Origin of the sequence: Pseudonocardia alni (genome assembly GCF_002813375.1) — a bacterium.
Classification (GTDB): Bacteria; Actinomycetota; Actinomycetes; order Mycobacteriales; family Pseudonocardiaceae; genus Pseudonocardia; species Pseudonocardia alni.
Genome location: NZ_PHUJ01000003.1, coordinates 3,708,080 through 3,821,866, shown reverse-complemented (window position 1 = coordinate 3,821,866; position 113,787 = coordinate 3,708,080). Strand labels below are relative to the sequence as shown.

Below are 113,787 nucleotides of genomic sequence, written 5' to 3'. Positions count from 1 at the left end.
GCTCGAGCGGTTTGCCGTCCTTGAACCCGCGCGACCAGGGCGGGCCGACCGGACCCGCGCTCACGTCGGGCGTGACCCGTGGGACCGCCGGCAGCTCGTCGGTGGGATCGGCCGCGCCGACCGCATCGGTGATGTCGGGCGCCGACGACGACGGCCCGACGTCCGGGGCGGTGTCCTCAGCGGCGGGGGGCCGCGGGCGCTCCTGCTGCGGACGGACCGCGGCGACGGGCGTGGTCGCGGAGACCGTGTCGTCGGGACCGTCGTCCACCGCGGCGTCGGACCCGACGACCTCACGGTCCGCGGCCGGCTCCTCGTCGACCACGGGCTCCGGGGCATCGTCGACCGGAAGCGTCGGAGAAGCCGGGGGCGCAGACGGGTCGGGCGCGGGCCTGCCGGACCCGTCGTCGAGGCCGCGGGCGCGGCGGTCGACGAGATCGGCGACGGTGCGCGGACGGTCCCCTTCGGACGACGCGACGTCGTCCTCCCGGCCCCGCCCCCACCGCAGGAACCCGGCGATCCCGACGGCCACCAGCACCACCACCACAACCAGCCCGAGCAGGGCCCACGTCGACATCTGGAAGTCCTCCTGCCGGAGCTGCGCGAACCGTCGACCACGACAGGGTGCGGTCCGGGAGGAGGTGCCCGTCGCCGGGCCCCGCTGCCCGGCCGGCCACAGTGACCCGGTCGGCGCATCCGGCGACGCACCGTAGCACCGTGGACCCCCTGACCGGGGGCGATCGGAGGCGTCCCGCGTGTCGGTCGCGGCGGTTGCCCGTATCACCCCGGGCGGCCGGGCCGGGCGGCCGCTCATCCGCCAGGATCGACCCATGACCAGCGACCCGGTGACCCCCGAGCTCGCCGAGATCGCCGACGCGTACGGCGTCGCGACCTCGTACCTCGACGGCAGCAGGACCGAGCAGCCGATCGACGCGGAGGTGGTCCGCACCGTCCTCGGGTTGCTGGAGGTCGACGTCGCCTCCCCCGAGGCGCAACGTGTGTCGCTCGCCGGGGCCCGCGAGCGCGCCGGCGCCGGGGCGCTGCCGCCGACGATCGGACTGCGCAGCGACCGTTCCCGCGCCGTGCCGGGCCGCGGTCGCCTCACCGCCGTCGACGGTGCGCGTGGCGACGAGGGATGGGCCTGCGACGTCGACGGCGAGCTCCCCGCCGGCCTGGAGCCGGGCCGCTACGCGTGCGAGACGACGGCCGGGCGTGCCCACGTCGTCGTCGCGCCGCCCACGCTGCCCGACCCGCCGCGGACGTGGGGCTGGATGCTGCAGCTCTACGCCCTGCACTCGCGCGACTCGTGGGGCATCGGCGACCTGGGCGACCTGACCACGCTGATCCGCGGCGGGCACGGCGCGGGCGCGGTGCTGCTCAACCCACTGCACGCGATCACCCCGGTGCCGCCGGTGCAGCCGTCGCCGTACACACCGTCGTCGCGCCGCTACGCCACCCCGCTGAGCCTGCGGGTCACCGACCTCCCGGCCTACGCCGCCGCGGACGCGGCCACCCGCGCCGAGGTCGACGCCCTGCGCCCGGAGACGACCGGTGACCGGATCGCGCACGACCGGGTCTGGGCGGCGAAGCGGTCCGCGCTGGAGGCGCTGTGGCGCAGCGCCGGGTACCCCGACGGCGCCCCGGATACCGACCTTCGCGACTTCGCGACCTACTGCGCGCTGGCCGAGCGCTACGGCGGCCGCTGGTCGCTGTGGCCCGACGACCTGCGCCGTCCCGACGCCCCCGGCGTCGCCGCCGCCCGTGCCGAACTGGCGCCGCGCGTCGCGTTCCACGCCTGGGTGCAGCGCCAGGCCGAGGCGCAGCTGGCCGGGGTCCGGGCCGCGGCGAAGGACGCGGGGATGCCGGTCGGTGTCATCCACGACCTCGCCGTGGGCTGCGACCCCGAGGGCGCCGACGCGTGGATGCTGCAGGACGTGCTCGCGCTCGGCGCGACGGTCGGTGCCCCGCCGGACGCGTTCAACCAGCGCGGCCAGACGTGGGGCCTGCCGCCGTGGCGCCCGGACCGCCTCGCCGACACCGGCTACGCCGCGTTCGGCGACATGGCCCGCGCACTGCTCGCGCACGCCGACGGCCTGCGGATCGACCACGTCATGGGGCTGTGGCGGCTGTGGTGGGTGCCGTCGGGGCAGACGGCCGACCGCGGCACCTACGTCCACTACGACGCCGACGCGATGCTCGCGGTGCTGCTGCTGGAGGCCCACCGCGCGGGCGCGCTGGTCGTCGGCGAGGACCTGGGCACGGTGATCCCGCGGATCCGCGAGGACATGGCCGAGCGGAACCTGCTGGGCTCGACGGTGCTGTGGTTCTCCCGCGACCCCGATCCGGTGACCGGCGGCGACGACGGCCCGCTCCGCCCGCCGCGTCGCTGGCCCGAGCGGTCGGTCGCGACGATCTCCACCCACGACCTGCCGACCGCGCCCGGGTTCCTGGCCGGTGAGCAGGTGCGGGTGCGCGCCGAGCTGGGGCTCCTCGACGACCCGACGACCGAGGAGGCCAGGGCCGGAGCCGAACGGGACGAGCTGCTGGCGTTGCTGACCTCGGAGGGGCTGCTCGACTCCCCGGACGAGACCGACGAGGACACGATCGTCGTCGCGTTGCACGCGCTGCTGGCGTCGGCACCGTCGCGGCTGGTCCTGGCCTCCCTCTACGACGTGCTGGGCGAGACGCGGCAGCCGAACCTGCCCGGCACCGTCGACGAGTACCCGAACTGGCGGATCCCGCTGCCGGTGTCGCTGGAGGACGCGCTCGCCGACGACCGGGTCCGCCGCGTCGCCGAGGTGCTGCGCGCCCGGACCGGCGACGACGGCTGACCCGCGGCCCTGGCAGGATGCCGCCCCGATGAGTGCCGAGAACAGCTCCGCGGGCATGGACCCGACCGCCGTCGACCTCGTGCGGGCCGACGGCACCGCCGGTGCGTTGTGGCAGGCCTGGACCACCGGCGAACGGATGGCCGCACTGCCGGAGCTGCTACGTCCGCGCAGCCTGGCCGAGGGGTTCACCGCGCAGAGCAGGTTGTCGGAGCGGGCCGGGCCGTCCTACGGCTGGAAGCTCGCGGCGACCGCGCCCGCCGGGCAGGCCCACATCGGGGTGGACACCCCGCTGCCGGGGGCGCTGTTCGAGCGGTTCCGGCACTCCCCCGGTGACGTGGTGCCCTCCGACGACCTGCACATGGCCGTCGCCGAGGCGGAGTTCGCGTTCGTGATGGGCGCGCCGGTGGGTGCCGACGCGACCCGTGAGGAGCTGCGTGCCGCGGTCGCGGCCGTGCACGGGGCGGTGGAGCTGCCCGAGTCGCGGTTCACCGACTTCGTCGCGGCGGGGGCGCCGTCGCTGATGGCCGACGCCGCGTGCGCCGGCCGGTTCGTGCTGGGCCCGGAGCTCCCCGGCGCCCTCGATCTCGACCTCGCCGCGACCCCGACCGCCCTGCGGGTCGACGACGAGCAGGCGGCCGGATCCGGCGCGGCCGTCCTCGGGGACCCGTGGGTCGCGCTGGCGTGGCTCGCCGACGTCCTGCCCGGCTACGGCCTGCGGCTCGAGGCGGGCGCGGTCGTCACCACCGGGACGACGACCGTCCCGATGCCCGTGCACCGCGGCGCCCGGGTGCGGGCGAGCTTCGGCGACGACCTCGGCGCGGTGGAGTTCACGCTCGCCCCGTGAGCACGGCGGGGGTCAGCGCACGACGTTGAGTGCCCCGGCCGCGCAGCGGACGCGGATCGCGGTGCCGCCGGCGACCTCGTCGACCTCGCCGTCGATCTGCACCGGCATCGGCCCGCACGCGGTGAACCGGAAGTCCGAGGTCGCGGGCTGACGGCCGAGCCCGGAGAACGCCGCCCGGGCCGCCACCCACAGCTGCTTCCACTTCGGACGGTGCTCCAGCAGCACGACCTCGAACCGGCCGTCGTCGGGACGGCTCGTGGCCGACAGCTCGGCGACCTTGGCCATCTCACCGATGTTGGCGAAGACCAGGTTGTCGATCCGGCGCCGGTCGCCGCGGGAGAACTCCACCTCGAACGGGGTGAACGCCCAGAACGCCCGCACCGTGGTGATCACCTCGCGGATGCTGCCCTTGCCGCCCTTCTCGATCTGCAGCGCGACGACGGGGGTGAGCCCGAACCCGATGTAGGAGTGCGCGTAGCGCGGCGGGTCGTCGTCGCGGTGCATCTCGAGCAGGTCCATCGGCTCGGGGCGGCCGTCGAGGATCGCCTCGACCAGCGGACGGCGTGCGGTGACGCGGTCGTGGTCGTTGGCGTTCCCGGCGGCGAGGACGGCGGCCGAGGCGTCGGTGCCCGGGACGTCCATGATCCCGTTGACGACCTCGTTGTAGCCGCCGTCGCCGGACGCCGACACGATGAGCGGGCGCCCGCCGGCGGACGCGGCCTCGCGGGCGATGACGCGGGCGTGCCCGGCGTACTCGGTGGGCACCAGCCGCACGGCCAGCTCGGGCCGGGCGGAGCCGAGCTCGTCGCGCAGCTGTTCGGCGAGCACGTCGGCGTCCCCCGTACTACCCGGGTTGAAGACCACCAGCACGGAGTCGATCGGCTCAGCCACGCGCACACCGTAGACGCCTGCGGTCCCGCCATCGTTGCGGCACGGTGGGAATCATGGATCTGCAACTGAACGGGCGCCGGGCGATCGTCACCGGTGGGAGCCGCGGCATCGGGCTGGCGACCGCGCAGGCCCTCGCGGGCGAGGGCGTCCGGGTGGCGTTGTTCGCGCGCGACGCCGGCGCCCTGGAGGCCGCGGCGGCCGGACTGCGCGCCGCGGGTGCGCCGGAGGTGCTGGCCGTCGCCGTCGACACCACCGACGACGACGCGGTCCGCCGTGGTGTCGCCGCCGTCGCCGACCGGTTCGGTGGGGTGGACGTGCTCGTGAACGCCGCTGCGCGGCCGGCGAGCGCGGGCCCGCCGACCGACCTGGCCTCGATCACCGACGACGCGGTGCGGGTCGAGCTGGAGACGAAGGTCCTCGGCTACCTGCGGTGCGCGCGGGCGGTCGCGCCGCTGATGCGGGCGCAGGGGTGGGGGCGCATCGTGAACGTCAGCGGCCTGAACGCGCGGAAGTCGTCGTCGCTGGTGGGGTCGGTGCGCAACGTGGCGGTGGCCTCGATGACGGCGGCGCTCGCGCAGGAGCTGGGTCCGCACGGCATCAACGTGACGGTCGTGCACCCCGGTGTCACCGAGACCGAGCGGACGACCGACGCCGTCGCCGCGCGGGCGGAGTCGGCCGGGATCACCGGCGCCGAGGCCCGCGCGGAGCTGGACGCGACGACGACGATCGGCCGCATCACGACCGCCGCGGAGGTCGCCGACGTCATCACGTTCCTGTGCTCGCCCCGTTCGGTCGCGATCACCGGCGACGCCGTCGCCGCGGGCGGGGGAACACCGGGCGTCGTGCACTACTGAGACCCGGACTGCCGTCCCGGATGGCACGATGGTCCGATGGAGGGGACCCGCGTGGACCGGTGGCTGTGGTCGGTGCGCCTGGCCAAGACCCGTGCCGACGCCGCGACGGCGTGCCGGGGCGGGCACGTGCGGATCAACGACCGGCCCGCGAAGCCGGCGGCGACGGTGCAGGTCGGCGACCGGGTGCGGGTGCGGGTGTACGACCGGAACCGGATCGTCGAGATCACCCGGGTGATCGAGAAGCGGGTCGGCGCTCCGATCGCGCAGGAGTGCTACATCGACCACACCCCGCCGGAGCCGAGCACCGCGGGGCAACCGTTGTTCGCCCACCGCGACCGCGGCGCCGGCCGGCCGACGAAGCGCGACCGCCGCATGCTCGACCAGCTGGGGCTGTCCCGCCGCACCTCCTAGGCCGGTGTGAGGATGGGGGCATGTACGACGCCCTCATGCGCCACGTGCTCCGGCACGTCCCGTCCGAACCCGCGCACCGGATGGGGTTCGGTGTGGTCCGCACGCTCGGGACCGCACCTGTCGTGGGTGAGCGGGTCGCGGAGCGGTTCGCCCCGTCGGACCCCGTGTTGCGCACCCGGGCGCTGGGTCTGGAGTTCGCGGGCCCGCTCGGTCTCGCCGCCGGTTTCGACAAGGACGCCGAGGGTGTGCTCGCGCTCGGCAGGCTCGGGTTCGGCGCGGTCGAGATCGGCACGGTGACCGGTCGGGCGCAGCCCGGCAACGCGCGGCCCCGCCTGTTCCGGCTCGTCGACGACGCCGCGCTGGTCAACCGGATGGGCTTCAACAACTCCGGGGCCGGGACCGTCGGGCCCCGTCTCGCCGCGCTGCGCGCCCGCTCCGGGCCGGGGATGCCGGTGCTCGGGGTCAACATCGGCAAGAGCAAGGCGGTACCCGCCGAGGACGCCGCGTCGGACTACCGTGCGAGCGCCGCCGCGCTGGGCGCCTACGCCGACTACGTCGTGGTCAACGTCAGCTCTCCGAACACCCCCGGTCTGCGGGACCTGCAGCAGGTCGACGTGCTGGAGCCGCTGCTCGTCGCGGTGCGTGAGGAGCTGGACCGGGTGTCCGGGGACCGTCGTGTCCCGCTCCTGGTGAAGATCACGGTCGACCTGGCGCCGGAGGATCTCGACGCCGTCGCCGACCTGGCCCGCCGGATGCGGCTCGACGGGGTCGTCGCCACGAACACGACCGTCTCCCGCGACGGTCTGCGCACCGCGCCCGACGTCGTCACCGCCACCGGTGCGGGTGGGCTGTCCGGGCGTCCGCTGACCGAGCGGGCCCGTGCCGTCGTGCGGCAGCTGCGTACCCGCCTCGACGACGACCAGGTCGTCGTCTCCGTCGGCGGGATCGCCGACGCCGAGGAGGCCTACCGCCGTATCCGTTCCGGCGCGGCGCTGGTGCAGGCCTACACCGGTTTCGTCTACGGCGGTCTGCTCTGGCCCGCCCGGGTCCACCGCGAGCTCGCGGCGCTGCTGCGCGCCGACGGCTTCTCGTGTGTCGACGACGCCGTGGGCGCCGACCTCTGACGCCTGCGGCGGCCGGTGTTCCCGCCGGCCGCCCTCCTCGCACCCCACGTCGCACACGTTTCTGCGACCTCGCAGCCCCTGCAGAGGGTGCGAGGTCACAGGAAGGCGTGTGAGGTGCGCCGACCCCACCGGCAGGACGGGACCGGATGCGACTCCCCCCAGAGAGCTCCACGCCCCGACCACCGGCCCCGAGGGACCCGCGCCAGGGACCACGAACGGACACACTCATGCCCGGCCCGGGCCGGCATCACGCATCGGACCGAAAAAAGTCCGGAAATGAGAAATGCCCCGGACTCGACAGTCCGGGGCACATCCCATGAAGTTGAATGTCGGCGACGACCTACTCTCCCACACCCTGGCGAGTGCAGTACCATCGGCGCTGGAAGGCTTAGCTACCGGGTTCGGAATGGGACCGGGCGTTTCCCTACCGCAATGACCACCGACAACACTATCCAACTATCACCCCACCCCCCAGAAAACCCCGAGAGGCGGGGGTCGAGCACACAAACCGACCCCACGATTCCCCGGATCACCGGGAACATGGACGGTTGTGGACTCAGGGTCACACAGTGGATGCGAACAACTCGTTGTGGCAAGCCCTCGGCCTATTAGTACCGGTCAACTCCACCCCTCACAGGGCTTCCATCTCCGGCCTATCAACCCAGTCATCTACTGGGAGCCTTACCCACTCGAAGGTGGTGGGAGACCTCATCTTGGAACAGGCTTCCCGCTTAGATGCCTTCAGCGGTTATCCCTCCCGAACATAGCCAACCAGCCGTGCCCCTGGCGGGACAACTGGCACACCAGAGGTTCGTCCGTCCCGGTCCTCTCGTACTAGGGACAGCCTTCCTCAAGTCTCCAACGCGCGCGGCGGATAGGGACCGAACTGTCTCACGACGTTCTAAACCCAGCTCGCGTACCGCTTTAATGGGCGAACAGCCCAACCCTTGGGACCTACTCCAGCCCCAGGATGCGACGAGCCGACATCGAGGTGCCAAACCATGCCGTCGATATGGACTCTTGGGCAAGATCAGCCTGTTATCCCCGAGGTACCTTTTATCCGTTGAGCGACACCCCTTCCACAAGGTGGTGCCGGATCACTAGTCCCGACTTTCGTCCCTGCTCGACCCGTCAGTCTCACAGTCAAGCTCCCTTGTGCACTTACACTCAACACCTGATTGCCAACCAGGCTGAGGGAACCTTTGGGCGCCTCCGTTACTCTTTGGGAGGCAACCGCCCCAGTTAAACTACCCACCAGGCACTGTCCCTGAACCAGATCATGGCCCGAGGTTGAGACACCCAATTCGACCAGAGTGGTATTTCAACAACGACTCCACCACCACTGGCGTGATAGCTTCACAGTCTCCCACCTATCCTACACAAGCCGAACCAAGCATCAATACCAAGCTATAGTAAAGGTCCCGGGGTCTTTCCGTCCTGCCGCGCGTAACGAGCATCTTTACTCGTAGTGCAATTTCGCCGAGTCTGTGGTCGAGACAGCGCCCAAGTCGTTACGCCATTCGTGCAGGTCGGAACTTACCCGACAAGGAATTTCGCTACCTTAGGATGGTTATAGTTACCACCGCCGTTTACTGGCGCTTAAATTCTCCGCTTCGCCCCGAAGAGCTAACAGGTCCTCTTAACGTTCCAGCACCGGGCAGGCGTCAGTCCGTATACATCGTCTTGCGACTTCGCACGGACCTGTGTTTTTAGTAAACAGTCGCTTGGGCCTGGTCTCTGCGACCGGCCGTCCCTAGCCCGCAAGGAGCCTCAAGACAACCGGCCCTCCTTCTCCCGAAGTTACGGAGGTATTTTGCCGAATTCCTTAACCACAGTTCGCTCGATCGCCTCGGTATTCTCTACCTGACCACCTGTGTCGGTTTGGGGTACGGGCCGCAACAGCACTCGCTAGAGGCTTTTCTCGACAGCATGGGATCACTCTCTTCGCCTCAATCGGCTACGCATCACCTCTCACCCTTTAATGAGCCCCGGATTTACCTAGGACTCGGGCTACAGGCTTACACCACGACAACCACCGCGTGGCGGAGCTACCCTCCTGCGTCACCCCATCACTTGCCTACTACCAGATCGGATCCCACGCTCCCCCACAAACAACACTCCCGAAGGAGCGAAGGTGGGTTCGGATGGTTAGCATCACCAGCCTCGGCATGGACGCACTATCACGAGCACGGGAATATCAACCCGTTGTCCATCGACTACGCCTGACGGCCTCGCCTTAGGTCCCGGCTCACCCTGGGCGGAACAACCTGGCCCAGGAACCCTTGGTCATCCGGCGGCAGAGATTCTCACTCTGCATTCGCTACTCATGCCTGCATTCTCACTCCCACACCCTCCACCCGTAAATCACTCCCGGGCTTCACCAGATGCAGGACGCTCCCCTACCCAACAACACCAAAGTGTCATTGCCACGGCTTCGGCGGTGCGCTTGAGCCCCGCTACATTGTCGGCGCAGGACCACTTGACCAGTGAGCTATTACGCACTCTTTCAAGGGTGGCTGCTTCTAAGCCAACCTCCTGGTTGTCCGGGCGATCCCACATCCTTTCCCACTTAGCGCACGCTTAGGGGCCTTAGCCGGTGATCTGGGCTGTTTCCCTCTCGACCACGAAGCTTATCCCCCGCAGTCTCACTGCCGCGCTCTCACTCACCGGCATTCGGAGTTTGGCTGACTTCGGTAAGCTTGTCGGCCCCCTAGGCCATCCAGTGCTCTACCTCCGGTGAGAAACACACGACGCTGCACCTAAATGCATTTCGGGGAGAACCAGCTATCACGAAGTTTGATTGGCCTTTCACCCCTACCCACAGCTCATCCCCCAGGTTTTCAACCCTGGTGGGTTCGGGCCTCCACGACGTCTTACCGACGCTTCACCCTGGCCATGGGTAGATCACTCCGCTTCGGGTCTACACCCCGCGACTCAGACGCCCTATTCGGACTCGCTTTCGCTACGGCTACCCCACACAGGTTAACCTCGCCACGAAGCATAACTCGCAGGCTCATTCTTCAAAAGGCACGCCATCACCCCGAAAGGCTCTGACGGCTTGTAAGCACACGGTTTCAGGTACTATTTCACTCCCCTCCCGGGGTACTTTTCACCTTTCCCTCACGGTACTTGTCCGCTATCGGTCATCAGGTAGTATTTAGGCTTGACGGGTGGTCCCGCCAGATTCACAGCGAATTTCACGGGCTCGCTGCTACTCGAGAACACGCCCACAACAGAACCCAGTGTTTTCGCGTACGGGGCTATCACCCACTACGGCCGACCATCCCAGAGTCGTTCCGCTAACACAGGCACTTGCTGTCCCATCCTCGGCAGAAGATGAACGACACGTCTCACAACCCCGCACCCGCAACGCCTGCCGGCTTGACACGGACACGGTTTAGCCTCTTCCGCTTTCGCTCGCCACTACTCACGGAATCACTATTGTTTTCTCTTCCTGTGGGTACTGAGATGTTTCACTTCCCCACGTTCCCTCCACGCACCCTATGAATTCAGGTACGGGTAACGCCCCATGACGGGCGCTGGGTTTCCCCATTCGGACACCCTCGGATCACAGCTCGGTTGACAGCTCCCCGAGGCCTATCGCGGCCTCCCACGTCCTTCATCGGCTCCTGATGCCCAGGCATCCACCATGTGCTCTTAACAACTTGACCACAACAAGATGCTCGCATCCACTATGCAACACTCAACCCACAACCACACCAGACCAAGAAGAAACCACCACACCCGGAACCAACCGGGGCGTTAGGACAACCCTCAACCTGAGCGGCCAAAGAAAACAACCCACAGGGCGTCTTCTCAGGACCCAACAGTGTGCCAAGCCAAACGGTTCGACGTGCTGCGTTCCACCCAACGCACCCGACCCACGAACGGGGCCGCAAATGCGATTCAATGAAGGAACCACAGACTCAGAATGAGCAGAACTCACAGAGCATTGTGGCGCCCCATCACATGATGGGACTCCTTAGAAAGGAGGTGATCCAGCCGCACCTTCCGGTACGGCTACCTTGTTACGACTTCGTCCCAATCGCCAGTCCCACCTTCGACAGCTCCCTCCACAAGGGTTGGGCCGCCGGCTTCGGGTGTTACCAACTTTCGTGACGTGACGGGCGGTGTGTACAAGGCCCGGGAACGTATTCACCGCAGCGTTGCTGATCTGCGATTACTAGCGACTCCAACTTCACGGGGTCGAGTTGCAGACCCCGATCCGAACTGAGACTCACTTTAAGGGATTCGCTCCACCTCACGGTCTCGCAGCCCTCTGTATGAGCCATTGTAGCATGTGTGAAGCCCTGGACATAAGGGGCATGATGACTTGACGTCATCCCCACCTTCCTCCGAGTTGACCCCGGCAGTCTCCCATGAGTCCCCACCATTACGTGCTGGCAACATGGAACAAGGGTTGCGCTCGTTGCGGGACTTAACCCAACATCTCACGACACGAGCTGACGACAGCCATGCACCACCTGCACACCAACCACAAGGGAAGCCCTATCTCTAGGGATGTCTGGTGCATGTCAAACCCAGGTAAGGTTCTTCGCGTTGCATCGAATTAATCCACATGCTCCGCCGCTTGTGCGGGCCCCCGTCAATTCCTTTGAGTTTTAGCCTTGCGGCCGTACTCCCCAGGCGGGGCGCTTAATGCGTTAGCTGCGGCACAGAAACCGTGGAATGGTCCCCACACCTAGCGCCCAACGTTTACGGCGTGGACTACCAGGGTATCTAATCCTGTTCGCTCCCCACGCTTTCGCTCCTCAGCGTCAGTATCGGCCCAGAGACCCGCCTTCGCCACCGGTGTTCCTCCTGATATCTGCGCATTTCACCGCTACACCAGGAATTCCAGTCTCCCCTGCCGAACTCAAGTGATGCCCGTATCGACCGCACGCTCAGAGTTAAGCCCCAAGTTTTCACGGCCGACGCGACACACCGCCTACGAGCTCTTTACGCCCAATAATTCCGGACAACGCTCGCACCCTACGTGTTACCGCGGCTGCTGGCACGTAGTTGGCCGGTGCTTCTTCTCCAGGTACCGTCAATTGCTCTTCGTCCCTGGCGAAAGAGGTTTACAACCCGAAGGCCGTCATCCCCCACGCGGCGTCGCTGCGTCAGGCTTCCGCCCATTGCGCAATATTCCCCACTGCTGCCTCCCGTAGGAGTCTGGGCCGTGTCTCAGTCCCAGTGTGGCCGGTCGCCCTCTCAGGCCGGCTACCCGTCACCGCCTTGGTAGGCCATCACCCCACCAACAAGCTGATAGGCCGCGGGCCCATCCCCCACCGAAAAAATCTTTCCACCACCAACCATGCGATCAGTGGTCCTATCCGGTATTAGACCCAGTTTCCCGGGCTTATCCCAGAGTGGAGGGCAGGTCACCCACGTGTTACTCACCCGTTCGCCGCTCGTGTACCCCCGAAAGGGCCTTACCGCTCGACTTGCATGTGTTAAGCACGCCGCCAGCGTTCGTCCTGAGCCAGGATCAAACTCTCCAACAAAACCCTGACTTGCAACAAACAACTGGCCACAACACCCGACGGGATCGAATGCTGCAACCAAACAAACAACTTGGCACAAAACGCCAAACCGAATCAAAATAGCTCGACACACTGTTGAGTTCTCAAAAGACACCCGCACCGCACTCACCCAACCCCCTGAAAAGGAAGCGGGATCCTGAAGACGGATCGCCTTGACCCACCAAGACAACCACACCGAGAAACTCGGTGAACCACCGGGGGTCGCTGTCCGCGGGGCCTGTTGACCGGGCCTCTCAAGGCCCGTTCTATCCGGCTCACTCGCTGACAGGAAGAAAGTTACGGCACGGTGTCCGGGGCCGTCAAACCGGGGGGTCACCCGGGCGACCACCGGGCGTCGTCGCAGGTCACTACGGTGGGCGGAGGCGAACTCCAGGTTACCGACACCCTCTCACCGGGCGATACCGGCGATCACTGATCTGTGTGACGCCGACCACGGTCTCTTCGCGATGGGTTGTCCACGTGGTCTTCTCGGTGGTCGGGCCACCATCCGTTCAGGTCTCGAATCGGCCCGTGACCTGCGCCGTCAGGGTGCGGTCGGGGTGCGCCGTCGAGTGGTCGTCCGGTACCGCCGTGGTCCGGTTCCGGCCGTCGGCCGGAACCCCGCCCCGCACGACGGCCCGTGGTGACGGTGCAGGTGCCCCGCTTCCGGCCCACCGTCGGATCCGGCCCGTCCTCCGCCGTCGCGATGCAGGACGTCCACAGCGGAGCACCGGGGACGGCCTGGGCGATCGCCGGAGCGGTCCTCCCGCGGGCGAACCCGGAGCGGCCTCGACCCCTGCGATCCCGGGCCGCGCGGGGCTCGGCCGCGTCGCTCCGGCCCCCACCGTCCCGGGTGGGTGGGGCTCCGTCCCGCCGTTCCGGCTCCCGGAGCCCCACCACGGACGGCGGGTGTTCCCCCGGATCGGCGCTCGACGGGCCGGGCCACTCACCGATTTCTTGTCACGAAGACACGGCGACGACCCGTCTGACCTGCGGGGACGACCGATGGTGGTGTCCGGGCCCGCGTCGTCACCGCATCAGGGGGGTATCCGTGCCCGTTCCGGCGCGTTGGTCCGTCGAGTGCTCCTCGTCGGATCCTGCAGCGCGTCGGGGGCGAATGCGCGACGCGATCCGACGAGGAGCACTCCCTTCTCCCCTCCCCCACGCGCGAGGACACCGGTCGGTGTCGCCGCGCGTACGGGCTCACGGAGCGGCGGGAGCGGCGGACGACCCCGGGGCCGCGGGAGCAGCAGGGGCCGCAGGAGCGGCCGGGGCAGCGGCGCCGCCCTGGCGCGGAGCCGTGACACCCGGACCCGTCGCACCCGGGGCGGCCGGGGCGGCCGGGGCGGCGCCCGGAGCGGGCGGCGTCGGGGCCCCGGCAGGCGGCGCGGGCGGAGTCGCGCCGTCACGACCCGGCCCACCGGCCGGACCGCACGCACCAGGGCCACCGGGGCCACCGGGACCGGCACCGTCGGGGCCGCGGCCCGGGCCACCGGTCTCACCACCGGGGCCACCGGAGCCGTCGGGCCCGCCGGGTCCACCGGGGCCGCGGCCGTCGGCGGCGACCGCCGTGTGGGCGGGGCCGCCGCCCGGCCCGGCGAACGCGGTCCCGACGACCAGGCCGCTCGCGGTGGCCCCGACGACCAGGCCGATCACGCCGGCCGCGACCGCGGGCAGCGCGGACCGGCGTCGTAGGGCGGCGAACCGGCGTCGTCGCGGAGGGTCACCCGGGTCGGAGGCGGCGGCCACGGTCCCCCCGCCGTGCACACCGTCCCGGACGTGCGGGGTCGGGGTGTGGGCTGTAGGGGTCTCGCCGGCGGGGACCGGGGGCTGCCGGTCGGTGGGGCGGTCGTCGTCGCCGCGGGGGGTGCGGTTCTCGTCGTTCATGGTTCTCCTCGGACGGTGCCGTGCCCGGAAGAGGGCAGCGGCGGGTCGCGGACCGCCGGACGGCGGACCGCTGGGGGTCGGGTGGGATCAGCCGGCGGGAGGCCGCGCGGCGTCGACGACGTCGCGGGCGGCGGACGTCGTCGCGGGCAGCAGCTCCGACACCGAGTCGACGATCCGGCTGCCGCCCAGGGACTGCGCGAGTGTCGTCACGGGGGCGAGCGCCTCGGCGCTCACGACCGCGGGGACCACCCACGAGACCAGCCAGATCACCAGCAGTGCGGTCACGGCACCGGTGACGGCGCCGACGACGCGGTCCAGCAGGGACAGCTTGCCGCGGGCGAGCACCCGGCTGACCAGTCCGCCGAGGAACCCGCCGACCAGCGAGCCCAGCAGCAGACCGGTGATCACCCCGACCAGGCCCCACAACCAGGCCGAGTCGGGGGTGTCGCCGTAGCGGGCCAGGTTCGAGCCCCAGGCCGCGCCGAGGCCGGCACCGACCACGAGGCCGAGCAGGCTCCCGGCCCGGGCCACGCCGCCGAGGCGGCGGAACCCGCCGATCGCGGCGGCCACCACGATGATCAGGACGATCACGTCGAGCAGGGTCATCTCTTCCTCTCCGCGCCGCGGGCCGGCCGGCCCGTCGTCTCGGTGTCTGCCACGACAATGCCCGCGGTACCTGAGACGGACCTGAAACCGGCGGGTCCTTCAGCTCCCCCTCAGCCTCGCGGCGCACCCTTGCCCCGTGAGCACACGCCAGGACGACGACAGCCGCGGCCCCACGACCCGGGTCCTGGTGCTCGAGGACTCCGACGCCATCCGCGAGTCCGTCGTGGACGCGCTGGCCGACGCCGGGCACGTGACCGAGGGCGTCGTCGACGGCGTCGCGTTCGAGGAGCGCCTCGCCGCGTTCCGGCCGGACCTCGTCGTCCTGGACGTGATGCTCCCCGGCGGGCGCGACGGGTTCGAGCTGATCGACGTCGTGCGTGGGCACGGGGACGCCGGGATCGTCATGCTCACCGCGCGCGACGCGCTGGCCGACCGGCTCCGCGGGCTCGACTCCGGCGCCGACGACTACGTCCTCAAGCCCTTCGCGCTCGACGAGCTCGTCGCCCGGGTCGCGGCGGTGCTGCGCCGCCGGGGCAGGCTGCCGTCCGCGGTGCAGGTGGGCGACCTCGTCCTCGACCCCGACGCCGCCGTCGCCTCCCGCGGAGGGACGGTGCTGGAGCTGTCCGCGACCGAGCTGCGGCTGCTCACCTACCTCGTCGAGCAGCGCGGACGCACCGTGTCCAAGGCGCAGATCCTGCGCTCGGTCTGGGGCTACGACGCCTACGACCCCAACCTCGTCGAGGTCCACGTGTCGGCGCTGCGCCGCAAGCTGGAGGCGCACGGTCCTCGGTTGCTGCACACCGTGCGGGGCCTCGGCTACTCGCTGCGCGGGCCGTCGTGAGCTCCGCCGCGCAGAGCCGCACCGCCACCCCGTCGCTGCGCCGCCGGGTCACCGCCGCGGTGCTCGGGGTGGTGGCGGTGCTGCTGGTCCTGGTGGTGGTGCTCGTCGACGTCCTGCTCGGGGCCCGCCTGGAGTCCGATCTCGACTCCCGGCTGCGGGACCGTGTGGTGCAGGCCCAGCAGCTGATCGCAGCGGGCGCCACCCCGCAGGAGCTGGTCACCGGGCTGTCCGGCCAGCAGATCCGGATCAAGGTGACCACCGGCGACGGGGAGGTCATGGGCGACCCCGGACTGAACCCGCCCGGTACCCCACCGCCCGCCGGCCGGCCGGACCGCGGCCCCGGTGGTGACCGCACCGACGACCCGAGCAGCCCGCCGGCCGCCCCGGTCCCGGCCGGACGGCCACCCGTCCCACCGGACACCGGCAGCCGCAGTGTGTCCCTCGACGCCGGTGGCGGGGCGACGGTCGAGCTCGTCGCCGACGCCGCCGACGTCACCCAGGTCCGCAACGGCCTGCGTGCGGTGCTGGCCGGATCGGTGCTCCTGACCCTGCTCGTCGCCCTCGGTGCGGTGTCGTTCGTCGTGCGGACGGCGCTGCGCCCGTTGGACCGGATGACCGTGCTCGCCGGGCGGATCACCGCGGGCGAGCGCGACGCGCGGCTCCGGCCCGATCGCCCGCACACCGACCTCGGCACCGCGGCGGCGGCGATGGACGGCATGCTCGACGCCCTCACCGACGCCGAGCGGCGCTCCCGGAAGGAGGCCGAGCGGACCCGGGTCTTCCTCGCCGACGCCGCGCACGAGCTGCGGACACCGCTGTCCGGGATCACCGCCGTCGCCGAGACGCTGGAGCGGTCCGGGCCCGACGCCGACCCCGCCCGCCGCACCCGGCGCCTGGAGCTGCTGCTCGGCGAGACGCGCCGGGCCGGGCGGCTGGTCACCGACATGCTCGACCTGGCCCGCATCGACGGCGGCACCGCGGTGGCGCCACGGGAGGTCGACGTCGCCGGGATCGCCCGCGCCGAGACCCGGCGGGCCGCGGTGCTCGCGCCAGGGCTGACCGTCGACGGCCACGGGGAGCCCGCCGCGGTGCGCGCCGACCCGCAGGCGGTGTCGCGCATCCTCGCCAACCTGCTGGACAACGCCCGCCGGCACACCCCCGACGGCGGGCTGATCGAGGTCGTCACCCGGACCGACCGGGCGGCCGGGACCGTGTCGGTCTCGGTGCGCAACACCGGCACCCCGATCGCCGACGGCGACCGCGAGCGCGTCTTCGACCGGCTCGTCCGGCTCCAGGACGCCCGCGACCGGGACAGCGGCGGCGCCGGGCTCGGCCTCGCGATCGCCCGCGGCCTGGCCCGCGCGCACGGTGGCGACCTCACCTGCCCACCCGACGACGACGGCGCGACCTTCGTCCTCACCCTGCCCGTGACGGGCCCCGACGGCCCCGGCGGACTACCGTCGTGACGTCACGCAACCATCAGTCCGACCCTGTCCGATCCGGGAGGCCGCGGTGACCGAGGAACCGCGGATCCCCCGGGGTCTGGTGATCGCATCGAGCCTGGCCTGGCGCGGTCTTCTCGTCGCGACCGCCGTCGCCGTCGTGCTGTGGCTGATCGCGCAGCTCGCGGTGCTGGTCGTGCCGGTGGTGCTCGCGCTGATCCTGACCGCGCTGCTCGCGCCGGTGGCCCGGATCGTGAACCGGGTCCCGCTGGTTCCCCGCGGTCTGGCGACGGGTGTCGTCGTCGCGGGCGGGCTGGCGGTGGCGGTCGGGGTGCTGTGGTGGGCGGTCGCGGCGTTCCTCGACGGGCTGCCGAGCCTGTCGGCGAGCATCGGGGAGACGGTCGTCGCGCTGCGGGACCGGCTGGCCGGGCCACCGTTCCGGCTCGACGACACCCAGCTCTCGGCCGTCTTCCAGTCGCTGCTCGACACCTTGGCGCGCAACCAGGCCGCGCTGGCGAACAACGTGATCGGCGCCCTGGGGACCGCGGGCGAGCTGGCCGCCGAGACCCTGCTGATGCTGTTCGTGCTGATCTTCCTGATCCACGACGGGGCGCGGATCTGGCGGTTCGTCCTCGCCGCGGTCCCGCAGCACGTACGACGGAGGGCCGACGTCGCGGGCCGGCGGGCGTTCGCGTCGCTGGTCGGGTACACCCGGGCGACGGTCGTCGTCGCCGCCGTCGACGCGGTGACCGCGGCGGTCGGCCTGTGGGTGATCGGGGTCCCGCTGATCGTCCCGCTGGCCACACTGATCTTCTTCGGCGCGTTCGTCCCGACCATCGGCGCGGTCGTCACCGGGATCGTGGCGGTGCTCGTCGCGCTCGCCTCCGGAGGCTGGGTGGACGCGCTGCTCGTGATCGGCCTGCTCCTGATCGTGCAGAACGTCGAGGGCTACATCCTGCAGCCGCTGCTGCTGGGCCGGTCGGTACGGCTGCACCCGCTCGCGGTGGTGCTGCCGATCAGCGCCGGGCTGATCGTCGGCGGGGTGCCCGGGGCACTGCTCGCGGTGCCGCTGGTGACCCTCGCCGACGCCGGTGTCCGCTCACTGCGCCGGCCCGGCGACGAGACGCTGCGCGACGCGGGCACCGTCGACCCGCTGGACCCGCGTTCGGCGCGGCCGCTGCGCGGCGAGGGCCCCGGGCCCGTCGCGCTCCCCGGTCCCGTCTGATCCGCAACCCGGATCCGGGTTTCGAGACACGGCACACCTTCGCAGGTCAGCGCGGTTTGTCCGGGAAGGCGATCGGCTATCCCCGGAGTGCCTCGCTCGACGAACGGAGGACGACGTCATGTCATCGATCGGGTCCGACGCACGCCGGCTGAACGGGTTGCACCGGATCAGCAGCCTGCTCGTCGGGATCATGCTCCTGGTGTTCGGGGTGCTGGGCTTCACGAACAACCTCGACTTCTTCTCCACCACCGGGTCGCCGGTGCTGGGGCTGTCCACGAACCTGCTGCTGTCGACCGTGTCGGTGGTCGTCGGCGCGGTGCTGGTCGGCGCCGCCGTCCGGGGCGGCCGGTTCGCCTCGACGGTCAGTGTGACCGTCGGCGCGCTGTTCCTGCTGTCCGGTGTGGTCAACGTGCTGCTCATCGGCACGCCGTACAACCTGCTGGCGTTCCGGATGCCGAACGTCGTGTTCAGCCTGCTCGTGGGCCTGGTGATGCTGGTCCTCGGCGCGTACGGGCGGTTCAGCGGCCGGCTGCCGTCGGACAACCCCTACGCGGCGGAGCAGAAGCACGTCGTCGACGCCGAGGGTGGCGACGACCGCGACCAGCGGCTGCCCGCCGGCGCCGCCGACATCGCCGCGGCCCGCTCCCTGGCCGACACCGAGCGGCTCGTCGCGAACGGTGGCGGGACCGAGGAGCAGCGCCGCATGCTCGCCGAGGTCGACGCCATCCGCGACACCGGTGAGCGCCGCGACGCGTGGAAGGCCCGCACCGAGCGCGGCGGCGCACCGGCGTGACCGGCCGCCGCACGGCACCGGGCCGAGACACCGCACCGGTGCCGTCCGGCGTCGCGCCCGAGCCGGTCACCCCGGACCCGCCCGCCCCGGTCCGGTACCCGCTGCTCCACCAGTACTGGGCCGACGTGGTGTTCCTGCACTGGCGGGCCGACCCCGCCGCGGTGGCGCCGCTGCTGCCACCCCGGACCCGTCCGGACACCCACGACGGCGTCACCTGGGTCGGGCTCGTCCACTTCCGGATGCGGCGGCTGGGCTTCGGCCCGCTGCCCGGGCTGCCCTGGCTCGGCAGCTTCGCCGAGACCAACGTCCGGCTGTACTCGGTGGACGACGAGGGTCGCCGGGGCGTGGTGTTCCGTTCGCTCGACGCCGACCGGATGCTGCCCGTGCTCGCCGCGCGGGGTGTCGCGGCCCTGCCCTACGACTGGTCGCCGTCGACGGTGTCCGGGCGGGTCGCCGAGGGCGAGGAGATCGTCTACTCCTGCACACGCCGCTTCCCCGGCCCGCGCGGGGTCTCCGCACGGACCCGGGTCCGCACCGGCGCCCCGCTGGCCGCACCCGGGGAACTCGAGCACTTCCTCACCGCACGCTGGGCGCTGCACACCCGGCGTCCGCTGGGCACGGTCCGCTGGCGCAACGACCATCCGCGCTGGCCGCTGCACCGCGCCGAGCTGCTCGACCTCGACGAGGACCTGGTCGCCGCGGCCGGTGCCGCGCCGCCGTCGGGCCCCCCGGACAGCGTCCTCGCCTCACCCGGTCTGCCCGTCCGGTTCGGCGGCTGGCGCCGGGTCCGCGAGCACCGGTGAGGGGCACGCAGTGCCGGCCCCGCGCCGCGCGCCCCGGATGAGGGACTGTCGCCTACGCGGTACGGTAGGGCGTTCCGCGCCTCGGCCTCCCCGGGCGCCGACGACCGGCCCGTCGAGGGCCAGGAGCTGATGTGACCGAACTGGAGCCGACGACCGGCGACGCGACCGTGCTACCGGACGCGGCGGCCGTGGTCGACCGGCGCTGGACCGATGCGCCGTGCGCCGCACTCACCGTCGGTGCCGACGGCACCGTGCTGCAGGCCAACAGCGCAGCACGCGCGCTCCTCCCCCGGGCCCGTACCGGGGATGCGCTGTCCCGGGTCGCCCCGTGGCTGGCCACCGCGGGTGGCGCCGACCGCGGAGTCCCCACCGCGTTCTCCGACATCGTCGACGGTCGCGCACTGGAGGCCCAGCCCGTCCAGCACGAGGACGGCTCGGTCACCTGGTGGCTGATCGACGTCACCGACGTCCGGTCCATCCGCGACGAGCTGCACCTGGAGCAGGCCCGCGCCGCTTTCCTGTCCGAGGCCTCGGCCGCGCTCCTGGGCTCGCTGAACCTGGGCCGCTGCATGGAGGTCACCGCCCAGCTCGCCGTGAGCAGACTGGCCGACGGGGCGCTCGTGATGACCCCGGGCACCCGTGGGCAGTTCCAGGTCGTCGACGCCGTCACCGACGGCCCCGTCCGGCACCGGGCACTGCGCATCGACCCGGACGAGGTCCCCGGCCTGGCCGAGGCCCTGCAGGGCTTCCCGCCGGTGCCGTCGCGCTGGATCGACCCCGCCGTGGCCCCCGCCTGGGTGACGCCGGACGGGTTCGGCGAGGTCGGCTCGATCGTCGTCACCCCGCTGCCGGGGCACGGCATCCCGGCCGGCGCGATCGTGCTCCTGCGCCGCGCCGACACCGGGCCGTTCAGCGAGGGTGAGGAGGCGACCGCCCGTGAGTTCGCCGCCCGGTCCGGTCTCGCGATGTCCGCGGCCCGCATGTTCGCCCAGCAGGCCTTGATCACCGAGACCCTGATGCGCGACCTGCTGCCGCCGTCGCTGCAGCACGTCTCCGGGGTCGAGTTCGCCGGCGGCTACCGGCCCGCGCAGGACTCCGAGCGGGTCGGCGGCGACTTCTACGACGTCCACCCCGGCGCGGAGGGCTCCGACGAGACCCTCGCCGTGCTGGGGGACGTGTGCGGCAAGGGCCTGGAGGCCGCCGTGCTCACCGGCAAGATCCGCAGCGCGGTGCACGCGCTGCTGCCGATGGCCGACGACCACCTGCGCCTGCTGCACCTGCTCAACAATGCGCTGCTCTCCGACGACCACGCCCGCTTCGTGACGCTGGTGCTGGCGTCGGTGTCGCGCAGCGGGGCCGACGTGCGCCTGCGGATCACCTGCGCGGGCCACCCGCCGCCGCTGATCATCCGCGCCGACGGCCGCGTCGAGGAGGCCGCGACGCTCGGCACGCTGATCGGGGCGCTGCCCGAGATCCACTCGTCGACCTGGGAGACCCGGCTCGGGCCCGGCGAGACCTGCCTGATGTTCACCGACGGCATCACCGAGGCCCAGGGCGGCCCGCTCGGGCGCGACCAGTTCGGCGAGGAGCGCCTGCGCCGCGCGGCCGCCGAGTGCGCCGGGATGCCGGCCGAGGCCGTCGTCGAACGGGTGCAGATGCTCGCCACCGAGTGGGTGGGGCGCAACTCCCACGACGACATGGCCGTCCTCGCGGTCACCGCTCCGCGCGGCCGGCACCTCACCGCGGTGGGTGGGTCGGGACGGGGCAGGTACACCGCATGACGGCCGGGCGCTACACCGACCTGCTCTGGGGCGCGGTGCTGCGCGGCGACGAGTACAGCGCGGTCGACGTCGTCGTCGACGCGCTGCGGGACGGCCTGGAGCCCGAGGCCGTGCTGCTCGAGGTGATCGGCGCGGTGCAGCAGCGGGTCGGGCTCGAGTGGGCGGCCAACCGCCTCTCCGTCGCCCAGGAGCACGCCGCGACCGCGATCAACGAGCGCGTGATCAGCACGCTGTCGCTGACCAGCGGGCGGCACGGCGGCGGGCGCGGCCGGGTGACCGTGGCCTGCGTCGACGGCGAGTGGCACGCGCTGCCCGCCCGGCTCCTGGCCGAGGTGCTGCGGCTGCGCGGGTTCACCGTCGACTACCTGGGCGCGCAGGTCCCCGCGGCGCACCTGGTCACCCACCTGCACCGGACCGGCCCGGACGCGGTGGCGCTGTCGTCGTCGATCGCGACCCGGCTGCCGACCGCGCACGCGACGATCACGGCCTGCCAGGCCGCGGGAGTCCCGGTGATCGTCGGCGGGCGGGCGTTCGGCACGGACGGCCGCTACGCCCGCCTGCTCGGCGCCGACGCCTGGGCCCCGGACGCGCGGGCCGCCGCCGAGACCCTCGCCGACGGGCTGCCCGCCCCGGCGCACCCGCACGCCCAGCCGATGGACGACCTGCCGCACCTGTCCGACCAGGAGTACACGCTGGTCACCCGCAGTGCCCCGCAGCTGGTCGCCACGGTGCTGGACCGCCTGCCCGACCGTGTCCCGGCGATGGCCGGATACGACGACGAGCAGCGCCGGCACACCGCCGAGGACGTCCGGCACATCGTCGACTTCCTGTCCGTGGCGCTCTACACCGGTGACGCGGAGCTGTTCGAGCAGTTCCTCGGCTGGACCGCCGAGGTGCTCGAGGCCCGGTCGGTGCCGGTGGCCGTCCTGCGGCCGGTCCTGGACCTGCTCGGCGACGAGCTGCGCGACTTCACCCGGGCGTCGGAGCTGCTGCGGCGCGCGACCACGTCCCCGGCGCTGACCGGAGGCGCGGACACCCCCGTCCCGGCCGGTGCCGTCACCGAGGGCGCCTACTGCACGACACTGCACCGAACCGGAAGGCCCGCATGAGCGACCCGCGAGAGCTGTCCCTCACCTGGACCAGCCCCGCGCCGGACCTCGCGATGGTCGCGCCGGCCGGTGACCTGGACTACGCCACCTCCGACGCGCTCACCGACGCCGTCGCCGTGCTGCTGACGGACCGGCCCGGCCTGCGTGAACTGCGGATCGACTGCGCCGGGATCGGGTACTGCGACTCCTACGGTCTGTCGTCGCTGCTGATGATCCGCAGGCGGACCCGGGCCGCAGGCGTCGAGCTGCACCTCGACAACCGTGTCGGCGCGCTGGAGCGGCTCCTGCGCGTCACCAACACCCTGGAGCATCTCACCGGAGCCGACGGGCCGGCCCGCGAGCAGCGGCTCGACACCTGAGCCGACCGGCCGCCGCGGTCACCCCCGGTCGCGCAGCGCGGGCAGGTTCGCCTCGATCGTCGCCCGGTCCGGCTCCAGCCACGGCGGCAGCTTCAGCGCGCGGCCGAGTTCGAGCAGCGGCTCGTCGACGGTGAAGCCGGGCTCGTCGGTGGCGATCTCGAACAGCACACCGCCGGGCTCGCGGAAGTAGATCGAGGTGAAGTACTGCCGGTCGAGGATCTCGGTGACCTCCAGGCCGCGGGCCACCAGCTCGGTGCGCCACTGCTGCTGGGTCGCCCGGTCCGCCACCCGGAACGCGATGTGGTGCACCGTGCCGCCGGCCTGCACCCCGTGCCCGTCGACGCCGCCGAGCACGTCCACGGCAGTCGCGGTGTCCCCCGTGGTGCGGAAGCGGCTGCGGGCACCGTCGTCGCCGGCGTGGGTCATGCCGAGGTCGGTGAGCATCCGCTGGGTCGGTTCGAGGTCCGCCTCGGACAGCGTCACCGCGTGCAGACCGCGTACCGCGTGCTCGGCGGGCACGTTGCCGGCGCCGTCCCAGCCCGAGCGGGTGTCGCCGGGCGCGGCGACGAGGTCGATCACCAGCCCGTCGGGATCGCGCAGGGTCAGGACCTCCTCGGCACCCGACGACGCGTCCCGGGTGCGGGGCTCGTCGGCGTCGACGCCGAGCGCGGCGAGATGGGTCTGCCACCAGCCCAGCGACTCCGGCGGCACGCCGAACGCCGTGGCGGTCGTCAGGCCGGCGCCCTGACGGCCGGGCTCGACGTCGGGCCACGGGAAGAACGTGAGGATGGTGGCGGGACGGCCCGCCTCGTCGCCGTAGTAGAGATGGTGGACCTGGGGCGCGTCGAAGTTCACCGTCCGCTTCACCAGTCTCAGGCCGAGCACGGTGGTGTAGAAGTCCACGTTGCGCTGCGGGTCCCCGGCGATCGCCGTGACGTGGTGCAGCCCGTGCGGGGTGACGGTCGTTCCGGGGGTCATCGCATCGCTCCTCAGGGTGGTCGCTCGCCCTCGGCTACCCGTTCCCGGGGCCGCCGACGCCGGGCATGAAACCCGCCCGGCCGGGGTACCCGGGTGTCATGACGACGCCCGAGAAGGACCAGCGCGAGCAGGACGAGCGCACGGGCCACCCGGTCCCGACCGAGCAGAGCGACACCCCGGTCGACGAGACCCCCGACGGCGACGGCGTTCACCTCGCCGCCCAGCCCGTCGCGGACGACGACCCCCGCACTGCGGCGTCCTGAACCACGCACCCGTCACGGAAGGACTGCACAGAACCATGGCCACGATCCGTTACACCGTCCCCGGCCTCGAGCGTGGAGACGCCGAGCAGGTCGTCGACATCCTGCAGCACCGTCTGCACGCCCTGAACGACCTCCAGCTCACGCTCAAGCACGTGCACTGGAACGTCGTCGGCCCGAACTTCATCGCGGTGCACGAGATGCTCGACCCGCAGGTGGACGCGGTCCGCGGGTTCGTCGACGACGTCGCCGAGCGCATCGCGACCCTGGGCGGCTCGCCCAACGGCACCCCCGGCGCGCTGGTCAAGGACCGCACCTGGGACGACTACTCGATCGGCCGCGACCAGGCGATCGCCCACCTCGGCGCGCTCGACGTGGTCTACACCGGGGTCATCTCCGACCACCGCACCCAGATCGAGAAGGTCGGCGCGCTCGACCCGGTGACCGAGGACATGCTCATCGCCCAGGCCGGTGAGCTGGAACAGTACCAGTGGTTCGTCCGGGCGCACCTGGAGAACGCCGACGGTTCGCTCAACACCCAGGGCAAAGCCGGTGAGCAGGGCGCAGCTGACGCCTCCCGCTGACCGTCCTCCACGACGCGACACCGACCCGGGCCCGGTATCCACACGGATACCGGGCCCGGGTCGTGTCGTGCTCCGAACCGGCCGTGACCGAATCGTTCTCCTCGGGCCCGGGGACCGCCGTCCCGGGCGTCCGCCCTGCTCACACCCCGGAGCGGCCGCGGGACGGCGTCGACGACCCTGTCTCCCGGCCCCGGGCGTCCTGCCCCGTTCGACCACTCCACCTACAGTCGCATGCCGGACATTCCACCTGAATCGACGCGTAAACCCCGAACCGGAGGTACACGGTGATCGCCCGCTATCTCAGGGAGCACACGAGCCCTCCCGTCTTCGTGTCGTCGGCGGTGCTCGCACTCGCCTTCGTACTGTGGGGTGCAGTCGCCCCCGCCTCGCTCGGCTCCGTCGCCGACGCCGTGAACTCCGCCGTGACCGGCAATCTCGGCTGGCTGTACATCTTCACCGCGAGCGCCTTCGTCGTGTTCGTCATCGTGCTCATGGCCTCGCGCTTCGGCCGGGTCAAACTCGGGCCGTCGGACTCGGCGCCGGAGTACAAGACCGTCTCGTGGTTCGCGATGCTGTTCACCGCGGGCATGGGCATCGGGCTGGTCTTCTACGCCGTGGCCGAGCCGCTGACGCACTTCACGAGCCCCCCGACCGGCGAGGCCGGTACGGCGGAGGCAGCGGAGAACGCCATGCTCTACACGTTCTACCACTGGGGGCTGCACCCCTGGGCGATCTACATCGTCCTCGGGCTCTCGCTGGGCTACTTCTCCTTCCGCAAGGGGTTGCCACTGCGTCCCGCCGCGGCCCTCTATCCGCTGATCGGGAACCGCATCAACTCCTGGCCGGGCTACCTGGTGGACGTCGTCGCGGTGTTCGGCACACTCTTCGGGCTGGCGACCTCGCTGGGGATCGGGGCGCAGCAGGTCGGCGCCGGGCTGGAGACCCTGTTCGGACTGGAGAACAGCACTCCGCTGCAGATCGTGCTGATTCTGCTCATCACCTCGGTCGCCGCCGTGTCGGTACTGCTCGGGATCGACAAGGGCATCCGGAACCTGTCGTTGATCAACCTGTGGCTGGCGCTGGCGCTGATGCTGTTCGTGTTCTTCTTCGGACCCACCCGGGACCTGCTGAACTCGTTGGCGGCCAATGTGGGCGTCTACGTCCAGCAGCTGCCGGGACTGAGCTTCCAGACCTTCCCCGGTGACGCCGACGCCCAGAGCTGGCAGTCCGGGTGGACGCTGTTCTACTGGGGATGGTGGATCTCCTGGTCGCCGTTCGTGGGCATGTTCCTGGCCCGCATCTCCTACGGCCGCACGATCCGCCAGTTCGTCGCCGGTGCACTGTTCGCCCCGGTCGGCGCGTCCATGGTGTGGATGACGGTCTTCGGCGACACCGCTCTGGACATCCTGCGGGCCGACCCGGCGAACCCGCTGGCGGGCGCCCCGGACTCGCCGGAGACCTCGATGTTCCTGCTCCTGCAGCAGCTGCCGGTCCCGGAGATCCTCACCCTGCTCGCGTCGGTGCTGTCGATCGTGGTGGTGGTGCTGTTCTTCGCGACGTCCTCGGACTCCGGCTCCCTGGTGATCGACATCCTCACCAACGGAGGGGACCCGAACCCGCGGTGGCAGCAGCGCCTGTTCTGGGCCGTGCTGGAGGGGATCATCGCCGCCGTGCTGCTCGGCGCCGGAGCGGCCGCGGGTGCGGACGCGCTCTCCGCCCTGCAGACCGCCTCCATCCTCGCCGGGCTGCCGCTGTGCATCGTGCTGATCCTCATGGCGGTGGGCCTGATGAAGGGCCTGCGCAGCGAACGGTTCGTCGTCGCGCTCCCGGTGGAGGTGTCGCCGGCGCTGACCCTGCGGAGCAGCACCGCGCGGTCCGACGACCGGAACGGGCAGGCGCCGGAGAACGGTCAGGCCGCCATCGACCCCAACGGGGCCCTCTACTCCGAGACCGCGGTCGCCACCATGGCGACCTCGGACGAGGTCGAGCCGGACTCCGGCGACGACGTCCTCGACCACGCGGGGGACGTCGCGCTCGAGCGGCGCCAGGGCTCGACCTGACGGATCCCGGGGCCCGGACACCCGGGCCCCGGGACCTCACGGGTGCCCGTGCTCGTCGCCGCCCACCCACAGGGCCGTCGCGAGCGCCGGGCCCCACTCGTGCTCGGCCTCGCCCGGGGCGGGGCGTGCCTGCTCGCGGGAGCGGCGCAGCCGCACCACGAACGGCCCCTCGAAGGGCTTGCGGGTCAGCAGGTCCACCCGGTCGCCGAGCCGGACGTCGTGCGCGTCGAGGAAACGGAGCACCTCGGGGTCGGTGTCGTCGACGCGTACCAGGGTGCCACCCTCGCCGTAGCGCAGGTCCGGCAACCGGCGAGCGTGGACCACAGGCATCGTGCCGTCACGGGCCGGGATGGGGTCGCCGTGCGGGTCGAACCGCGGGTGCCCGAGTCGGGTGTCGATCCGGTCGAGCAGCCGGTCGGAGACGGCGTGCTCGAGCGCCTCGGCCTCCTCGTGCACCTCGTCCCACGCCAGGTCCAGCTCGGTGACCAGGAACATCTCCAGCAGCCGGTGCCTGCGCACCACGGCGAGCGCGGACACCCGCCCGGCGGCGGTGAGCGTGATCCCGGCGTAGCGGGCGTGGTCGACCAGTCCGGCGTCGACGAGCTTGCGCACCATCCCCGACGCCGACGGCGACGAGACCCGCAGCCGCTCGGCCAGCGCGGAGACCCCGACCGACCCCTCCCACCGCTCCGAGAGCAGGAAGATGGTCTTCAGGTAGTTCTCCACGGACTCCGAGAGGCGCTCCGCGCTCATGCCCACCACGGTATCCCGGCGACGGCGGCTCAGGCGGTCCCGGCCGCGCAGAGCCGGGCCAGGAGGGCGGGATCGACCGGCGAGCCGAGGGCACCGCTCAGGGTGAGCCCGTTGACCGCGGCGGTCAGCAGCGCACGCCGGTCGGCGTCGTCGGGCAGGAGCCGGGCGGCGGCCGCGGCGAGCGCGACGTCCCAGCGGTCCAGCTCACCGCGCAGGTCCGGGCGCCGCGCGGCCAGCAGGAACAGCTCGTACTCGGCGATCGCGGTGACCCGTTCCTGACGGACGCAGTCCTCGACCAGCGCGACGAGGTCGCCCGGGACGGTGACCGCGTCGAGCCGGGCGATCCAGCGGTCGTTGACCGCGGTGAGCGTCGCGACCAGCAGCGCGTCGACACTGGGGTGGTAGTAGAAGACCGCGCTGGGCGGCACGCCGGCCTCCGCGGCGACCGCGCGCTGGCTGACCGCGGCGACCCCGCCGGCGCCGACCAGCCGCAGCGTGGCCCCGACCAGCTCGCGGCGGCGCCGGTCCCCGCGGCGGCGGCGACCGTCGGCCTCGGAGGTGTCCTGTCCGATCGCATCAGGCATGCGCGGTCGCGCCGCCCAGCTCCAGGGCGAGCACCCCGGCGATGACGAGCGCGATCCCGCCGAGCTGGACCCAGGTCAACGACTCACCGAGGAAGAACACCCCGATCAGCGCGACGAGCGCCACCCCGGCCGCGGCCCAGGTTCCGTAGGCGATCCCGAGCGCCATCCCCCGGCCGAGCGCCTGGGACAGCGACCAGAACGCCAGCCCGTAGCCCACCACCGTGATCATCGACGGCACCAGCCTGCTGAAACCCTGCGAGAACCGCAGCGCCACCGTTCCGGTGACCTCGGCGCCGATCGCGAGCGCGAGCCAACCCCACATCGCCGGACTCCTCCCCCTCTGTCCGCTCCTTGCCATATTGTAGAGCGTTCGCTCAAGTTTCCCGCCACCCGGACGACCGAGCACGAAATGGTTGTCATTGGCTTACGGTGGATCATCGTGACCACGCAGAGCAGTCGGACGACCGCGCCCGGTTTCCCCGCACCCCGCCGTCCCCGCGGCGACGGCTCCGTCGCCGCCGTCGCGACACGACTCGTGGACCTGCGACGACGCCTGGAGCGCACCGACCTGCGCCCCGCCCCGGACACCGACGCCGCGTTCGGCGAGCTCGTCGGACTCTGCTGCTTCCCGCCCGCCGGCTGCACCGAGGGCGTCCTGGCACAGGTCGCCCCGCACTCGGACGCCCTGCGGACCCTCGCCGCGACCGGCGAGGGCCACATGGAGAACCACTGGGCGGGCCGGATCGCCGCCGCCCCCGACCCGCGGGCCGAGCTGGACCGGTTCCCCTACCTGGGCAACTACCACGACCTCGTCCGGCTGGAGCTCGCCGCGCTGACCGCCGTCGGACTGCCCGCGCCGCGGCGCGTCGTCGTGCTCGGGTCGGGGCCCCTGCCGCTGACCGGCCTGGTGCTGGCCACCGGGCACGGCGCGCAGGTGCTGCACGTCGACCGGGACCGGGCGGCCATCGCCGCGGGGGACGCGGTCACCGCCGCCCTCGGGGCGGACGGGCGGGTCCGCAGCCTGGTCGCCGATCTCGACGACCCGCAGCTGTCCCCCGCGCTCGCCGACGAACTGGGCAGGGCCGACCTCGTGCTCGTCGGGGCCCTGGTCGGTCCGGACGCCGCCACCAAGGCCACGATCACCGCCCGGCTGACCAGCGCGACCGGGCCCGGCACGACCCTGCTCGTGCGGTCCGCCGCGGGGCTGCGGACCCTGCTCTACCCGGAGATCGTCCCGGCCGACCTGCCTGCACTCGACGTACTCCTCGAGGTGCACCCGCGCACCGACGTCGTCAACTCGGTCCTGGTGGCCCGCGCCGCCACGTGAGGTGCGTCGCTCCCGCGGTTCGGAGCGCCTCCGGCCGGGCAACCGGGCTCCGACGAGGGGCGCAGCGACGCGCCGGAGGACGACGGACCGAGGAGGTCGGGTCATGATGCGGACGACGGGCGGGTTCTCCCGGCCCTACACCCCGGTACAGCCGGTCGCGGCGGTGTTCGCCGCGGCGTTCCTGCTGGTCGGAGCCCTGGGCTTCGTCCCGGGCGTGACCTCCGGTGAGCTCGCCGTGCTGCCCGGCGCGGGTACCGCGGTGCTTGCCGGGCTGCTTCCGGTGTCGGTGCTGCAGAACGTGCTGCACCTCGTCGTCGGCCTGGCCGGACTGGCCTGCGCGCGCTCCGGTGCCGCGTCGCGGGCGGTGCTCGTGGCCGGTGGCGCCGTCGCGCTGCTGAGCGCCGCCGTCGCCCTGGACGCCGTGGGCGCGGCCCTGGTGGTCGTCGCCGTCGCCATGGTCGGCTGCGCGACCCTGCTGCGCGGCCGTCCCGTGGTGCGTCCGGGCCGCCGCGGAGCCGCCGCGGCCTGAGACCTGGACGGGGCGTGACCCCCGTGGTCCGATGGCGGTGTGTCCGACACACCGTCCGCCGGGACCCCGGTCACCGGACGACACCCCGACCACGGCCACGAGGCCGAGGTCGGCGACCCGGTGTGCTGGCTGGACCGGCTCTGCCCGGACTGCGGGGCGATGCCCTCGCCCACCGACGACGGCGGGCCGCCGCAGACCTGCTGGCGCTGCGGCGCCGCCGTCACGCCCCCGTCGGGCTTGCGATCGCCTGACGATCATGTCGGGCCCGGCGCCGGGGTCGACGGAACCGGCCCGGATCCGGTGGAATCGCCGTCATCATGAGCGAACACGGCCGGACCCGGGTGCTGCTGGTCGACGACGACGTCCGGATCGGGCGCGCGCTCGGCCTCGCTCTGGGCGACGAGGGCGTCGACGTCGATGCGGTCCACACCGGCGAGCAGGCCCTGGTCAGTGCGGCCCGCCCGGGCGTCGATCTCGTGCTGCTGGACCTCATGCTGCCGGGCATCGACGGCCTCACGGTCTGCCGGCGGCTGCGCGAGACCGGTGACCTGCCGATCATCATGGTGACCGCGCGCTCCGACTCCGCCGACGTCATTGCCGGCCTGGAGGCGGGCGCCGACGACTACGTCACCAAGCCCCTGGTGGCCGGGGAGCTGGCCGCCCGCATCCGGGCGCTGCTGCGTCGCCGGCGTCCGACCCCGGCGGCACCGCGCCGGATCACCGTCGGCGACGTCGAGCTGCGCCCGGACGAGGGCACCGTGCTCCGCGACGGCGCCCCGGTACACCTCACCCGCACCGAGTTCCGGCTGTTCGCCGAGCTCGCCGCGGCGGGCGGGCGGATCGTGACCCGCGACGAGCTGCTGTCGCGGGTGTGGGGCTACGAGTACCACGGCGACACCCGGCTGCTGGACGTCCACGTGCGACGGCTGCGGCGCAAGGTCGAGCTCGACCCGGACCGGCCGGTCCTCGTACTGACCGTGCGCGGCGCCGGGTACAAGGTCGGCGACCCCGGACCGGACGCCGCACTGCCGGGCGCCGCCCCCGCCTCGGGCCGCGGCGGGTGAGCGGGCGCGGCAGGATGCGGTCCGTGCTGGACCGACTGCCGCTGGGCCGGCTTCCGCTGCGTCACCGGATCGGCGTCGCGTTCGCCGGGGTGTCGCTGGTGGTGACCGGGCTGTTCGCGACGGTCACCTGGAACCTCGCGTCGTACTACCTCGTGGAGCAGCGGGTGGAGAGCGCGACCCGGCAGCTCGCGGTGAACCTCCAGCTCGTCGAGCGGGCGATGGCCGACACCTCCGACGTCGGCGGGCTCGACGACTTGTTGACCGGCCTCGCGGGCACCCCGGACACCACGGTCGCGCTGCGCCGCGACGGCGCCTGGACGACCAGCGGCCGCGAGGTCGACCCCGACCTGCTGCCGGCGGGTGTGCTGGCACTGGCGGAGAACGGGACCGGGGCGCGGCAGCGGGTGATGGTGGAGGGGATGCCGAGCGTCGTCGTCGCGGCGCCGATGCCGCGCGGCGACGTGTTCGTCGAGGTCTTCCCGATGCAGCGGCTCGACGCCAACCTGAGGTTCCTCAGCGTCGTGCTGTTCACCGGGGTCGCGGTGAGCGCCCTGCTCGGGCTCGCGCTGGGCCAGTGGGCCGGGCGGCGCGCGCTGCTGCCGCTCACCGCCGTGACCCGGGCCGCGGCACGGATCGCCGGGGGTGACCTGACCGCGCGGCTGCCGTCGAGCACCGACGCCGAGCTCGCCCCGCTCGTCGCGACCTTCAACCGGACCGCCGACGACCTGGAGCAGCGGGTGTCGCGCGACGCCCGGTTCGCCGCGGACGTCTCGCACGAGCTGCGGTCGCCGCTGACGACGCTGGTGAACGCGGCCGCGGTGCTGACCCGGCGGCGCGACGAGCTCGCACCGACCGCGCGGGAGGCGGTCGAGCTGCTCGACGGCGAGATCCAGCGCTTCCGCCGGATGGTCCTGGACCTGCTGGAGATCTCCCGCAGCGACACCCTGCAGCGCGAGGACGGCGAGCTCGGTGCACTGGTCCACGGGCTCGTCGCGGTCCGCGGCGGGGAGCACGTCCCCGAGGTCGACGCCCCGGAGCCGGTGACCGTGCGGGTCGACCGCCGCCGCCTCGACCAGATCCTGGGCAACCTCCTGGACAACGCCGACGCGCACGGCGGCGGCGCGCGGCGGATCGGCGTCGCGCCCCGGGACCGGTACGCCCGGATCGAGGTCGACGACGCGGGCCCCGGCATCCCGCCCGAACAGCGGCTGGCGGTGTTCGAGCGGTTCGCCCGTGGCACCCTGGCCGGCAGCCGCGGCGACGGCGGCGGCACCGGTCTCGGCCTGTCCCTGGTCGCCGCGCACGTGCGCCGGCACGACGGCCGGGTGTGGGTGGAGGAACGACCCGGCGGCGGCACCCGGGTCGTCGTCGAGCTGCCGGGGGTGGACACGTGAGGACGCGGCTGTGCACCGCCGTGCTGGGGCTGCTGCTCGTCGCCGGGTGCGGGGTGACCCTCGACGACGAGCCGGAGCCGATCGACCTGCCCAACGGCACGACCTCCCCCACCCCGACGGTGACGGTGCTCCCACCCCCGACAGCGACTACCGGCGACGGCGGCGCGGGTCCGACGCGCAGCTGATGCAGGTCGTCGCGGCGGGCAGCGCCTCCAGCCGTTCCGGCGCGATCGGTCCGCCGCAGACGGCGCAACGCCCGTAGCCGCCCGTGGCCAGACGGTCGGCCGCCCGGTCGAGCTCGTCGCGCTCCTGCTCGGCGGCGGCGAGCAGCCCCTGCAGCTGGGCACGCTGCACCGCGATCGTGACGCCCTCGGGGTCGTGCTCGTCGTCGTGGCTGGTCAGGGCCTGCTGGTCGGCGAGCGCGTCGAGCTCGCGGCGCAGCGAGCCGACCCACTCCTGTGCGCGGGCGCGGGCGGCGGCGAGGGTGGCGGGGTCCACCACCCCAGGATGCGCCCCGGCAGACTGCGGTGGTGAGCCTTTTTCGTCCGGTGTCCGGTGTCGGGGTCGTCCTGGAACGCGCCGACGGCACCGTCGCCGTCGGTCACCGGATCACCGCCGGGGAGAGCCCGAGCTGGTCGTTCCCGGGCGGGCACCTGGAGGGCGGGGAGCCGGTCGTCGCCGCGGCGCTGCGCGAGCTCGCCGAGGAGACCGGTGTCGTCGCGGCCTCCGGCACGCTGGTCGCGGTGTGCGTGCGGCTCGACGGCCCGGGCGTCACGTTCGCGGTGCACGTGCCCGCGCCCGCCGGCGCCGTGCTGCGGGTGACCGAGCCGCACGCGACCGACTCCTGGACCTGGACCGACCCGGACGCCCTGCCCGGACCGGTGTTCGCCCACACCGCCGCAGTCCGACACGCCTGGCGCCGCCCCGGCGTCGCGCTCGACGGGTGGGACCTGCACCGCGTCGCGACCTGACGCGGCTACTCGCCGGTGGAGCCGGTGGCGAGCTCGACGACGACGTCCAGGTGGCCCAGGTGGCGGGCGTACTCCTGGACGACGTGCAGCAGGGTCCGTTCGATCGTCGCGGGCGGTGCACCGGCCCAGCGCCCGCTCGGCAACCCCGCGGCTCCGGGCCCCACCGACTCCGCGATCTCGCGGGTACGCAGGCCCTGCGCGGACAGCGCGGCGACGACGTCGTCCGCGCCGACCCCGGGCGGCAGCGCCCACCGCCCGTCGACGTGGTCGGCCCAGGGGTCCGGGAGGTCGGCGTCGACGAAGCCCCACTCCAGCCAGCGGCGCTCCATGCAGCTCAGGTGGTGCAGCAGCTCCGCGGGAGACCAGCCCGACGGCAGCCGTCCGGTCGTACGGTCGGCCACCGGCAGCGCGGCGTACCTGGCGAGGACGCGGTCGCGGTAGAAGTCGACGTAGCCGAGCAGCAGCGCGGTCGTCGACGACGCCGGGTCGGACGGCTCGGGGAGCCGGTCGCGGCGCAGGTGCAGCAGCGGGAACGGTTTGCCCTGCCCGTCGCGCCCGGAGCGACCGGTCCGGACGAAGCCGAGGTGCTCGTAGAACCCGACCGCGCCCGGGTTCTGCTCGTTCACGTCGAGCTCCACCCGCGGCATCCCGGTGGTGGCCGCGGCCAGCAGGGCCGATCCGACGCCCCCGCCGTGCGCGGACGGGTCGACGAACAGCGCCTCCACCCGGTGGCCGTCGGTGCCGACCCAGCCGACCGGGGTGCCGTCGTCGTGCTGCGCGACCAGGACCGTCAGACCCGGCAGGGCCGCCGTGCGGACCTCGGTCTCGATCGCGTCGACGTCGGCCGCGGTGAGGAAGGTGTGCGTGGCCTCGACGGCGCGGCGCCAGATGCGGACCAGCCCGGGGTGGTCGGCGGGGGTGGCCGGGCGGACGGTCGGGAAGCTGCTCACCGGGACAGGATCGCAGCGGTGTCGACCGGGTTCGCCCGGCACCGGCCGGTGTCCCGCCACGGGACGGGTGGGCCGGACCACGGTCGACACCGGGGCCGGCACCGTCGACGATCGTCCCGTGACCGTCCTGGACGTCCTCCTGCCGCAGCTCGTCGTTGTGCCCGGGGCGCTCGCCGTGCCGGCGGGCGGCGGCCGGGCCCGGGGCACCGTTCGATGAGACCGCGCGTGACGCTGCTGGTGCTCTACACCGAGCGGCTCGACGAGTGCCGCGAGTTCTACTCCGGTCTCGGCCTCGCGTTCGTGCGCGAGCAGCACGGCAGTGGTCCGGTGCACCACGCCGCCGAGCCGGCCGACGGTCTGGTCCTGGAGCTGTACCCGGGCCGTCCCGAGCGCACGACCGGCCGGCTGCGGCTCGGCCTGTCCGTACCCGCCTCCGACCGGCTGCCCGCCGGCGACCACCGGTTCACCGATCCCGACGGCCGCGTCGTCGTGGTGACGGCGACCGGGCCGGACGGGCCCCGGTCCACCGGCTGACTCCGGCCCGGCTCAGAGCGACCGGAGCGTGCCCATGGCGGCGGTCTCCAGGTCCGCGATCCGGAGCAGCAGCCGCGCGGCCTCGGTCAGGCCGGCCGGATCCCCGTCGACCCCGGCGCGCTCGACGAGGCCGGCGACGCGGGTCCAGAGCGTCGCCGACTCGGCGAACAGGTCCCGGCCCCGTTCGACCGCCGCGGCGCGTCCGCCCGGCCCGTCGCCGTCGTCGAGCAGCGGCAGGCAGGCGGTGAGGAAGTCGCGGTAGAGGGTCCGGAACAGTGCCCCGCCGGTACCGGCCCGTTCCATGAGCATCGCCATCTGCGGCAGGTCCCGGGGCGGGTCCTCGACGCGATCGAGCCAGGACGGGGCGCGCTTCGCCGTCGTCCGGATGCCGCGATGCCCGACGTTGGCGATCGGCGGGTCCAGGAACGCCTCGGCGCACTCGACGATCGCGGGCACGATCGCGGGGACGGGGTCGACCGGCTCCCGGAACGGTCCGAGGGTGAACGATCGGTGCGGCGCCGACATGGGCCCGCGCGCCGCGCGCGCCCGGGCCAGACTCTCCAGGCTCGTGCTGACCCGGCCGCCCTGCTGCGCGGTGTCGAGGAGGTACGCGGACTCCTCGTCGTAGCCGAGGAGGGCCACGACGTGACCCGCGAAGTGGACCCGGGAGCCGAAGTAGTCCAGGTCGTGGCTGTCGAGCTGCAGCCCGACGGGCACGCCGTCGTCGACGAGGGTGCGCACCTGGTCCCACCCCCGGCGGGCGGACGAGGTCTCCTGCACCCGCAGGTCGAGGCCGAGACGGCGGGCGAGGGTCCGGGTCAGCTCGAAGGGCTTGACCCGCCCGCCCAGGAACGGCACCGGCTGCCGCTTCGAGTCCCAGTACACGAACGACAGCCCGGAGCCGAGCCCGAACAGCACCGGTTCGGTGAGGTGGACGCCGGCGTGCCCGAGGAGCGCGCCGAGCGTCGTCGTCTCGCAGTGGACGCCTCCCGTGGCCGGGACGCCGGTGGATGCATCACTCATCGGGCACCTGGACCCGCTCGGCGAGCCACGACCTCTCCGCACGCAGCTGGGACAGGGAGAACGAGAAGACGTCGCGCGCCTCCGGCGGGAGGGGCTCCTGCGCCGTGCGGGCGGCGACGACCGCGTCGATGCGGGCGTCGAGGCCGACGAGCCGGGTCCGGAGCGCCTCGTCGACCTCGTGCGCGGGGAGCAGGCCCGCGTGGGCGAGGCCGGCGACGAAGGAGCGGGCGGGGATCCCGGCGTCGGCGAGCAGCTCGCGGACGCCGGCGGCCGCGGTGCGGCGCCCCCGGTCGGTGATGCGCACGACGCGGCGGGCCTTCGGGGAGGGGCGGTCGTCGTCGGCCTCGGCCAGGCCGCGGGCGGTCAGCTTGTCGAGCAGGTAGTAGATCGAGGAGAAGCCGATGTCGGTCCAGCGGCGGACGCCGCGCTGCTCGACGACCTGTTCGATGTCGTAACCGTGGCGCGGGCGCTCGGCCAGGGTCCCGAGGACGACGAGCTCGCCGAGGGTCAGCTCCACGGCTGTATTCTAGCACTGGAATAGCGCTCGAGACCTCCCCGCGCGCGACCTCCCCCGCGCGAAACACGACGACACCGGCGCGAGACGCCGACGCAACGTGCCGCTCCTAGCGTCTCCGCCTGCTGTATCCAGCCCTGGACACAGCTGGTGAGGAGGCTTGTCGATGTCGAGTGCCGTCGACGAGGCGGGGACGCCGCCGCTGCGCGAACGCGTCTACGCCGTGCTGCGGGACGACGTCGTCAACGGCGACATCGGCGCGGGCACCCGCCTCACCGAACCGAAGCTCGCCGCACGGTTCGGCATCTCCCGCACCCCGGTCCGCGAGGCCCTCGGCCGGCTCGTCGCCGACGGCCTCCTGCAGCGCGAGGAGGACTACGGCTACTCGGTCGTCGTCCCCGACCTGGCGGGGGTGCGTGACCTCTGGGAGGTCCGCATCGCGGTCGAGCTGCGCGGGATCGACCGGTGCCGGGAGAACCCGGGCACCGTGCACGACGCCGGAGCGCTCCGGGCGGAGCTGGCCCGCTGGCACCGGATGCTCGAGGAGCCACCCGAGGCGGGCCCGGGCTTCGTGCTGGAGGACGAACGGTTTCACAGCACGCTGCTCGCGGCGTCGGGCAACCCCGAGCTCGTCGCGGTGCTGGCCGACGTGCACCGCCGGATCCGGCGGGTGCGGATGAACGACTACGTGCTCCCCGGCCGCGTCGAGGCGGCCGTGTCCGAGCACGTCGCCGTCGCCGAGGCAGTCCTCACCGGACGGCTCGACACCGCGCGTCACCTGCTGCACCAGCACATGGGCGCCTCGCTGGAGATCGTCACCGAACGCGCCGGCCGCGCCCTGCTCGCCACCGGCACCCGGGACCGCCGCCGCGGCCCGGCCACCCTCGACGTGAGGACCTCATGAGACTCGCCGCGATGAAGCATCCCGCCGTCCTGATCGCGCTCGCCGCGGTCGCCGGGATCGTGTTCGGTCTGGTGGCCGGCGAGTGGGCCGGCAACCTGAAGGTCGTCGGCGACGCCTTCATCCGGCTCGTCCAGATGGCGATCGTGCCGCTGGTCATGACCTCGGTGATCGCGGCCTGCGGGTCGATGACCGGGTCCGGCACCGGCCGGCTCGCACTACGGACCTTCGCCTGGATGATCGGTCTGTCGGTCGTGGCCGCGGTGGTCGCGGCGGTGCTCGGACTGCTGTTCCGTCCGGGCGCCGGAATGGTCGCGACGGCCGCGCCGGACGCCGCGCCGCCGCCCGCGGCGGTCCCGGAGAGCTGGCAGGACACGGTCCTGGGCTTCTTCACCACCAACGTCGTCGAGTCGATGGCCGAGGCGGCGATGGTCCCGATCATCCTGTTCTCGCTGCTGTTCGGCGTCGCCCTCAACCGGCACGTCCACGCGACGGGCAACGCACTCGTCCTCGACGTCGTCGGGCAGCTGCAGCAGGTCCTGCTCACCCTCATCCGGCTGGTCATGTACGTCGCACCGATCGGGGTCTTCGCACTGCTCGCCGACCTGTCCGGCCGGATCGGCTTCGCCGTGGTCGGGTCGGCGCTGGCCTACCTCGGCACCAACCTGCTGGGCGTCGTCGTGCTCACCGTGCTGTTCGTGGCGATCGTCGCCGCACGCACCCGGCTCAACCCCGCGCGCCTGCCCCGCACGCTCGCGGAGCAGACCGCCGTCGCGGTCACGACGACGAGCTCGGCCGTCACCTACCCCACCGTCCTGCGCACCACGATCGAGAAGGTCGGCGTGAGCCCGCGGGTCGCCAACTTCACGCTGTCGGTGGGGCTGACCATGGGGTCCTACGGCGCCGTCCTCAACTACACGATCGTCGTGCTGTTCCTCGCCCAGGCCGGCGGCGTCGACCTGTCGGCCGGGCAGATCGTGTTCGGGATGGTTCTCGCGATCCTGCTCAACATGGGCACCATCACCGTGCCGGGCGGGTTCCCCGTCGTGGCCCTGTTCCTCGCCACCACCCTCGGGCTGCCGCCGGCGGCCGCCGGGCTGCTCATCGCCGTCGACTGGTTCACCGGGATCCTGCGGACGTTCCTCAACGTCAACGCCGACACCCTGGTGGCGATGCTCGTCGCACACCCCGACGGGGAGATCGACCGGGACGTCTACGACGGTGTGCGCGCCGGGGACCCGGCGGACACGGCGGTCGGGAGCGGCCCGGGAGCCTGACCGGCGGAATCACGCGTTCGCGAGCCTCGGCAGTCATGTCGGTCAGGGTCCGGACCTGCTCCGCAGTCGGATACCCCCCCGGCAGCGACCTCACCCGGGCCGGGACAACGCGGGCAGGCGTGGTCCGGTCCTTCAAGCGCAGCGCAGAAGGGTCAGGCCCGATCAAGTCCCATGACGTGAAGCGGGGCCCAGCCTGATGGCTGGGCCCCGCATTTACGGAGACAGATTCTACTGATCCAGATGTCCGGAGGCTTCTCTGATGATCACCCTCCCGCTCGTCTCGATCCTTCGCCGTCCCTCTGGCGTTCAGGCCGTCCAAGTTCGAGTGAGAAGGTAGGTATCGCTCCCGCTCGCGTCAAGCCCCTCTTCCGCAGTCCGTCTCTGCGGTGATCCCGACGCCCTGATCGCAGTCGCCGAGCGGGCGCGCTCCCCGCTGCCCCTGAGGGTTCGCCATCCACTCTCGGACGTCCTCGACCACCCGGCCGACCGGCTCCAGGGCGTCTGTACGGCGCCTCGTCGTTGTCGGGGTCGACACGACGTCGCCGCCGAGGCAAGGCCCCGGACGACGGACTCAACAAGGCGACGCCTCGGGGATGAGCAACCGCGTCGAGATGTGCCACGTCAACGACCGGGCCGCCGGGATCGTTCAGGGGGCCATCACGGAGCAGGGCCGGACAGCCTGCCCCGACGCCGCGAACGGGCGGGAGGTGTGGTGAGCGAAGCGGCGTGGCCGGCGTGGCCGGCCTGCGCCGCCGCAGGCGGCGCCTTGACGACTCGCACGTCCTGTCCGGAAGATCAGCGACCAGCTCGGTCACGCGAAGATCAGCATGACCCAGGACCGCCATCTCGGGCGGCGGCTCACCGACCGTCAGACCGCCGACCTCCTGGAGGACATGTTCACCGAGGACACGAAAACTGTCCCAAAAGCGTACTCTGATCTTGAAGGCGAGCCGGACGCATCGCTCTCACCTGCGGATTGTGTGGGCCCCCGGGGGATCGAACCCCGAACCCGCGGATTAAAAGTCCGCTGCTCTGCCGATTGAGCTAGAGGCCCCTGACCGACCCCGGACACCCCGGGCCCGGCCCGCCACCGGTTACCCCCGGCCGGTCGTGGCGAACCGGACGCCATCTTACCGTCCGCAACCGGGCATCTCGTCGTCGCGACACCATCACCGTGTCGGGTGTCGCTCACCGCGGCGCCCCCACCGAACGACCGGATCCGCTGTCGCAGAGCGGTTCCCGGGCGGGCCGGGCGGCGTCGCGGGCACGTGCGGGCCGCGGGGCCGCCTGCGGGGAGGTACGGGGACCGGGCGTGGCCGCCACACGAACCGGTGGAACCTGCCCCGATGTCCGTTCTCGCAGTGCCCACCCCAGCCCGACGAACGATCATCGTCGGCATGATCCACGTACGCTCCGTCGCCTCGATCGCCCTGCTCGGCGCCGCTGCGCTCGTCCTCACCGCCTGCGGCGGCAGCGGCGACGGCGAGCGGTCGCAGAGCGCCGCGACCCGGGTCTCCGCGACGTTCGCCCAGGGCGGCGAGGGACCCGCCCACACCTACGACGCCGCGCTGGTCCCGGCCGGCTCGACCGTCGAGGTCACCAGCGCCGAGCAGGACGGCTCGACCGTCACCACGCTGCGGGTGAGCGGTCTGGTGCCGAACCGGACCTATGGCGCGCACGCGCACACGAAGCCCTGCACCGCGGCCGCGGGCACCGACGCGGGCCCGCACTACCAGTTCTCCGAGGACCCGGTGACGCCGAGCGTCGACCCGTCCTACGCGAACCCGATGAACGAGATCTGGCTCGACGTGACCACCGACGCGAACGGCGCCGGCGAGTCGACCAGCACCGTCCCGTGGGTCTTCCCGGACGACCGGCGAGCGGAGTCCGTGGTCCTCCACGAGGAGCCGACCGCCACCCACGCCGGGCACGCGGGCACCGCGGGCGGACGCCCCGGCTGCATCACCGTCGACTTCTGACCGACGCCCAGGTCGGCGCCGCCACGCGGGCCTGGGACACTGGTGGGCGTGACCGTGTTGGACAGCGTCCGCGACGCGCGGACGGACACCCCCGCCCGCCGTGACCGCGTGCTGCCGCCGTTGCGCATCGGCCCGTTCGAGGTCGACACCCCCGTGGTGCTCGCGCCGATGGCCGGCATCACCAACCCCGGGTTCCGCCGTCTGTGCCGTGAGCAGGGCGCCGGCTACTACGTCTGCGAGATGATCACCGCTCGCGGGCTGGTCGAGAAGAACCCGCTGACGTTCCGCATGATCGCCTTCGACGCGGACGAGCACCCCCGCTCGATGCAGCTCTACGGCGTCGACCCGGTGTCGATGCAGCGGGCCGCGGAGATGATCGTCGAGCGGGACCTGGCCGACCACATCGACATGAACTTCGGCTGCCCGGTCCCCAAGGTCACCCGTCGTGGTGGCGGAGCGGCGCTGCCGTTCAAGCGGGAGCTGTTCCGCCGGATCGTGCGGGCCGCGGTCACCGGCGCCGGGGACCGCCCGGTCACCGTGAAGATGCGCATCGGTATCGACGACGAGCACCACACCCACCTCGAGGCCGCGCGGATCGCCGTCGACGAGGGCGCCGTCGCCGTCGCGCTGCACGCCCGCACCGCCGCCCAGCGCTACTCCGGCACCGCGGACTGGGACGAGATCGCCCGGCTGCGCGACGCCGTCCCGGCGCACGTCCCGGTCCTGGGCAACGGTGACATCTTCTCCGCGCAGGACGCCCTGGACATGGTCGCCCGGACCGGCTGCGACGGCGTCGTGGTCGGCCGGGGCTGCCTGGGCCGGCCGTGGCTGTTCGGGGACCTGGAGGCCGCGTTCGCCGGCCGCGAGTTGCCCGCCCCGCCGAACCTGGGCCAGGTCGCCGCGACGCTGCGCCGGCACGCCGTGCTGCTGTGCGAGCACATGGGCGACCACAAGGGCATCCGCGACGTGCGCAAGCACATCGCCTGGTACCTCAAGGGCTTCCCGGTCGGCCCGGAGCTGCGGCGCAGCCTCGGGATGGTGGAGTCGATCGATCACCTCGACGAGCTGCTGTCCGGGCTGGACCCGGACGAGCCGTTCCCGGCCGACGCCGACGGTCCGCGCGGGCGCCAGGGGTCACCCGGTCGCGTCGTGCTGCCCGAGCACTGGCTCGACGACCCGGACGACCCGTCGATCCCCTTCGGGGCGGACGTGGAGCACTCCGGAGGTTGATCACGGCGACCCCGGGGCGAACACGCGTACCCCGACCCGGGGGAACCAGGGCGCCGAACGGGTGCCGACGCGCCGTACGCCTCAAGCGTCCCGGGGGTGTCACCGATGAACAATCCCAGTGGCCGAACGGCTCGACGACGGGGAGGTGGACCATGACCGACACCGCATGGACGGTGCGCAGGCTCGTGCGGTCCGCACGCCGTCTCGACCCGTCGCCCCCCGCTCCCGGACCCGACACGCCGGGCGACGACGTCGCCCCCGCCTCCCCCGCGGCCCGCGCGGCCCTGCACACCGCGGCCGCCGAGCGGCTCGCGGAGCACCGTCGCTACGAGCAGGCCTACCTGCACCTGCGCGAGGCCGTCCGGCTCCTGCACGGCCTCAACGCCCCCAGCCCCCCCGACGAGCTCGACCGGCTCCGCCGCGAGCACGCCGAGGCCCGTGAGCAGAGCCGCCGCGACAGCCTGACGGCGTCGTACAACCGCCGCTACCTCGACGAGCGGCTGATCGACCTGCTCGCCGCGGGCACGGGCCTGCCGGTCTGCCTGGCGCTCGCCGACATCGACCACTTCAAGCTGGTCAACGACACCCACGGGCACCCGTTCGGGGACCGGGTCCTGCAGCGGATGGTGCTGGAGCTGGGCCGGGCCCTGCCGCCCGGGGCGTTCTGCGCCCGCTACGGCGGCGAGGAGTTCGCGCTGGTGCTGCCCGGGCTGACGGCCGAGGAGGGCGTCGCGGCCTGCGAGACCGCCCGGGAGAGCGTCGCCGCGCACGACTGGAGCGACCTGCACCCCGACCTGCGGATGACGATCAGCATCGGCGTGGCCCGGTCCCGTCCCGGCGACGACGACGTCGAGGCCCTCGTCACCGAGGCCGACGTGCTCCTCTACACGGCCAAGCAGGCGGGCCGGAACGCCGTCGCCCACCGCGACGCCGACGGCCGGGTGAGCCTCGCCGGCCCGGCATCCGGACGCCGGTCGATCCCCCAACCGGAGCAGGGCGCGTCGCGCCCCGCGCCACCCGCGCCGAGCCGGGCCGAATAAGATCCCCCGTGCGGTCCCTGCGACCGCATGATCCCGGAAGGGCGCGCTCCCCCGACGCCGCGCCCGTCACGCGCTTCCGCTCCGGCGGTCGCGACGAGGAGGCCCGGTGCAGGACGGCGACGACGAGGTGCGCCGGTCCCGGCGTACGCGTCGGCGCCCGGACGACGCGGGCCCGCCCGCGCCCCCCGCGCCGCAGGGCCCTCCCGGGGCGCAGGTCCCGCCGCCCGGAGCGCACCCGTCGGGCCCGCAGGTGCGCCCCGGCGTGCGGCCCTCCGGCCCGCAGCCCCGTCCCGCCACCGGGACCCACCCCTCCGGGCCACAGCCGCGGCCCGTCACCGGGACCCACCCCTCCGGCCCGCAGCCGCGGCCCGCCGACGCCCCGCCGCCGGGCCCGGTCCCCCCGACCGGTGTGCGACGCGTGCGCGGCGGACCCGTACCCCGCCGTCCCGGTGAGCCGCCGGCACCGCAACGCCCGCGCGACGGCGACCCGGGGCGGACCACCCCGGTGCCGCCCGCGGGCGGCACCGCCCGTCCGGCGACGCCCGGTGGCCGGCCCGCCCGCACCCCGGGGACGGCCCCGGCCACCGCACGCTCCTCCACCCCGTCCACCCGGATCGGCGCCGGCACCGGGGCCACCCCGGCGCCCCGGGGCGGTACCCCCGGGACCACACCGAGCACCGCTGCCCGCCCGACCGCGGACACCGGGGCGACCCCGCCCGCCGCAGCCCGTCCGGACACCCGGGCCCCCCGGAGCACCGGAGCCGGCCGGAACACGGGCGACGCCGTGAGCGCCGGGGTCCCCCGGAGCGGTGCGACCGACGGCGACACCGAGACCGGAGCGGGCGTGCCGCCGCCGCGGCCCGCCCGCCGCGGCGCCGCGGACTCGCGCGTCACCGAGGTCTTCGACGCGCTGGTGCCGCGCCGCCGTCGTCGTCGCTACCGGGACGACCCGCCCGCCGAGGACACCACCACGGCGCAGGAGCCCACGCCGGAGGCGGACGCTCCCGGGGTCGCGGAGCCGGGACCGGGCGAGACCCCGCCACCGGCCCGGCTCGACGCCCGCGCCCGCGCGCTGCGGATCGGCGCAGCGGCGGCCGCGATCCTCGTCCTGGTCACCACCGCCTACGGGTTCGCCGGGCGCAGCGAGGTGCACGACGGCGTCCGCGACGTCGCCGCCCTCGCCAGGGACAGCGACGCGATCCTCGACGCCGACGTCCAGGCCGGCGACCGCAACGTCCTGGTGCTGGGTCTGCAGGCCGACCGCGCGGGCACCGCGGAGTCCGCGCGCACCGACACGGCGGTCCTGGTCCACCGGCCCGCGGGCGGCGGACCGGCCGTCACCCTGTCGATCCCCGCGACGCTGGAGGTGTCCCGGCCGCCGTGCCGGCGCTTCGACGCCGCCACCGGCACCTACGGCGACACCGTGCCCGCTGAGTCCCGCACCGCCTTCGCCACCGCCTACGACGTCGGCGGCCCGGCCTGCAGCGTCGGCGTCGTCCAGCAGCTGACCGGCATGCCGATGAGCGGCGTCGTCGCGCTCGACCTGGCCGGGACCCCGCAGCTGGTCGACGCCGTCGGCGGGATCGAGGTCTGCACCGAGCGTCCGGTCGTGGACCCGGTGCTCGGCCCGGTCGTGGAGGGCTCCGGCACCGTGGAACTCGACGGGCCCACCGCGGTCCGGTTCGCCTCCGCCGCGGGCACCGCGGACAGCTCCCCGGCGAACCGGGTCCGGCGCCAGCAACGCGTGCTCGCCGCCGCGCTCGGCGACGCGCTCTCGACCGCGTCGCTGCTGACCCCGGGGGCCCCGGGCCGCTCCGCGGCCGGGGTGTCGTCGGCACTGTCGGCGGACGGAGTCGACGCCGGCGAGATCCTCACCCTCGCCCGCGGGCTCGCACGGTCCGGCGCCGCCGGCGACGCCGACACCCCGGTGTTCCTGTCGGTCCCGGTCACCGAGGCCCCCAACACGCGGGGCCAGCTGGAGCTGCGCCGCTCCGAGGCTCGCACCCTGTTCTCCGCGCTGCGCGAGCACGAGCCGCTGCCCGAGAGCGCGACCGCGCCGGCCTCCCGGTCCGCGGCCGCCCCCGCGCCGGGCACCGTCGTGAACCTGGTCGACGCGACCGGACGCCCCGGAGCGGCCGACCGGATCGCCGCGGACCTGCGCGAACGCGGCTACGAGATCGGCACCGTCACGCCCGGTCCGGCCGCACCCGGCGCGCAGGTCCGCTACTCCCCCGACAACACCGACGCCGCGGGCACGCTCGTGGAGGCGCTGCCCGGCGCGCGGCCGGTCCCGGACCCGACCGGGAGCCGGGTGCTGGAGCTCGTCGTCGGGGCCGGCGACGCGGCCCCGGTGCAGGCCGTCCCCTCCGACGACGCCGACTGCGGCTGACACGCCCATACCCCGAACGGGGGATGTCGTCCAGCGTTCACGGCGGGTTCACCCGCTGCAGCTGAACCTTCCCGTCCGGGGGCCTAGGCTCGGGACATGCGCGACACCTATCAGGAGCAGCTGGACGAGCTGGCCTCCGGCCTGGCAGACATGTGCGACGACGTCGCACGTGCCATGGCGCGCGCCACGACAGCGCTGCTCGAGGCCGATCTCCAGCTCGCCGAGCAGGTCATCTCCGAGGACATCAAGATCGACGACGTCCGTGCCGCCGCGGAGCACCGGGCCTTCGGCCTGCTCGCCCTGCAGGCACCGGTCGCGACCGACCTGCGGGTCGTCGTCGCCGCGATCCACGGTGCGGGCGACATCGAGCGCATGGGCGACCTCGCCCTGCACGTCGCCCAGGCCGCCCGTCGCCGGCACCCGCAGACCGTGCTGCCCGACGAGGTGAAGTCGTACTTCGCCGAGATGGGCCGGGTCGGTGTGGAGCTCGCGGAGAAGGCCGGGCGGGTCATCCGTACCCGTGACCTGGACGCGGCGAACGAGCTCGAGGCGGACGACGACGCCGTCGACGACATCCACCAGCACATGTTCACCGTGCTGATGGACCGCAACTGGACCCACGGGGTGTCCGCCGCGGTCGACGTCGCACTGCTCGCGCGCTTCTACGAGCGGTACGCCGACCACGCCGTCGCCGTCGCTCGCCGGATCGTGTACGTCGTGACCGGTCAGATGCCCGGTCCGCTCGCCGTCTGAGAGTGTTGTTGCCCCGTTCGACGTAGTCGATACACCCCGCTCGGCGAACGGCCGACCGATCGAGTTTGACGGTGCGACGCCGAGGGCACGTCTGCGTCATGGAACACGCGGGCTGCGTCGTCACAGAGGTCGTCGGGACCTCGGACGAGAGCGTCGAGGCGGCGATCCGGGACGGCATGAGCCGGGCCGGACACGCCCTCGAGTGGTTCGAGGTGACCGGGGTCCGATCAACCGTCCTCGGCTCCACCGAGCGCTTCCGGGTCGGCCTGCGCGTCGGCCTGCGGGCCCGCGCCGCCTGACCTGGCGTTCACCGAGCGTTCACCGGTCCCGGGCCGAATCGGCCACGGACTCCGATCTAAGGTCGTCGCCATGCGCAGGGAGACGCTCGACGACAACCTGACGCAGCTCCGGTCCATGCTCGACGAGATGGGTCCGCTCGTCGCCTCCGCGTTCCGCGACGCGTCCGAGGCGCTCCTGCGCCACCGCCCCCGGCTCGCCGAGCAGGTCGTCTCCCGCGACCCCGTCATCGACGGCCACCGCGACGCGATCGAGCTGCTCGCCGTCGAGACCATGAACATCCACCAGCCGATGGTCACGCCGCTGCGCTCGGTGATCACCGCCCTGCGGTGCGCCCAGCAGCTGGAGCGGATGGGCGATCTGGCCCGGCACGTCGCGGCCACCGTCGTTCGCAACGCGGACCGTGCGGTGCTCGCCGAGCAGGCCCGCCCGCTGTTCCGCGACTACGGGGCCCGGGTCGCGGCCATGGGCGACAAGGCCGTCGAGGCGCTCCGTACCCACAACGTCGTCCTCGCCGCCGAGCTGCGTGACGACGACGACGTCGTCGACGCCCTGCACCGCCAGGTCTTCGAGCTGATGTTCGGCCCGGGCTGGACCGCGGGGGTGCCCGCCGCCGTCGACGCCGCGCTGCTGGCCCGCTTCCACGAGCGCTACGCCGACCACTGCGTGCACCTGGCCGACCACGTCGTCTACGCCGTCACCGGCGGCACCGTGGACGAGCTGCCCGCGCTCTGACCCCACCCGCGACGACGACGGCCCCGGCCCGTCTGAGGGGGCCGGAGCCGTCGTCGTGCTGCGGGGACTCAGCCGAAGCGACCGGACACGTAGTCCTCGGTCGCCTTCTGCTTCGGCTGGGAGAAGATCGTCTTGGTCTCGTCGAGCTCGACCAGCTTGCCGGGCTTGCCGGTGCCCTCGATGTTGAAGAAGCCGGTGAAGTCGCTGACCCGCGCCGCCTGCTGCATGTTGTGGGTCACGATGACGATCGTGTAGTCGTTCTTCAGCTCGTTGATCAGGTCCTCGATCGCCAGCGTGGAGATCGGATCCAGCGCCGAGCAGGGCTCGTCCATCAACAGGACGTCCGGGCGCACCGCGATCGCGCGGGCGATGCAGAGCCGCTGCTGCTGACCACCGGACAGGCCCGAGCCGGGCTTGTCGAGCCGGTCCTTGACCTCGTTCCAGAGGTTCGCGCCGCGCAGCGACCGCTCGACGGTGTCGTCGAACTCGGACTTCGAGGCCTTCTTGTTGTTGAGCTTCATCCCGGCGATCACGTTGTCGTAGATCGACATCGTCGGGAACGGGTTGGGCCGCTGGAAGACCATGCCGATCTGGCGGCGGACGCCGACCGGGTCGACGTTCGCGCCGTAGAGGTCCTGGCCGTCGAGCTCGAGCCGGCCCTCGACGCGGGCGCCGGGGATGTTCTCGTGCATCCGGTTGATCGACCGCAGGAAGGTCGACTTGCCGCAGCCGGACGGGCCGATGAGGGCCGTCACGGTCTTCGGCTTGATCGTCATGTTGACGCCCTCGACGGCGAGGAACGACCCGTAGTAGATGTTCAGGTCCTTGGCTTCGACACTCTTGCCCATGTCGGGAGTCCTTATCGGGTCTTCGGGGCGAAAATACGGGAGATGACGCGGGCGAGGATGTTCAGCACCATGACGATGAGCATCAGCACCAGAGCCGCGGTCCACGCCCGGTCGATGAACGCCTCACGCGGGATGCCGGGCACCGCGTAGGAGTAGTACGAGAAGACGGGCAGCGTCGCCATGGGCCCGGAGAACGGGTTGAGGTTGATCCCGAGAGCGGCACCGACCGTGACCAGCAGCGGCGCGGTCTCGCCGATGACCCGGGCGACGGCCAGCGTGATGCCGGTCGCGATACCGCCGGCGGTGGTCGGGATGACGACCTTCAGGATGGTCCGCCACTTCGGGACCCCGAGGGCGAAGGCGGCCTCACGCAGCTCGTTCGGGACGATCTTCAGCATCTCCTCGGTGGAGCGGACCACGATCGGGATCATCAGCACGGTCAGGGCGACCGCACCGACGAACCCGAAGCGGACCCCGGGCCCGAGCAGCAGCGCGAAGAGCGCGTAGGCGAACAGGCCTGCGACGATCGAGGGGATACCGGTCATCACGTCGACGAAGAAGGTGATGGCCCGCGCCAGGCGCGAGTTGTTGCCGTACTCCACCAGGTAGATCGCGGTCAGGATGCCGATCGGGATCGACATCAGGGCGGCGAGCCCGGTGATGATGAGCGTGCCCTGGATGGCGTGCAGACCACCGCCGCCGACACCGACGATGCCGCGCATGGACTGGGTGAAGAAGGTCGCGTCGAACCGTGCCCAGCCCTCGGAGACGACGGTGTAGAGGACCGACACCAGCGGCAGCATGGCCAGCAGGAACGCCGTGGTGACCACGACGGTGACCAGACGGTCGGTGGCCCGGCGACCGCCCTCGACGACCCGGGACACGACGTAGGTCGCGACCGCGTACACGACGGCGGTCGACACCACCCAGAGTCCGACACCGGAGCCGAGGAGTGCGACGAGCCCACCCATCAGGACCGCGGAGGCCACGAGCACCGCCCACGGGGCCCAGTTCGGCAGGCTTCCCGTACGGCGCAGCACCGTGGGCGTCGCGGCGGGGGTCTCCAGACCGGTACTGGTCACGGGTACCTCGGTGTCGGTGCGGTTGCGTTCGGTTCCGGTGGACATCTCAGTTCGCTCCGGAGAAGTCGCGGCGGCGCTCGACGATGTAACGGGCGAGCATGTTCACCAGCAGCGTGATCACGAAGAGCACGAGGCCGGAGGCGATCAGGACGTTCACGTCGAGCCCGGAGGCCTCGGGGAACTGCAGGGCGATGTTCGCCGCGATCGTCGACGGGTTCTCGCTGCTGATCAGGTTCAGCGTCACCGCTCCGGAGACCGACAGGATCGTGGCGACCGCCATCGTCTCTCCGAGCGCGCGCCCCAGACCCAGCATCGCCCCGGAGATGACGCCCGAGCGGCCGAACGGCAGCACCGCGAGCCGGATCATCTCCCAGCGGGTGGCACCCAGGGCGAGCGCGGCCTCCTCGTGCAGCTTCGGCGCCTGGAGGAAGACCTCACGGGCGACGGCGGTGATGATCGGCAGGATCATCACGGCGAGGACGACACTGACGACCAGCATGGTCCGGCCGGTGACCGAGGGCGGCCCGGCGAACAACGGGATCCAGCCGAGGTAGTCGTTGAGCCAGACGCTCAGCGCGACCGACGCGGGGGCGAGGGTGAAGGCACCCCAGAACCCGTAGACGATCGACGGGACCGCCGCCAGGAGGTCGACGACGTAGCTCAGCCCCTGTGCGAGCCGGCGGGGCGCGTAGTGGCTGATGAACAACGCGACACCGACCGCGAGCGGCGTCGCGATCAGCAAGGCGATCACGGCACCGAGGACCGTGCCGAAGATGAGCGGGGCGATGTAGGCGGCGAGCCCACCGTGCACCTCCTCCGCCGGAGCGACGAGAGCGGGCGCGGCCTCGGAGACGAGGAACGCGGCGACCCCGGCGAGGACGACCAGGATCAGGATCCCCGCACCCTTCGCCGAACCGGCGAAGATGCGGTCACCGAGCTGGCCCGGAGGCTTGCCCGATACGGGTTCGGGCTTCGTTTCCGTGGTGGTCACAGTGATCCCTGGGGGTGCGATCGTGCGCTGGGCAGGGGAGGACGGCACCGGGGAACCCCGGGCTCGGTGTCCATGATGAACACGGCCCGGGGCCCCTGGCTAGATGACATCCGACTCAAGCCGACGGTCAGCCGGCGGCCTTGATCTGGTCGATCACCGGGGTGATCTGGCCACGCAGGGCCTCGGAGAGGGGCGCCGAACCCGCGTTCTGCGCCGCGGTCTGCTGACCGTCCGTGCTGACCACGTAGTTCAGGAACGCCTTGGTGGTGTCGGCCTGGGCGGCGTCGGGGTAGGTCGGGCAGGCGAGGAGGTACGACACCAGCACCACCGGGTAGGCACCGCCGGTGGCGGTCCTGTTCAGGTCGAAGGCGAACGAGGTGTCGCCCTGGCCCTCGACGCGCGTGGACTCCTCGAGGATCTTCGCGGCGGCCTCGGCGGTCGGCTCGACGTTCTGGTCGCCCAGCTTCACCTTGGCCTTGCCCAGCTCGCCGGCCTGCGACGCGTCGGCGTAGCCGATCGTGCCGTTGCCCGCGTTCACCGCGCCGACGACACCGGAGGTGCCCTGGGCGGCCTCGCCGCCCTGGATCGGCCACTCGCCGTCGCCCTCATCGGTCCACACCTGCGCCGCGGCCTTGTTGAGGAAGTCGGTGAAGTTCTCGGTGGTGCCCGACTCGTCCGAGCGGTGCACCGGGGTGACCGCCGTGGCCGGAAGCTGCACGCCCGGGTTGTCCGCGGCGACCTTGGGGTCGTTCCAGGTCGTGATCTCGCCCTTGAACAGGCCCGCGATGGTCGCCGGCGACAGGTTCAGGTCCTGCACGCCGTCGAGCTTGTAGACGATGGCGATCGGCGAGACGTAGTTCGGGATCTCGATGACCGAGCCGCCGCAGCGCTGCCGCGCCTGGTTCAGCTGGTCGTCCTTCAGGTAGGCGTCCGACCCGGCGAACTGGACCGCCCCCTGGACGAACTGCGTACGGCCACCGCCCGAGCCGACCGGCTGATAGTTGACCGTCGCGCCGGGGTTCGCGCCGGTGAAGCCGGCGATCCAGGCCTGCATGGCCGCCTGCTGGGAGCTCGCGCCCGCACCGGCGATCTGGCCGGTGACGCCCGAACCCTGGGCGTCCGAGCCGCCGCCCTCGTTCGCCGCACCGCAGCCGGCGACGAACAGCGCGCAGGACGTGGCGATACCGACGGCAGCCAGGCGCGCCCGGGGCGCGCGCCGCTTGGTCTTCACTGCAGTTTCCTCCGAGTCGGCTCCGAGCCGGTTGCGGGACGGCGGTCTGGGTGACCACTCGGCCGCAGACGCTAGGAGTCGACGTTGGACGCCACCCCCACGGAAGATGAACGTGGGATGAACAGGGTCGGCGACCGGGTGGACCTGCGTCACACGTTCGAACGAACCCGTCACCGGTCGTCGAACGGTGACCGGGTCTCACCGGGCGTAGTTGACGTCCGCGGCGTGTACGGCGAACCCGAGGCGCTCGTAGACGGCTACGGCGGGGGCGTTGTCCGCCTCGACGTAGAGCAGCACGGTGTCCAGCCCGCGGTCGTGCAGGTGGTGCAGTCCGGCGAGGGTCAGGACCGTGCCGAGCCCCCGTCCGTGGGCGGCCGGATCGACGCCGAGGACGTAGACCTCGCCCAGGGCCCGCTCGTCGCCGGTCGCCGGGTGGACCTTGGTCCAGTGGTAGCCGAGCAGGGTGCCGCCGCCGTCGACGGCGAGCAGGAACCCGGCCGGGTCGAACCAGTCCTCGGCCTCCCGCGCGGCGAGCTCGGCGCCGGTCCAGCCGCCCTGCTCGGGGTGCCAGTCGAAGGCGGCGTTGTTGACCCGGAGGAACTCGTCGTCGTCGCGGCCGGGTTCGAAGGCACGGATCGTGACGCCGTCGGGGACGGTCAGGGCGGGCAGCGGGCCCGCCGCACCGGTGCGGCGCATCTGCCAGAGCACGCGGTCCCGGCGGTAGCCGCGGCCCGCGGCGAGCCCCTTCGCGGCGTCGAGGTCGCCGTGCGCCCACACGTGCGGGTCGGCGGTGACCTTCTCGACCGCAGCGACGAGCGCGCCGCCGATTCCCCGCCGTCGTGCGCCAGGGTGCACGGCCAGCTCGGCGTAGGTGCCGTCGACCTGGGCGTAGCCGGCCACGGCTCCGTCGTCACCGGGGACGACGAGGTGCGCCACACCGTCGGCGGGGGCGTCCGGGCGCAGGTGCATCAGGAACTGCTCGGAGAGCGGTTCGGCGCCGTCGGCGCCGGTCGCCGCCCTCAGCAGGTCCTGCACCGCGGAGACGGTGGCGGCGTCGAGACGGGAGTGCTCCTGCGGGTCCACGAGCACCGACCCTAGGTCACCGCGGGACCCACGCTCCACGTCCCGGGCCGGTCGGGGGCCGGGCGCCGGGCAGGCGACGGTCCGGGACGGGCTCGGGGTCCGCGTCGTCCTGGTCGGGCGGCGCGGACAGCCCGCCGCGCGACGGGCGGACGAACTTGTAGCCGACGTTGCGCACGGTGCCGATCATCTGCTCGTGCTCGCCGCCGAGCTTGGCGCGCAGCCGCCGGACGTGGACGTCGACGGTGCGGGTGCCACCGAAGAAGTCGTAGCCCCAGACCTCCTGCAGCAGCTGCGCCCGGGTGAACACCCGTCCCGCGTGCTGCGCGAGGTACTTGAGCAGCTCGAACTCCTTGTAGGTGAGCTCCAGCAGGCGGCCCTTGAGCCGCGCCGAGTACGTCGCCTCGTCGATGACGAGCTCGCCGAGGACGAGCGCGCCACCCCCGGACGCGGACTCGGCACCGGGGCGCGACCGCAACAGCCGCAGCCGCGCGTCCACCTCGGCCGGGCCGGTGTCGGGGAGCAGGATCTCGTCGACCACCCACTCGCCGGACACGGCGACCAGGCCGCCCTCGTTCAGCACGGCGATCACCGGCGCGTCGGTCCCGGCGCTGCCCAGCAGCCGGCACAGGCTGCGCGCGGCGACCAGGTCGGAACGGGCGTCCACCAGGACGGCGTCGTGCGGACCGGCGTCGAGCAGTGCCGCCACCTCGGGCGCCGCGGTCCGCACGTTGTGCGGCAGCAGCGACAGGGCGGGCAGTACGGCTGCCGCATCCGGAGCCGTGGTCAGCAGGAGCAGTTCCATGGACTCCCCCTTCTCGCGATACGCGGACGATACCGGGACGTCACCCCACGGTCAGCCGCAGAGCGACGGGTTTCACGCCACGAACTGGATCGTTCCCGTCGGGGACGGGGTCCGCTCCGGGGCCCCGGGGCCGCCCACCGGGCCGGCGGCCGGGCTCTCTACCCTGGTCAGGACGTATCCCGATCCTGTGGAGGCCCGGTCGTGGGACGCCCCGTCCGTCGCGTGCTCGCCACCGTCCTGGCGGTGGCCGCCGTGCTCGTCGCGGGCGACCTCGCCACCGGCGCGGCGGTCGAGGCGGGCGTCTCCCGTGCGCTGCGCGACCGGCTCGACCTCCCCGAGGACCCGCGTGTGCAGGTGCACGGCTTCTCTGTCCTCGCCCAGGCCGCGACCGGCCGCTACGACCATGTCGAGATGACGCTGCAGCGGGTCCCGGTCGGGCCGCTGCGCACCCCCGAGCTCCAGGTACAGATGTACGGCCTGCGCGGGGACCTGTCCGACCTCGCCGGGCCCGGACCCGCCCGGTTCCGCGCCGCGGCGGCCGAGGGGATCGTGCAGGTCAGCCCGAACGACATCCGCCGGATGGTCGTCGACGCCGGCGGGCCGGCCGCCGGGGTGACGCGGCTGTCGGTCGAGGCCGTCGACGCCAACGCGATCGACTCGGTGATCCGGGCCGGCGGCGACCCGGCGCTGCGCGGACTCGACCCGCGCAACGCGGCACGGTTCGTCGCGGAGATGCCGGTGGACGGGGCCGACACGCAGGTGGCCGTCCTGACCGTGCTCCTCGTCGACCACGGCACGATGCGGATCGTCCCGCGGGACGTCCGGATCAACGGCTCGGACGAGCCGGTGCCGGACGCGGTCCGCACCTCGATGCTGCGCGCGCTCGCCGTGGACATCGACCCGGGTCCGCTGCCGCTGGGCGTCACCGCGACCTCGGCCGGTGTTCCGGAGTACAACGTCCTGCAGATCGCCGGGTCCGTGCGCGACCTGAGCGTGGGCGGCGGACCGGGCACGTCCCGCTCCGCGGGCTGAGAGGGGGCGTCGGTGGACGTCACGGGTGCGGTGGTGCTGGTCGTCGTCCTGCTGGTGGCGACCCTCGTCGGGCTGGTCCTGCGCAGCCGTTCGGGGCGGCTGCGGCCCTCCGGCGACGACAGCGGCGCGCCCGCCGTGGCCGGGCCGGGCTGGGAGCTGGCCGGGACCGGGCCGGACGGGCGCCGGGCGCTGCTGCTGCAGCTGTCCTCACCGGTCTGCGCGCCGTGCCGGCAGACCGCGCGCGTCCTCGGCGACCTGGCCGCGGCGGACCCGGGCGTGGCGCACGTGGAGGTCGACGTGGCCGAGCGCGTCGACGTCGCCCGGGCGCTGGGCGTGTTGCGGACCCCGACGACGGTCGTCTTCGACGCCCGCGGTGCCGAGGTCCTCCGGGTCTCCGGGGTCCCGCGCACCGACGAGCTCGTCGCCGCCCTTCCCACCGGCTGAGAACGTGTGTGATGTCCGGTGGGCGCCGACTGCTGGGCTCGGCGCGGATCGTCGGCTAGGCTCGGACCCGTGAACTGGCCGCTGACCCGACGCCGCACGGTCGATCTGTGCCGCCTCGCCGGCTGCCTGTGTCTGGACTCCTGACCCGCGTGTCCTGAGCCCCGGCGTCCCGCGACGCCGAGGTTGCCACCCCGGTTACTGGAGTCCGATGTCCGTCACGGACCGCGGATCCGCGCTCGTCGAGCCCCGGCTCGACCCGCGCGGGGTCCGCTTCTCCGCCGCGATCACCACCGTCGTCCTGGCGCTGGTGTTGCTGTCCGGCAGCGGCCTGCTCGTACTCGCGCAGGCCGTCGTCTTCGCCGTCGGCGCGTTCGCCGGCATGCGGTTCGCCCCCTACGGCGTCGTGTACCGGCACCTCCTCGCGCCCCGGCTGGGTCCGCCCGCCGAGCGCGAGGACGCCGCCCCGGTCCGCTTCTCGCAGACCGTCGGGCTGGTGTTCACCGTCGTCGCGGCGGCCGGCTACCTGTCCGGCCTGACCGTGCTCGGTGTCGTCGCCACGGCGGCGGCCCTCGCGGCGGCCTTCCTCAACGCGGCCTTCGGCTTCTGCCTCGGCTGCGAGATGTACGGGCTCCTCGCCCGCCTGCGCGGCACCGCCGCGCAGTCCTGACCGTTCCACGACACACGATTCGGGAGAGATCGACATGAGCCGCGAGGACGTCCTCGTCACCGCCGACTGGGCGGAAGAGAACCTGGAGACCGACGGGGTGGTGTTCCTCGAGGTCGACGAGGACACCACCGCCTACGACGGGGGCCACATCCCCGGTGCGGTCAAGGTCAACTGGACCGACGAGCTGCAGGACGCGGTCCGTCGCGACATCCCCACCAAGGAGCAGTTCGAGCAGCTGCTCTCCGCCAAGGGCGTCTCGAACGACGACAAGGTCGTGCTCTACGGCGGCAACAACAACTGGTTCGCCGCCTACGCGTACTGGGAGTTCAAGCTCTACGGCCACGACGACGTGGTGCTGCTCGACGGCGGCCGCAAGAAGTGGGAGCTCGACGGCCGGACCCTGACCACCGACGTCAAGGACCGCCCCGCGACCTCCTACACCGCCAAGGAGGCCGACACCTCGATCCGCGCGTTCCGCGACGAGGTCGTCGACGCGATCGACGCCAAGAACCTGGTCGACGTCCGGTCGCCCGACGAGTTCTCCGGCAAGATCCTGGCCCCGGCCCACCTCCCGCAGGAGCAGAGCCAGCGTCCGGGCCACGTGCCGAGCGCGATCAACATCCCGTGGTCGAAGGCGGCCAACGAGGACGGCACCTTCAAGTCGAACGACGAGCTCGCCTCCCTCTACAAGGAGGCCGGCTTCGACGAGGGCAAGGCGACCATCGCCTACTGCCGCATCGGCGAGCGCTCCAGCCACACCTGGGTCGTGCTGCACGAGCTCCTGGGCCACTCCGACGTCAAGAACTACGACGGCAGCTGGACCGAGTACGGCTCGCTGATCGGCGTGCCGATCGAGCTGGGAGCGAAGTGACGTGTGTGCCGCACCTGACCAGAACCTGACCCTGCCCCCGAACACGGACCTCTCCAAGGAGACCGTGCTCGCCGGCCGCGTCGTCGCCGCCGGCGATCCGGTGGCCGGTGCCTTCGTCCGGCTGCTCGACGGCACCGGGGAGTTCACCGCGGAGGTCGTGTCCTCGGCCTCGGGTGACTTCCGGTTCTTCGCCGCCCCGGGCACCTGGACCGTCCGGGCGCTGTCGCGCTCGGGTAACGGGCAGTCCGAGCTCGTCGTCGACGGGCCGGGGCTGCACCGCGCGGAGATCGCCGTCGCCTGAGCCTGCGAAGGCGCAAGACGACACCGTCGCCTGAGCCTGCGAAGGCGCGAGACGACACCGTCGCCTGAGCGCGAGGGCGCCCGCCCGTTCCACCGAACGCCGTCCCGGTCCCGCCGGGGCGGCGTTCGGCGTTCCGGTACCGCCGGCCCGCGCGTCGGAACGGCCGGGGAGGCGCGCCGGCGTGGCAGGTCAGTAGACTCGCCCGCCGTGCACTGGTTCTCCACCGGGCTGTTGATCGCCCTGTCCGCGGGAACCGCCGCCTGGGCCGGCTGGTTGCTCCGTCGCCTGTTCGTCGTCGAGCCCGTCGCCGCGCCCGGGCCGGGTCCCGATCCCGAACGGGACCCCGACGACCACCACACCGAGGAGCAGACCCCGTGACCGACCCCGAGCCCGCCGCAGCGTCCGACGAGGAGCTGCAGACCACGATCACCGGTCCGGAGAACGCGGCCCCGGACTCCCCGCAGCGCAACCGGCCGCAGTGGCCCGACCTGCCCGTCGACGACGACACCGCCAACCTGCGCCAGGGCCCCGACCTGCACGAGGCCTGCCTCGGCCTGCTACCGCTGGTCGGTACCTGGCGCGGCACCGGCGAGGTCGTCTACCCGACGATCGAGGGCCCGTTCCACTTCGGCCAGCAGATCACCTGGGCGCACGACGGCCGTCCGTTCCTGTCCTACGAGGCCCGCTCCTGGCTGCTCGACGACGACGGCGGGATCATCCGCCAGGCCGCCCGCGAGACCGGCTTCTGGCGGCCCCAGGAGGACGGCTCGATCGAGGTCCTGATCGCGCACCACACCGGGATCGTCGAGGTCTACTACGGGCCGCGGGGCGACATGCGGTCCTGGCAGATCGAGACCGACGCCATCGCCCGGACGCCCTCGGCCAAGGAGGTCACCGCGGCGAAGCGGCTTTACGGCCTGGTCAACCAGGGCGACCTCGCCTACGTCGACGAGCGCGCGATGGTCGGGCAGCCGATGCAGCCGCACATCTCGGCCGTCCTGCACCGCGTGGTCGGCTAGTTGCTCGCGGTCCGGGTCCGCCGCTGCGGCGGGCGGGCGGTGCTGCTGGAGGTCGACGACGCCGCCGCCGTGGCGGCCGTCGCCGCCGCCGTGCGGGACGCCGCGTTGCCCGAGGTGCGGGAGCTGGTCCCGGCCGCCCGGACCGTGCTCGTCGAGGTGGCGCCCGGAGCCGCCACCGAGCGGGTCGTACAGGTCGCACGGGCCGCGGACGCGGCCGCCGGCGAGGCGGGCACGGGCACCGTCCACACGCTGCCCGTGACCTACGACGGCGAGGATCTCGCGCTCGTCGCCGAGACCGCGGGCCTGTCCGTCGACGAGGTGGTCGCGCTGCACAGCGGCGCGGAGTACCGGGTGGACTTCTGTGGCTTCGCGCCGGGCTTCGGCTACCTCTCTGGGCTCCCGGAGCCGCTGCGGCAGCCACGCCTGAAGAGCTCGCGGACCGCGGTGCCCGCCGGCTCGGTCGGGATCGCCGACGTCTACAGCTGCGTCTACCCGCGACGCTCCCCCGGCGGCTGGCGGCTGATCGGCCGCACCGACACGGTCCTGTTCGACCCCGTCGCCGACCCGCCCGCGCTGTTCACCCCCGGCGACCGCGTCCGGTTCGAGCCCCGGTGAGTGCGCTGCTGGTGGTGCGGGCCGGGCCGCAGGCGCTGGTGACCGACCGCGGACGTCCGGGGCACGCACACCTGGGGGTGCCGCCGTCGGGCGCGCTGGACGGGCCGGCGTACGAGCTGGGGAACCGTCTGGTCGGCAACGACGACGGCGCCGCCGGGCTGGAGCTGCTCGGCGGCGGGCTGCGGGTGCGCGCCCTGGGGGGCCGGACCGTCGCCGTCACGGGGGCGCCCGCGCCGGTGTCCGTCGACGGCAGCCCGGCCGCGTCGCACCGGGCGCTGCACCTGCCCGACGGCGCCGAGCTGACGGTCGGGACGCCGGTCGGCGGGCTGCGGTGCTACCTCGCCGTCGCGGGCGGGCTGGAGGTGCCGCTCGCGCTGGGCAGCCGCAGCACCGACCTGCTGTCCGGGCTGGGGCCCGGCCCGGTCGCCGACGGCGACGAGCTGCCGGTCGGCCCGTGGTCCGGCGGGATCCCGGTGTCCGGGCCGGTCCCGGTGTCCCTGCCCGGTGCCGTGGTCGGGCTGCGGGTGCGCCCCGGCCCCCGCGACGGCTGGTTCGCCGACCCACGCGCCGCCCTCGCGGGTCCGCTGTGGACGGTGACGGCCGACGGGAACCGGATCGGGGTCCGTCTCGACGGGCCGTCCCCGCAGCGGCTCCCGGAGCTGCGCGACCGGGAGCTGCCGAGCGAGGGGATGGTGACCGGCGCGGTACAGGTTCCGCCGCACGGGCCGCCGGTGGTGTTCCTCGCCGACCGTCCGACGACCGGTGGCTACCCGGTGATCGCCGTCGTCGAGCGCGCCGACCTGCCGCTGCTCGCCCAGGCCCCGCCGGGGACGGGCGTGCGGTTCACCGTGCTGCGCTGAGGCTCAGCGCTCGGCGTCCTCGCCGTCGAGGATGGTGCGGACGTCGTCGACGGCCATCCCGGACAGCCGGCCGATCTGCGCCGGGTCGAGTCCGCACTCGTGCAGGTGCCGGACGGCGCCGGCCAGGTCCTCGCGGCGGCGACGCAGGACCGCGTCGAGTTCGGCGATGCGGTCGCGGGTGTCGTCGAGCCGTTCGGTCGCGTCGACGGCGCGGGCCGGGTCCTCCAGGAGCACACCGAGCAGCCGGTCCTTCGCGTCGCCGGCCGCCGGGGTGCGCGCCCCCGCGGTCGGGACGACGGCGAGCGGCAGCTCCTGCTGCTCGCCACCGGGCGCGTCGGGCTGCGGGTCGACGACGGCGTCCGTGGCGCGCAGGCGCGCCCGCTGCACGGCGCGGGCCGCGAGGGCCTGCTGCACGGCCCGGGAGACCGGTTCGGAGGTCGGCCGGGACGTGATCTCGGACCCGGCGGGCGGGGTCGGCGCGGGGGGTGGCATCGCCGGGATCCCGGACGTCGCGGGGAGGTCCTCGGCGGCCGGCTCGACGCGCTCGGCCGACCAGGGCGGCAGCGGGCCGGGCGCGGTGTCCTTCCGGGCGGCCGGAGCGTGTTCCGCGGCAGGGGGCACGGTGTCGTCCCCGGCGGCCGGGGACTGCCCGGCCGCGGCGGGCGTGGCGTCCGGGCCGGGCGCGACGACGTCGGTGAGGTCGTCGACGATGCGCAGCCGCGCGACCGGCCACTCCGGCACCGGCGGCGTGGCCGGGTCGTCGGGGGTGCCCGCGGCGTCCCGGGCTGCGGTGGCGTCGGTCGGGGCTGCGTCATCGGCCCCGGCAGCGTCATCGGCCCCGGACGGATCCGCGGCGCGGGGCGTGGCGGAGGCACGGCTCGGGTCGGCGGTGTCGATCGCGGTCTCGGTGTCGGTCTCGGTGGGGGCCGCGACGCCGGTGTCCGTGCGAACGGAGCCCGTCCGAGCCGTGCCCGTCAGCGCCGTGTCCGCAGGAGCGGTGCCGTCGGCGGGGTCGGCGGCCGCGTGGGGTCCGCCCACCGGGGTCGTCGCGGCCAGGGGCTCCGCGTCCGCCGTGCTGCCCTCGACGCCGCCCTCGACGCTGCCGTCGCCCGCGGTGGTACGGCCGGCGTGTGTGGCGGCCCCTGCGTCCCGGACCCCTCGCAACCCGGTCGACCGGGGGCGCGGGGTCGGCCGTGGCCGGGGCAGTGGCTCCACCACGGCACCCGACGCCCCGGTTCCCGACGCGGCACCCGGGACCGGCGGCGCCGCGGCGAGCGGCACGGCGGCCGTGGCCTCCGGGTCGCGCCCCCGGGCGAGGGTGGCCGCGTCGGGCTGCTCGTCGGCCGGGGCGAACAGCGCCTCCAGCGAGCCCTCGGCCCCGTCGTCGTCGGGGGCGGCGTGGCGCCCTGCACCGGAGGCGACGACAGCGCCGGCGTATGCGGGTACCCGAGGCAGCGGACCGGTGTCCGCGCCGCGCTCGGCGACCACGTCCGCGACGGTCCGTGCACGGGCCGGACGCGGCGGGTCCGCCGGCCCGCCGGCCGCCTCACCGGTCCAGTCCGCATAGGACGGCTGCGGGTCCGCGGTCGCGCGCGGGGGCTCGAGCGGCAGCGGCCCGGGCGCAGGGGTGCGGCGCGCACGCCACACACCCCACAGGACCAGGACCACGAGCACGCCCGCGCCCAGCACCGCCACGAGGGGCAGGACCGGGACCGTGAACGAGCCGAGCTGCATGGGCCCGGACCTTATTGGGGTCCCGGGCCCCGCGCGGGGAACCTCAGCTGCTGCGCGTCCCCGTCGACGGCTGCGCCGCGCCCGTCCGGCCCTTGTCGCCGGTGGCCGCGCCGGAACCGTTGCGGGTCGCGCCGTTGCCCTTCTCGCCACCCTGCGACGACGGCTCGGACGCCGACGACGCACCGTTACGACCGTTCTGACCGTGGCCGGCCTGGCCGGAGCCGTTGCGGGCCCCCTCCGGACCGGGTCGCGCCGGGCCGCGCCCGGCGGCCGGGTTCGCGGTCGTCGGCGGCTCCGCGTCGGCCTTCGTGCTCTCGGCCGAGGTGCCCTTGTCCCCCGCCGGCGGCTTCTGCGAACCATCCGTTGGGGTGTCACCGGAACGGCGGACGGCGCCGACCGCGACCGTGCGCTCGGCGTCGCCGCCGGGCGTCGGACGCGGGTCCTGGCGCGGCACGGCCGACGTCTTCGGCTCCGCCTCGACCGGGCGGGAGTCCGACGCGGGCCGGAACAGCTCGGCGGGCTCGGGCTCGTCCCCGGGCCGGACAGCGGTGGTGCGCTCGGCACCGCCCTGCTGCCCGGTGGGGGCCGGCGACGGGCGCGGGCCCGGCGCGGGCCGCGGACCCGGGCGCGGGCCGGCGGACTTGTCCCCGTCGGTACCGCCGGGGCGCGGGCCCGGGGCGTCCGTCCGGGCGGGCTGCGGTGCCCCGGCCGGACGGTCGGTACCCGGCCCACCGGCGCCGGGCTTGGCCGGACCGGAGTCGGGCCGGGACTGGGACCCGGAGTCCTGGCGCGCCGGGGCGGGCCCCGGCTGCGGACGCGGACCGGGCCGCGGCGTGGGTGCCGCATCGCCCGACGGCGACGCCTGGGCGGCCGCCGGTCGGGCACCGTTCACCCCGGCGCCGTTGACACCGGCCGCGGGGGCCTGCGGGCGGCCGTTCGGGGCGCCCTGCGGACGCGAGGGCCCCTGATCCTTCTGACCGGGACGCTGCTCGGCCCCCGGGCGCTCCTCGGCACCGGACCGGGCACCGGGGCGCTGTGGCTCCGGTGCACCCGGGCGCGGCCCGGGCCGACCGGACCGCTGGTCCGCGGAGTCGGGACGGGCCTGGTCGGAGCGACCCTGGTCGGGACGCCCGGGCCGGGCGTCGGCAGCCTGCCCCGGGCGCGCGGAGGCGTCCGCACCCGTGCCGGCGGCAGCGGCGGCCGGCGTGGCGCCGGCACCGGACTGCGCGGCGGGCTTCGGCCCGGGGCCCGGCTGACCGGCGGGCTGGGCGGCACCGGACTGGCCGGCGCCGGGCCGCTCGCCCGCGGCGGGCTTCGCGGAGCGGTCGTCGGACGCCCCGGCCTCGCCGGACGGTTCGCCGGGCTTCTGCCCCGGACCGGGGGCCGGCCGGATCTCGTGGCGGGCCTTGTCCCCGGTGGCCGGGGCCTTCCCGACCTCGGCGCGCAGCTCGTCGCGACGCCGGGTCAGCTCCCCGACCTCGGTGCGGAGCTTGTCGCCCTGTTCACGGGCCCGGTCGGCGTCCGCGCGGGCGCGGTCGACCTGCTTGCGGGCCTCGGTGACGACACGCTCGGCGTCGGCACGGGCCTTGCTGCGGATCTCCTCCGCCTCCTCCTCCGCCTTCTGCAGGATCGCCTGCATGCGGTCGGAGAAGTTGTCGACGGCACCGTGCCGGTCGGGGTCCGAGGGCCCCGGGCCGGGACGCGGCCCCGGACGCGGTGCCGGACGCGGCGGCCCGCCGGCCGGACCGGCGGCGAACCCGCCGGGCGGCGGCACCGGCATCGGCGGCGGCATCGGCCGGCTCCGCAGTGCGTCGATGTCCGCGCGCATCCGGCCCATGAGCCGCTGCATCTGGACGATGTGCTCGTCCACCTGCCGACGGTCGTAGCCGCGGAGAACGACGTCGAACCGCGGGGAACCGCCCGGGCGGTCCGCCCCGTCTGCCGTCATCGCCTCTCCTCAGGTCGTCGACATGGGTGCCCTCGGAGGGCACGTACGAGGTCGGCGGACCGACGGTTCGGCGCGACCTCGCCGGTCAGGGTAGTCACGACGACGGGGTCGCGGCGAACCACGCAGCGTGCAACGGTCGTCCGTCGGCGTGGCGGGGCCCGCGACGGACGGTTCCGTGACACGATGTGCGGTCACCGTCCTCGTGGCCCGAGCCTACCGGGCCGTACCGAATACCATCGGCGGTGTGGACAGCACACTGAAGGGCACGTTGCACCGGCGTGGGCTCCGGATGACCCCTCAACGCCAGCTCGTGCTGGACGCGGTCCGGGAGCTGGGGCACGCGACACCCGAGCAGGTGTGCAGCCGGGTCCAGGCGACGGCACCGGCGGTGAACATCACGACGGTGTACCGGACGCTGGACCTGCTCGAAGAGCTCGGCGTCGTCCGGCACGCCCATCTCGGGCACGGTGCGCCGACCTACTCCGAGCACCAGCACCGCCACGTCCACCTCGTCTGCCACCACTGCGGCCGGGTGGACGAGGCGCCGACCGAGCTGCTCTCCGATGTGGCGAGTCGCACGCTCGCCGACCTGGGCTTCCACCTGGACGCGACGCACGTGGCACTGTCCGGCACGTGCGTCGACTGTGCGCACGACGACGAGGACTCCGCCGACGGAGCCCCCGAGCAGGACGACACGGCGCCCCAGGAGGGCGCGGAGGGAGACCGGTGACCGTTCCCGGATCCGAGCAGGACCCCGGCACCACCGACAACGCCGAGGACACGACCCCCGACCCGGACGACGTCGTCGCCGCGCACCACGGCGACCCGCCGGCCGAGCAGCGGGCGATGGCCCGCTCCGCCGCCGTCGTCGACCGCGGGCACCGCGAGGTGCTGGCGGTGACCGGCGAGGAGCGGCTGTCCTGGCTGCACCTGCTGCTCACCCAGCACGTCAGCGAGCTGCCGCCCGGCACCGGCACCGAGGCCCTGGTGCTCGACGCGCAGGGCCGGGTGCTGCACCACATGGCCGTCGCGTCGTCGGCGGACACGGTCTGGCTCGACACCGAGCCCGGCGAGGGCGCAGCACTGCTCGACTACCTGGCGAAGATGGTGTTCTGGTCGAAGGTCGAGCCGCGTGACGTCACCGCCGAGCTGGCGGTGCTGTCGGTCGTCGGTCCGCAGACCCCGGCCGTGCTCGCCGCGGCGGGGCTGCCGGTGCCCGATGCACCGAACGGCGTCACGGCCCTGCCGGACGGCGGGTTCGTGCGACGGATGCCGTGGCCGGGCCGGGACGCGGCGGACGTCGTCGTCCCCCGCGGGACGAAGGACGCCCGCTGGGCGGACCTCACCGCGGCCGGGGCGCGGGCCGCCGGGACGATCGCGTTCGAGGCGCTGCGGGTGGAGTCGCGCGCACCGCGCCTGCACCGCGACACCGACGACCGCACCATCCCGCACGAGGTCGGCTGGATCGGCTCCGCCGTGCACCTGACCAAGGGCTGCTACCGGGGCCAGGAGACCGTCGCCCGGGTCGCGAACCTGGGGCGCCCGCCCCGGCGCACGGTGCTGCTGATGCTCGACGCCGGCGACGAGGACCTGCCGCACACGGGCGACCCGGTGGTGCGCGACGGCCGCACGGTCGGCCGTGTGGGCACGGTCGTCCAGCACCACGAGCTGGGCCCGGTGGCGCTCGCGCTGCTCAAGCGGTCGGTTCCGGTGGACGCCGAGCTGACCGCGGGCGTCGACGACCGGGTCTCCCCCGCGACGATCGACCCGGACTCCTACGAGCCGGACCCGGACACCCCGCCGCCGGGCCGCGCGGCCCGGGAACGGACGGGTGGCGCTGCGCGTCGCGGATGACGCGCAGCCCGGCCGGACCACCGTGGGGCGGCCACCGGCCCAACACGCGGGCCCCGCGCCGGTCCGGGGCCGGGCCCGCCTGTGACGACGACGGTGCCGCGTCGCATGTTCCGGGGTGAGCAGGGTACGGTTGTTTTCACGACATTGATGAGACGAGAGGGGCCGCCGGGTCGTGCGCAATGACCGGCCGCCCCTTCCCTGTTGTAAGGGGGACCTGCCATGGGGCGTGGACGAGCCAAGGCCAAGCAGACGAAGGTGGCCCGTGAGCTCAAGTACAGCTCCCCTTCTATGGATCTCGACGCCTTGCAGCGGGAGATCGGTAGCGCGACGGCGGTGACTACCGACAGCCGCGAGGACGACTACGGCGAGTACGACGACCTCGCCGCCAAGTACAACGACGAGGACGACGACCCTCGCCGTTGACGGCCACCCCGGCGCCCGGCCCTCCGTCGTGACACGGCGGCCCGGGCGCCGCGGCACGTGTCGACCCGGGCGGTTTCCCCCGGCCGGTCGGATAGGGCAAGATCATGACCAGTCTCCTGTGGGAGGCTTGGTCACCGATCCCGTCACCTCCGAGGTGTTCAGCAGATGCGCGGCAACCTGTTCGCGGTCGCCGTCAACCTCGTCGTGCTGACCGTGCGGTCGGACCGTCTGCACGTGCTGCTCATCGAGCGGGGCGAGCCCCCGTTCCTCGGGCACTGGGCCCTGCCCGGTGGTTTCGTCCGCCCGGAGGAGGACCTCGTGCACACCGCCAGCCGGCGGTTGGGCGAGGAGACCGGGGCCGACACCGGCAGTGCCGTGTGCGGGCACCTCGAGCAGCTGGCGAGCTACGCCGCACCCGACCGCGATCCCCGCGGCCGGGTCCTGTCCGTGGGGTACCTCGCGCTGCTCCCGGACATGCCGGAGCCGACACCGGGTGGCGGGGCCACCGCGTCCGCGTGGTGCGCCGTCGACGACGTGCCGCCGCTGGCGTTCGACCACCAGCGCATCCTCGCCGACGGCGTGGAGCGGGCGAAGTCGAAGCTCGAGTACACGACGCTCGCCGTCTCGTTCTGCCCGGACGAGTTCACGGTGACCGACCTGCGCCGGGTCTACGAGGCCGTCTGGGGGACCTCCTTGGACCCGCGCAACTTCCAGCGCAAGGTGACCTCCACCGACGGCTTCCTCGTGCCGACGACGACGCTGGTCACCGGCGGTCGCGGGCGGCCGCCCCGGTTGTTCCGCCGCGGCCCGGCGACGGCGCTGCACCCGCCGATGCTGCGTGAGTCCCACCGCGCCGGGAGCCGGCAGCCGGCGTCGCACGACGCGGAGCTGCATCACTCCTTCGAGTGAGAGCAGACGGCGCGGGACCGCCTCAGAAGCGGGGGTGCTCCCCCCGCAGCTGCACCCGGGCGCCGAGCTCGCCGGAACCGGCACCGTCGACGTCGCCGATCCGGCCGACCTCACCCAGGATCCAGGCGGACACGTGCCGGGCGGTGAGGACGGCGAGGGCGCGGTCGACGTCCTCGGGCGGCAGCACCGCGACCATCCCGACGCCCATGTTGAACGTCTTCTCCATCTCCGCGCGCTCGACCCGGCCGCGGGACTGGATCAGCTTGAAGATCGGGGCCGGGGTCCAGGAGCCGCGCTCCACGGTGGCTGCGAGGCCCTCGGGCAGCACCCGCTCCAGGTTGCGGGCCAGCCCGCCGCCGGTGATGTGGGAGAACGTCCGCACGCCGGTCTCGGCGGTGATCGCCAGGCAGTCCTTGGCGTAGATCCGGGTCGGGACGAGCAGCTCCTCGCCGAGGGAGTGGTCGAACTCCTCCAGCTCACCGGCCAGCGGCAGCCGGGCGATGTCGAGCAGCACGTGGCGGGCCAGGGAGTAACCGTTGGAGTGCAGCCCGGAGGAGCCGAGCGCGACCAGCACGTCGCCGGGGCGGACGCGCTCGGGCCGCAGCATCTTCTCGGCGTCGACGACACCGACACCGGTGGCGGAGAGGTCGTAGGCGCCCTCCTCCATCAGCCCGGGGTGCTCGGCGGTCTCGCCGCCGAGCAGCGCGCAGCCCGCGGTCTGGCAGCCCTCGGCGATGCCGCGGACGATCGTCGCGACCTGGTCGGGGACGATCTTGCCGATGGCGATGTAGTCCTGCAGGAACAGCGGCTCCGCCCCGCAGACGACCAGGTCGTCGACGACCATCGCGACGAGGTCCTGGCCGATGGTGTCGTGCTTGTCCATCGCCTGCGCGATCGCGACCTTGGTCCCGACGCCGTCGGTGGAGGCGGCCAGGACCGGCTCGGAGTACTTGCCGAACTTCGCCGCGAACAGGCCGGCGAAGCCGCCGATGCCGCCGCGCACCTCGGGCCGGGTGGCCTTCTCGGCGAACGGACGGAAACGCTCGACCGCCTGCTCCCCCGCGTCGATGTCCACCCCCGCGGAGGCGTAGCTGGCGGGGCCGGGCTCGGTCGAGGGCATGCGAGGTCTCTCCAGGTCGGGACGGGGTCGTGATCGGGTGCTGCTACGGGCGGGTCAGTGCCTCTCCGGCACCGTATCCGACGGACAGCGGGCCGGGATCGCCAGAGGCGGCGCCGGACGCCGCCGGCTCCGGGACGTCCTCGAGCAGGTGCTTGCCGAGCTGGGCCTCCTCCGGCAGCGGGATCGGGTAGTCCCCGTCGAAGCAGGCGCAGCACAGCCGCGAGCGCGGCTGCTCGGAGGCGGCGACCATCTGCTCGACCGAGACGTAGCCGAGGCTGTCCGAGCCGATCGAGCGTCGGACGCCCTCGGTGTCGGCGCCGTTGGCGATCAGCTCGGCCCGGCTGGCGAAGTCGATGCCGTAGAAGCAGGGCCAGCGCACGGGCGGCGAGGCGATCCGCACGTGCACCTCGAGGGCGCCGGCCTCGCGCAGCATCCGCACCAGTGCGCGCTGGGTGTTGCCGCGGACGATCGAGTCGTCGACGACGACCAGCCGCTTGCCGCGGATGACGTTGCGCAGCGGGTTCAGCTTCAGCCGGATGCCGAGCTGGCGGATGGTCTGGCTGGGCTGGATGAAGGTGCGCCCGACGTAGGCGTTCTTCACCAGGCCCTGGCCGTAGGGGATGCCGGAGCCCTGGGCGTAGCCGATGGCGGCCGGGGTGCCGGACTCCGGGACCGGGATGACCAGGTCGGCCTCGACCGGGTGCTCCTCGGCGAGCCGGCGGCCGATCTCCACCCGGGTGTCGTAGACCGAACGGCCGGCGATGGTGGTGTCCGGTCGCGCCAGGTAGACGTACTCGAACACGCAGCCCTTCGGCTCCGGGGCGGCGAAGCGCTGGCTGCGGATGCCGTCGGCGTCGATCGCGATGAGCTCGCCCGGCTCGACCTCGCGGACGAACGAGGCGCCGACGATGTCCAGCGCCGCCGTCTCCGACGCGACGACCCAGCCGCGCTCCAGGCGGCCCAGGACCAGCGGGCGGACGCCCTGGGGGTCGCGGGCGGCGTAGAGGGTGCTCTCGTCGGCGAAGGTCAGCGAGAACGCGCCGCGCAGCCGCGGCAGCAGCCGCATCGCGGCCTCGTAGACGCCGAGGTCCGCGGCGCCCGCGGCCAGCAGCTCGGTGAGCAGGTCGGAGTCGGTGGTCGCGCGCAACCCGGACCGCTTGCGGTTCTCCAGCTTCGCGACGTCCTCGCGCAGCTCGGCGGTGTTCACCAGGTTGCCGTTGTGACCCAGCGCCAGGCCGGAGCCCGCGGCCGTGGTGCGGAACGTCGGCTGGGCGTTCTCCCAGGTCGTCGCACCGGTCGTCGAGTAGCGGCAGTGGCCGACGGCGAGGTGCCCGCGCAGCGAGGACAGCGTCTGCTCGTCGAACACCTGGCTGACCAGGCCGAGGTCCTTGAACACCACGGTGCGGCGGCCGTCGGACACGGCGATGCCGGCGGCCTCCTGGCCGCGGTGCTGCAGCGCGTAGAGGCCGTAGTAGGTCATCTTCGCGACGTCCTCGCCGGGGGCCCAGACGCCGAACACACCGCACTCCTCGCGGGGTCCTTGCTCGTCGGGCTCGGCGGCGGGGGGTGCGACGGGGGTGAGGGAGAGGGTTCGTTCAGGGCTGACGTGCTCGTTCCGGACGGAACTCAACGCGGCGCTCCTCGGCTGGCGGCGTACCGGGACCAGGGGACGACTGTACGCCCCGAGATCACGTCTCCCCAGGTACGGGGACAGGGGTCACGTCGGAGTCGCACACCGCACCCGTCCGGTCACGGCGTGCGGAGCGGCAGGAACGCGGCGATCTCGCCGGCCCGCGACCCGGACGCCGACACCCGCCCGGCGGCGAGCGCGTCGTCCCAGCTCAGGCGGCCGACGGCGAGCGCGATCCAGGTCCGCGGGTCGGCCTCGACGACGTTCGGCGGGGTGCCGCGGGTGTGCCGCGGCCCCTCGACGCACTGCACCGCACCGAACGGCGGGACCCGTACCTCGACGCTGCGGCCCGGCGCGCGCCGGGCCAGCTCGTCGAGCGACGCCTTCACCGCCGACTTCCGTGTCGCCCGGTCCGGCTCGACCCCGTCGTCGACCCAGTCCAGGAGGACGTCGGACATCAGACCGAGACGGCGCCGAACCGCGCCGGGAGCGTGCCCTCCCAGGCGGCGCGCAGCTCGTCGAGCGCCAGCGTGCCGAGGGCGTCGCCCAGGTCGAGGACGTCGCCGCCGGTCTCGCCGAGCCGCAGCGCCGGGACACCGGCCTCGGCCGCGCGGGCCAGGAACGCCTCGGCGTCGTCGGCGGGCACGGTGACCAGCACCCGTCCGGCGGACTCGGCGAACAGCGCGGTGAACGAGTCCTCGTGCACCCCGGCCAGGTCGACGCGGGCGCCCCGGCCCCCGGCGAGCGCGGCCTCGACCAGTCCCTGGGCGAGGCCGCCGTCGGACAGGTCGTGGCTGCCGGTCAGCGCCCGGTCCGCGGCCGCGGCGGCGAGGAGCTGCGCGAGGCGCCGCTCGTGCTCCAGGTCGACGGCGGGCGGCCGTCCGCCGAGGTGCCCGTGCACCTCGTGCGCCCACTCCGACCCGCCGAACTCGGCGGCGGTGGTGCCGAGCAGGACGACCGTGTCGCCGTCGGCGCCGGCGAACCCGGACCGGACCGCGGTGGTGACGTCGTCGATCACGCCGAGCACGCCGACCACCGGGGTCGGCAGGATCGCCGTCGTGCCGGTCTGGTTGTAGAAGCTGACGTTGCCGCCGGTGACCGGGGTGCCCAGCACCGCGCAGCCGTCGGCGAGACCGCGCACGGCCTGCTCGAACTGCCACATGACGTGCGGGTCCTCCGGAGAGCCGAAGTTCAGGCAGTCGGTGACGGCGAGCGGCACGGCGCCGGAGGTCGCGACGTTGCGGTAGGCCTCGGCCAGCGCGAGCTGCGCGCCGACGTACGGGTCGAGCGCCACGAAGCGGGCGTTGCAGTCGGTGGCGACGGCGATGCCGCGGCCGGTGGACTCGTCGACCTGCACGACCCCGGAGTCGGCGCCGTGCGCGGCGACGGTGTTGCCGCGCACGTAGCGGTCGTACTGGTCGGTGACCCACGAGCGGGACGCGAGGTTCGGGGCGGCGGCCATCCGCAGGATCTCCGCACGCAGCTCGGACGGGGTCTCCGGGCGGGGCAGCATCTCCGGCGAGTCCGCGTTCAGCGCGTCCTGCTTCGCGTCGTCGCGGGCGACCGGGCGGGTGTAGACCGGGCCCTCGTGGGCGACCGTGCGCGGCGGCACGTCGACGACGGTCTCGCCCTGGGAGGTGATCACCAGGCGGTCGCCGTCGGTGACCTCGCCGATCACGGTGGCGATGGTGTCCCACTTGCGGCAGACGGCGAGGAAGGCCTCGACGTTCTCCGGGGTGACGACCGCGCACATCCGCTCCTGGGACTCCGAGGAGAGGATCTCGGCGGCGGTCATGCCGGTGGCGCGCAGCGGGACGGCGTCGAGGTCGACGTGCATGCCGCCGTCACCGGCGGAGGCGAGCTCGGAGGTCGCGCAGGACAGCCCGGCGCCGCCGAGGTCCTGGATGCCGACGACGAGCCCGGCCGCGAACAGCTCCAGGCAGCACTCGATGAGGACCTTCTCGGTGAACGGGTCGCCGACCTGGACGCTCGGGAGCTTCTTCCGACCGGTGCCGCCGCCGGCGGAGTCGAAGGTCTCCGACGCCAGCACGGACACGCCGCCGATGCCGTCGAGGCCGGTCGTCGCACCGAACAGGATGATCTTGTTGCCGGTGCCGGAGGCGAACGCGAGGTGCAGGTCCTCGGTCTTCAGCGCCCCCACGCACAGGGCGTTGACCAGCGGGTTCCCCGCGTAGGACGGGTCGAAGACGACCTCGCCCGCGACGTTCGGCAGGCCGAGGCAGTTCCCGTAGCCGCCGACGCCGGCGACGATGCCGGGCAGCACCCGCCCGGTGTCGTCGGCCTCGAGCGGACCGAACCGCAGCGGGTCGCCGACGGCGATCGGGCGCGCGCCCATGGCCATGATGTCGCGGACGATGCCGCCGACACCGGTCGCCGCCCCCTGGTAGGGCTCGACGTAGGACGGGTGGTTGTGCGACTCGACCTTGAAGGTGACCGCCCAGCCGTCGCCGACGGACACGACGCCCGCGTTCTCGCCGATCCCGGCGAGCATCGTCGAGCGCATCTGCTCGGTGGTGGTCTCACCGAAGTAGCGCAGGTGGACCTTGGAGGACTTGTAGGAGCAGTGCTCGCTCCACATCACCGAGTACATCGCCAGCTCGGCGTCGGTGGGCCGGCGGCCGAGGATCTCCCGGATCCGGACGTACTCGTCGTCCTTGAGCCCCAGCTCCCGGAAGGGCTGCGGCTGCTCCGGAGTGGCCTCGGCGTGCTTGACGGAATCGACCGGCACCTGGGACTGCGTCACGGGACCAGGGTAGACGGGGCTCCCCCGCCCGCGTCCCCGCACGGTGCCGGGGCCCACAGGCGGGGTTCCCCACAGCAGGTCACGGACCGAGGACGACGACGGCCCGGCCGGCGGTCCACGGGGACCGCCGGCCGGGCCGGACGTCGTGCGCGGGTCAGGCGGTGACGCGGGCCAGCACCGAGGTGAACAGGCCGAGCCCGTCGGCCGACGGGCCGGTCAGCGCACTGGTCGCGTGCTCGGGGTGCGGCATGAGACCGACGACGTTCCCGGCCGCGTTGGTCACACCGGCGATGCCGCGGGTCGAGCCGTTCGGGGCCGGGTCGCGGTAGCGGAACACCACGCGGCCCTCGCCCTCGAGCTCGTCGAGGGTCGCGGCGTCGGCGACGTAGCGGCCCTCCTGCGACTTGAGCGGGATCAACAGCTCGTCGCCCGCGGCGTAGTCACGCGTCCAGGCCGTGCCGGCGTTCTCCACCGTGAGCACCAGGTCGCGGCACAGGAAGTGCATCCCGGCGTTCGCGACGAGCGCGCCGGGGAGCAGGTGCGCCTCGCAGAGGATCTGGAATCCGTTGCAGATGCCGAGCACCGGCAGACCGCGCCCGGCGCCCGCCACGACCTCGGTCATGATCGGCGCCAGGCTCGCGATCGCGCCGGCGCGCAGGTAGTCGCCGTAGGAGAACCCACCCGGCACGACGACGGCGTCCACGCCCTGCAGATCGTGGTCGCCGTGCCACAGCGGGACGGCCTCGGCGCCGGCGCGGTGGACCGCGCGGGCGGCGTCGACGTCGTCCAGGGTGCCCGGGAAGGTGATCACACCGACGCGGGTGCTCACAGCCGGGTCACCGTCCAGTCCTCGATCACCGGGTTCGCCAGCAGCGAGCCGGCGAGCCGGTGCAGGGTCTCGTCGTCGATGCCGTCGGACACCTCGAGCTCGAAGTGCTTGCCCTGCCGCACCCCGCTCACGCCGGACACACCGATCCGGTCGAGCGCCCGGGTCACGGCCTGACCCTGCACGTCGAGGATCTCGGGCTTGGGCATCACGTCCACCACCACTCTGGCCACGGGGTCAGCCTACGGTGAACAGGGGCGACGGCTCGACGTGCGTGCCCTCACCATCGGCCCATGCGGATCCTCGTCCTGGGTGGCACGGTCTTCCTCTCCCGCGCGGTCGCCGCGGCCGCGCTCGCTGCGGGCCATCCGGTGACCTGCGTGTCCCGTGGTGTCTCCGGGCCGCCGCCGGACGGCGCGGAGGCGGTGACGGCGGACCGGTCCCGGCCCGGGGCGCTGGCCGCGGCGCTGCACGGGCGCACGTTCGACGCCGTCGTGGACGTCGCGACGATGTCCGCGCCGTGGGTCCGCGACGCCCTCGACGCGCTGCACGGCCGGTTCGGGCACTGGACCTTCGTCTCCTCGATCAACGCCTACGCCGACCCGTCGCTGCGCGGCGGGACCGTGACGCAGCCGACCCTGGCACCGCTGCACGACCAGCCCGACCAGGACCTCACGAACCGGGACCCGGGCGTCTACGGCGCCGCGAAGGTCGCGAGCGAACAGGCCGTGCGGGAGCGGGCGGGCGACCGGGCGCACGTGGTGCGCGGCGGGCTGATGTGCGGGCACGGCGACCTGTCCGACCACTACGGCTACTGGGCGGACCGGTTCGCCCGCGGCGGCCGGGTGGTCGTCCCGGACGTGCCCGCCCAGCCGATGCAGCTCGTCGACGTGGACGACCTCGCCGCCTGGATCGTGGCCCGCGCCGCCGACGGCACCACCGGCACCCACGACGGCGCAGGCCAGCGGTCCACCCTGGACCGGGTGCTCACCGGGACCGCCGACGCCGTGGGCGCCGACGACCTGGAGCTCGTCCGGGTCCCGGAGCGGACGCTGGCCGAGCAGGACGTGGCGTTCTGGGCCGGTCCGCGGTCGCTGCCGCTGTGGCTGCCGGAGTCCCTCTGGGGCATGGTCGACCGGGACGTCACCACGACGTCCGCCGCCGGTCCGGCGGCTCGCCCACTCGCCGACACCGCCCGCGCCGCGCTGGCGTGGGAGCGCGGGCTCGGCGCCGGCCGGGGGCGCCGGGCCGGGCTCACCGACGCCGAGGAGCAGGCCGTGCTGCGGGCGCTCGGCTGAGCCGGGACGCCCGCCACCCCCCGACCGGGCATGCTGGTCCCATGCACCTGACGCACTACGGCCACGCCTGCGTCCTGATCGACACCGGGTCGGCCCGGCTCCTGTTCGACCCGGGCGCGTTCTCGACCGGCTTCGAGGCCCTGGACGGCCTGGACGCGATCCTGGTCACCCATCAGCACTTCGACCACGTCGACGCCGACGCGCTGCGCACCCTGCTGCGTGCCAACCCCGACGCCGCCCTGGTCACCGACGGCCAGACCGCCGGGCAGCTCGACGGCGTCGACGCCCGCACCGCCGCCCCCGGCGACGTGCTGGCCCTCGGCGGCGCCGAGGTGTCCGTCGTCGGGTCCGGGGACCACGCGCAGATCCACCCGGACATCCCGCTGGTCGCGAACAACGGCTACGTCGTCGACGGCGCGCTGCTCCACCCCGGCGACGCCTACGTCCCGCCGGGCGTCGACGAGCTGGCGACGCTGCTGCTCCCCACCGGCGCACCCTGGCTGAAGGTGTCCGAGGCCGTCGACTACCTGCGGTCGGTCGCACCGCGGACGGTGGTGCCGATCCACGAGGGCACCCTCGCCGACCCGGCGCTCCACTACCGGTTCTTCGACGACCTGGGGCCCGGCGCCACGACGCTCCTGGTCCCCGACCGGGAGACGGCGGTCGACGTCTGATGCCCCTGCAGTGGGAGCAGGTCGTCGTCGACGCCCGGGACCCGGTCCGGCTGGGCCGCTGGTGGGCCGAGGCCCTGGACTGGACGGTCGTGAACGCCTCGGCGTCGGAGTTCGAGATCCAGCCCGCCGAGGGCGTCGTCCCCGGGCTGATCTTCGTGCCGGTCGCGGAGGGGAAGCGGACCAAGAACCGCCTGCACATCGACCTGCGGCCGGACGGCGTCCGCGACTCCGAGGTGGCCCGGCTGCTGATGCTGGGCGCCACCCGGGTCAACGTGGGCCAGCACCGGGCCCCGGCCGACGAGGTGTCCTGGACGGTGCTCGCCGACCCCGAGGGCAACGAGTTCTGCGTGCTCGGCGAGCGGCGGACCTGACACCTGTCCACAGGTGGCGCCGGTTGTCCACAGGAGAGCACACACTGTGGACAACCGGGCCGATCGCCGGGGAGCTCCTAGGCGGCCGGGGCCGCGGCGGGGAACAGCGTGCGGTGCACGGCGCCGGCGGCGCCCGCCCCGCGCGCCGCGTCGACGGCGGCCAGCGCGGCCTCGACGCGGTGCTCGCGGCGCAGGTCCTTGGCCCGCAGCGCGAGCCGGACGAGCCCGCCGCGCTCGGCGGTGCGCACGGCCTGCTGCTCCAGCGCCCGTCCGCGGCGGCGCTCCCCGGCGCGGCGCTCGCCCCGCCAGGGCTCGGACGCCCGGAAGGTCAGCACGCGCGAGTGCAGCACCGGACCGCCGGTCGCGCGGACGGTCGTCTCGTCGGCGCAGAGGCCGAAACCGAGGTCGGCGAGCGCGTCGAGGGTGCCCTCGGAGGCGATCCAGCCGGGCGGGGCGAAGCCGTCGGTGGACAGCCCGGTCGCGAGCAGGATCCGCCGGGCGCCGGTCAGCCGCAGGCCGGCCTCGTGCCGGGGCAGCGCCCCGAACTCGGTGCGGCGCCCGATCCGCGGTACGGAGCCGTTCTGCCAGGCGCCCACCGGGTCGCTCGTGTGGTCGAAACCGTGCAGGAGCAGGTCGTCCCCGGCGCGGACGCGGCCGGCGATCCAACGGACCAGGTCGTCGCCGCGGCGCAGCGGCCCGTCGGGCCCCTTGGGCTGCACGAGGTGGGTCAGCGGCACGCCGCGCCGGTCCAGCTCCGCGGCGAACGCGGCGGCTCGGGCGCGGTCGGCGTCGTCGGAGTCGGTCAGGCCGGACAGCGAGACGAGCAGCGTGCTCATGGACCCCATCCGACCCGACCGAGGTGAACCCCGCGTGGCGTCACCGGATCGCGCGGACGACGATCGGCGGGCGTTCTCAGCGGGCCGTGAACCCGCCGTCCACCCGTAGTTCGGCGCCGTTGACCATCGCGGCCTCCGCCGAGGCCAGGTACACGACGGCCGCGGCGACCTCCGACGGCTCGGCGAACCGTCGCGCCGGGATCTCGGCGCGGTGCGCGTCCCCGGCCGGGTTGTCCCACGCCGCGCGACCCAGGTCGGTGAGCACGACCGTCGGCGACACCGCGTTCACCGTCACCCCGTGCGGTCCCCACTCGACGGCGAGGGTGCGGGTGAGCCCGTTGATCCCTGCCTTGGACGCGCAGTAGGCGGCGTGCTGTTCCAGCCCGCTGCTCGCCGCCTGCGAGGCGAGGTTCACGATCCGGCCGTACCCGCGCTCCACCATGACCCGGCCCGCGGCGCGCGCCATCAGCCAGGACCCGGTGAGGTTGACGTCCAGGGTGCGGCGCCAGTCCTCGGTCCGCAGCTCCAGGGCGGGGGCGAGCAGCGCGATCCCGGCCGAGTTGACCAGTACGTCGACCCGGCCGTGCCGGGCGACGACCTCCTCGACGCAGGCCGCCGCGGCGTCGGGGTCCGCGACGTCGACGACGTGGGTCGACGCGCAGACCTCCGGGACGCCGTCGGTACGCAGGTCCGCGGCGGCGACCACGGCGCCCTGCCCGGCGAGTGCGCGGGCCACCTCTGCCCCGATCCCGGACGCGGCTCCGGTGACGAGGGCGACCGAGCCGGTGAGGTCGAACATCAGCAGTCCGTCCCGACGGTCTCCGCCTCGGCGAGGCGCTCGCCGTCGCGCCGGTCGTAGGAGTCGAGCGCGGCGACCTTCTCCGCCGACGCGCTGCCCGGGTCGAACCGGTGGTCCAGCCAGCCGGCGACCAGCATGCGGGCCAGCTCGATCCCGACCACGCGCTGACCCATGCACAGGACCTGCGCGTTGTTGGACTTCACCGAGCGCTCGACGGAGAACGGGTCGTGCGCGGTGACCGCGCGGATGCCGGGCACCTTGTTCGCCGAGATCGCGACGCCGAGCCCGGTCCCGCAGACGAGCAGGCCGCGGTCGGCCTCGCCGTCGGCGACCTTGCGGGCGGCGGCGACGCCGATGTGCGGGTAGGCCGTGTGCCCGTCCGCGGCGACGCCGACGTCGACCACCTCGGCGACGCGGTCGTCGGCCTCCAGGTCGGCCTTCAGTCGCTCCTTGTACTCGTAGCCGGCGTCGTCGGCGCCGACCACGATGCGCAGCTTCTCGCTCACGTCTGCTCCTTCTGCGACGTCAGGACGTCGGCGACGGCCGTGACGATCAGGCCGAGGCTGGTCGCCCCGGCGTCGGGTGTGCCCACGCTCTTCTCGGCCAGCGGCCGGGCCCGGCCGATCCGGGGCCGGAGGTCGGCGGTTGCACCGGCAGCGGTGGTCGCGGTCGCGGCGGCGGCCGTCCACGCGGCGGCGAGGCCCTCGCCGCCGCCGACCCGGCGCTCCAGTTCCTCGACGAAGGGCAGCAGCGCATCGAGCAGGGTCTTGTCCCCCGCCTGCGCCCCGCCGAGCTGCTGGATCGTCGTGGCGAACTCGCGGGCCCCGGCGGTGACGGTCGCGGCCGGATAGGTCGCGGCGGTGTCGCCGAGGTGCCGCCCGAGCGCCTCGAGCGCTGCGCCCCACAGCACCCCGGAGGTGCCGCCGGCGCGCTCGGCCCAGGCCTGCCCGGCCTGCTGCAGCACCCAGCCGCCGCCGACGTCGTCACCGAGCTCGCCGACCCGGGCGGTGGCGGCGGTGATGCCCTTGAGCATGCCGCGGCCGTGGTCGCCGTCGCCCGCGACGGCGTCGATCCGGCCCAGCTCGTGCTCGTGGGAGCGGATCGTCGACTCCACCGCGGCCAGCGCGGCGCGGACGGTGCCCGCGAGGTCCCGGGCCGCGTCGCTCGCCGCGGGTGCGGTGACGACGGCGTCGGCCTCGGCAAGCTCGTCGGCGGTCGGCTCGCGCAGCGCCGCCAGCGGCGCGGCGGTCTTGCGGTAGGCGGGGGTGTAGGCGTCCGCCCGCCACAGCGGCTCCAGCTCGTCGTCGAGCCACATCAGGGTGAGCGAGCAGCCGCCCATGTCCAGGCTGGTCACGAGCTCGCCGACCTCCGGGTCGACGATCTCGTACCCGGCGTCGCGCACCCGCGGCGCGACGTGGCGCCACAGCAGGAACAGCTCCTCGTACTTCGTGGTGCCCAGCCCGTTGAGGATCGCCCCGACCCGGCCGGGGGCGCCCGCCGGTGCGTGCTTCAGGACGTCGTCGACCAGCAGTTCCGCCAGCTCGCGGGCGGGCAGCATCGGGACGTCGCGGATGCCGGGCTCGCCGTGGATGCCCAGGCCGAGCCCGAGATGCCCCTCGGGCACCGAGAACAGCGGCTCGTCCTCGCCGGGCATCGTGCAGCCGGTGAACGCGACGCCGAGACTGCGGGTGGCGGCGTTGGCGGCGCGGCCGAGACGCTCGACCTCGTCGAGGTCCGCGCCGCGCGCGGCGGCGGCACCCATCGCCTTGAACACGGTGAAGTCGCCGGCGATCCCGCGGCGCCGCGACTCCTCCTCTGCGGAGGCGACGTCATCGGTGACGACCACGATGCGGGTGTCGATGCCCTCGGCCCGCAGCCGGTCGGCCGCGATCCCGAAGTTGATCGTGTCGCCGGCGTAGTTGCCGAAGCTGAAGACCACACCGCGGCCCTGGTCGGCGGCCTTCGCGACCGAGTACGCCTGGGCCGCCGACGGCGAGGTGAAGATGTTGCCGACGACGGCGCCGTGCGCCATCCCCGGCCCGACCGTCCCGCAGAACGCCGGGTAGTGGCCGGAGCCGCCCCCGATGACGACGGCGACCTGCGGGTCGCCGTCGCCACGGTGGGCGACCACGCCGCCGTGCACCCCTCGGACACGGTCGGCGTAGAGGTCGAGGAAGCCGGCGAGCTGGTCGTCGGCGAACTCGGCGGGGTCGTCGTAGATCCTGGTCACGATGTCTCCTTCACCGGGGTCGCGACGGCGGCGCGCGGGTCGGGGGCGCCCTGTGGGACGTCGAGGAACGAGACCATGACGAAGGCGGCGGCGTAGAGGGCGACGAAGGCCCACACGACGCCGACGTTGCCGGTGCCGAGCGCGAGCATCAGGGCGACGACGCCCGAACCGAGGAAGGCCGCACCGCCGGCGGCGGTGGTGTACATGGCCATCGCGGCGCCCTTGTGGTCGGGTGCGAGCGCGGGCATGATCGCGCCCATCGGGACGAACCCGGCGAGCAGGCAACCGAACACGCAGCCCGCGGCGACCGAGACCCAGAAGCCCCAGGTCGAGCCGGCCGGGACGAGCTGCGGGACGTACCACCACAGCAGCAGGCCGACGGCGGAGCCGAAGACGCCGAACCACTGCACCGTGCGGCGCCAGCCCCACCGGTCGCCGACGGCCCCGAACACCGCGTTGACCAGGATGTTCGTCGCGTAGACGAACACGGTCATGGTCAGCCAGCGGCTCTGGCCCCAGCCGAGGTCCACCGCGATGACCGTCGGCAGGATGATGAACATGCCGTACTGCGGCGCGGTGTTGATCAGCCGGACCAGGAAGCCCATGAGGATCTTCGGGTTGGCCGCGGTGAGCCGCAGCCCGGCGCTGAGGACCTGGCCGGTGGTCTCCCCGGCCGGCGCGAGCCGACGGGTGGCGTGCGGCTCGTGCACCCCGAAGCGGGCGATCAGGTACCCGGCGACGACGAGCGCGGTCGACCCGACCATCGCGGCGGTCTCGCCGCCGGTGCCCCCGCCGAAGGCCGGGATCATGCCGAGCGCGAACAGCGAGCCCAGGGTGGGCAGACCGCCGGTGAACATGACGTAGAACCAGCCGACGGCGACGCCGTTGCGCGAGTACGGCGTGACGACGTTGATCCACACCAGGAACGCGAACGCGAAGAGCGGGTAGCCGAAGCCGCGCAGGAAGTAGGTGGCGGCGACCAGCGGGAGGCTGCCGATCTGCAGGCTCAGCAGGAACAGCACCTCGAACACGACCCAGACGGCGACGCCGAGGGTCATGACGCGGCGCGGGCCCCACAGGTCGGCGAGCGCGCCGGACAGGTAGCTGGCGACGAGCACGGCCAGGCTGTAGCCGGTGATGATCGTCGCGACGGTGGCCTCGGGCGAGCCGAGCACCGCCTCGATGTGCGGGGAGATGAAGTTGGACTCGGTCCCGTTGCCGGTCATGAAGACCAGCACGCCGAGGAAGCCCCAGCGCAGGGAGTGCGGGATGCCGATGCGGTCGAGGAAGGTCTCGTGCTGCGGAGCGGCGCTGCTCATCGTCGCCCCCTCAGGCGTTCGGGAGGATCGAGACCTTGACCGACGCACCGGAGGTGTCGCCGACGAGGTCGAGGGCCTTCTGGAACTCCGCGAGCGGCACCTGGTGGGTGCAGATGTCGGAGATCGGGAGCTTGCCGTCCTCCAGCATCTTGATCGCGGCGGGCCAGCAGTGCGGGCCGAGGTGGGCGCCGCGGACGTCGAGCTCCTTGTCGTCGGAGATGATCGACCAGTCCACGGTGACCTCGGAGCCGAAGACCGAGTACTCGACGTAGGTGCCGAGCTTGCGCAGCAGGTTCAGGCCCTGCGCGACGGCCGGGACGGCGCCCGAGCCCTCCAGGTAGACGTCGGCGCCGTAGCCGTCGGTGAGCTCCTTGACGCGGGCGACCGCGTCCTCGCGGAAGATGTTGATCGTGAGGTCGGCGCCGGTGCGGCGGCCGAGCTCCAGCTTCTCGTCGTCGAGGTCGAGCGCGATCAGCAGCCGCGGGTTCTTCGCGCGGGCGCCGGCGATCAGGCCGAGGCCGATCGGGCCGCACCCGGCGACGACCACGACGTCGTCGAAGGAGATGGTGGCGCGCTCGACGGCGTGCAGTGCGCAGGACAGCGGCTCGGCGAACGCGGCGTGCTGCGGCTCCAGGTCCGGTGAGACCCGGTGCACCCGGGCGCGGGTGGGGACCAGCATGTACTGGGCCATCGCGCCGTCGAAGTTCCGGAAGCCGAACATGTCGTGCGGCCCGCACATCCAGTACTGGCCGCGCAGGCAGTAGCGGCACTGCTCGCACGGGACGATCTGCTCGCAGGCGACGCGGTCACCGACGGACACGCCGTGCAGGGCGAGGCCCTCGTCGTCGCCGGAGACGATCCGGCCGACGAACTCGTGACCGGGCGTGACACCGGTCTGGGCCCAGGCGGGGCGGTTCTCGTCGCCCCAGAACTTCGCGGCGCCGTGGTAGCACTTCAGGTCGCTGGCACACACGCCGACGGCCTCGACCTGCATCAGCAGCTCGCCGGGGCCGGGCCGGGGGACGTCCACCTCCTCCAGCCGGTAGTCCTCGGGGCCGTGCACGACGACCGCCTGCATCCGGGTCGGGATGTTCTCTCCCACGACGAAACCTCCGTTGGTGCCATGCGGGGTGCTGCATGCGACTGGCCTTGAGCATGCGTTCCGATGTGAACATCCGTCAACACATCGGTTCCGACTTGAACAAACGTGCAGTACGCTTGACTGGTACCGATCCGGACCGGCGGAGGAGGTGGCGATGGCGCCGCACGACGTCTCCCGGCGCGATCTGGGGCTGATGCACCGGGCCGCGCGGCTGTACTACGTCGACGAGCTCAACCAGGCCGCGATCGCCGACCGGCTCACCGTGTCGCGTCCGACCGTCTCCCGGCTGCTCGCCGAGGCCCGCCGGGTCGGGATCGTGCAGATCACCGTGCACGACCCGGACTCGCTGCACACCGGCGGCGACGACGCACCCCGGCTCGCCGCCGCGCTCGGGCTGGACCGGGTGTGGCTGGCCCCACGGCCCACCACCGACCTCGGTCAGTCGCTCGCCGAGCCGGTCGGCGAGGCGTTGCGGGAGGCCGGGCTGCGCGCCGGCGACGTCCTGCTCGTCTCGTCCGGGCGCACCGTGTGGGAGCTCAGCCACACCACGCTGCCCGCGCTGGCCGGCTGCGAGATCGTGCCGACCGTCGGTGGGGTCGCCGAACCCGAGGCGTGGCACCAGACCAACGAGATCGTCCGGTCGGTCGCCGAACGCGGACACGGACGCCCGCACTTCCTGTTCACCCAGGCCATGCCGTCACCGGCGATGAGCCGCACGCTCGCCGAGGACCCGGAGTTCCGGCGGGTCACCGGGTTCTGGATGCGCGCACAGGCCGCGCTGGTCGGTGTCGGCGCCCCGCCCGCGGGCCGCGCGTCGATCTCGACCTCGGTCCCGCTCGACGACGAGGGCCTCCAGGACGGCGTCGGCGACGTCTGCCTGAACTTCTACCGCGCCGACGGCCGCCCGATCGCCTTCCCGGGCAGCGACCGGATGGTGCGGATCTCCCCGGAGCAACTGCGACGGGTGCCGCGGACGATCGCCGTCGCCGTCGGGGAGGAGAAGGTGCCGAGCATCGTCGGCGGGGCGCGGGCGGGCCTGTTCAACCGCCTGGTGACCGACACCCCGACCGCCCAGGCCCTGCTCGACGCCCTCGGCCCCGTCTGACCCACCGACGACGTCGGACGGCGGGGCAGCACATGTTCGTGATCGCAGACCGCGTCATCCACCCGGTTCCGAGTAGGCGTCGCCGGCCGGCTCGGCACACGGGAGCACACTGCGCCGTCACACCGAGCTCCTGCCCGTCCGCAGATCTGCCTACCCGGTAAGCGGATTCCGGAGGGCGGGCGCTCGGGTCGGACCGCCGCCCGGACGACCATTCCACGGTCCGCTGTGGTCGGCCGAGAACTCGCTTACCGGGTAAGCGGGTTCGGCCCAGAAGGGCGTGCCGCACGACCGGTCCCGCCGACGAGCCGATCACACCCGACGTTCACACCCCTTGCCCGACGTCCACACCCGTCGAGAGGGGTGTGAATGCCGGACAAGGGGTGTGGGTGCGGCCGGGGTCAGGCCGTGGGCGACACCCAGGGGGTGCCGGTGATGCGGCGGTAGACCTCGGCGTAGCGGTCGTGGACGACCTTCACGACCTCGTCGGGGACCTCGGGGCCGGGGGCGGTGCGGTCCCAGTCCAGCCCGGCGGACCAGTCGCGGACGTACTGCTTGTCGAAGGAGAACTGGACCCGGCCGGGCTCGTACGAGTCGGCGGGCCAGAACCGCGACGAATCCGGGGTGAGCACCTCGTCACCGAGGACGATCTCGCCGGAGGTGTCCCGGCCGAACTCCAGCTTGGTGTCGGCGACGATGATCCCGCCCTCGGCCGCGGACTCGGCGCCGCGCCGGTAGACCTCCAGGGTCAGGTCCCGCAGCCGGGCCGCGGTGTCGGCGCCCAGCTGCGCCACGACGTCGTCGAAGGTCATGAACTCGTCGTGCTCACCGACCGGCGCCTTGGTGGTCGGGGTGAAGATCGGCTCGGGGAGCTTCGAGCCCTCGACCAGGCCGGCGGGCAGCGTGACGCCGGAGACGGCGCCGGTGCGCTGGTACTCCTTCAGTCCGAGCCCGGTGAGGTAGCCGCGGGCGATGCACTCGACCGGCAGCATCTCCAGCGGACGGCAGCGGACGGCGCGCCCGGCGAACCCGTCGGGGATGTCGTCGGTGCCGATGACGTGGTTGGGCACGAGGTCGCCGGTGCGCTCGAACCAGTACAGCGACAGCGCGGTGAGGATCGCGCCCTTGTCCGGGACCGGCGTCGGGAGCACGACGTCGTAGATCGACAGCCGGTCCGAGGCCACGAGCAGCAGTTGGGCCGGGTCGCGGGACTCGTCGAGGTAGAGCTCGCGGACCTTGCCGGAGTGGACGAGCCTCACAGGATCCCTCCGGGGGTGTAGGCGGCGGCCTCGGGGTGCTTCGCCGTGATCGCCGCGATCTTCTCGTTGACCGCCGCGACCTGCGCGGACGCGGCGCCGGTGAACCGCAGCGGGTCCTCCAGCAGCCGGTCCAGCGTGCCGGCGGGCAGGCCGAGCCGGTCGTCGCCGGCGAGACGCTGGAGGAGGTCGTTGTCGGCCTGGCCCTGCTCGCGCATCGCCAGTGCGACGGCGACCGCGTGCTCCTTGATGACCTCGTGCGCGGTCTCCCGGCCGACCCCGGCGCGGACGGCGGCCATCAGCACCGCGGTCGTGGTGAGGAAGGGCAGGTAGCGGTCGAGCTCGCGGGCGATCACGGCCGGGTAGGCGCCGAACTCGTCGAGCACGGTCAGCGTGGTCTCGTAGAGGCCGTCGAGGGCGAAGAACGCGTCCGGCAGCGCGACGCGGCGCACCACCGAGCAGGAGACGTCGCCCTCGTTCCACTGGGAGCCGGCGAGCTCGGCGGTCATGACCGACAGGCCGCGCAGGATCACCATGAGGCCGTTGATGCGTTCCGCGGAACGCGCGTTCATCTTGTGCGGCATGGCGCTGGACCCGACCTGGCCGGGGGCGAAGCCCTCGGTGGCGAGCTCGGCGCCCGCCATCAGCCGGATCGTCGTGGCCAGCGACGACGGCGCCGCCGCCAGCTGCACCAGAGCGGTGACGACGTCGTGGTCGAGCGAGCGCGGGTAGACCTGCCCGACGCTGGTGAACGCCTCGGCGAACCCCAGGTGGGTGGCGACGCGCTGCTCCAGGTCCTCGAGCTTCACCGAGGCTTCAGTGTCGCCGCCCAGTAGATCCAGCATGTCCTGGCTGGTGCCCATCGGGCCCTTGATGCCGCGCAGCGGGTAGCGCGAGCGCAGGTCCTCCAGGCGGGCGTGCGCGACGAGCAGCTCGTCCGCGGCGGAGGCGAACCGCTTGCCCAGGGTGGTGGTCTGCGCGGCGACGTTGTGGCTGCGCCCGGCCATGACCAGCTCGGCGTACTCCGACGCGCGACGCCCGAGCCGCGCCAGGACCGCGACGGTCCGGTCGGCGACGAGCTCCAGCGACAGCCGGATCTGCAGCTGCTCCACGTTCTCGGTGAGGTCGCGGCTGGTCATGCCCTTGTGCACGTGCTCGTGGCCGGCGAGGGCGTTGAACTCCTCGATGCGGGCCTTCACGTCGTGCCGGGTGACGCGCTCGCGGGCGGCGATCGAGCCCAGGTCGACCTGCTCGACGACGGCCTCGTAGTCGTCGACGACCGACGACGGCACCTCGATGCCGAGGTCGCGCTGGGCGCGGAGCACCGCGATCCACAGCCGTCGCTCCAGCTGGATCTTGTACTCCGGAGACCAGAGGCGGACCAGCTCGGGGCTCGCGTAGCGCGCGGCCAGCACGTTGGGAATCACGTGGCGCGATGATAATGGCTGGTGGGGGCCCTGTGACCGGCGGGAGCGCGGCCTCACACCCGGGGCAACGACTCCAGCACCTCGTGGAGCGCCTTCCGGCCGACCGCGCGCGGGTCGGGGTCGGCCTCGATCAGCGCGGTGAGCACGACGCCGTCGACGAGCGCGGTGAGCCTGCGGACCTCCCCCGGCCCCGGGCGACGGCCGGTCGCGCGGGTGAGCGCCTCGTCGAGCAGGGCGTCGAACTCGACGCGCTGGGCGCGCAGCAGCCCGGCCAGGAACGGGCGCCGGCCGGACCCGATCAGCCGCTCGAACCGGCCCAGGACGGCGTCGAGGCCGTCGGTGCGCGAGCGCGGCCCGAGGAGCAGGTCGAGCACGATCTCGGCCGGGTCGTCGCGCCGGGCGAGGCAGTCGTGGGCGTCGGCCAGCTCGGTGTGCGCCAGCCGGTCGAGCGCGGCGGACACCAGGTCCTCCAGCGAGGAGAAGTAGTAGGTCGTGGCCGCCAGCGGCACCCCGGCGCGCTCGGCGACGGCACGGTGCCGGATCGCGTCGAACCCGCTCTCGGCGAGCAGCTCCGCGGCCGCCGCGACGAGCAGGGCGCGGCGACGCTCACCCTTCTCGGTCTGCTTCGGGGCCGCCATCGCCACATAGTGCCAAGACGGGGCCCGTCCGGACGAGTGAGATACCGGACTCGACGCCCAGGTCGGACGGGGTGACCGTGACCGTTTCGTGACCCTGCCGTTCTCACCGCCGCGGGGATGGAACACACTGGTGGTGTGCGTCCGTCACCCAGAAGCCGCTGGTCACCGCGCGGTGGTGCGCGCGGGGCGGCGGCCGCCCCGGCCCCCGGCGAGCCCGTCGACCTGCGATCGGACACCGTCACGCTGCCGACCGAGGCGATGCGCCGGGCGATGGCCGAGGCCGAGGTCGGCGACGACGTGCTCGACGGCGACCCCACCATGCGCGAGCTGGAGGAACGGGTCGCCGGCCTGCTCGGCGCCGCCGACGCGCTGTGGACGCCCACCGGCTCGATGGCGAACCTGATCGCGCTGATGAGCAGGCTCGGCCGCGGTGACTCCTTCCTCGCCCCCCAGGGCGCGCACGTGCTCGACTTCGAGCTGGGCACGGCCGCGTGGCTGGCCGGCGGGATGCCGCGGCCGCTGCCGCACGACGCGGGCCCCGGCAAGGTCACCGCGTCCGCTGTGCGCCGGGCCGCCGCCGACGACGGCTCCTACGCCTCCCTGCGCCCGGTGCTGCTGTGCCTGGAGAACACCCACAACTCCGCGGGCGGCACCGTGACCGCACCGGAGGAGCACGCCTCCGTCGCCGCCGCGGCGCGGGCCGCCCGGCTCTCGGTGCACCTCGACGGCGCCCGGCTGTGGAACGCCGCGGTCGCGCTCGGGGTCCCGCCGGGCGCGCTGACCGTCGGCGCCGACACGGTCGCGGTGTGCCTGTCCAAGGGGCTCGGCGCGCCGGTCGGGTCGGTCGTCGCGGGGTCGGCGGAGTTCGTCGAGCACGCCCGGCGGCTGCGCAAGATGCTCGGCGGCGGCGTCCGGCAGGGCGGGGTGCTGGCCGCGGCCGGGCTCGTCGCGCTGGAGGACATCGACCGGCTCGCCGAGGACCACGACCTGGCGACGCGGCTCGCCGCCGGACTGCGCGAGCGCGGCTGGCGGGTCCGCGAGCCGCAGACCAACATCGTGCTGGTGGACGTGGCCGACGTGCGCGGCACGATCGCCGCGTTCGCCGAGGCCGGTGTCCGCGCCGGCGCCATCGCGGGCAAGCTGCGGCTGATGACCCACCGCGACGTCGGCGACAAGCACATCAAGGCGGCGCTGGACCGGATCGGCGAGGTCGGCCCGTCCAGCACCGGCTCCCCCGGCGGCCCTGCGCCGCTGCCCCGCACCGCCCTCGGCGGCTGAGCCCCCGGTCCCACCCCGCGCCGCCCTCCGCCGGCGCTCCGGGTCGCCCTCCGCCCCCGGCACCGGAGCGCCCGGGCCGGACGCTCCGGGCGTCGCTCGTCGCCGCCGTCACAGTGTCGCGCCGGGTCAACTCACTGTCGTCCGAGGTCAAGTCGGCCCGCACGATCGGGTCCACACTGGGCGACGGCCGGACGCCGGAGCAGGCGTCGGCCTAGGCTTCCGCCGCCGTCGCGCCCGTGCGTACGCACCGCCGGGCGCCGGTGGCTCCGACCCACGACCGGTGCCGGTGAGCTGCGCGGACCCGCGATCGCCGGGTGTCGTGCGGCCCGGGGCGCCCAGGACAGCAGGACCGTCATGAGCAGCTCCGCCCCCTCGCCCGCTCCCGATACCGAGGCCACCGCCGTCCCCGAGGGCGCCCCCGAGGCCGCGCTCGTCGCCGAGGGCGTCGCCGTCGACGGCACCCACGGGGTGTTGCTCGCGTCGACCTCGCTGCGCACCGTCCCCGGCTCGGTGCTGCTGGTCGCGGGCACCCCCGGCTCCGGGCACACCGCGCTGGCGCTGGCGCTGGCCGGGCGGATGCGGCCCGACCACGGCACCGTCACCCTCGACGGCGACGACGACCCGCGCCGCCTGCGTCGCGCCGTCGCCGTCGTCGACACGCCCGGGGTCAGCGAGCCGGAGCCGGTGCTGCCGCTGCGGACCGTCGTCGGCGAGGAGCTGGCGATGGCCGGGCGCGGCACCACCCCGCGGGCGGTGACCGAGTGGCTGGGCGCGCGGGGCGCGCAGACCTGGGTGCGCTCGCGGTTCGAGGACGTGCCCGCGCCCGTGCGGATCGGGCTGATGACCGCGCTGGCCGCGTCCCGGCCCGGGGTGCGGGTGCTCGTGCTGACCGCGCCGGACCGGCACGGCGGCACCCCGGTGACCTGGTGGCAGGTCGCCTCCGAGCACGCCCGCGCCGGGTTCGCCGTCGTCGTGACCTGCACCGAGGGGTCGGCGGCGCTGCTGGGGGTGCCCGCTGTGCGGCTCGGCGGGGGCGACGCCGGCGCGCTGCCGGAGCCCCCCGGGCGGCACAGCAGGCCCGAGGACCCGACGGGGCCGCTGACCGTCGTCGCACCGCAGGGGGCCGACGACCTGCCCCAGGGCTGGACCCGGCGGCTGCTGCGCCGCCGCCCCGCCGGGACCGCGGACGCTCCGCCGCCCGGCACCGGGGAGCCCCCGCGGGACGCGGGCACGGCGATCCTGCCCGGGTCCGACCTCACCCCCGGGACCACCGACGGCGACGAGAGCACGGAGCGGACCTCATGAGCGCGATCCGGATGGCGATCAGCGAGCTGCGGCGGATCACCGCCGGGCGGCTGCCGGTCCTGGCCGTGCTCGCGCTGCTGATGATCCCGATGCTCTACGCGGGCTTCTACCTCTACGCCAACGGCGACCCCTACTCCCGCCTGGACCAGGTGCCCGCCGCGCTCGTCGTCGACGACGCGGGCGGCACCGACGCCGACGGGAAGGCGCAGAACGTCGGCCAGGACGTCGCGACGGAGCTGACCGACTCCGGCTCGTTCGACTTCCACCGGGTCTCGGCCGCCGAGGCCGACCGCGGCGTCCGCGACAACGTCTACACCTTCGCCGTGTCGATCCCGCGCGACTTCACCGCGGCCCTGCAGTCCTCCGGCGAGTTCACCCCGCGCCAGGGGATCCTCGTGCTCACCACCAACGACGCCAACAACTACCTGGCCCGCACGATCGCCGACACCCTCACCACCCGGGTCCGCGAGTCGGTCGCCAAGGAGGTCGGGACGCAGGCCGCGGACCGGTTCCTCACCGGCTTCTCCACGATCCACACCAGGACCCAGGAGGCCGCGGACGGCGCCGGGAAGCTCGCCGACGGCGCGGCCACCGCCCACGACGGGGCCGCCCGGCTGGCGTCCGGCGCCGGTGAGCTGGCGACCGGGCAGCGGACGCTCCTCGACGGCGCCCAGCAGCTCTCCGGCGGCGCGGGCGAGCTCGCGACCGGGGCCGGGACCCTCGCCACGGGGACGGGCACCGCCGCGTCCGGCGCGGACCGGCTGTCCTCGGGCGCCGGGGAGCTCGCGACCGGGCTGGGCACCCTGCGCCAGGCCACCGCCGACCTGCCCGCGCAGTCGCGGCGCCTCGCCGACGGCGCCCGCCAGGTCGCCGACGGCAACGCGCAGCTGGCCGCGGCCGGGGACCGGGTCGCGCAGGAGAGCGCCCGGCTGGCCGACCAGCTCGACGCCGCCGACGGCACCATCGCCGCGAACCTGCGCGAGCGCGGGTTCACCGACGAGCAGGTGCAGCAGGCCCTGGCCGCGCTGTCGACCGCGAAGCAGCCGCTGGTCGACGGCAACGCCCGCGTCCAGCAGGTGTCCGGGCAGCTCGACCGCCTCGGTTCCGGCGCGGGGCGGGTCGCCGACGGCGCCGAGCAGCTCGCCGCGTCGGCCCCGCAGCTCAGCCGCGGCATCGCGAGCGCCGCCGACGGCGCCGGGACCCTGCGCGACGGCGCGACCGAGCTGTCCGGCGGCGTCCGGAAGCTCTCCGACGGCGCCACGCAGCTGTCCACCGGCGCCACCGCGCTGCGGACCGGGGCGGACCGGCTCGTCGCCGGGGAGCGCACCGCGGTCGACGGGACCGACCGGCTCGCCGACGGGGCGCGCCGGCTCGACTCGGGCACCGGTGAGCTCGCCACCGGCGCGACGCGGCTGCACGACGGCCTGGCCTCGGGCCTGGACGACATCCCGAACCCGGCCCCGGGCGTCCGGGAGGCCACCGCCGCGAACATCGGCGACCCCGTCGCCACCCGCGACGTCGCCTACTCCCAGGCCGACACCTACGGCGCCGGGCTGGCCCCGTTCTTCATGGCACTCGCCACCTGGATCGGCGGCTACGTGCTGTTCCTGCTGGTCCAGCCCCTGTCCCGACGGGCGATCGCGGCCGGGCAGAGCCCGCTGCGGATCGCGCTGGGCGGCTGGATCCCGGCCGGCCTGCTGGGAGTCGTGCAGGTCACCGGCATGTACGCGGTGGTGTCGCTGCTGCTGGGGATCACCCCGGTGCACCCGTTCGCGACGCTGGCGCTGCTGTGGCTGACCTCGATGACGTTCACCGCGATCGTGCACGCCCTCAACGCCCTGCTCGGCGCGGTCGGGCAGTTCCTCGGGCTCGTCCTGATGGTGCTGCAGCTCGTCTCGGCGGGCGGAACGTTCCCGTGGCAGACCATCCCCGGGCCGCTCTACCCGGTGCACCACGTGATGCCGATGGGCTACGCCGTCGACGCACTGCGCCACCTGATGTACGGCGGCGAGCTGGCGGGTGTCGTCGGGACGGCGGTGCCGGTGCTGCTGGCCTGGTTCGTCGGGGCGCTGGCGCTGGCGACGTTCGCGGCATACCGCAAGCGGGTGTGGACGGCGACGGCGGTGAAGCCCGAGCTGGTGCTCTGAGGCCGGCTCAGACCCAGGCCCGCAGCCGCTCCAGCGCCTCGGTGATGCCCTCGGGCGTCCCGGCGCCGGAGAAGCGGATGTAGGCGCCGCCGTCGACCGGGTCGAAGTCCTGCCCCGGTGCGACGGCGATGCCGGTGTCGGCGAGCAGCCGGTAGGTCAGGGCCATCGAGTCCTCGCCCTCGCGCAGCAGGTGCGCGATGTCGGCGTAGACGTAGAACGCGCCGTCGGCGGGGGCGAGCCGGGTGATCCCGAGCCCGCGCAGGCCGTCGAGCAGCAGGTCCCGGTTACGGCCGTAGCGCACGACGTGGGAGTCGGCCTCGGCGTAGCTCGCCTCGTCGAACGCGGCGAGCGCCGCGTGCTGGGGCAGCGCGGGCGGGCAGACGGTGAAGTTGCCGGCCAGCCCCTCCACGGTGCGGCGCAGCCGCGGCGGACACACCAGCCAGCCGAGGCGCCAGCCGGTCATCGAGAAGTACTTCGAGAACGAGTTGACCAGCACGGCCTCCCGCGAGGTCTCCCAGGCGCTGCTCGTCGCGGGGCTGCCCGGGAACGTGATGCCGTGGTAGATCTCGTCGCTGACGAGCTGGATGCCGCGCTCCTCGCAGTACGACGCGAGCGCCGCCAGCTCGGCGGGGTCGAGGACGGTTCCGGTGGGGTTCGCCGGGCTGGCCACGATCAGGCCCTTCACCGGCTCGTCGAGCGCCTCCAGCATCTCCACGGTGGGCTGGAACCGGGTCGCCGGCCCGCACGGCAGCTCGACGACCTCGCAGCCCAGCGCGGCGAGGATGTTGCGGTAGCAGGGGTAGCCGGGGCGGGCCATGGCGACGCGGTCACCCGCGTCGAACGCGGCGAGGAAAGCCAGCAGGAACCCGCCGGAGGACCCGGTGGTGAGCACGACGTCGCCCGGGTCGACCTCCAGCTCCCGGGTGCGCCGGTAGTGCCCGGCGACGGCCTCGCGCAGCTCCGCGATGCCGGGGGCGACGGTGTAACCGAGCACCTCCGACTGCACCGCGGCGACGGCGGCCGCGCGCACGGGTTCCGGCGCCGGGGTCGACGGCTGACCGGCCGAGAGGTTGATCAGGTCGCCGTGGGTGCGGGCCCGTTCGGCGGCGGCCGCCCAGACGTCCATGACGTGGAACGGGGCGACGGCGGCACGGGCGGCGACGGTCAGGCGGGTCACGCCGCCGAGCCTAGGCGGCGGCCCGGCACGGGACCGGACCGCGCGCCCGGGCGGGAGCCCACTCCCGGGCGCGCGGTCGGTCACGAACCGGGGCGGACGCGGGGCCCGCCCGGTGTCACTCGGCCTCGAAGCCCAGGGCGTCGACGACGGCGCCGATCTGCGCGTCGGTGTCGGCGACGGTGTCGTCGAGGTACTCGGCGACCGGGGTCAGCTCGGCCGCCTGCGCGGTGCCGGTGAGCGCCAGGGCGGCGAGCGGCGCGGCGACGACGCCACCCACGAGGGCGAGGGCGCGACGACGACGGGCCTGCTGGGGAGCGTGGGCCATGGTGATCCTCCTGTGGTTCAGGGACACGGGCTGTGTCCCTGTGCCACAGGACGATTCCTCGACGAACCGGTGGAGATCAAACCCTGGTGTCCGGTTTTACCGGCTCTTCATGATCATCGAACAATGAGGTACGGAGGCCCAGGTCAGGCCATTCGGACTATGGGGGTTACGCCATACGGCGGTAACGCCCGCGCAACATCAGGCCTGCGTGACGGGCACGCTGACCTCTCCGCGCTCGGCCTTCAGCCCGATGTCGGTGCGGTGGTGCGAACCCGCGAGGCGGACCGGCTCCAGCCGGGCGTAGGCCTCGGCCCGGGCGGCGGCGAGGTCGGAGCCGGTGCCCACGACCGACAGGACGCGCCCGCCGGAGGAGACGACCGCGCCGTCGTCGCGGCGACGGGTACCGGCGTGCAGCACGCCCTCCCCGTCGGCGCCGCTGATGACGTCACCGAGCCGCGGGGTGGCCGGGTAGCCATCCGCGGCGACGACGACCGTCACCGCCGACCCGTCGGCCCACTCGATCGCGGGCTGGTCGGCGAGGGTGCCGGTCGCGGTGGCGAGCAGCAGCTGCGACAGCGGGGTGCGCAGCAGTGCCAGCACGGCCTGGGTCTCCGGGTCCCCGAAGCGGCAGTTGAACTCGATGACCGCGGGGCCCTGCGAGGTCAGCGCGAGACCGGCGTAGAGCAACCCGGTGAACGGGGTACCGCGGCGCACCATCTCCTCGGCGACCGGCGCGACGACCCGGGTGACCAGCTCCTCGGCGAGGTCCTCGCCCGCCCAGGGCAGCGGGCAGTAGGCGCCCATGCCACCGGTGTTGGGGCCGGAGTCGTCGTCGCCGACGCGCTTGAAGTCCTGCGCGGGCAGCAGCGGCACCACGGTGGCGCCGTCGACGAGGCAGAACAGCGACGCCTCGGGCCCGTCGAGGAAGGACTCCAGCAGCGCCGGGTGGCCGGCGTCGAGCAGCCCGAGGGCGTGCGCGCGGGCCACCTCGATGTCGCCGGACACGACGACGCCCTTGCCCGCGGCCAGCCCGTCGTCCTTGACGACGTAGGGCGGGGTGAACACCGACAGCGCGGTGTCGAGGTGCGCCGGGTTGTCGACGACGACCGACGAGGCCGTCGGCACCCCGGCCGCGCTCATGACGGCCTTCGCGAACGCCTTGGACCCCTCGATCCGAGCCGCCTCGGCGCTCGGACCGAAGCAGGGGATGCCGGCCTCGCGCACCGCGTCGGCCGCACCGTTGACCAGCGGGCCCTCCGGCCCGACGACCACCAGGTCCGCCTGCCAGGTCCGCGCCACGTCGACGACGGCGCCGTTGTCGGTGACGTCGAGCCCGAGCTGCTCGGACACCGCGGCCGTCCCCGCGTTGCCGGGGGCGACAGCGAGCGCCGTCACCTCCGGGTCCTGCGCCAGAGCCACGGCGATGGCGTGCTCTCGCGCACCGCTTCCCACGATCAGGATCCGCACGGTGGCCGAGCGTATCCGTGCACGTCGGACGACGGGGAACCGGTGTCCGCTCAGCCGTTGCAGCGTTGCAGGTGGGCCCCGATCAGCGCGGTGACGTGGGTGGGGTGCTCCTGCTGCGGGAAGTGCCCGGTGGCCGGGAGCGTGTGGTGGGTCAGCCCGGCGCCGGCGAACCGCTCGTCGCCGCGCATGGTGGTGTCGAGCACGCACGGGTCGTCGGCGCCGTGCACCTGCAGGACCGGCACCCCGACCGGCCGGGAGAGCTCGCGGGCGAACCGGCGGCCGTCGGGGCGCACCTGGGAACGCATCGACCAGCGGTAGTACTCGAGGCTGCAGTGGGCGACGGTGGAGATCCGCATCGCCTCGGCGTTGCGGGCGACGGCGTCGGCGAAGTCGGTGGTGGCGGCCCACTCCGGCCCCGCCCACGCCCGCATGATCCGCCCGACCCGGGCGCCGCCGTCGGCACGCAGCGAACGCTCCGGCAGCCGCGGCAGCTGGAACCCGGCCATGTAGCGGCTCGCGCGGCCCTGCCCGAGCGGGTCGCGCAGCACCGCGTCACGCATGACGACCGGGTGCGGCGCCCCGAGCCCGGTGAGCGAGACGACCAGCCGCGGGTGCAGCGTGGCGACCGTCCAGCCGATGGCGGCACCCCAGTCGTGCCCGACGACGTGGGCACGCGGCTCCCCGAGCGCCCGGATCAGCCCGGCGCAGTCACCGGCGAGGGTCCACAGGTCGTAGCCGCGGGGGGTCTTGTCGGTGTCGCCGTAGCCGCGCAGGTCGGGCGCGACGACCCGGTAGCCGGCGCCGCCGAGGGCGAGGAGCTGGTGGCGCCAGGTCCACCAGAACTCCGGGAAGCCGTGCAGCAGCACGACCAGCGGGCCGGTCGGCGGGCCGTACTCGGCGAGGTGGATGCGGATGCCGTTGGCCGACACCGCGCGGTGCGTCCACGGACCGGGCACCCGGACGACCGAGGGGTCGGGCGGGGTACCGGTCGTCGCGGACACGCCGGATCAGCCCGCGGCGGCGTGCCGCCCGGAGGTGCCGTCGGCGATCTCGCGGACGTTGTCGCGGTCACCGCGGTGACCGCGCTGGGCGAGCACCTGGGCGGAGTCCTTGAGCGAGTCGATGGTGCGCTCGGGCTTGCGGATCTTGCGGACCCGCAGGTAGCCGAGGAAGCCGAACAGGCCGGCGACGAGCAGCATGAACAGGAACGTGATCCCGAAGCCCGCGGCGCGGTTGAGCCACAGCGACAGGAACTCGGCCAGGGTGAAGAACAGGTAGAACAGGCTGAACAGCCCGACCACCGCCGCGATCACGAAGAAGACGCTGCCCTGCACGCCCTTCTTCACCTCGGCCGTGACCTCGGCCTTGGCGAGCTCCACCTCCGACCGGACCAGGGTGGAGAGGTGGGTGGTGACGTCCTTCGCGAGGGCACCGAGGGACGCGTCGCGCGGCCCCGGCTCGTTCGTGAGCGGGATCGAGGGCAGGACCGGCGGAACCTCCGCGTTGCCCGACTGGCTGTTGCTGGCCACCGTCTTCCCTCCTGCTGGTGCACTCGCCTGCCCGGGGCGCTGGGGATCCCCCGGACGGCCGTCGTTCGGTGAGCCGCCATCGTGCCACGGGGTCCGGCGACCCGCTCGGCTGCGCCACGCCGGGGACACGGCCTCACTCGTCCGGGCGGCCGCGCAGTTTCTTGATCTGCCCGCGCCGGTTCTTGGCGTCGAGCCTGCGACGCTGCGAACCGCGCGTCGGACGGGTCGGGCGACGGGTGCGCGGGCCCGCCGCGGTCGCCTCGCCGAGCAGGGTCGCGAGCCGCCCGCGGGCGGCCTCGCGGTTGCGGAGCTGGCTGCGGTGCTCGGAGGCGACGACGGTGAGCACGCCGTCGACGAGCCGGTTCGCCAGCCGTGACAGGGCGCGGTCGCGCAGGTCGTCGGGGACGCTCGGCGAGGCCGCGAGGTCGAAGGACAGCTCCACCCGCGAGTCGGTGGTGTTGACGCCCTGCCCACCGGGCCCCGAGGCACGGGAGAACCGCCAGCGCAGCTCGCGGGCGGGCACGACGAAGCCCCGCCGCACCTCGATCGGGTCGTCCACACCGACCAGTGTCGCCGATCGGCCCCGGGTCCCGTGCGGTGAACACGGGCCCGGGGCCGCCGGGACCGGAGGGTCAGTCCTCCTTGGACTCGCTCATGCCGGACGAGATCAGGTCCATCACCGACGAGTCGGCGAGGGTCGAGACGTCGCCGACGTCCCGGTTCTCGGCGACGTCGCGCAGCAGGCGGCGCATGATCTTGCCGGAGCGGGTCTTCGGCAGCTCCTCCACGACCAGGATCTGGCGCGGCTTGGCGATCGGGCCGATCTCCTTGGAGACGTGGTCGCGGAGCGCCTTGATGGCCTCCTCGCCCTTCGCCTCGTCCTTCGACGCGCTCCCGCGCAGGATGACGAACGCGACGATCCCCTGGCCGGTGGTCTCGTCGGAGGCGCCCACGACCGCGGCCTCGGCGACCGTCGGGTGGCTGACCAGCGCCGACTCCACCTCGGTGGTCGAGATGCGGTGCCCGGAGATGTTCATGACGTCGTCGACGCGGCCGAGCAGCCAGATGGCGCCGTCGTCGTCGTACTTGGCGCCGTCACCGGCGAAGTAGTAGCCCTGCTCGGCGAAGCGGGACCAGTAGGTGTCCTTGTAGCGCTCGGTGTCGCCCCAGATGCCGCGCAGCATCGACGGCCACGGCTTGTCGAGGACCAGGTAGCCGCCCTCGCCGTTGCCGACCGGGGTGCCGGTGTCGTCGACGACCGTGGCGGAGATGCCCGGCAGCGCACGCATGGCCGAGCCGGGCTTGGTCGCGGTGACGCCCGGGAGCGGCGCGATCATCTGCGAGCCGGTCTCGGTCTGCCACCAGGTGTCGACGATCGGGCAGTTCTCCTTGCCGATCTTCTCCCGGAACCACATCCAGGCCTCGGGGTTGATCGGCTCGCCGACCGTGCCGAGCACCTTCAGCGAGGACAGGTCGTACTTCGCGGGGATGTCCTCGCCCCACTTCATGAACGTGCGGATCAGCGTCGGGGCGGTGTAGTAGATCGAGACCTTGTACTTGTCGACGATCTCCCAGTGCCGGCCCTCGTGCGGGGTGTTCGGCGTGCCCTCGTACATCACCTGCGTGGCGCCGTTCGCGAGCGGCCCGTAGACGATGTAGGTGTGCCCGGTGACCCAGCCGATGTCGGCGGTGCACCAGTAGACGCTCTCGCCCGGCTTGTGGTCGAACACCACGTCGTGGGTGTAGGCGGACTGCGTGAGGTAGCCGCCGGAGGTGTGCAGGATGCCCTTCGGCTTCCCGGTGGTGCCCGAGGTGTAGAGGATGAACAGCGGGTGCTCGGAGTCGAAGGACTCCGGGGTGTGCTGGTCGGAGGCACCGTCGACGGCGTCGTGCCACCACACGTCGCGGCCGTCGGTCCACGGCACGTCGGTCTCGGTCCGCTTCACGACGAGGACCTTCTCGATCGAGGTGCCCTCGACGGCCTCGTCGGTGTTCTCCTTCATCGGAGCCGGCTTGCCGCGGCGGTACTGGCCGTCGCTGGTGATCAGCACCTTGGCCTCGGCGTCCTCGATGCGCGCCTTGAGCGCGCCCGGGGAGAACCCGCCGAACACGACGCTGTGCAGCGCACCCAGGCGGGCGCAGGCCAGCATCGAGAACACGGCCTCGGGGATCATCGGCAGCTGGATGGCGACCCGGTCGCCCTTGCCGACGCCCAGCTCGGTCAGCGCGTTCGCGGTCTTGGAGACCTCACGCTGCAGGTCGGCGTAGGTGATGGTGCGGGAGTCGCCGGGCTCACCCTCCCAGTGGATGGCGACGCGGTCGCCGTTGCCCGCCTCGACGTGCCGGTCGGCACAGTTGTAGGCGACGTTGAGCTCGCCGCCGACGAACCACTTCGCGAACGGGGGCTCCCAGTCCAGGACGGTGTCCCACTTCGTCGTCCAGTGCAGACGGTCGGCCTGCTCGGCCCAGAACCCCTCGCGGTCGGAGTCGGCGCGGTCGTACCAGTCGGCGGTGGCGTTCGCCTGCGACGCGAACTCCTCCGACGGCGGGAACGCCCTGCTCTCGGTGGAGAGTGCGCTGAGCGCAGAACTCTTCTCGGACTCGGCCATGTCCTCGTGTCCTCCTCGACGCGGCGGGTCACTTCGGGCCGGCGTGGCGGCCTCGGGCGCACTCGGTGTGCGCGCACGTGTGCCGTATGACGCTAGTGAAACGTCGTGGCCCGTGCACCGTCTGTCGGGACAGGTACGGACAGGCCACAGGGGCCGCACCTGACCGTCCGCGCAGGTCGGGGGCCACTCCCCGGTGCGTCACGGAGGTTCGCGGGACCCTCGGCGGTGGACGGACGGGCGTCCGGCGGTCGGTGGATCACCATGACCGGTCGTCGAGCGGTCCGCACCGCAGGGGTACTACCCGACGGTAACCCACGGGTTGGGACGATGACGCCCATGGCCCGCCCCGCAGCAGCCGATCCGCTCGCCCCGCTCGCCGCCCTCCCCGGCGTCGCCGAGGCGGTCTCCCGCGCCCGCGACGCGGCCACCGAGGTGCACAACCAGCCTGTCAACCGGCGCGGGTGGCCCGCGACGGCCGCCGAGGCCGCCCTGCGCGCGGCCCGCTCGTCCGCCGCGGTCGACGGTGCCCCGCTGCGGCCGGTCACCGCCGACCACGTCTCGGACCCGGTCCTCGCCGGCGCCGTCCGGATCGCCGACGAGCGCGCGAAGCTCCTCGACACCTGGGGTCGCGCGCCGCTGCAGGGGCTCGCCCGGCTGCACGTCCTGGCCGCGGGCGACCTCGTGCCCGCCGCCGAGCACGAGCAGGTGCTGGGCAGGCCGCGTCCGGCGACGTCGGGACGGCTCGCGGCGCTGGCCGACCTGATCGGCGGGGGCACCTCCGTGCCGGCACCGGTGCTGGTCGCCGTCGTGCACGGCGAGCTGCTGACCCTGGCCCCGTTCGGCACCGCCGACGGCGTCGTGGCCCGGGCCGCGGCCCGGCTGACCGCGATGTCCACCGGGCTGGACCCGCGCGGTCTGTCGGTGCCCGAGGTGGGGTTCCTGCGCCGCACCGCGGAGTACCGGGAGGCCGCGGCGGCGTTCGCGTCCGGGACGCCCGACGGTCTGGCCCGCTGGATCGTCCACACCTGCGCGGAGTGGGAGGCGGGCGGCCGGGAGGGCCTGTCGATCGCCGCCGCGCAGTCCGGCTGAGCCCACGGACTCGGCACGGGCCCCGCGCGCCCTCGGTCGAGCCGCTGCACCCCGACCGGGCCCACGCGCTCCGGCCGGGCTCGAACACGACGCGCTCCGGCCGGGCTCGAACACGACGCGCTCCGGCCGGGCTCGAACACGACGCGCTCCGGCCGGGCTCGAACACGACAGAGCCGGATGGTGCCCCGAGGGGCACCACCCGGCCCGACGTGGGAACCGGCGTCCTGGCGTGCACTACGTGCCGTGTTGTGCGGCCTCGGCGCCCGGCGTCCCGGTTCGCAGGCCCACGACGACATGCCTCCCGCGGCGTGCTCGGCGTGGACGTGATCCGGTTCCCACGTACGGAGCCCGGTCAGGGGAGACGCCTCTTCTCCTCCGAGACGCCTCTGGCCCGGCCGGGGTCCGTGTCTCCTTCGTAGACCTGGAACGTGATGCGGGCAACCCTCGCACCGGGATGCACCGGTTCAGCAGCACAGGGTGACCGTCGACGGCCGCCGGGTGGGTGCACGACGACGCCCGGACGGCGGTCGCGCGCGGCATCCGGGCCGCGTCCCGGACCGACACCGTCGGCACCGGGGCGCCCCGCTACCCGCACGGCCTCGGCGCTGCCCGCACCGGCACGGCCGGCCACACCGCCCGCACCGACACGGCCGGCCACACCGCACCGACCGGATTCCGCCATCGAGCCGCACGACTCCGTCGATCAGTGCATCAGTGCTGTTCGACGGCGGCCGAGCAGCATTCATGTACTGACCGACAGTCGCCCTCGGGGTGCTCCGCACCGTCCCGCGCCTCGCCACCCGGCAGTCCGCTCACCGCGTGTCGATCAGTACATGAGTGTGGTCGCAGGATGCCCGAACAGCGTTGACGTACTGATCGACGGGCGGGACGCGGTCGAGTCCGCGGCAGTCGCGGCGGGGACGGGTGGGGGCACCGGACGAGCCGGGCACGGGCCGCTCAGCGCAGCCGGCGGCGCCCGACCCACGGGCCGGCCATCACCTCAGCGGCCACCGCGGGCGGACCGGGTGACGGCCGCACCCGCCACCAACGCCGCGAGCACCCCGCCGACCGCCGCCGCACCGAGCAGCGCCGGGTCCCGCCGGGGCCCGCCCGCGCCGACCCCACCGGTGTCCTCGCCGGCCCCATCGGTCGCCCGCCCGGCGTGGACGCCACCCCGGGCCCCGGCCGCGAACCGGTCGGACAGCCGGTCGCGCAGCCGGAACAGCCGGTCCCGGCGGGAGGCGGCGCGCACGAACGCGAGCACCGGCCACCCCCGCTCACGGGCGATCACCCGTAGCTCCCGGTCCGGGTTCACGACGGACGGCTGCCCGACCGCCTCCAGCAGCGGCAGGTCGGTGATCGAGTCGGTGTAGGCGGCGCACCGCGCGAGGTCGAGTCCCAGCTCCTCGGCGATCTCCCGGGCCGCGACGGCCTTGCCCTCCCCGTAGCAGTAGAACGCGATCTCCCCGACGTAGCGGCCGTCCTCGATGTGCATGCGGGTCGCCCGGAAGCGCGTGATCCCGACCAGCTCGGCGATCGGCTCGACGACCTCCAGCCCCGACGCCGACAGCAGCACGATCTCCGCCCCCTGCGCACGGTGGTGCTCGATCAGCCGGACCGCCTCGGGGTAGACGAGCGGGCCCACGATCTCCTGCAGCGTCTCGGCGACGATCGCACGGACCCGCGCCACCTCCCAGCCCTGACAGATCAGCACCATCCGCCGGCGCAGGGTGTCCATCGTGGACGCGTCCGCCCCGGCGAGCACGAGCAGCAGCTGAGCCCACGCCCCGCGCAGGACGGTCGAGCGGTCGATCAGACCGGCGCGGGCGAACGGACGCGCGAACGCCAGCGCACTCGACCCGGCGATGATCGTGTTGTCGAGGTCGAGGAATACCGCCCGGGGGCCGGCGGTCCGGTCCGGTGCGACGGGGGCTGTGGAGGACTCGGGCACGACGTCCAGCCTGCCCGAACCGGGACGCGCCTCGTCCCCGGTCCCCGACTCTTCCACACCCCGCCGACCGTCGGCCCCACGACGGGCGCCGCCCGTCCCCGCACCGCCCGGCCGGGGGTACGAGCAAGCCGATGACCGGCAGCGGAGGGTAATCGAACGTACGCGACCGGTCGCCCGGACGCGCCCACCGGTCAGTGGCGGAGTTCACCCCGTCGGGGTCGAGAGCGTCGCCGCCGGTACCGGTCGGCGCAGGCCACGGCCGGAGTATGGGCGCGACCGGCATGTTCCGGCTACAGTTGACCGAGCTCGGACGTGGTCCGAGCGGGTTCAGCTCGACCCCCCGGGGCTGAACCGCCCGACGGCCCCCGCCAATCCCCCCTGGCGGGGGCCGTCCTACGTCCGGGGTCGGACGACACGGTCGTGTCGGTCGCCCGCCTATCCGGTGCGCTGCCCGCCGCTTCGGTTCTGCTCTTCCGTGGCGCGCCCGCGAGGGCCCTCCCCCGTGCTCCATCCTCCCGCACGACACCGACGGAACCCGTGGGTTGTCCACAGGTCGAGCCGTTTCCACGACGTTGTCCACAGGCCGGCGATCGGGGCCGGCGGGGCCCTCCCGGGACCGCACGCTCGACACCGGGGCCCGCACCGGCGGGCCGGTGTGGAGGACGACGCGATGGACCGGCGCTGCCTGATCGTGGCCGACGATCCCGAGCTGCTCGACGCGCTGCTGCGACTCGCCGCGGCAGCCGACATGGACGCCCAGCGCGCGGTCGACGCGGCCGACGCCCGCCGTGCGTGGGCCCGCGCACCGGTCGTGTTGCTCGACCGGGCCGGGGCCCGGCGCTGCGGCGAGGCCGGTTTCCCACGCCGCGACGGCGTCGTGATCACCGTCCCCGGCGAGCCCGCCGCAGAGGACTGGCGGATCGCGGTCGCCCTCGGCGCGGACCGGGTCGTGCAGCTCCCCCAGGGCGAGGCCGGGCTGGCCGGGATCCTCGCCGACGCCCGGGAGCGCGCAGCGGGCGACGGGCGGGCCGGCCGGGTGCTGGCCGTGGTCGGCGGCAGCGGTGGAGCGGGCGCCTCGGTGCTCGCCACCGCCGTCGCGCTGACCTCCGCACGGGCCGGGGAGTCCGCGCTGCTGGTCGACTGCGACCCGCTCGGCGGCGGCCTCGACCTGATGGTCGGGCTGGAGCAGGAGGCCGGGCTGCGCTGGCCGGAGCTGTCGGTCGGCGACGGCCGGGTGCGCGCCGCGTCGCTGCACGCCGCGCTGCCGCGGGCCGGGTCCGGGCGCACCGCGCTGTCGGTCCTGTCCTGCGCGCGCTCCCCGCACGGCCCTGAGCCGGCCGCGGTCACCGCGGTCCTCGACGCCGGGCGTCGCGCGGGCGGCACCGTCGTGTGCGACCTGCCCCGCTACCCCACCGACGCCGCGCTCACCGCTCTCGGCACCGCCGACCTGACCGTCCTGGTGGTCCCCGCCGGGCTGCGGCCCTGCGCCGCGGCCGCCCGGGTCGCCGACGTGCTCGCCGAGCACGCCCGGGCCGTGGAGCTGATCGTGCGCGGGCCGTCCCCCGGCGGTATCACCCCCGACGAGGTCGTCGCCTCCCTCGGGCTGCCACTGCTCACGACCATGCGCCCGGAGCGTGACCTCGCCGGTGCCCTCGAACGGGGGCGGACCCCCGGCTCCGGGCGGGGTCCGCTCGCCACCGCGGCCCGGGCCGTGCACGAGCGCCTCTGCGGCACGGCAGGCTCCCGGCGGGCGGCGTCGTGAACCCGCTGGTCGACCGGGTGCGGGCCCGGCTGGCCGACGCCGGCGGCGAGACCGGGCCGGCCGCCGTCGCCGCGGCGGTGCGGGCCGAGTCCGGTGGGGTCGCGTCCGATCTGGACGTCCTCGCCGCGCTCCGCACCCTGCGCCAGGAGTTCACCGGAGCGGGCCCGCTCGACGCGCTGCTGCGCGATCCGGCGACCACCGACGTGCTGGTCAGCGCGCCCGACGCCGTCTGGGTCGACCGCGGCGACGGGCTGCGCCGCACCGGCATCACCTTCACCGACGAGGCCGCGGTCCGGCGGCTCGCCCAGCGCCTGGCGCTCGCCGCAGGCCGCCGGCTCGACGACGCGAGTCCCTGCGTCGACGGCAGGCTCCCCGATGCCGGGGTCCGGCTGCACGCCGTCCTGCCACCGGTGGCGGCCGCCGGGACCGCGATCTCGCTGCGGGTGCTGCGCCCCGCCGGACACGACCTGGCCGCGCTCCGGCGGACCGGCACCCTCGACGCGACCGGCGAGGCCCTGCTGCGCGCGATCGTCGCCGCCCGGCTGGCCGTGCTCGTGGCCGGTGGGACGGGCAGTGGCAAGACCACGCTGCTCAACGCGCTGCTGGGCGCGGTCGATCCCGGCGAGCGGCTCATCACCGTCGAGGACGCCGAGGAGCTCTCCCCGCGTCATCCGCACGTCGTGCGGCTGGTCGCCCGGCCGCCGAACATCGAGGGCTCGGGTGGGGTGCCGCTGCGCGAGCTGGTGCGTCAGGCGTTGCGGATGCGTCCGGACCGGCTGGTCGTCGGCGAGGTCCGCGGCGCCGAGGTGTGCGACCTGCTGGCCGCGATGAACACCGGTCACGACGGCGGCGGCTGCACCGTGCACGCCAACTCGGTCCGCGAGATCCCGGCCCGGATGCGCGCGCTGGCCGGGCTCGGCGGGATGTCCCCCGCCGCGCTCGACGGGCAGCTGACCGCCGCCGTCCAGGTCGTACTGCACATGCGACGCCGCCCCGGCGCCGGCCGGACGCTCGACGAGATCGGCGTGCTGGGCCGCTCCGACGACGGCACACTCCGCGTCACGGCCGCCTGGAGCCGCGGCAGCGGGGCCGGACCGGGCCGCGACGAGCTCGCCACGCTGCTGCGCGAGCGCGGGGTCGGTGTGCCGTGCTGAGCGCACTGCCCGGGACAGCGCAGGGCGTGGCGGTCCCCGCCCTGCTCGCGCTGGCGGTGCTGACACTGCCCGCGGCGCCGGGCCGATCCCGGTGGCGGGCCCTGACCGGCACCGGGGCCGGCCTCCCGACGGCCCGGCTGCTCGCTCCTCCGTTACCCCTGCTCGCCGCGCCGCTGGGGTGGCTGCTCCTGGGCCCCGCCGGTGCGGTGTGCGCGGCGGGGGTGGCCTGGGGTGTGCGGCGCCGGGTCGCCGCACGCCGCGCCGCGGAACGGGCCGGGTCGACGGCGGCCGAGCTCGCCGACGCGCTCGCCCGGGTCACCGACGAGCTGCGCACCGGCGCGCACCCCGCGGCCGCACTGGCCGGGCACGTGCACGACGGGCCGCTCGCCCGCGCCCTGCTCGAGCCGGCGGCCGTCGCCGCACGGATCGGTGAACCGGTACCGGAGGCACTGCGCCGGACGGCGCGAGGGCCCGCCCGGCGCGACGTCGAACGGGTCGCCTCGGCCTGGGAGCTCGCCGACACCCACGGCGCCCCGCTCGCCGACCTGCTCGCCGGGCTGCTCGACGACATCCGCTGGCGGATCGCGCACGGCGCCCGGGTGCGCGCCCAGCTCGCCGGACCCCGGGCGACGGCGTCGGTGCTGACCGGGTTGCCGTTGGCCGGGATCGGTCTCGGACAGCTCATGGGTATCGCGCCGCTGACCGTGCTGCGCACCGGTCTGCACGGTCCGGCGCTGCTGCTGACCGGGGTCGTCCTCACGGTCGCCGGGGCGGCGTGGGCCGACCGGATCCTGCGTGCGGCGGTGCCGACGTGACCGCGGCCGCGCTCGGACTCGCCGCGCTCGCACTGGCCGTCGGGGGCGGGCGTCCCGGGCCGGGACGACTGCGCGGGCTGCGTGCCGTCGTCGGCACGGCTGCGGCCGCGGCGCCGCCCCGCACGGCGGTCCTCGCGGTGCTGGTCCCCGCCGGGGCCGCGCTCGGCGGAGCCCTCGGCGGGGCGGGTGGCGCGGTCGTCGGCGCGGCGACGGGCGGCGGGCTGCTGTGGCTCGGCCGGCGGGCGGCCCGCGGGCCGGCCGCGCTGGTGGACTCCGCGGACCTGGCCGCCGCCTGGGACCTCCTGGCGACGTGTCTGGCCGCCGGTCTCGCCGTCGCGGACGCCGTCGGAGCCGCGGCCCGGCGGCTCGACGGCCCGGCCGGGGAGGCGTTGCGCCGGGTCGCGGGCCTGCTCGCCCTGGGCGCCGACCCCGACGACGCCTGGGCCGCCGCCGGCTCGGTCCCCGAACTCGCCGGGTTCGCCCGCGCGGCGGGCCGGTCGGCCCGTACCGGTGCCGCCCTCGGACGCTCCGCCGCGGCGGAGGCGGCCCGGCTGCGCGCCGGTCTGGCGGACCTCGCCGAGGAGCGGGCGCAGCGCGCCGCGGTCCGCATCACCGCCCCGCTGGGGCTCTGCTTCCTGCCCGCCTTCCTGGTCCTCGGCATCGTGCCGGTCGTGATCGGGCTGGCCGGGGAGGCGTTCGCGCGGTGGTGACCACCGCCGCGCGGCGACCGGGTCCGCACCCCGCGGGCCCCCGACGAAGGAGACACCGATGACCCCCACCCGTTCCCTGCTGCACCGCCGGCTGCGCGCACTCGCCGCCGACGACGACGGTATGTCCACCGTCGAGTACGCCGTCGGCACCGTCGCGGCTGCGGCGTTCGCCGCACTCCTCTACGCGATCGTCAGCGGCGGCGACGTCCTCGCCGCCCTCACCGGGATCGTCCAACGTGCGCTGTCCACGACGCTCTGACCCCCACCGCACCAGCCGCGGTGGTCGCCGCACCATCGGCCGGGCTGCAGCCGTCGGCGCCACGAACGGCCTGGCGAGTTCCCCGGCGGACGACGACGGTGCGGTCACCGTCGAGGCGGCGCTGGCGCTCGGCACCCTGGTCGCGGTCACCGCGGCGGCGGTCGGAGCCGTCGCCGCGGTGGCGGCCGGGGTCCGCTGCGCCGACGCCGCCCGCGAGCTGGCCCGCCAGACCGCACGCGGCGACACCGAACGGGGCCGGGCCGTGGCCGCGCAGCTGGCCCCGGCCGGCGCCGAACCGGAGCTGCGCCTCGACGGCGATCTCGTCGTCGTGACGGTGCGGGTCCGGCCGGTCGGGCTGCTCCCGGTCACGATCAGCGGCACCGCGACCGCGGCGGTCGAACCCGGCGTCACGACCGCCGCGGAACGGTCCGGGGCCCGGGCCGCCCGGCCCGGTGTCACAGCCGGGTCGGCCCCACCCGGCGGCGCGTCATGAACCGCCCGGTCCCTCCGCGCCGGGGCGACGACGCGGGCGTCGCCTCGGTGTGGGCCGCGACGGCGGCGGCGGTGCTGCTGCTCGTCGGCATCGTCGGCGTCGACCTGGCCGCCGCCACCCGCGCCCGGCACGTCGCCTCCACCGCCGCGGATCTGTCCGCGCTCGCGGCCGCCGGCCGGTCGGTGGACGGCACGGCCGCCGCCTGCGCCCGTGCCGCCGACCTGGCCGCCCGCAACGGAGCCGAGCTCCTGACCTGCAGCCTCGACGGCTGGGACGCCCTGGTCGAGACCCGGGTCGCCTGGTCGGGACTGCTCCCGCTGCGCGGTCCGGCGCGGGCGAGGGCGCGTGCAGGCCCGGCTCCCGTGGACACCGGCCCGCCCCCGGCGAGCGGGACCGTGGACGGTTCCGGCCCCACCGCGGAGCCGTCGTGAACTCCCCCGGACGTGATCACGATCTCGGTGAGCGGTCCACGCCCCCGGATGAACGGACGGCGAACCCCGGAGCACGCCGTCATCACGATCGCTTACGACGAACGTCCCAGCGCGACCGCGTTTCGTCGTGGGGGCCTGACCGATCACCGACGTCGCGCGGTCCACATCTGGTCACCGTCGCGACACTCGGGCCTACTGGGAGTCGCAGGGACGGGCAGGGTCCGGTCCGGCCCCGCCACGAAGACCACGCTCCCCAGACAGCGACGACGTCGGAGCGCCCCTGGCGCCCCCGTCCGATGTCGTCGCACGTGGTTGCCACCGGCCCGCCCCCGCCCCCGACGGGCGGGCCGGTGGTACCCCGTCCGGTTCCGCGATCACCGCGAACCGGCCGGGGCACCGCCTTCCAGCGCGGCGAGGACCAGGTCCAGCACCTGCACCGCCCCCGTCTTGTCCAGCGGGTTGTTGCCGTTGCCGCACTTCGGGGACTGCACGCAGGACGGGCAGCCCGTGCGGCACTCACAGTCCCGGACCGCGGCGCGGGTCGCCGCCAGCCACCGCCCCAGCACCTCGTGGCCGCGTTCGGCCAGGCCCGCGCCGCCGGGGTGCCCGTCGTGCACGAACACCGTCGGGAGTCCGGTGTCGGGGTGCAGCGCGGTGGACAGACCGCCGATGTCCCAGCGGTCGCAGATCGCGAACAGCGGGAGCAGACCGATCGCGGCGTGCTCGGCGGCGTGCAGTGCGCCGGGGAGACGGGCCTCGTCGATGCCGGCGTCGGCGAGCGCGTCGGGGTCGATCGTGTACCAGACCGAGCGGGTGTCCAGGCTCTGCGGCGGCAGGTCCAGCGCCGTCTGGTCGAGCACCGTCCCGTCCGGGGTGCGTCGCCGGTAGGCGACGACCTGGCTGGTCACCGTGGTCGCGCCGAAGCAGACCTGCACCGGTCCGTACCGGCGGTGCTCCCTCACCTCGAGCACGGTGACGTCGGAGACCGACTGGGCCTCGGTGCGCCAGTCCGGGTCCTCGGCGTGGACGAGCGCGACGCCGTCGTCGAGGTCGAGCTCGTCGACGACGAAGCTGTCGCCGCGGTGCAGGTACACCGCACCGGAGTGGATCGTGCCCGGGGCCGAGCCGCCGTCGACGGTGCCGAGCATCCGCCCGGTGGCCGCTTCCACCACGGCGACCTGCCCGAGTCCGGAGCCCCGGATGTCGACGTGTGCGGCGGGGGCGTCGCCGGTGTCGGGCCAGAACCAGCCGTGCGGTCGTCGGCGCAGCACGCCCTCGTCGACCAGGGCGTCGAGGACCTCCACCGCGGGGGCTCCTCCGAAGATCTCCTCGACGTCGACCGTGGTCAGTGGCATCTCCGCGGCCGCGCACGCCAGCTGCGGCGCGAGCACGTACGGGTTGACCGGGTTGAGCACGCAGCTCTCCACGGGCGCGCCGATCAGCGAGCGAGGGTGGTGCACGAGGTAGGTGTCGAGCGGGTCGTCGCGGGCGACGAGCACGACGAGCGCCTCGTCGGCGGCCCGTCCGGCACGCCCGGCCTGTTGCCAGAACGACGCGCGGGTGCCCGGGAACCCGGCCTGCACCACGGCGTCGAGACCGGAGATGTCGACGCCGAGCTCGAGCGCGTTGGTGGTCGCGACCCCGAGCAGCTCGCCCGACATCAGGTCGGCCTCCAGCGCGCGCCGTTCCTCGGGCAGATAGCCGCCGCGGTAGGCGGCCACCCGCGCGGCCAGCTCCGGAGCGATCTCGGCGACCTGGCGCTTCGCACCGAGCGCGGTGAGCTCGGCGGCCCGCCGGGACCGGACGAACGCCAGGGTGCGGGCGTCGGTCAGGACGAGGTCGGCGAGCATCCGGGCGACCTCGGCGCCGGCGGAGCGGCGGACCGGCGCCCCGTTCTCCCCGGTGATCTCGGCGAGCAGCGGCGGCTCCCAGAACGCGACGGTGCGCCCGGCGTGCGGGGACCCGTCCTCGGTGACGGCGACGACGCCGCGTCCGGTCAGCCGGGACGCGAACTCCTCCGGGCGGGCCACCGTCGCCGAGGCGAGCACGATCACGGGGCGCGCGCCGTAGCGGGCGGCGAGGCGCAGCAGCCGGCGCAGCAGCAGCGCCACGTGCGAACCGAACACCCCGCGGTAGGTGTGGCACTCGTCGACCACGACGTAGCGCAGCCGGCGGAGGAAGGTCGTCCAGCGTCCGTGCCGGGGAAGGATCGACCGGTGCAGCATGTCCGGGTTGGAGAACACCCACCGGCAGTGCCTGCGGACCCAGTCGCGCTGGTCCATGGGGGTGTCGCCGTCGAACGCGGCGGGCCGGACCCCGTCCGGGGCGAGCCCGTCGAGGGACCGCAGCTGGTCGGCCGCGAGTGCCTTGGTCGGGGCGAGGTACAGCGCCGTGGCCCGCGGGTCCTCGGCCAGCCCGGCGAGCACCGGCAGCTGGTAGACCAGCGACTTCCCCGACGCCGTCCCCGTCGCGACGACGACGTCGGCGCCGGAGTGCACCAGCTCCGCACCGTGCGCCTGGTGCGACCACGGGCGGGTCACGCCGCGATCCGCCCAGGCCGTGCGCAGCGGCTCGGGCGTCCAGCCCGGCCAGTCGACCGGGTTCCCGGCCCGCGCCGGGATCCGCACGACGTGCCGCAACGGGTCGTCGACGGCGCCGACCCCGTCGTCGCCGGAGCCGCGGGATTCGTGAGAACGGTCGGAACCGCGGAGACCGTCAGGACCGTCGAAGCCGTCCTGCGCGGCGAACATCCCGGCACCCGGCCCCGGCCCCGGCGCGTCCGTGTCGGCGGCACCGGACGCCCACGTGGTGTCGGCACGGGCCGGGTCGACCCCCGAGCCCGCCAGCACGCGACGCAGCAGCTCCACCCCGCGCTGCGACCCGTCCGGGCCCTGCGTGCTCTCCGCCGTCGCTCCCACGACCGACCACGATGGCACAGATGTTCGAACGATCCGCGGTCGCTCCCGGTGGCCGACCCGAACCGGCGTCCCGCCGCCGGACGGATCGGCGAAGTCGTTGCACCGCAGCTGATCTGCAGGTTCCCGGATTGCGTCGCAACATCATGTGGGATTGATCACTTTTGCCAGTTCGTTACGTCTTGTGATCCCAATCGCACTGAGGGATGCACCACACTCCTAGACTGCACCAGCCCGGTCATCGGTGGACACCGCCCGGGCCCAGTCGACGCCGACGAGGCCGTCGCCGCCCGGCCGGGTCGAGCCACACTGACCCGTCCCGGCCGCCGGGGACCTCGCCGGCCGGATCCTTTCCACCGGGAGGACACGGATGTCCCAGCCCACCTACCTCGCCCAGGGCCTCGAGCTCGGCGGCGGGGACCTCGCCATCGTCGGCGTGGTCGCGGTGGTCGCCCTCGTCGCCCTGGTCGTCGGCGGTCTCCTGTTGCGGGAGGTGCTCTCCTACGGCGAGGGCACCCCGAACATGCAGGAGATCGGCCGCGCGGTCCAGGAAGGCGCCACGGCGTACCTCAACCGTCAGTTCCGCACGCTCGCGATCTTCGCCGCGATCGTGTTCGTCCTGCTCTTCGCGCTCCCCGCCGAGGACCTCGGCGAACGCATCGGCCGGTCGATCTTCTTCGTCGTCGGCGCGGTCTTCTCCGCGATCATCGGCTACCTGGGCATGTGGCTCGCGACGCGCGCGAACATCCGGGTCGCAGCCGCCTCACGCGAGACGGGCGGCCGGGAGAAGGCGACCCGCATCGCGTTCCGCACCGGCGGCGTCGTCGGCATGTTCACCGTCGGCCTCGGCCTGTTCGGGGCCGCGATCGTCGTGCTCGTCTACGCCGGCCAGGCGCCCCGCGTCCTGGAGGGCTTCGGCTTCGGCGCGGCCCTGCTCGCGATGTTCATGCGGGTCGGCGGCGGCATCTTCACCAAGGCCGCCGACGTCGGCGCCGACCTGGTCGGCAAGGTCGAGCAGGGCATCCCCGAGGACGACCCCCGCAACGCGGCCACCATCGCCGACAACGTGGGCGACAACGTCGGCGACTGCGCCGGCATGGCCGCCGACCTGTTCGAGTCCTACGCGGTGACCCTGGTCGCGGCGCTGATCCTCGGTACCGCGGCGTTCGGCCTGCAGGGCCTGCTGTTCCCGCTGATCGTCCCCGCGATCGGCGTGATCACCGCGATCCTCGGCGTCTACCTGACGAAGGCCCGCGCCGGGGAGAACACCCTGCGCGCGATCAACCGCAGCTTCTACCTCTCGGCGCTGTTCGCCGGGGTGCTGTCGATCGTCGCCGCCTACGTCTACCTCCCGGGCACCTTCGGCGAGCTGCTGAACCCGACCGACACCAGCGTCGTCGGTCTGGCCGGCGACCCGCGCCTGATCGCCTCGGTCGCGGTCGTCATCGGCATCGTGCTGGCCGCGGTCATCCTCAAGCTGACCGGCTACTACACCGGCACCGAGGACCGTCCGGTCAAGGACGTCGGCGAGTCCTCGCTGACCGGTGCGGCCACCGTGATCCTGTCCGGTATCTCGATCGGCTTCGAGTCCGCCGTCTACACCGCCCTCGTCATCTCCGCGGCCGTCTACGGCGCTTTCCTGCTGTCCGGCTCGATCGTCGTCTCGCTGTTCGCGGTCGCGCTGGCCGGTACCGGCCTGCTGACCACGGTCGGCGTCATCGTCGCGATGGACACCTTCGGCCCGGTCTCGGACAACGCCCAGGGCATCGCGGAGATGTCCGGCGACGTCGAGGGCGAGGGCGTCGACATCCTCACCGAGCTCGACGCGGTCGGGAACACGACCAAGGCGATCACCAAGGGCATCGCGATCGCCACCGCGGTGCTCGCGGCGACGGCCCTGTTCGGCTCCTACCGCGACGCGATCAGCCAGGCCCTGGACGGGGTGGGCATCGCCGCGCAGGACGCGGGCACCGCGTTCGCCTACGAGGTGTTCAGCCCGAACACCCTGGTCGGGGTGATCATCGGCGCCGCGGTGGTCTTCATGTTCTCCGGGCTCGCGGTCAACGCCGTGACCCGCGCCGCGGGCGCGGTCGTCTACGAGGTGCGCCGCCAGTTCCGGGAGCACCCCGGGATCATGGACCGCACCGAGCGCCCGGAGTACGGCCGTGTCGTCGACATCTGCACCCGGGACTCGCTGCGCGAGCTGGCCACCCCCGGCCTGCTCGCCATCTTCGCCCCGATCGCGGTCGGGTTCGGTCTCGGTGTCGGCCCGCTGGCCGGCTACCTGGCCGGCGCCATCGCGACCGGCGTCCTGATGGCGATCTTCCTGGCCAACTCGGGCGGCGCCTGGGACAACGCCAAGAAGCTCGTCGAGGACGGCAACCACGGCGGCAAGGGCTCCGACGCCCACGAGGCGACGATCATCGGCGACACCGTCGGCGACCCGTTCAAGGACACCGCGGGCCCCGCGATCAACCCGCTGATCAAGGTCATGAACCTGGTCTCGGTGCTGATCGCCCCCGCGGTCGTGGTGCTGTCCACCCCGGACGCCAACCCGGTGATCCGCGTCCTCATCGCGCTCGCGGCGGTGGTGATCATCGCGGCCGCGGTCGTGGTCTCGAAGCGCCGCACCTCGGCGATCACCGACGCACCGGCCGAGAGCTCGGTCGGCTGAGGCGACATCTCGCAGGACCACGTCGGCCGCTCGTCCCATCGGGACGGGCGGCCGACGTGGTCCACGGGACGATTCGGATACTCTCCGCCGGACGGCAGCGATCACCCCGACGGAGGAGCGATGCGGACATCGCGAGGTCTCGCCGGACTCCTCGTCGCCCCGGCCGTCCTGCTGGCGGGCTGCGGCCCCTCCGGGCCGACCGTCGAGCAGTGGACCGAGTCGATGTGCGCGGCCGTGCTGCCCTTCGTCCGCACCGCCGTGGACACCCCCGGTGAGACCCCGGACCCCGCGCAGCGGTTGCGGGCCCTCTCGGACTACCTGACCCGCACCACCCAGGCCGCCGACGGCGCGCTGGGCGACCTGGACCGGCTCGGCCCGGCTCCCGTCGACGACGGCGATGCCCTCTCCGCACGGCTCCAGGGCGGGCTCGGCGAGATCCGCTCGGCGTTCTCCGGGGCGCGTTCGCGGGTCGACGCCATCGACCCGGCCGACCCCGCCGCGGTACAGCGCGACCTGCCCGCCGCGCTGGAGCCGCTGGCCCGCCTCGGCGGCACCACCGGCCCCCTCGACGAGGTCACCGGCAACCCGGCGATCGCCTCGGCGTTCCGGGCCTCGACGACCTGCACAGATCTCACCCGGTCGGCAGAGCAGGCCCGCGCGACACCACCGCCCGGCGCACCCACTGCTGCTCCGAACGGGCCAACCGGGGAGGGTGGAAGCAGCTGACCGGCGACGGCGTCCTACCGTCGACCACTGTCCGTGCCCCGGGCCCCGACGGGCCCCGACCCTGGAGCCCGACGATGGCCACCCCCCGCCCGGCGCGAACCGCCCGGGTCCTGCTCCCCACCCTGCTCGCCGCGCTCCTGGCCGGCGGCTGCGCGTCGAGCGTGGCCGGCACCCCCACGGCGGACCCGGCACCGCGGCCGACCGCGGGCGTCGGCGCCGACCCGGTCGCCTGGGGCGACAAGGTCTGCGGCGCGACCCTGGCCTACTACCAGCCGCTCAACACCCCGCCGAACTACGACGGCGCCGACCTCGCCGGCATCAAGACGCGCCTGTCGGAGTACCTCGGCAAGGTCGCGACCGGCATCGACACCGGCAAGAAGCAGCTGACCGCGGCCGGCGAGTCCCCGGTGAGCGGCGGCGACGCGTGGGCGACCGCGGTGCGCGACATGCTCGACCGGTCCGGCACGACGATCGCCCAGGCCAAGAAGGACGTCGACGCGATCGACCCGAACGACGTCCAGGGCTTCAAGGGCAAGCTCGACGGCGCCCAGCAGAAGCTGCGGACGATCTCCGGCGCCCAGGGCCTGGACAAGATCGGCCCCACCCCGCGGCTGGACAAGGCGTTCGCGACCGCGCCGAAGTGCGTCGCCCTCAAGAAGATCAACGGTCCCGCCTGACCCGCCGCGTCACCCGTCCGGCGCTCCCTGCTGGGCAAGCTCGAACATGCGTTCTATGCTTCGCGGGTGCCGCAGATGTCGCTGTTCTCCGCGGAGGCCCGGCCGGCCGGGCTGACCGACCTGGCCGGGCTGCTCTGCGGGCCCGGGCGCATCGAGCGGTTCGGCGCCGGTGACACGGCCCGGTTCGACGTCCCGCTGCCGATCGAGGGGCGCGAGACCGCGCTGGCCGCGCTGGCGGCGGCCCGCGGCGTCACCCTCGCCCCCGGCGCGTCCGGGATGCGCAGCGCGTTCCGGCGCGACCTGGTCCCGCTGGCCCACGCCTGGTGCACGCCGGACGGTCGCAAGCAGATCCCGCCGGACTTCCAGCTCGACGGCGCCACGCTCCGGCTGTGGGCGCTCTCCGCGGGCACGTCCGACCTGCGGGGCGGGTATCTGCTGCTGCTCGACCCGCAGGCCCCGTGGACACACGGCCCGCTGATCGCCGCCGCCACCCGGGCCGGCCTGCCCCCGGCACGGCTCGCCCCGGGGGAACACGGCGCGCCCGGCCCGGCGTTACGCCTGCACGGAGCTCGCCGACTGGCCCGACTGGTGGAACTGGTGGGCCCCGCGCCGCGGATGACGAACCCGACCGAGTGGCCCCGGCACCACGGCCGACCGGCCGCCTGACCTGCCGAACCACGGCCGGGTCTACGCTGGCGACTCGCCCGCTCCCCGTGGCACGAGCCACGACACGGAGCGA

At 73.9% G+C, this 113,787-nt stretch carries 109 protein-coding genes, 1 tRNA gene and 3 rRNA genes (1 of these 113 running past the window's edge); 65 read left to right on the top strand and 48 right to left on the bottom strand.

Annotated features, from left to right (window positions below; all coding sequences use genetic code 11):
• Positions 1-574, bottom strand: partial view of a carboxypeptidase regulatory-like domain-containing protein gene (locus ATL51_RS18940; protein WP_157818436.1) — the start only. The gene continues 1,730 nt to the left of window position 1, outside the view; only the first 574 of its 2,304 coding nucleotides appear in the window; it begins with the start codon at positions 572-574; its stop codon lies beyond the left edge, outside the window.
• Between the two features lie 253 nt (positions 575-827).
• On the opposite strand from ATL51_RS18940, the gene malQ reads away from it, so the two are divergent.
• Both malQ and ATL51_RS18925 read left to right on the top strand, forming a co-directional pair.
• On the top strand, positions 828-2,828 hold the full coding sequence (gene malQ / locus ATL51_RS18930; RefSeq protein ID WP_100879403.1) for a 4-alpha-glucanotransferase: 2,001 nt from the start codon (positions 828-830) through the stop codon (positions 2,826-2,828).
• Between the two features lie 28 nt (positions 2,829-2,856).
• Positions 2,857-3,672 (top strand): 2-keto-4-pentenoate hydratase, encoded by an 816-nt coding sequence (locus ATL51_RS18925; protein ID WP_301549086.1) that lies wholly within the window; start codon positions 2,857-2,859, stop codon positions 3,670-3,672.
• Positions 3,673-3,684: 12 nt separating this feature from the next.
• Here the strand turns inward: ATL51_RS18925 and ATL51_RS18920 are convergent, their stop codons facing one another.
• The gene (locus ATL51_RS18920; protein WP_100879402.1) at positions 3,685-4,563 is read right to left on the bottom strand and encodes a diacylglycerol/lipid kinase family protein; all 879 of its coding nucleotides are present in this window, start codon (positions 4,561-4,563) and stop codon (positions 3,685-3,687) included.
• Positions 4,564-4,616: 53 nt separating this feature from the next.
• On the opposite strand from ATL51_RS18920, the gene ATL51_RS18915 reads away from it, so the two are divergent.
• The 3 genes from ATL51_RS18915 to ATL51_RS18905 are packed head-to-tail and all read left to right on the top strand — an operon-like array spanning position 4,617 to position 6,952.
• A complete protein-coding gene (locus tag ATL51_RS18915) occupies positions 4,617-5,417 on the top strand; it encodes an SDR family NAD(P)-dependent oxidoreductase (RefSeq protein ID WP_100879401.1) in 801 nt (266 codons plus the stop codon).
• Between the two features lie 36 nt (positions 5,418-5,453).
• Entirely contained in the window at positions 5,454-5,828 is a 375-nt protein-coding gene (locus ATL51_RS18910) for an RNA-binding S4 domain-containing protein (protein WP_100879400.1), read from the top strand.
• Between the two features lie 20 nt (positions 5,829-5,848).
• The gene (locus tag ATL51_RS18905) at positions 5,849-6,952 is read left to right on the top strand and encodes a quinone-dependent dihydroorotate dehydrogenase (protein WP_100879399.1); all 1,104 of its coding nucleotides are present in this window, start codon (positions 5,849-5,851) and stop codon (positions 6,950-6,952) included.
• 327 nt (positions 6,953-7,279) lie between these two features.
• Here ATL51_RS18905 and rrf read toward each other — a convergent pair.
• The 5 genes from rrf to ATL51_RS18880 all read right to left on the bottom strand — a co-directional run bounded on the left by rrf (position 7,280) and on the right by ATL51_RS18880 (position 14,970).
• A 5S ribosomal RNA gene (rrf, locus tag ATL51_RS18900) occupies positions 7,280-7,396 on the bottom strand.
• Between the two features lie 144 nt (positions 7,397-7,540).
• Positions 7,541-10,623, bottom strand: a 23S ribosomal RNA gene (locus ATL51_RS18895).
• Positions 10,624-10,938: 315 nt separating this feature from the next.
• Positions 10,939-12,459: ribosomal RNA gene (locus tag ATL51_RS18890) — 16S ribosomal RNA — on the bottom strand.
• The 16S, 23S and 5S rRNA genes sit together here, the layout of an rRNA operon.
• Before the next feature lie 1,221 nt (positions 12,460-13,680).
• Positions 13,681-14,364 (bottom strand): hypothetical protein, encoded by a 684-nt coding sequence (locus ATL51_RS29095; RefSeq protein ID WP_100879398.1) that lies wholly within the window; start codon positions 14,362-14,364, stop codon positions 13,681-13,683.
• Positions 14,365-14,451: 87 nt separating this feature from the next.
• Complete coding sequence (locus tag ATL51_RS18880) at positions 14,452-14,970, bottom strand: CvpA family protein (protein WP_100879397.1); 519 nt, start codon at positions 14,968-14,970, stop codon at positions 14,452-14,454.
• Between the two features lie 136 nt (positions 14,971-15,106).
• Here ATL51_RS18880 and ATL51_RS18875 point away from each other — a divergent pair, with 136 nt between their 5' ends.
• From ATL51_RS18875 to ATL51_RS18840, 8 genes are all read left to right on the top strand, one after another.
• On the top strand, positions 15,107-15,811 hold the full coding sequence (locus ATL51_RS18875; protein WP_100879396.1) for a response regulator transcription factor: 705 nt from the start codon (positions 15,107-15,109) through the stop codon (positions 15,809-15,811).
• On the top strand, positions 15,808-17,277 hold the full coding sequence (locus ATL51_RS18870; RefSeq protein ID WP_100879395.1) for a sensor histidine kinase: 1,470 nt from the start codon (positions 15,808-15,810) through the stop codon (positions 17,275-17,277). Before ATL51_RS18875 ends, ATL51_RS18870 begins: the two co-directional genes overlap by 4 nt.
• A gap of 46 nt (positions 17,278-17,323) precedes the next feature.
• Positions 17,324-18,478, top strand: a complete 1,155-nt coding sequence (locus ATL51_RS18865; protein WP_157818435.1) for an AI-2E family transporter — start codon at positions 17,324-17,326, stop codon at positions 18,476-18,478.
• 118 nt (positions 18,479-18,596) lie between these two features.
• The gene (locus ATL51_RS18860) at positions 18,597-19,271 is read left to right on the top strand and encodes a DUF4383 domain-containing protein (protein WP_100879393.1); all 675 of its coding nucleotides are present in this window, start codon (positions 18,597-18,599) and stop codon (positions 19,269-19,271) included.
• 38 nt (positions 19,272-19,309) lie between these two features.
• Positions 19,310-20,074 (top strand): YqjF family protein, encoded by a 765-nt coding sequence (locus ATL51_RS18855; protein WP_100880804.1) that lies wholly within the window; start codon positions 19,310-19,312, stop codon positions 20,072-20,074.
• Between the two features lie 131 nt (positions 20,075-20,205).
• Positions 20,206-21,855, top strand: coding sequence for a PP2C family protein-serine/threonine phosphatase (locus ATL51_RS18850; RefSeq protein ID WP_301549085.1), 1,650 nt, complete (start codon positions 20,206-20,208; stop codon positions 21,853-21,855).
• A complete protein-coding gene (locus ATL51_RS18845; RefSeq protein WP_100879392.1) occupies positions 21,852-22,964 on the top strand; it encodes a cobalamin B12-binding domain-containing protein in 1,113 nt (370 codons plus the stop codon). The genes ATL51_RS18850 and ATL51_RS18845 overlap by 4 nt, the downstream gene beginning before the upstream one ends.
• Entirely contained in the window at positions 22,961-23,323 is a 363-nt protein-coding gene (locus ATL51_RS18840) for an STAS domain-containing protein (RefSeq protein WP_100879391.1), read from the top strand. The genes ATL51_RS18845 and ATL51_RS18840 overlap by 4 nt, the downstream gene beginning before the upstream one ends.
• Before the next feature lie 18 nt (positions 23,324-23,341).
• Here ATL51_RS18840 and ATL51_RS18835 read toward each other — a convergent pair whose 3' ends face one another.
• The gene (locus ATL51_RS18835) at positions 23,342-24,301 is read right to left on the bottom strand and encodes a ring-cleaving dioxygenase (RefSeq protein WP_100879390.1); all 960 of its coding nucleotides are present in this window, start codon (positions 24,299-24,301) and stop codon (positions 23,342-23,344) included.
• A 98-nt stretch (positions 24,302-24,399) separates the two neighbouring features.
• On the opposite strand from ATL51_RS18835, the gene ATL51_RS18830 reads away from it, so the two are divergent.
• The 3 genes from ATL51_RS18830 (at position 24,400) to ATL51_RS18820 (ending at position 27,205) form a co-directional block, all read left to right on the top strand.
• On the top strand, positions 24,400-24,564 hold the full coding sequence (locus tag ATL51_RS18830) for a hypothetical protein (RefSeq protein ID WP_157818434.1): 165 nt from the start codon (positions 24,400-24,402) through the stop codon (positions 24,562-24,564).
• Between the two features lie 35 nt (positions 24,565-24,599).
• Positions 24,600-25,145, top strand: a complete 546-nt coding sequence (locus tag ATL51_RS18825) for a Dps family protein (protein WP_073575892.1) — start codon at positions 24,600-24,602, stop codon at positions 25,143-25,145.
• Positions 25,146-25,429: 284 nt separating this feature from the next.
• Positions 25,430-27,205, top strand: coding sequence for a BCCT family transporter (locus ATL51_RS18820; protein WP_100879388.1), 1,776 nt, complete (start codon positions 25,430-25,432; stop codon positions 27,203-27,205).
• Positions 27,206-27,241: 36 nt separating this feature from the next.
• On the opposite strand, the gene ATL51_RS18815 is transcribed toward ATL51_RS18820, so the two are convergent.
• Genes ATL51_RS18815 through ATL51_RS18805 form a run of 3 tightly spaced genes read right to left on the bottom strand, consistent with a single transcriptional unit; the run spans position 27,242 to position 28,864 of the window.
• Complete coding sequence (locus tag ATL51_RS18815) at positions 27,242-27,958, bottom strand: metal-dependent transcriptional regulator (RefSeq protein ID WP_301549084.1); 717 nt, start codon at positions 27,956-27,958, stop codon at positions 27,242-27,244.
• A gap of 29 nt (positions 27,959-27,987) precedes the next feature.
• The gene (locus ATL51_RS18810) at positions 27,988-28,542 is read right to left on the bottom strand and encodes a TetR/AcrR family transcriptional regulator (RefSeq protein ID WP_073575889.1); all 555 of its coding nucleotides are present in this window, start codon (positions 28,540-28,542) and stop codon (positions 27,988-27,990) included.
• On the bottom strand, positions 28,535-28,864 hold the full coding sequence (locus tag ATL51_RS18805; protein WP_062399751.1) for a DMT family transporter: 330 nt from the start codon (positions 28,862-28,864) through the stop codon (positions 28,535-28,537). Before ATL51_RS18805 ends, ATL51_RS18810 begins: the two co-directional genes overlap by 8 nt.
• 117 nt (positions 28,865-28,981) lie before the next feature.
• Between ATL51_RS18805 and ATL51_RS18800 the strand changes: the two genes are divergently transcribed.
• The 5 genes from ATL51_RS18800 (at position 28,982) to ATL51_RS18775 (ending at position 33,041) form a co-directional block, all read left to right on the top strand.
• On the top strand, positions 28,982-29,869 hold the full coding sequence (locus ATL51_RS18800; RefSeq protein ID WP_157818433.1) for a nicotianamine synthase family protein: 888 nt from the start codon (positions 28,982-28,984) through the stop codon (positions 29,867-29,869).
• 103 nt (positions 29,870-29,972) lie between these two features.
• Entirely contained in the window at positions 29,973-30,398 is a 426-nt protein-coding gene (locus tag ATL51_RS18795; RefSeq protein WP_100879386.1) for a DUF4383 domain-containing protein, read from the top strand.
• Between the two features lie 317 nt (positions 30,399-30,715).
• Positions 30,716-31,462, top strand: a complete 747-nt coding sequence (locus ATL51_RS18785; protein WP_100879384.1) for a response regulator transcription factor — start codon at positions 30,716-30,718, stop codon at positions 31,460-31,462.
• Between the two features lie 14 nt (positions 31,463-31,476).
• The gene (locus tag ATL51_RS18780; RefSeq protein ID WP_167410018.1) at positions 31,477-32,856 is read left to right on the top strand and encodes a sensor histidine kinase; all 1,380 of its coding nucleotides are present in this window, start codon (positions 31,477-31,479) and stop codon (positions 32,854-32,856) included.
• Entirely contained in the window at positions 32,853-33,041 is a 189-nt protein-coding gene (locus ATL51_RS18775; protein WP_073575884.1) for a hypothetical protein, read from the top strand. The genes ATL51_RS18780 and ATL51_RS18775 overlap by 4 nt, the downstream gene beginning before the upstream one ends.
• Here ATL51_RS18775 and ATL51_RS18770 read toward each other — a convergent pair.
• Positions 33,004-33,354: a TraR/DksA family transcriptional regulator gene (locus ATL51_RS18770; RefSeq protein WP_167410017.1), complete on the bottom strand. Its 351-nt coding sequence runs from the start codon at positions 33,352-33,354 to the stop codon at positions 33,004-33,006. The two genes, ATL51_RS18775 and ATL51_RS18770, sit on opposite strands and share 38 nt — an antisense overlap.
• A 32-nt stretch (positions 33,355-33,386) precedes the next feature.
• Here ATL51_RS18770 and ATL51_RS18765 point away from each other — a divergent pair, with 32 nt between their 5' ends.
• Positions 33,387-33,827 (top strand): NUDIX domain-containing protein, encoded by a 441-nt coding sequence (locus ATL51_RS18765; protein WP_157818432.1) that lies wholly within the window; start codon positions 33,387-33,389, stop codon positions 33,825-33,827.
• 5 nt (positions 33,828-33,832) lie between these two features.
• On the opposite strand, the gene ATL51_RS29520 is transcribed toward ATL51_RS18765, so the two are convergent.
• Entirely contained in the window at positions 33,833-34,777 is a 945-nt protein-coding gene (locus ATL51_RS29520; protein ID WP_301549083.1) for an acetyltransferase, read from the bottom strand.
• A 225-nt stretch (positions 34,778-35,002) separates the two neighbouring features.
• On the opposite strand from ATL51_RS29520, the gene ATL51_RS18755 reads away from it, so the two are divergent.
• Entirely contained in the window at positions 35,003-35,311 is a 309-nt protein-coding gene (locus ATL51_RS18755) for a VOC family protein (RefSeq protein WP_301549082.1), read from the top strand.
• A gap of 12 nt (positions 35,312-35,323) precedes the next feature.
• On the opposite strand, the gene ATL51_RS18750 is transcribed toward ATL51_RS18755, so the two are convergent.
• Positions 35,324-36,334, bottom strand: a complete 1,011-nt coding sequence (locus tag ATL51_RS18750) for a BtrH N-terminal domain-containing protein (protein WP_100879380.1) — start codon at positions 36,332-36,334, stop codon at positions 35,324-35,326.
• Positions 36,327-36,851, bottom strand: coding sequence for a PadR family transcriptional regulator (locus tag ATL51_RS18745; protein WP_100879379.1), 525 nt, complete (start codon positions 36,849-36,851; stop codon positions 36,327-36,329). The genes ATL51_RS18750 and ATL51_RS18745 overlap by 8 nt, the downstream gene beginning before the upstream one ends.
• A 163-nt stretch (positions 36,852-37,014) precedes the next feature.
• Here ATL51_RS18745 and ATL51_RS18740 point away from each other — a divergent pair, with 163 nt between their 5' ends.
• Positions 37,015-37,752: a GntR family transcriptional regulator gene (locus tag ATL51_RS18740; RefSeq protein WP_100879378.1), complete on the top strand. Its 738-nt coding sequence runs from the start codon at positions 37,015-37,017 to the stop codon at positions 37,750-37,752.
• Between the two features lie 11 nt (positions 37,753-37,763).
• Positions 37,764-39,026, top strand: a complete 1,263-nt coding sequence (locus ATL51_RS18735) for a dicarboxylate/amino acid:cation symporter (protein ID WP_208623030.1) — start codon at positions 37,764-37,766, stop codon at positions 39,024-39,026.
• Positions 39,027-40,007: 981 nt separating this feature from the next.
• Here the strand turns inward: ATL51_RS18735 and ATL51_RS18730 are convergent.
• A tRNA-Lys gene (locus ATL51_RS18730) sits at positions 40,008-40,080 on the bottom strand.
• A gap of 343 nt (positions 40,081-40,423) precedes the next feature.
• Here ATL51_RS18730 and ATL51_RS18725 point away from each other — a divergent pair.
• From ATL51_RS18725 to ATL51_RS18695, 7 genes are all read left to right on the top strand, one after another.
• Positions 40,424-41,005, top strand: a complete 582-nt coding sequence (locus tag ATL51_RS18725; RefSeq protein WP_100879376.1) for a superoxide dismutase family protein — start codon at positions 40,424-40,426, stop codon at positions 41,003-41,005.
• Between the two features lie 108 nt (positions 41,006-41,113).
• On the top strand, positions 41,114-42,235 hold the full coding sequence (gene dusB, locus ATL51_RS18720) for a tRNA dihydrouridine synthase DusB (RefSeq protein ID WP_100880800.1): 1,122 nt from the start codon (positions 41,114-41,116) through the stop codon (positions 42,233-42,235).
• A gap of 152 nt (positions 42,236-42,387) precedes the next feature.
• Positions 42,388-43,275 (top strand): GGDEF domain-containing protein, encoded by an 888-nt coding sequence (locus ATL51_RS18715; RefSeq protein WP_073575855.1) that lies wholly within the window; start codon positions 42,388-42,390, stop codon positions 43,273-43,275.
• Between the two features lie 784 nt (positions 43,276-44,059).
• Positions 44,060-45,664 (top strand): LCP family protein, encoded by a 1,605-nt coding sequence (locus tag ATL51_RS18710; protein WP_157818431.1) that lies wholly within the window; start codon positions 44,060-44,062, stop codon positions 45,662-45,664.
• Positions 45,665-45,760: 96 nt separating this feature from the next.
• Positions 45,761-46,417, top strand: coding sequence for a phosphate signaling complex protein PhoU (gene phoU / locus ATL51_RS18705; RefSeq protein WP_062399711.1), 657 nt, complete (start codon positions 45,761-45,763; stop codon positions 46,415-46,417).
• A gap of 98 nt (positions 46,418-46,515) precedes the next feature.
• Complete coding sequence (locus tag ATL51_RS18700; RefSeq protein WP_100879374.1) at positions 46,516-46,716, top strand: dodecin domain-containing protein; 201 nt, start codon at positions 46,516-46,518, stop codon at positions 46,714-46,716.
• A gap of 70 nt (positions 46,717-46,786) precedes the next feature.
• The gene (locus tag ATL51_RS18695) at positions 46,787-47,449 is read left to right on the top strand and encodes a phosphate signaling complex PhoU family protein (RefSeq protein ID WP_100879373.1); all 663 of its coding nucleotides are present in this window, start codon (positions 46,787-46,789) and stop codon (positions 47,447-47,449) included.
• A 68-nt stretch (positions 47,450-47,517) separates the two neighbouring features.
• Here the strand turns inward: ATL51_RS18695 and pstB are convergent, their stop codons facing one another.
• The 6 genes from pstB to ATL51_RS18665 all read right to left on the bottom strand — a co-directional run bounded on the left by pstB (position 47,518) and on the right by ATL51_RS18665 (position 53,486).
• The gene (pstB, locus tag ATL51_RS18690; RefSeq protein WP_100879372.1) at positions 47,518-48,297 is read right to left on the bottom strand and encodes a phosphate ABC transporter ATP-binding protein PstB; all 780 of its coding nucleotides are present in this window, start codon (positions 48,295-48,297) and stop codon (positions 47,518-47,520) included.
• Positions 48,298-48,308: 11 nt separating this feature from the next.
• The gene (gene pstA, locus ATL51_RS18685; RefSeq protein ID WP_073575850.1) at positions 48,309-49,424 is read right to left on the bottom strand and encodes a phosphate ABC transporter permease PstA; all 1,116 of its coding nucleotides are present in this window, start codon (positions 49,422-49,424) and stop codon (positions 48,309-48,311) included.
• 1 nt (position 49,425) lies between these two features.
• A complete protein-coding gene (gene pstC, locus ATL51_RS18680) occupies positions 49,426-50,370 on the bottom strand; it encodes a phosphate ABC transporter permease subunit PstC (RefSeq protein ID WP_073575849.1) in 945 nt (314 codons plus the stop codon).
• A gap of 127 nt (positions 50,371-50,497) precedes the next feature.
• Positions 50,498-51,601: a phosphate ABC transporter substrate-binding protein PstS gene (gene pstS, locus ATL51_RS18675; RefSeq protein ID WP_100879371.1), complete on the bottom strand. Its 1,104-nt coding sequence runs from the start codon at positions 51,599-51,601 to the stop codon at positions 50,498-50,500.
• A 198-nt stretch (positions 51,602-51,799) separates the two neighbouring features.
• Complete coding sequence (gene mshD, locus ATL51_RS18670; protein ID WP_100880799.1) at positions 51,800-52,684, bottom strand: mycothiol synthase; 885 nt, start codon at positions 52,682-52,684, stop codon at positions 51,800-51,802.
• A 16-nt stretch (positions 52,685-52,700) separates the two neighbouring features.
• Positions 52,701-53,486 carry a winged helix-turn-helix transcriptional regulator gene (locus tag ATL51_RS18665; RefSeq protein ID WP_062399702.1) on the bottom strand — a complete coding sequence of 262 codons (786 nt, stop codon included), beginning with the start codon at positions 53,484-53,486 and terminating at the stop codon, positions 52,701-52,703.
• Between the two features lie 201 nt (positions 53,487-53,687).
• Between ATL51_RS18665 and ATL51_RS18660 the strand changes: the two genes are divergently transcribed.
• The 10 genes from ATL51_RS18660 to ATL51_RS18625 all read left to right on the top strand — a co-directional run bounded on the left by ATL51_RS18660 (position 53,688) and on the right by ATL51_RS18625 (position 59,295).
• Positions 53,688-54,518 carry an LmeA family phospholipid-binding protein gene (locus ATL51_RS18660; RefSeq protein WP_073575846.1) on the top strand — a complete coding sequence of 277 codons (831 nt, stop codon included), beginning with the start codon at positions 53,688-53,690 and terminating at the stop codon, positions 54,516-54,518.
• 12 nt (positions 54,519-54,530) lie between these two features.
• Positions 54,531-54,962: a thioredoxin family protein gene (locus ATL51_RS18655; RefSeq protein WP_073575845.1), complete on the top strand. Its 432-nt coding sequence runs from the start codon at positions 54,531-54,533 to the stop codon at positions 54,960-54,962.
• Positions 54,963-54,980: 18 nt separating this feature from the next.
• Entirely contained in the window at positions 54,981-55,106 is a 126-nt protein-coding gene (locus ATL51_RS29915) for a putative leader peptide (RefSeq protein WP_392567375.1), read from the top strand.
• Positions 55,107-55,170: 64 nt separating this feature from the next.
• Positions 55,171-55,629, top strand: a complete 459-nt coding sequence (locus ATL51_RS18650) for a DUF4395 domain-containing protein (RefSeq protein ID WP_100879370.1) — start codon at positions 55,171-55,173, stop codon at positions 55,627-55,629.
• A gap of 34 nt (positions 55,630-55,663) precedes the next feature.
• Positions 55,664-56,500, top strand: a complete 837-nt coding sequence (locus tag ATL51_RS18645; protein WP_100879369.1) for a sulfurtransferase — start codon at positions 55,664-55,666, stop codon at positions 56,498-56,500.
• 1 nt (position 56,501) lies between these two features.
• Complete coding sequence (locus ATL51_RS18640) at positions 56,502-56,801, top strand: DUF1416 domain-containing protein (RefSeq protein WP_073575842.1); 300 nt, start codon at positions 56,502-56,504, stop codon at positions 56,799-56,801.
• A 207-nt stretch (positions 56,802-57,008) separates the two neighbouring features.
• Positions 57,009-57,179, top strand: a complete 171-nt coding sequence (locus tag ATL51_RS28345) for a hypothetical protein (RefSeq protein WP_157818430.1) — start codon at positions 57,009-57,011, stop codon at positions 57,177-57,179.
• A gap of 35 nt (positions 57,180-57,214) precedes the next feature.
• The gene (locus ATL51_RS18635) at positions 57,215-57,820 is read left to right on the top strand and encodes an FABP family protein (protein ID WP_062404071.1); all 606 of its coding nucleotides are present in this window, start codon (positions 57,215-57,217) and stop codon (positions 57,818-57,820) included.
• Complete coding sequence (locus ATL51_RS18630; protein ID WP_100879368.1) at positions 57,821-58,435, top strand: 5-oxoprolinase subunit B family protein; 615 nt, start codon at positions 57,821-57,823, stop codon at positions 58,433-58,435.
• Complete coding sequence (locus ATL51_RS18625) at positions 58,432-59,295, top strand: 5-oxoprolinase subunit C family protein (protein ID WP_208623029.1); 864 nt, start codon at positions 58,432-58,434, stop codon at positions 59,293-59,295. The genes ATL51_RS18630 and ATL51_RS18625 overlap by 4 nt, the downstream gene beginning before the upstream one ends.
• Positions 59,296-59,298: 3 nt before the next feature.
• Here the strand turns inward: ATL51_RS18625 and ATL51_RS18620 are convergent, their stop codons facing one another.
• Positions 59,299-61,029 (bottom strand): hypothetical protein, encoded by a 1,731-nt coding sequence (locus ATL51_RS18620; protein WP_100879367.1) that lies wholly within the window; start codon positions 61,027-61,029, stop codon positions 59,299-59,301.
• A 43-nt stretch (positions 61,030-61,072) separates the two neighbouring features.
• Positions 61,073-62,977 carry a DivIVA domain-containing protein gene (locus ATL51_RS18615; protein ID WP_100879366.1) on the bottom strand — a complete coding sequence of 635 codons (1,905 nt, stop codon included), beginning with the start codon at positions 62,975-62,977 and terminating at the stop codon, positions 61,073-61,075.
• Between the two features lie 244 nt (positions 62,978-63,221).
• Between ATL51_RS18615 and ATL51_RS18610 the strand changes: the two genes are divergently transcribed.
• The 4 genes from ATL51_RS18610 to ATL51_RS18595 all read left to right on the top strand — a co-directional run bounded on the left by ATL51_RS18610 (position 63,222) and on the right by ATL51_RS18595 (position 66,163).
• Positions 63,222-63,707: a Fur family transcriptional regulator gene (locus ATL51_RS18610; RefSeq protein ID WP_073575837.1), complete on the top strand. Its 486-nt coding sequence runs from the start codon at positions 63,222-63,224 to the stop codon at positions 63,705-63,707.
• Positions 63,704-64,831 carry a CAF17-like 4Fe-4S cluster assembly/insertion protein YgfZ gene (gene ygfZ, locus ATL51_RS18605; protein ID WP_301549081.1) on the top strand — a complete coding sequence of 376 codons (1,128 nt, stop codon included), beginning with the start codon at positions 63,704-63,706 and terminating at the stop codon, positions 64,829-64,831. The genes ATL51_RS18610 and ygfZ overlap by 4 nt, the downstream gene beginning before the upstream one ends.
• A gap of 219 nt (positions 64,832-65,050) precedes the next feature.
• Positions 65,051-65,254, top strand: coding sequence for a DUF3073 domain-containing protein (locus ATL51_RS18600; RefSeq protein ID WP_062399683.1), 204 nt, complete (start codon positions 65,051-65,053; stop codon positions 65,252-65,254).
• A 165-nt stretch (positions 65,255-65,419) separates the two neighbouring features.
• Complete coding sequence (locus ATL51_RS18595) at positions 65,420-66,163, top strand: NUDIX hydrolase (RefSeq protein WP_100879365.1); 744 nt, start codon at positions 65,420-65,422, stop codon at positions 66,161-66,163.
• A 22-nt stretch (positions 66,164-66,185) separates the two neighbouring features.
• Here the strand turns inward: ATL51_RS18595 and purM are convergent, their stop codons facing one another.
• The 6 genes from purM to purS all read right to left on the bottom strand — a co-directional run bounded on the left by purM (position 66,186) and on the right by purS (position 72,736).
• Positions 66,186-67,283, bottom strand: a complete 1,098-nt coding sequence (purM, locus tag ATL51_RS18590; RefSeq protein ID WP_100879364.1) for a phosphoribosylformylglycinamidine cyclo-ligase — start codon at positions 67,281-67,283, stop codon at positions 66,186-66,188.
• Positions 67,284-67,326: 43 nt separating this feature from the next.
• Positions 67,327-68,913: an amidophosphoribosyltransferase gene (gene purF / locus ATL51_RS18585; RefSeq protein WP_100879363.1), complete on the bottom strand. Its 1,587-nt coding sequence runs from the start codon at positions 68,911-68,913 to the stop codon at positions 67,327-67,329.
• Between the two features lie 119 nt (positions 68,914-69,032).
• On the bottom strand, positions 69,033-69,371 hold the full coding sequence (locus ATL51_RS18580; RefSeq protein WP_073575832.1) for a sterol carrier family protein: 339 nt from the start codon (positions 69,369-69,371) through the stop codon (positions 69,033-69,035).
• Positions 69,371-71,677, bottom strand: a complete 2,307-nt coding sequence (purL, locus tag ATL51_RS18575) for a phosphoribosylformylglycinamidine synthase subunit PurL (protein WP_100879362.1) — start codon at positions 71,675-71,677, stop codon at positions 69,371-69,373. The genes ATL51_RS18580 and purL overlap by 1 nt, the downstream gene beginning before the upstream one ends.
• A 154-nt stretch (positions 71,678-71,831) precedes the next feature.
• Complete coding sequence (gene purQ / locus ATL51_RS18570; protein ID WP_100879361.1) at positions 71,832-72,506, bottom strand: phosphoribosylformylglycinamidine synthase subunit PurQ; 675 nt, start codon at positions 72,504-72,506, stop codon at positions 71,832-71,834.
• Entirely contained in the window at positions 72,503-72,736 is a 234-nt protein-coding gene (gene purS, locus ATL51_RS18565; protein ID WP_062399665.1) for a phosphoribosylformylglycinamidine synthase subunit PurS, read from the bottom strand. Before purS ends, purQ begins: the two co-directional genes overlap by 4 nt.
• Positions 72,737-72,796: 60 nt before the next feature.
• Here purS and ATL51_RS18560 point away from each other — a divergent pair, with 60 nt between their 5' ends.
• Genes ATL51_RS18560 through ATL51_RS18550 form a run of 3 tightly spaced genes read left to right on the top strand, consistent with a single transcriptional unit; the run spans position 72,797 to position 74,846 of the window.
• Complete coding sequence (locus tag ATL51_RS18560) at positions 72,797-73,801, top strand: NAD-dependent epimerase/dehydratase family protein (RefSeq protein ID WP_100879360.1); 1,005 nt, start codon at positions 72,797-72,799, stop codon at positions 73,799-73,801.
• Between the two features lie 41 nt (positions 73,802-73,842).
• Positions 73,843-74,475, top strand: a complete 633-nt coding sequence (locus ATL51_RS18555) for an MBL fold metallo-hydrolase (RefSeq protein ID WP_100879359.1) — start codon at positions 73,843-73,845, stop codon at positions 74,473-74,475.
• Positions 74,475-74,846, top strand: a complete 372-nt coding sequence (locus ATL51_RS18550; RefSeq protein WP_073575827.1) for a VOC family protein — start codon at positions 74,475-74,477, stop codon at positions 74,844-74,846. Before ATL51_RS18555 ends, ATL51_RS18550 begins: the two co-directional genes overlap by 1 nt.
• 77 nt (positions 74,847-74,923) lie before the next feature.
• On the opposite strand, the gene ATL51_RS18545 is transcribed toward ATL51_RS18550, so the two are convergent.
• From ATL51_RS18545 to ATL51_RS18520, 6 genes are all read right to left on the bottom strand, one after another.
• On the bottom strand, positions 74,924-75,682 hold the full coding sequence (locus tag ATL51_RS18545; RefSeq protein WP_157818428.1) for a DUF2334 domain-containing protein: 759 nt from the start codon (positions 75,680-75,682) through the stop codon (positions 74,924-74,926).
• 76 nt (positions 75,683-75,758) lie between these two features.
• Positions 75,759-76,481 carry a GolD/DthD family dehydrogenase gene (locus ATL51_RS18540; RefSeq protein ID WP_100879357.1) on the bottom strand — a complete coding sequence of 241 codons (723 nt, stop codon included), beginning with the start codon at positions 76,479-76,481 and terminating at the stop codon, positions 75,759-75,761.
• The gene (locus ATL51_RS18535) at positions 76,481-76,987 is read right to left on the bottom strand and encodes a ribose-5-phosphate isomerase (RefSeq protein WP_073575825.1); all 507 of its coding nucleotides are present in this window, start codon (positions 76,985-76,987) and stop codon (positions 76,481-76,483) included. The genes ATL51_RS18540 and ATL51_RS18535 overlap by 1 nt, the downstream gene beginning before the upstream one ends.
• Positions 76,984-78,711 carry a dihydroxyacetone kinase family protein gene (locus tag ATL51_RS18530; RefSeq protein ID WP_100879356.1) on the bottom strand — a complete coding sequence of 576 codons (1,728 nt, stop codon included), beginning with the start codon at positions 78,709-78,711 and terminating at the stop codon, positions 76,984-76,986. Before ATL51_RS18530 ends, ATL51_RS18535 begins: the two co-directional genes overlap by 4 nt.
• A complete protein-coding gene (locus tag ATL51_RS18525) occupies positions 78,708-80,030 on the bottom strand; it encodes an RbtT/DalT/CsbX family MFS transporter (protein WP_100879355.1) in 1,323 nt (440 codons plus the stop codon). The genes ATL51_RS18530 and ATL51_RS18525 overlap by 4 nt, the downstream gene beginning before the upstream one ends.
• Before the next feature lie 10 nt (positions 80,031-80,040).
• Positions 80,041-81,132, bottom strand: coding sequence for an alcohol dehydrogenase catalytic domain-containing protein (locus tag ATL51_RS18520; protein WP_100879354.1), 1,092 nt, complete (start codon positions 81,130-81,132; stop codon positions 80,041-80,043).
• A 154-nt stretch (positions 81,133-81,286) separates the two neighbouring features.
• Between ATL51_RS18520 and ATL51_RS18515 the strand changes: the two genes are divergently transcribed.
• Positions 81,287-82,237 carry a sugar-binding transcriptional regulator gene (locus ATL51_RS18515; RefSeq protein WP_100880795.1) on the top strand — a complete coding sequence of 317 codons (951 nt, stop codon included), beginning with the start codon at positions 81,287-81,289 and terminating at the stop codon, positions 82,235-82,237.
• Between the two features lie 398 nt (positions 82,238-82,635).
• On the opposite strand, the gene ATL51_RS18510 is transcribed toward ATL51_RS18515, so the two are convergent.
• Genes ATL51_RS18510 through ATL51_RS18500 form a run of 3 tightly spaced genes read right to left on the bottom strand, consistent with a single transcriptional unit; the run spans position 82,636 to position 85,555 of the window.
• Positions 82,636-83,493 carry a phosphoribosylaminoimidazolesuccinocarboxamide synthase gene (locus ATL51_RS18510; protein ID WP_100879353.1) on the bottom strand — a complete coding sequence of 286 codons (858 nt, stop codon included), beginning with the start codon at positions 83,491-83,493 and terminating at the stop codon, positions 82,636-82,638.
• Positions 83,490-84,917: an adenylosuccinate lyase gene (purB, locus tag ATL51_RS18505; RefSeq protein ID WP_208623028.1), complete on the bottom strand. Its 1,428-nt coding sequence runs from the start codon at positions 84,915-84,917 to the stop codon at positions 83,490-83,492. The genes ATL51_RS18510 and purB overlap by 4 nt, the downstream gene beginning before the upstream one ends.
• 53 nt (positions 84,918-84,970) lie before the next feature.
• Complete coding sequence (locus ATL51_RS18500; RefSeq protein ID WP_073575818.1) at positions 84,971-85,555, bottom strand: TetR/AcrR family transcriptional regulator; 585 nt, start codon at positions 85,553-85,555, stop codon at positions 84,971-84,973.
• Positions 85,556-85,777: 222 nt separating this feature from the next.
• On the opposite strand from ATL51_RS18500, the gene ATL51_RS18495 reads away from it, so the two are divergent.
• The 3 genes from ATL51_RS18495 to ATL51_RS18485 all read left to right on the top strand — a co-directional run bounded on the left by ATL51_RS18495 (position 85,778) and on the right by ATL51_RS18485 (position 90,285).
• On the top strand, positions 85,778-86,833 hold the full coding sequence (locus tag ATL51_RS18495) for a threonine aldolase family protein (RefSeq protein WP_301549264.1): 1,056 nt from the start codon (positions 85,778-85,780) through the stop codon (positions 86,831-86,833).
• Positions 86,834-87,187: 354 nt separating this feature from the next.
• Positions 87,188-88,138, top strand: a complete 951-nt coding sequence (locus ATL51_RS18490) for an ATP-binding cassette domain-containing protein (protein ID WP_208623027.1) — start codon at positions 87,188-87,190, stop codon at positions 88,136-88,138.
• Entirely contained in the window at positions 88,135-90,285 is a 2,151-nt protein-coding gene (locus ATL51_RS18485; RefSeq protein ID WP_100879350.1) for a YhgE/Pip domain-containing protein, read from the top strand. The genes ATL51_RS18490 and ATL51_RS18485 overlap by 4 nt, the downstream gene beginning before the upstream one ends.
• 7 nt (positions 90,286-90,292) lie before the next feature.
• On the opposite strand, the gene ATL51_RS18480 is transcribed toward ATL51_RS18485, so the two are convergent.
• The 7 genes from ATL51_RS18480 to acs form a co-directional block, all read right to left on the bottom strand.
• Positions 90,293-91,411, bottom strand: coding sequence for an aminotransferase class I/II-fold pyridoxal phosphate-dependent enzyme (locus tag ATL51_RS18480; RefSeq protein WP_202416648.1), 1,119 nt, complete (start codon positions 91,409-91,411; stop codon positions 90,293-90,295).
• 166 nt (positions 91,412-91,577) lie between these two features.
• On the bottom strand, positions 91,578-91,787 hold the full coding sequence (locus tag ATL51_RS28340; protein WP_139282823.1) for a hypothetical protein: 210 nt from the start codon (positions 91,785-91,787) through the stop codon (positions 91,578-91,580).
• Between the two features lie 198 nt (positions 91,788-91,985).
• Positions 91,986-93,254, bottom strand: coding sequence for a phosphoribosylamine--glycine ligase (gene purD / locus ATL51_RS18475; RefSeq protein WP_100879349.1), 1,269 nt, complete (start codon positions 93,252-93,254; stop codon positions 91,986-91,988).
• A 50-nt stretch (positions 93,255-93,304) separates the two neighbouring features.
• A complete protein-coding gene (locus tag ATL51_RS18470; RefSeq protein WP_100879348.1) occupies positions 93,305-94,255 on the bottom strand; it encodes an alpha/beta fold hydrolase in 951 nt (316 codons plus the stop codon).
• A gap of 6 nt (positions 94,256-94,261) precedes the next feature.
• Positions 94,262-94,783 carry a phage holin family protein gene (locus ATL51_RS18465; RefSeq protein ID WP_073575814.1) on the bottom strand — a complete coding sequence of 174 codons (522 nt, stop codon included), beginning with the start codon at positions 94,781-94,783 and terminating at the stop codon, positions 94,262-94,264.
• A 133-nt stretch (positions 94,784-94,916) separates the two neighbouring features.
• Complete coding sequence (gene arfB / locus ATL51_RS18460) at positions 94,917-95,342, bottom strand: alternative ribosome rescue aminoacyl-tRNA hydrolase ArfB (RefSeq protein WP_100879347.1); 426 nt, start codon at positions 95,340-95,342, stop codon at positions 94,917-94,919.
• Between the two features lie 73 nt (positions 95,343-95,415).
• Entirely contained in the window at positions 95,416-97,392 is a 1,977-nt protein-coding gene (gene acs, locus ATL51_RS18455; RefSeq protein WP_073575812.1) for an acetate--CoA ligase, read from the bottom strand.
• 336 nt (positions 97,393-97,728) lie between these two features.
• Between acs and ATL51_RS18450 the strand changes: the two genes are divergently transcribed.
• Positions 97,729-98,481, top strand: coding sequence for an oxidoreductase (locus tag ATL51_RS18450; RefSeq protein ID WP_073575811.1), 753 nt, complete (start codon positions 97,729-97,731; stop codon positions 98,479-98,481).
• 1,000 nt (positions 98,482-99,481) lie between these two features.
• Here ATL51_RS18450 and ATL51_RS18445 read toward each other — a convergent pair.
• Positions 99,482-100,432, bottom strand: a complete 951-nt coding sequence (locus ATL51_RS18445) for an HAD family hydrolase (RefSeq protein WP_100880794.1) — start codon at positions 100,430-100,432, stop codon at positions 99,482-99,484.
• 670 nt (positions 100,433-101,102) lie between these two features.
• Here ATL51_RS18445 and ssd point away from each other — a divergent pair.
• Genes ssd through ATL51_RS18415 form a run of 7 tightly spaced genes read left to right on the top strand, consistent with a single transcriptional unit; the run spans position 101,103 to position 106,056 of the window.
• Positions 101,103-102,194: a septum site-determining protein Ssd gene (ssd, locus tag ATL51_RS18440; RefSeq protein ID WP_073575935.1), complete on the top strand. Its 1,092-nt coding sequence runs from the start codon at positions 101,103-101,105 to the stop codon at positions 102,192-102,194.
• Positions 102,191-103,348 (top strand): TadA family conjugal transfer-associated ATPase, encoded by a 1,158-nt coding sequence (locus ATL51_RS18435; protein ID WP_100879346.1) that lies wholly within the window; start codon positions 102,191-102,193, stop codon positions 103,346-103,348. Before ssd ends, ATL51_RS18435 begins: the two co-directional genes overlap by 4 nt.
• Before the next feature lie 26 nt (positions 103,349-103,374).
• Entirely contained in the window at positions 103,375-104,163 is a 789-nt protein-coding gene (locus tag ATL51_RS28335) for a type II secretion system F family protein (protein ID WP_167410016.1), read from the top strand.
• Positions 104,160-104,873 carry a type II secretion system F family protein gene (locus ATL51_RS18430; RefSeq protein ID WP_139282820.1) on the top strand — a complete coding sequence of 238 codons (714 nt, stop codon included), beginning with the start codon at positions 104,160-104,162 and terminating at the stop codon, positions 104,871-104,873. The genes ATL51_RS28335 and ATL51_RS18430 overlap by 4 nt, the downstream gene beginning before the upstream one ends.
• 58 nt (positions 104,874-104,931) lie before the next feature.
• Complete coding sequence (locus tag ATL51_RS18425) at positions 104,932-105,132, top strand: DUF4244 domain-containing protein (RefSeq protein ID WP_073575807.1); 201 nt, start codon at positions 104,932-104,934, stop codon at positions 105,130-105,132.
• Positions 105,110-105,625 (top strand): TadE family type IV pilus minor pilin, encoded by a 516-nt coding sequence (locus ATL51_RS18420; protein WP_208623026.1) that lies wholly within the window; start codon positions 105,110-105,112, stop codon positions 105,623-105,625. The genes ATL51_RS18425 and ATL51_RS18420 overlap by 23 nt, the downstream gene beginning before the upstream one ends.
• On the top strand, positions 105,622-106,056 hold the full coding sequence (locus ATL51_RS18415) for an Rv3654c family TadE-like protein (RefSeq protein ID WP_100879344.1): 435 nt from the start codon (positions 105,622-105,624) through the stop codon (positions 106,054-106,056). The genes ATL51_RS18420 and ATL51_RS18415 overlap by 4 nt, the downstream gene beginning before the upstream one ends.
• Before the next feature lie 374 nt (positions 106,057-106,430).
• Here the strand turns inward: ATL51_RS18415 and ATL51_RS18410 are convergent, their stop codons facing one another.
• On the bottom strand, positions 106,431-108,806 hold the full coding sequence (locus ATL51_RS18410; protein WP_100880793.1) for a DEAD/DEAH box helicase: 2,376 nt from the start codon (positions 108,804-108,806) through the stop codon (positions 106,431-106,433).
• 535 nt (positions 108,807-109,341) lie between these two features.
• On the opposite strand from ATL51_RS18410, the gene ATL51_RS18405 reads away from it, so the two are divergent.
• From ATL51_RS18405 to ATL51_RS18390, 4 genes are all read left to right on the top strand, one after another.
• Entirely contained in the window at positions 109,342-111,645 is a 2,304-nt protein-coding gene (locus ATL51_RS18405; RefSeq protein WP_100879343.1) for a sodium-translocating pyrophosphatase, read from the top strand.
• 120 nt (positions 111,646-111,765) lie between these two features.
• The gene (locus tag ATL51_RS18400; RefSeq protein WP_100879342.1) at positions 111,766-112,371 is read left to right on the top strand and encodes a hypothetical protein; all 606 of its coding nucleotides are present in this window, start codon (positions 111,766-111,768) and stop codon (positions 112,369-112,371) included.
• Between the two features lie 74 nt (positions 112,372-112,445).
• Positions 112,446-113,048, top strand: a complete 603-nt coding sequence (locus tag ATL51_RS18395; protein WP_100879341.1) for a hypothetical protein — start codon at positions 112,446-112,448, stop codon at positions 113,046-113,048.
• Positions 113,049-113,123: 75 nt separating this feature from the next.
• On the top strand, positions 113,124-113,714 hold the full coding sequence (locus tag ATL51_RS18390) for a hypothetical protein (RefSeq protein ID WP_301549263.1): 591 nt from the start codon (positions 113,124-113,126) through the stop codon (positions 113,712-113,714).
• Positions 113,715-113,787: the final 73 nt, after the last annotated feature.

Excerpts from the sequence above, each read along its gene's own strand:
- ATL51_RS18480 (WP_202416648.1), bottom strand. The coding sequence starts at position 91,411 with ATGGACGTCTGGGCGGCCGCCGCCGAACGGGCCCGCACCCACGGCGAC.
- ATL51_RS18600 (WP_062399683.1), top strand. The coding sequence starts at position 65,051 with ATGGGGCGTGGACGAGCCAAGGCCAAGCAGACGAAGGTGGCCCGTGAG.
- ATL51_RS18405 (WP_100879343.1), top strand. The coding sequence starts at position 109,342 with ATGTCCCAGCCCACCTACCTCGCCCAGGGCCTCGAGCTCGGCGGCGGG.
- ATL51_RS18695 (WP_100879373.1), top strand. The coding sequence starts at position 46,787 with ATGCGCAGGGAGACGCTCGACGACAACCTGACGCAGCTCCGGTCCATG.
- ATL51_RS18395 (WP_100879341.1), top strand. The coding sequence starts at position 112,446 with ATGGCCACCCCCCGCCCGGCGCGAACCGCCCGGGTCCTGCTCCCCACC.
- ATL51_RS18415 (WP_100879344.1), top strand. The coding sequence starts at position 105,622 with ATGAACCGCCCGGTCCCTCCGCGCCGGGGCGACGACGCGGGCGTCGCC.
- acs (WP_073575812.1), bottom strand. The coding sequence starts at position 97,392 with ATGGCCGAGTCCGAGAAGAGTTCTGCGCTCAGCGCACTCTCCACCGAG.
- ATL51_RS18545 (WP_157818428.1), bottom strand. The coding sequence starts at position 75,682 with ATGAGCACGCTGCTCGTCTCGCTGTCCGGCCTGACCGACTCCGACGAC.
- ATL51_RS18825 (WP_073575892.1), top strand. The coding sequence starts at position 24,600 with ATGGCCACGATCCGTTACACCGTCCCCGGCCTCGAGCGTGGAGACGCC.
- purM (WP_100879364.1), bottom strand. The coding sequence starts at position 67,283 with ATGCCCTCGACCGAGCCCGGCCCCGCCAGCTACGCCTCCGCGGGGGTG.
- ATL51_RS18615 (WP_100879366.1), bottom strand. The coding sequence starts at position 62,977 with ATGACGGCAGACGGGGCGGACCGCCCGGGCGGTTCCCCGCGGTTCGAC.
- ATL51_RS18880 (WP_100879397.1), bottom strand. The coding sequence starts at position 14,970 with ATGACCCTGCTCGACGTGATCGTCCTGATCATCGTGGTGGCCGCCGCG.
- ATL51_RS18815 (WP_301549084.1), bottom strand. The coding sequence starts at position 27,958 with ATGAGCGCGGAGCGCCTCTCGGAGTCCGTGGAGAACTACCTGAAGACC.
- pstA (WP_073575850.1), bottom strand. The coding sequence starts at position 49,424 with ATGTCCACCGGAACCGAACGCAACCGCACCGACACCGAGGTACCCGTG.
- ATL51_RS18400 (WP_100879342.1), top strand. The coding sequence starts at position 111,766 with ATGCGGACATCGCGAGGTCTCGCCGGACTCCTCGTCGCCCCGGCCGTC.
- ATL51_RS18390 (WP_301549263.1), top strand. The coding sequence starts at position 113,124 with ATGTCGCTGTTCTCCGCGGAGGCCCGGCCGGCCGGGCTGACCGACCTG.
- ATL51_RS18425 (WP_073575807.1), top strand. The coding sequence starts at position 104,932 with ATGACCCCCACCCGTTCCCTGCTGCACCGCCGGCTGCGCGCACTCGCC.
- ATL51_RS18525 (WP_100879355.1), bottom strand. The coding sequence starts at position 80,030 with ATGAGCAGCGCCGCTCCGCAGCACGAGACCTTCCTCGACCGCATCGGC.
- phoU (WP_062399711.1), top strand. The coding sequence starts at position 45,761 with ATGCGCGACACCTATCAGGAGCAGCTGGACGAGCTGGCCTCCGGCCTG.
- ATL51_RS18700 (WP_100879374.1), top strand. The coding sequence starts at position 46,516 with ATGGAACACGCGGGCTGCGTCGTCACAGAGGTCGTCGGGACCTCGGAC.
- ATL51_RS18595 (WP_100879365.1), top strand. The coding sequence starts at position 65,420 with ATGCGCGGCAACCTGTTCGCGGTCGCCGTCAACCTCGTCGTGCTGACC.
- ATL51_RS18450 (WP_073575811.1), top strand. The coding sequence starts at position 97,729 with ATGGCCCGCCCCGCAGCAGCCGATCCGCTCGCCCCGCTCGCCGCCCTC.
- ATL51_RS18830 (WP_157818434.1), top strand. The coding sequence starts at position 24,400 with ATGACGACGCCCGAGAAGGACCAGCGCGAGCAGGACGAGCGCACGGGC.
- ATL51_RS18810 (WP_073575889.1), bottom strand. The coding sequence starts at position 28,542 with ATGCCTGATGCGATCGGACAGGACACCTCCGAGGCCGACGGTCGCCGC.
- ATL51_RS18515 (WP_100880795.1), top strand. The coding sequence starts at position 81,287 with ATGGCGCCGCACGACGTCTCCCGGCGCGATCTGGGGCTGATGCACCGG.
- ATL51_RS18915 (WP_100879401.1), top strand. The coding sequence starts at position 4,617 with ATGGATCTGCAACTGAACGGGCGCCGGGCGATCGTCACCGGTGGGAGC.
- ATL51_RS18715 (WP_073575855.1), top strand. The coding sequence starts at position 42,388 with ATGACCGACACCGCATGGACGGTGCGCAGGCTCGTGCGGTCCGCACGC.
- ATL51_RS18725 (WP_100879376.1), top strand. The coding sequence starts at position 40,424 with ATGATCCACGTACGCTCCGTCGCCTCGATCGCCCTGCTCGGCGCCGCT.
- ATL51_RS18860 (WP_100879393.1), top strand. The coding sequence starts at position 18,597 with ATGTCATCGATCGGGTCCGACGCACGCCGGCTGAACGGGTTGCACCGG.
- ATL51_RS18750 (WP_100879380.1), bottom strand. The coding sequence starts at position 36,334 with ATGAGTGATGCATCCACCGGCGTCCCGGCCACGGGAGGCGTCCACTGC.
- ATL51_RS18550 (WP_073575827.1), top strand. The coding sequence starts at position 74,475 with ATGCCCCTGCAGTGGGAGCAGGTCGTCGTCGACGCCCGGGACCCGGTC.
- ATL51_RS18490 (WP_208623027.1), top strand. The coding sequence starts at position 87,188 with ATGAGCAGCTCCGCCCCCTCGCCCGCTCCCGATACCGAGGCCACCGCC.
- ssd (WP_073575935.1), top strand. The coding sequence starts at position 101,103 with ATGGACCGGCGCTGCCTGATCGTGGCCGACGATCCCGAGCTGCTCGAC.
- ATL51_RS18905 (WP_100879399.1), top strand. The coding sequence starts at position 5,849 with ATGTACGACGCCCTCATGCGCCACGTGCTCCGGCACGTCCCGTCCGAA.
- ATL51_RS18500 (WP_073575818.1), bottom strand. The coding sequence starts at position 85,555 with ATGGCGGCCCCGAAGCAGACCGAGAAGGGTGAGCGTCGCCGCGCCCTG.
- ATL51_RS18795 (WP_100879386.1), top strand. The coding sequence starts at position 29,973 with ATGATGCGGACGACGGGCGGGTTCTCCCGGCCCTACACCCCGGTACAG.
- ATL51_RS18540 (WP_100879357.1), bottom strand. The coding sequence starts at position 76,481 with ATGTTCGACCTCACCGGCTCGGTCGCCCTCGTCACCGGAGCCGCGTCC.
- ATL51_RS18835 (WP_100879390.1), bottom strand. The coding sequence starts at position 24,301 with ATGACCCCCGGAACGACCGTCACCCCGCACGGGCTGCACCACGTCACG.
- ATL51_RS18645 (WP_100879369.1), top strand. The coding sequence starts at position 55,664 with ATGAGCCGCGAGGACGTCCTCGTCACCGCCGACTGGGCGGAAGAGAAC.
- ATL51_RS18785 (WP_100879384.1), top strand. The coding sequence starts at position 30,716 with ATGAGCGAACACGGCCGGACCCGGGTGCTGCTGGTCGACGACGACGTC.
- ATL51_RS18485 (WP_100879350.1), top strand. The coding sequence starts at position 88,135 with ATGAGCGCGATCCGGATGGCGATCAGCGAGCTGCGGCGGATCACCGCC.
- ATL51_RS18925 (WP_301549086.1), top strand. The coding sequence starts at position 2,857 with ATGAGTGCCGAGAACAGCTCCGCGGGCATGGACCCGACCGCCGTCGAC.
- ATL51_RS18580 (WP_073575832.1), bottom strand. The coding sequence starts at position 69,371 with ATGTCCGACGTCCTCCTGGACTGGGTCGACGACGGGGTCGAGCCGGAC.
- ATL51_RS18650 (WP_100879370.1), top strand. The coding sequence starts at position 55,171 with ATGTCCGTCACGGACCGCGGATCCGCGCTCGTCGAGCCCCGGCTCGAC.
- ATL51_RS18845 (WP_100879392.1), top strand. The coding sequence starts at position 21,852 with ATGACGGCCGGGCGCTACACCGACCTGCTCTGGGGCGCGGTGCTGCGC.
- ATL51_RS18910 (WP_100879400.1), top strand. The coding sequence starts at position 5,454 with ATGGAGGGGACCCGCGTGGACCGGTGGCTGTGGTCGGTGCGCCTGGCC.
- ATL51_RS18560 (WP_100879360.1), top strand. The coding sequence starts at position 72,797 with ATGCGGATCCTCGTCCTGGGTGGCACGGTCTTCCTCTCCCGCGCGGTC.
- ATL51_RS18555 (WP_100879359.1), top strand. The coding sequence starts at position 73,843 with ATGCACCTGACGCACTACGGCCACGCCTGCGTCCTGATCGACACCGGG.
- ATL51_RS18410 (WP_100880793.1), bottom strand. The coding sequence starts at position 108,806 with ATGTTCGCCGCGCAGGACGGCTTCGACGGTCCTGACGGTCTCCGCGGT.
- ATL51_RS18665 (WP_062399702.1), bottom strand. The coding sequence starts at position 53,486 with ATGGAACTGCTCCTGCTGACCACGGCTCCGGATGCGGCAGCCGTACTG.
- ATL51_RS18735 (WP_208623030.1), top strand. The coding sequence starts at position 37,764 with ATGAAGCATCCCGCCGTCCTGATCGCGCTCGCCGCGGTCGCCGGGATC.
- ATL51_RS28340 (WP_139282823.1), bottom strand. The coding sequence starts at position 91,787 with ATGGCCCACGCTCCCCAGCAGGCCCGTCGTCGTCGCGCCCTCGCCCTC.
- ATL51_RS18780 (WP_167410018.1), top strand. The coding sequence starts at position 31,477 with ATGCGGTCCGTGCTGGACCGACTGCCGCTGGGCCGGCTTCCGCTGCGT.
- ATL51_RS29095 (WP_100879398.1), bottom strand. The coding sequence starts at position 14,364 with ATGAACGACGAGAACCGCACCCCCCGCGGCGACGACGACCGCCCCACC.
- malQ (WP_100879403.1), top strand. The coding sequence starts at position 828 with ATGACCAGCGACCCGGTGACCCCCGAGCTCGCCGAGATCGCCGACGCG.
- ATL51_RS18840 (WP_100879391.1), top strand. The coding sequence starts at position 22,961 with ATGAGCGACCCGCGAGAGCTGTCCCTCACCTGGACCAGCCCCGCGCCG.
- ATL51_RS18620 (WP_100879367.1), bottom strand. The coding sequence starts at position 61,029 with ATGCAGCTCGGCTCGTTCACGGTCCCGGTCCTGCCCCTCGTGGCGGTG.
- ATL51_RS18740 (WP_100879378.1), top strand. The coding sequence starts at position 37,015 with ATGTCGAGTGCCGTCGACGAGGCGGGGACGCCGCCGCTGCGCGAACGC.
- pstB (WP_100879372.1), bottom strand. The coding sequence starts at position 48,297 with ATGGGCAAGAGTGTCGAAGCCAAGGACCTGAACATCTACTACGGGTCG.
- ATL51_RS18805 (WP_062399751.1), bottom strand. The coding sequence starts at position 28,864 with ATGTGGGGTTGGCTCGCGCTCGCGATCGGCGCCGAGGTCACCGGAACG.